Raw genomic sequence first — 111,901 nt, 5'->3', positions numbered from 1 at the left:
ACTTCGGCGGCCTGCGGCTCGTAGCTGTCGTCGTTGGCCGCCACCAACAGTTGCGGGTTGGCGACATCATCGTTGGCGGCCTGGCTCAGGCTTTGAACCAGCTCCTGATAGAGGCCGTTGTCGAGGAAGTTGGTCAGGGAAATATGGTGAGCGTGCGGCGCGTGGCGACGGGCCCGCTCGGTCAGATCCTTGTGGGTGATGACCCAGTCCACCTGATCGTCGAGCTGATCGATGGCGCGGTTGGTGACGCTGATATCGAGCCCGGCGGCCTGTACCCGCTTGCGCAGCATGCCGGCGCCCATGGCGCTGGAACCCATGCCCGCATCGCAGGCGACCACAATATTGCGCACCGCCATCAGTTCACCGCCCGGCTTTTTGGCCGCTGCGGTTTCAGGCTTGCCGCCCTTCATGGCTTTCATCTTGCGGGTGGCTTCACCGAGGGCATCGGCCTCGTCGGCTTCCGGCTGCTGGGCACGCACGAATACGGCGGCGACCAGGAAGGAGACCAGAGTGGCGCTGATGATGGAGAGCGCGACCCCGATCAGGGAGGCTTTCGGCGTCATCAACAACACTGCGAAGATGGAACCCGGTGAGGCAGGGGAGACCAGACCTGCATTGAACAGGGTCAGGGTAAAGACCCCGGTCATGCCGCCGGCGATCACCGCCAGAATGAGGCGCGGGTTCATCAGCACATACGGGAAGTAGATCTCGTGGATGCCGCCGAAGAAGTGAATGATGGAGGCACCTGCAGCGGACTGCTTGGCGGCGCCGCGGCCGAAAACCATGTAGGCCAGCAGCACGCCCATGCCCGGGCCCGGGTTCGCTTCAATCAGGAAGAAGATAGAGCTGCCGTGCTCGGTCGCCTGCTGGATCCCCAGCGGCGAGAAGATGCCGTGGTTGATGGCGTTGTTGAGGAACAGGATCTTGGCCGGTTCGACGAAGATGGAGGTGAGCGGCAGCATGTGGTTTTCCACCAGGAAGCCGACGCCACCGGCCAGCAGGCCGGAGAGCACCTTGACGAAGGGGCCAATCACGAAGAAGGCGAGGATGGCCAGCAGCATGCCGATAAGGCCGGCGGAGAAGTTGTTGACCAGCATCTCGAAGCCGCTCTTGACGCGACCGTCCATCGCCTTGTCGAAGCGCTTGATGGCCCAGCCACCGAGCGGGCCGACCATCATGGCGCCCATGAACATGGGGATATCGGTGCCCACGATGACACCCATGGTGGTGATGGCACCAACCACGCCGCCGCGCTCACCGCCCATCAGCTTGCCGCCGGTGTAGCCGATCAGCAGCGGCAGCAGGTAGGTGATCATGGGGCCGACCAGCTTGGCCAAGGTTTCATTGGGTAGCCAGCCGGTGGGGATGAAGAGGGCGGTGATAAAGCCCCAGGCGATAAAGGCGCCTATGTTGGGCATGACCATATTGGACAGGAAGCGTCCAAAATTCTGTATCTTGACTTTGGTATCCGGTGATAACATGTCGGGACCCCGTTTTAAGCCTGTTTGATTAAAAGTGGTAGTCGGGATGGCCGGTTTTGCCGAACCTCCATCCCGGTCGTCTAAGCAACTTCAATCTACCAGCTTGATATCAAATTAGGCTGAAAACGGGGTGTCTTGTGATCCAGCTCTCAGATACCCAGCGATACCCCCTCCATAACCAGTGACCCTGATCACATTCGAGAGCTGTAATTCGGCTACATTTCGATCTTTTCTGTTTTGCATGGTCATTTTTTGTGATTTAAATCACTAAAGTTACTTTGTGGCTCTCTTGTGGAATGGTGATTAGCGTCACAAATTATATTTTTGTATTCGAATGGGACAAGTTACTCAGTCACTCATCAGCGGGTGGTGACGATGGATCTATCGAAACACTCCATTGCTTATCAATGAATCAATAAATTTGTAACCCGCTTTCAGTTTTTACGGTTGGTGATGAGCTCTCTTTTGCTGCTGGCTGGTGGGAATGGGCGCCAACATGCAGGATGTGATTGCGCGGCAGATGTTCGGGACGCTTGTTTGCCGCGCAGGCCAGACTGCAGATAAAAACAAACCGCCAGCAGGCGGTTTGTCGGTTTTTACGAGCTATCCCATGTCGGTGGCTGCGGTTTAGTAGAAACCGGCATCCTCGGGGGAGGGGCGGGTCTTGAAGCGGCGATGGAGCCACATGTACTGCTCCGGCGCCTTGCGCACGGCGGCTTCAATCTCACGGTTGGCGCGGGCGGCATCGACCATGTCATCTCCGCTCGGGTAGTCGGCGAGCGGCGCCCCGATATGCAGGGTGTAACCCTCGCTGGTACGGATGTTGTAGCAGGGCAGGGTTACGGTGTTTTTAACCCGAGCCAGGGTGGCGGTGCCGGTGATGGTGGCCGCCTGCTCTACCGCGAAGTAGGGCACGAACACGCTGGCGTGGCTGCCGTAGTCGTGATCCGGTGCATACCAGAGGGCGTCGCCGTTGCGCAGCGCCTTGATCATCCCCTTCACATCCATCCGGTCCACCAGATATTTGTTGGAGGCGCAGCGACCGTGGTACTGGGCATACTCCAGCACCGGGTTGGTGTTGGGGCGATAGACGCCGACCCCGGGGCGCACCAGCCCGAAACAGCGGGCGTTGAGTTCCAGCGTTAGGAAGTGGCAGGAGAGCAGCAGCATGCCCTGACCTTTTTCCATGGCAGCGATGACATGCTCTTCCCCTTCCACCTTCATCAGGTTGCGCATCCGCCAGTCTGGCCAGAACCAGGCGATCCCCACCTCGAACACGGCGCAGCCCACGCTCTCGAAGTTTGCCTTAAGCAGTTTCTCCCGCTCATCCCGGGTCAGCTCGGGCATCGCCAGCTCCAGATTGCGACGGGCGATCTTGACCCGGGACTTCAATATCCTGGCGGCGAGACGACCGAGCTGACGGCCCAGCCACATCTGGCTGCGCCACGGCAGCAGGGTCAGCAGCCAGAGCAGGCCGAGGCCGAACCAGCTGGCCCAGTAACGGGGATGAAACATGCGGGGCTCGAGGCGGGGAGCGTTGTCGTGGGCCATGGCTAATCTCTTGTTCGCAAACACAATCGGGGGATTCTAGCCGAAAAGAGGGGGCGGGGGCGAATGGCAGTGTGCTGGTCAGAGGGGCTAATTGTGGTTCACTGGTGTTACGGGAATCCTAACTATCGGTTTCCTTTAAATGGAAACCGCAGGTTTGCTTTTTCTCCCTCAAATAAAAGAGTGTGATAAAATCGGCGACTGATTTTTCAGGTTTTGAGAGTCGATACAGATGAAGATCACCCTGCCCGAGTTTGAAAAAGCCCGCGTTCTGGTCGTTGGCGATGTCATGTTGGACCGTTACTGGCATGGCCCTACCGGCCGGATCTCCCCCGAGGCGCCGGTGCCCGTGGTCAAGGTTGAACACATTGAGGAGCGTCCCGGTGGCGCGGCCAACGTGGCCCTCAACTCCGCTGCGCTGGGCGCCCACGCCGTGCTGCTTGGCCTGACCGGTCAGGATGAAGCTGCCGATGCGCTGGCTGGCCAGATGGCTGGCGTCAAGGTGGCCTGTGACTTCGTTCGTCTGGCCGACTTCCCGACCATCACCAAGCTGCGGGTGCTGTCCCGCAACCAGCAACTGCTGCGTCTGGACTTTGAAGAGCCCTTCCACTCCGTCGATGCCACCCTGCTTATGACCAAGGTCGAGCAGGCGCTGCCGAATAGCGACGTGATGATCCTCTCCGACTACGGCAAGGGTGCTCTCAACGACGTGCCCGGCATGATCAAGCGTGCCCGTGCCGCCGGTATTCCGGTGTTGGTCGACCCCAAGGGGACCGACTTCGAGAAGTACCGCGGTGCCACCCTGCTGACCCCCAACATGTCCGAATTCGAGGCCGTGGTAGGCAAGGTGAAGAGTGAAGAGGAGCTGGTCGCCAAGGGACTGGATCTGGTCAAGCGCTTCGAGCTGGATGCCCTGCTGGTCACCCGTTCCGAGAACGGCATGACCCTGATCCGCGAAGGTCAGCCGGAGTTGCATCTGCCGGCTCAGGCCCACGAGGTTTACGATGTGACCGGTGCCGGTGATACCGTGATCTCCACCCTGGCCACTTCGCTGGCGGCAGGCAAGAGCCTGGACGAAGCCTGTGCGCTGGCCAATACCGCTGCCGGTATCGTGGTCGGCAAGCTGGGTACCTCTACCGTGAGTCCGGTCGAGCTGGCCAATGCTCTCTATACCGAGCAGGAGACCGGCTTTGGCGTTATGTCCGAAGCTCAGCTGAAAGTGGCGGTTCGTGCCGCCCGTCTGCGCGGCGAGAAAGTGGTGATGACCAACGGCTGTTTCGACATCCTGCACGCCGGCCATGTCTCCTATCTGGCCAACGCGGGCAAGCTGGGGGATCGCCTGATCGTGGCGGTCAACACCGACGAGTCGGTTCGCCGTCTGAAAGGGCCGGGTCGTCCGGTCAACCCGACCGAGCGCCGCATGGCGGTGCTGGCTGCGCTTGGCGCGGTGGATTGGGTTGTGCCGTTTGGTGAAGATACCCCACAGCGCCTGATTGCCGAGATCCTGCCAGACCTCTTGGTCAAGGGCGGTGACTACAAGCCGGAAGAGATTGCAGGTTACGCCGAGGTGACTGCCAATGGCGGCGAGGTGCGCGTTCTCAACTTCGAGGATGGCTGCTCCACCACCGACATCATCAAGACGATCCGCGAGCGCGGCTAACGATAGTGTTTGCCCCACTGGATGGTGGGGCCGACAGACGGCGCGATAAACAGAGAGAGCCGCCGACAAGAATCCGGATAACAAAAAGGCGACCTTGCGGTCGCCTTTTTCATGTCCGATAACGGCTATCAGGCTTTGGCCTTGGCCTTGGCTTTTGCGGTGGCAGGCATCAAGCCCTGGTTTACTTCCACCAGATCCTGCGCTTCCAGCACACCGGCAGCCTGCTTCAGGCTCAGGATATTGAGGATGTAGTTGTAACGGGCTTCGGAGAGCTTCTGCTTGGCCTCGTAAAGCTTGCGAGTGGAGTCCAGCACGTCGACGATGGTACGGGTACCCACTTCGTAACCGGCTTCGGTCGCCTTCAGGGCGCTGTCGGCGGAGACCACAGACTGGCTGTAGGCACGTACCGAGCCGATGCTGGCATTCACGTTGTTATAGGAGGAGCGCACCGTGCTCTGCACCGAGCGGAAGTTCTTCTCAAGCAGCTCGCTGGCCGCAACATAGTTGTATTGAGCCTGCTTAACCTTGGAGCTGGTGGCGCCACCGCTGTAGAGGGGCAGCTTGAAGGTCAGACCGATATTGGCCTGGTTGTCATTGCCACCGTTCTGAATGCTATCCAGCTTGTAATCGGTATTGCTGGTTTGCAGGCCGGCGCCCAGATCCAAGGTCGGCTCGTGGCCGGTCTTGGCGAGATCGATCTGCTCCTTGGCGATATCCTTGGCGATGCGGGCATTGTGCAGTTGCAGGTTCTTGTCCAGCGCCAGCTCCAGCCATTTGTCGGAACCGAAGGCGGTCTTCTGCGGGCTGAAGCGATCGGTGTTGAGGATGTCCAGGTTGCGGTGATCAACACCGGTCAGCTCGCGCAGGGCTTCGTAGCTGTTATCCAGAGTATTCTCGGCATTGATCTCGTCAGCCAGCGCCTGGTCGCGAGAGGCTTCCGCTTCATGCACATCGGTGATGGCGGTCAAACCCACTTCGAAACGCTGCTGTGTCTGCTCCAGTTGGCGCTCTACTGCAACCTTGTTGGCACGCACAAACTCCAGGGTATCCATCGCCTTGAGCACATCAAAGTAGGCTTTGGCAGTGCGCACCATCAGGTTCTGGATTTCGAGGTTGTAGGCGACATCAGACTGGGTGGCCTGCTTCTCGCCGATATCCAGATTGACCCAGTTGCTGCGACGATAAAGGGATTGTGACAGCGTCAGCTCACCCTTGGCGTTGTTATTGGTCTGGGTATCGTTCTTGTTTTGCAAATAATTGAGCCCGGCGCCCAGATCAATCTGGGGTAGCAGGGGGGCGCGGAATTCGTTGATCTTTTCGAAGGCCTGGTCGCGAACGGCTTTGGACTGCAGCAACTGCGGGTCTTTCAGCTGGGCTTGTTGATAGATATCGAGCAGGTTTTCGGCGTGGGCACCGGCACTGACGCCCAGCAACACCATGACGGACAAGAGTGTTCTTTTCATAGATCGTTTTAACCTTATGTAGTAACCCAAACTGGTTGCTGGAGAGGGCAAATATTGTCGCCGACCAAGCTTGATTGCAGCTTAATCACTCTACTATAAGCAAAATTTAATGCGAAGTGTCTCGGGTCCGGTGACGGGAACGTCAAGAACCGGCTGCAGTTTTCTCCCCGAGTGCCTAGCCAAATGGTCTGTGGCTGCTAAAATCCACCCCTCATTACCATGTTACACCGAGTGAATGAATGTTCATTCATGTTCCTCGGATTTTATGGTCAAACTGGTTCAAGTCAAGCTGACGGGAGTCCCTGATGTCGCAGCAACCCTTGCCGCAAGATCGGCACTATGCCGCTGATGATGTGAAAATCATTGAAAAATCAGCTGGATATAACGGCTTTTTCAAGGTGAACGTCTATCGCCTGCAGCACAGGTTATTTGCTGGTGGTTGGAATCAGCCCATCGTACGCGAGCTGTTTGAACGGGGCCATGCTGCTGCGCTGCTCCCCTATGATCCGGTGCGCGACCAGATAGTGCTGGTGGAGCAGTTTCGCATCGGCGCCATGGAGACCAGCCCGACCCCATGGTTGCTGGAGCTGGTGGCCGGCATTATCGACGAAGGTGAGACTGCCGAGGCGGTGGTGCGTCGCGAAGCGGTGGAAGAAGCAGGGATCGAGGTAGCCCGCTGCGAACATGCCATCAGCTATCTGGTGAGCCCGGGCGGCAGTACCGAGCGGATCGAGGTCTATGTGGGCGAGGTGGATGCCAGCAAGGCGAGCGGTTTGCACGGTCTGGCGGATGAAGGCGAGGATATCCGGGTCCACGTGGTGAGCCGCGAGCAGGCCTACGCCTGGCTGAAAGAGGGGCGCATCGACAACGCCGCCTCGGTCATCGCCCTGCAGTGGCTGGCCCTCAACCACGGCGAGTTGCGCGCCCGCTGGTTGGCGGAGCGCTGAGTTGGCTCAGACCCAGCAACAGAGCAGGCGCTATGTGCCTGATCTGATGTCCTTGCAGCGTACCTGCGAGGTCAATTACATGGCGCTGATGAAACTGCTGCCGCCAGATGGGGAAGTCGGATCTGAACGCCGCTATCGTGTTGGCAACGATCTGCAGTTCCAGCTCACCATTTGTGGCGAGAGTCGCTTCACTTCTCAGGTTCTTTTGAGTCAGCACAATCCCGAGTTGCCCGAATATCTGCAGGCTCAAATCGAGATTCGTTTGTATCATGATGTGCGGATGGCGGAAGTGTGTGCGGCGCAACAGATTTCCCGTTTGCAACCACGTTATGATTACCCCAACAAAAAGATGCACCAGCGGGATGAAAAGGAGCAGGTAAATCTGTTTCTGGCCGAATGGCTGAAATTTTGTCTCAGGCATGGCACCAGCCCCATCAATATCTCCAGTTGAACAAATATAAAGAAGCGTGATTTTGGAAACAGAGCTCCCCCAGGCGCAGGACGGCAGTGTGCGCCTGTTGCAAATTACCGATACCCATCTCTTTGCCAGTGAAGAGGGACGGCTGTTGGCCGTGCGTACAGCAGAGAGTCTGGCTGCCGTGCTGGAACAGGTGCAGGCCAACGACCATCCCTACGAGGTGATCCTGGCGACCGGCGATCTGTCGCAGGATCACAGCCCGGAATCCTATCTGCGTTTTGCCTCCATGATGGCGCCTCTTGGCCGCCCCATCTACTGGTTGCCAGGCAATCACGATGACAGTCCGCTGATGACCGAATACCTCCATGCCGCCGGGATCAGTGAGTCCAAGCAGTTGGTGGGAAACCACTGGCAGGTGATCCTGCTCGACACCCAGGTGCGTGGCAAACCCCACGGCATGATCGGTGATCACCAGCTGGAAGCGCTCGACCGTGCTCTGCGCCAGTATCCGGATCGCCACGCCCTCATCGCCCTGCACCATCAGGCGGTGCCGGTGGGTTGTGCCTGGCTGGATCAGCACAATCTCAAGAATGCCGATGACCTGTTTGCCGTGCTGGCTCGCCACCCGCAGCAGAAGACCATTCTGTTTGGCCACGTCCATCAGGAGTTTGACGAGGTGCACCGCGGCGTGCGGCTGATCGCCAGCCCATCGACCTGCATCCAGTTCAAACCGCTCTGTGACGGTTTCGCGCTGGACGAGTCCGGCCCGGGCTGGCGCTACCTCACCCTCTACCCTGATGGCCGTATCGCCAGCCAGGTGTGGCGTCTGCCGGTGGGGCAGTTTGTGCCCGACCCCAATGCCACCGGTTATTGAGGAGTCGCCATGAAGCCCGTTCTCCTCTACCTGCACGGTTTCAACTCCTCACCCGGTTCCGCCAAGGCGCAGCAGATGGCGGCCTGGGTGGCCACCAACCGACCCGATATAGAGGTGGTGATCCCGGCCCAGCCCAATACGCCAGCGGCAGCCTGGGCGGCCATCGAACAGACCATTGCCAATTTGCAGAGCCGCTATGGTAGTGAATTCAAGCTCGGCACCGTGGGTAGCTCCCTCGGTGGCTTTATGGCGACCCGGGTCAGCGAGCAGTACGGCTGCCGCGCGGCCCTAATCAATCCCGCGGTGCGCCCGCATGAGCTGCTCTGTGACTACCTTGGCCCCCAGACCAATCCCTATACGGGTGAGCAGTACCAGCTGCTGCCTGAACATATGGATGAGCTGCGAGCGCTGGCGGTACCGGTGACGGCGCCGGAGCGACTCTGGATCCTGCAGCAGCAGGGAGATGAGGTGCTCGACTATCGCAAGGCGCTGGATGAATACCGTTTTGCCCGCCTCTCGCTGGAGTGCGGCGGCAACCACGCCTTTGTCGCGTTTGAGCGTTACCCCGCCCAGATTATCCGTTTCCTCGGGCTTTAATCATGCAACCGCCGTTGTCCGCCTTTCTGGAACAGGTACTGGCCACGGCGCAAGCGGGCCTCACCTACTCCAAAGACCCCTTCGATATCTGCCGTTTCGAGGCGCTGCGAGCGGCCACCGTGGCCCTTATTGCCAGCCAGAGCGAGCTGGCGCCGGAAGCCATTAGCGACTGGATTGCCCTCGATCACGGTTATCCCACCCCCAAGCTCGATGTGCGGGCCTTCATTCAGAACGATGCGGGTCATATCCTGCTGGTGCAGGAGCGCAGCGACGACTGCTGGACTCTGCCCGGTGGCTGGTGCGATATCGGTGACTCGCCGGCGGATGCCGTGGTGCGTGAAGCCGTTGAGGAAACCGGCCTTGCGTGTCGGGCGGTGCAACTGCTGGCCCTGTTCGACAAGCTAAAACACCCTCATCCACCCCAGTTGCCCCACGCCCACAAGGCTTTCTTCCTGTGCGAGGTGACCGGCGGCCAGCTGCTGGGCGAAACCGATGAAACCAAAGGGGCGGGGTACTTCCCCATCGACGACTTGCCCCCGCTCTCCCGCCATCGGGTGGTGGCCTCCCAGCTGCGCACCCTCCATGAGCACTTGCAGCAGGGGCGGCGCGATACCCTGTTTGATTGACATCTGAGGAAGTGAACCCGTTCGAGCTTGGGGAGGTGCCGACGCGCGATGGAGTGCACCATCCAGCGGATCGACAGGCCTGAACGAAAGGGGCTCATATGTTCCTGTTGCGCCCTGCGGGGCAGTGTTAATCTTTAGCGGCCTGTTTACTTTGCCTCGCCCGGGGCAGGGAATGGCCGAACTCTTCTGAACTTCACTGCCAACAGGGAGCACGTTTGTGACAACTCCTTCTGCGCTGCCGGATCTGGTACTGGGCGCCTCTCTCTACTTTCCGCCCTTGTTCAAGGCGGTGTTGCTCGGCCTGCTCTGCTGGCTGCCGGTGCACCATCTGCTGCGTGACTGGCTCTATGGCGGGGATGTCTGGCACCCCTTGCTGATGGATCTCTCCCTCTTTATCCTCGCCGTCAGCGGCGCTCTATGGATGCTGTTACATGGCTAAATCACCTCTCGCGACCCTCAAATACTTCTCCACCCTGCTGGTCTGCGCGCTGGCGCTGGCGGCGGGCTGGTGGCTGTGGAACTACTACATGCAGGGGCCCTGGACCCGGGATGGCAAGGTGCGCGCCGAGCTGGTCAGCATTACCCCCGAGGTGTCGGGCAAGATCATCAAGATAGCGGTGAAGGACAACCAGCTGGTGAAGGCGGGGGAGGAGATCTTTACGCTCGACCCCGAGCCCTACCGGATCGCTCTCGATAATGCCCGGGCAGCGCTGGCCAAGGCGAAATCGGATCTCGACAAGGCCGAGCATGAGGCGAATCGCCGCAGCGGCCTGTCGCGCAGCGTCATCTCCGCCGAGACGATGGACGAAGCGCGCCTCAATGCCCAGGCGATGCAGGCGGCCTATCAGGTGGCACAGGCCAATCTGGAGAAGGCGGAGTGGTCGCTGGCCAAGACCCGGGTGCATGCCGCGAGCGATGGCTACATCACCAACCTGCAGACCCGGGTCGGCAACTATGCCAGCGCCGGCGTGCCGCTGGTGGCGCTGGTGGATACTCACTCCTTCTATGTGCAGGGTTACTTTGAAGAGACCAAGCTCGGCCACATAGCACCGGGCAAACCGGCTGAAGTGGTGCTCTACAGCGGTGAACAGCGGTTGCGCGGCGAGGTGGAGAGCATAGGGCGCGCCATCCACGATCAGAGCGTCGATGGCGGCAACGGCCTGCTGATCGACGTCAAACCCAACGTGCCCTGGGTGCGGCTGGCCCAGCGGGTGCCGGTGCGGATCAGGCTGCTGGATGTGCCGGCGGACGTGACGCTGATCGCCGGCACCACCTGCACCATCACCATTGGCGAGTAGGGTGAGCGAGTCATTCTGGCTGCGTACCCCCTGGGGGAAGGCGACAGGGGGGCAGTGGCGCTATGCCCTGCGCAATGCGCTGGCCATGTGCCTGTCGCTCTGGCTGGCCTTCGTGCTGCAGCTCGACTCCCCCTACTGGGCGATGAGCTCGGCCGCGGTGGTGAGTTTTCCCACTGTGGGCGGGGTGATCAGCAAGAGTCTGGGGCGGGTGGTTGGCAGCCTGATGGGGGCGATGGCGGCGGTGATGATCACCGGTCTTGGCATCAGCGATCCCTGGCTGTTCAGCTTTCTCATCGCCCTCTGGCTGGGCTTGTGCACCTACATCTCCAACCACTATCAGAACAACGTCTCCTACGCCTTCGCCCTCGGCGGTTACACTGCCGCCATCATCGCCTTCTCCTGCGTCAATGTGGCGGATCCCCACCATATCTTCGATATTGCCCAGGCGCGGGTGAGCGAGGTGATCATCGGCATCCTCTGCGGCGGTCTGATGATGATGATCCTGCCCAGCACCTCCGACAGCGAAACCCTGCTGGAATCCCTGCGCAAGAGCCAAGCCCGCCTGCTGGAGCATGCCCAGCTGCTCTGGCTGGGGGAGATGACGCACGAGGTACGCAGCTCCCACGAGGGGTTGATCGGCCAGATCCTCACCATGAACGTACTACGCATTCAGGCGGTCTGGAGCCATCACCGGCTGCGGCGCCAGAACCGGCTGCTCAACTTCCTGCTCCATCGCCAGCTGCGCCTGATCAGCCTTATCTCCAGCCAGCGCCGCATGCTGCACAACTGGCCGGAACAACCGGAAGGCATTCAGGCGCTGCTCGCCACCCTGCTGGCCGAGCTTGGCAAGCCGGAGTGCGACAAGTATCGGGTCGCGAGGTTGCTGGCTCCCCTGATGCCGACCAGCGAGCATGATTACCGGCTGCGCACCTTTTTGCTGCGGCTGCGCCATTTCTGCTGGAGCTATCTGGAGTGCCAGCGCTGGCTCGACCGGTTGACCCGCTACGACGATCAGGAGTGGCCGGCGCCGCCCCGTCACACCTCCCTCACCAGCCATACCGACACGCTGGAGGCCGCCTACAACGGCGGGCGCACCTTCCTCTGCGTGCTGCTCGGCTGCACTTTCTGGATCAACAGTCAGTGGGATGCGGGCAGCTCGGCGCTCACCATGCTCTCCATCTGCTGCGTGCTCTACTCGGCGACCCCGGCGCCGGCTCAGGGGGCCAACACCATGCTCAGGGCGATCCTGCTGCTCAGCCTCATCTGCTTTACGGTCAAGTTTGGCCTGATGATCCGCATCGACGATTTCTGGATCTTCTGCCTCTTGCTCTTTCCGGCGCTGCTCACCATGCAGCTCTGCAAACAACAGCAGGTGCGGCAGGCGGGCCTCTGGGGCCAGATGATCGTGCTGCTCGGCTCGTTTCTCGCCATCACCAATCCGCCCAGCTACGACTATCAGCAGTTCATCAACAGCAGCCTTGCCCAGATGCTGGGGGTGATGAGCGCCGCGCTGGCGTTTCAGCTGCTGCGACCCAGCTCGGATCGGCGCAAGAGCCGCCGCCTCATCCGCTCCCTGCGCCGCCACTTCATGGAGCAACTGGAGCCCGCCCCGCGCCAGAGCGAGAGCCAGTTCGAGTCGCTCATCTACCACTGCATCAGCCAGCTCGGCCAGAGTCAGGATCAGACCGCCCGCCTCTGGGTATTGCGCTGGGGCGTGGTGCTGCTCAACTGCAGCCATATCGTCTGGCAGCTGCGCCAGTGGCGCGGTGACGAGCACCCCCTCTATCTGGTGCGCGCCAACTGTATCCGCAGCCTGAAGGGGATCCTCACCGAGCAGGGGGTGCAGCACGCCTCCTTGGATCGCACGCTGGCCGAGCTGCAGCGGATCAGTCAGGGGCTGGCCAACCATGGCGATGGCACGGCGCGAGAGCTGGCAGGCATGGTGTGGCGGCTGCAAAGCTCGCTCTCCCAGCTGCAACAGGCGCTGCCGGGCCCTGCCGAGGGGAGCTGAGACAGCCTTGGGAGGGGCACAATCCCCTCCGGATCACCCTTTCCCGCAGCCAAGTTTGTCCAATACCCTCCCAACGAGTAAGATTCTCCCCAAACGTCAATTCGCAAGGCCCTCCATGTCTACTCAATACAATGCGGATGCCATTGAGGTCCTCAATGGCCTTGAACCGGTGCGTCGCCGCCCCGGCATGTATACCGACACCACCCGGCCCAACCACCTCGGCCAGGAGGTCATCGACAACAGCGTCGATGAAGCGCTGGCAGGTCACGCCCGCAATCTGGAGGTGATCCTGCATGAAGACCAGTCCCTCGAAGTGATCGACGACGGCCGCGGTATGCCGGTCGATATCCACCCGGAAGAGGGTGTCAGCGGGGTGGAGCTGATCCTCTGCAAGCTGCACGCGGGCGGCAAATTCTCCAACAAGAACTACCAGTTCTCCGGCGGTCTGCACGGGGTGGGTATTTCGGTAGTAAACGCCCTCTCCGATCGGGTCGAGGTGACGGTACGTCGCGATGGTCAGGTCTATGACATCGCCTTCGAGCGCGGTGAGAAGGTGCAGGAGCTGACCATCACCGGCACCTGCGGTCGTCGCAACACCGGCACCCGGGTGCGCTTTTGGCCGCAGGCGAGCTACTTCGATTCGCCCAAGTTCTCGGTCACCAAGCTGGAGCACCTGCTCAAAGCCAAGGCCGTGCTCTGCCCTGGCCTCACCATCAAGTTCCTCGACAAGAACACCGGCATCAAGCTGGAGTGGTGCTACGAAGATGGCCTCAAGGATTACCTGATCGATGCGGTCAAGCAGTACACCTGCCTGCCGGAGCAGCCCTTTATCGGCTCGTTCAGCTCCGAACAGTCGGCGGTGGACTGGGCCCTCTGCTGGTTGCCGGAAGGGGGCGAATGCCTCGCCGAATCCTATGTGAACCTCATTCCCACTGCGCAGGGCGGTACTCACGTCAACGGTCTGCGTCAGGGGCTGCTCGACGCCATGCGCGAGTTCTGCGAGTTCCGCAACCTGCTGCCGCGCGGGGTCAAGCTGACTCCGGAAGATATCTGGGATCGCTGCGCCTACATCCTCTCCATCAAGATGCAGGATCCGCAGTTCGCCGGTCAGACCAAGGAGCGCCTCTCCTCCCGCCAGAGCTCGGCGTTCGTCTCCGGCGTGGTGAAGGATGCCTTCAGCCTCTACCTGAACAGCAACACCGAGCTGGCGGAGCAGATCGCCGAGCTCTGCATCTCCAGCGCCCAGCGCCGGATGCGTGCCGCCAAGACGGTGGTGCGCAAGAAGATAACGCAAGGCCCGGCACTGCCCGGCAAGCTGACCGATTGCGGCTGCGCCGACCCCATGCAGGGCGAGCTGTTCCTGGTGGAGGGTGACTCCGCGGGCGGCAGTGCCAAGCAGGCGCGGGATCGCGAGTTTCAGGCCATCATGCCGCTGCGCGGCAAGATCCTGAACACCTGGGAGGTGGAGGCCGGTCAGGTGCTCGCCTCGCAAGAAGTTCACGATATTTCCGTGGCCATCGGTCTTGACCCCGACTCCAATGACCTCAGTGGCCTGCGCTATGGCAAGGTGTGCATCCTCGCGGATGCGGACTCGGACGGTCTGCACATCGCCACCCTGCTCTGCGCCCTCTTCGTGAAGCACTTCCGTGCGCTGGTGGAGAAGGGCCACGTCTATGTCGCCATGCCGCCCCTCTACCGGATCGATATCGGTAAAGAGGTCTACTACGCCCTCGACGAGGACGAGAAGAACGGCGTGCTGCAGCGGGTCGAGGCCGAGAAGAAGAAAGGCAAGGTGATGGTGACCCGATTCAAGGGCTTGGGCGAAATGAACCCGAAACAGCTGCGGGAAACCACCATGGATCCCAACACCCGCCGTCTGGTGCAGCTCACCATGGATCCGGCAGGGGAGAGTGAAGGGGATGCGGCTGACGAGACCCTGCAGCTGATGGACATGCTGCTGGCCAAGAAGCGGGCGAGCGATCGCCGCGAATGGCTCGAAGAGAAGGGCAACCTCGCCATCATCTAAGCCGGTCAAGTGCGTGACCTGAATGGCAGGAAGAGCCGTTAACTCTCGCGAGTGCGGCCCATATACAAGGAGACAGGATGATAGCCAATACTCCCGAGCCCCCTTACTACGCAGTGATTTTTACCTCTCTGCGAACTGACAAGGATGCAGGTTACGGCGCGATGGCCGAACGGATGGTCGAGTTGGCTCAGCGACAGAGCGGCTTTCTTGGTATGGAGTCAGCGCGTGACGGAGTGGGTATCACGGTCTCCTACTGGCGCGATCTCGAGTCCATTCGCAATTGGAAGGCGGAGCTGGAGCACAAAGAGGCCCAGCGGCTCGGACGTGAGAAGTGGTATAGCGCCTTCAAGACACGCATTGCACGGGTAGAGCGCGATTACGGCCTGTAAGGTGCTCGCCCCTCGATTTTTTGCGGCCAAGGCCGCGACCCAAATAATGAAGAGAACTATCACATGAGTGATGCTATCGAGCTCAGTCTGGACGGGGTAGAGCGCCAGCCAATGCGCACCTTTACCGAACAGGCTTACTTGAACTACTCCATGTACGTCATCATGGATCGGGCCTTGCCGCATATCGGCGACGGCCTCAAACCGGTGCAACGGCGCATCATCTACGCCATGAGCGAGCTGGGGCTGTCGGCGCTCTCCAAGCACAAGAAGTCCGCCCGTACCGTGGGTGACGTGCTGGGTAAGTACCACCCCCATGGTGACAGCGCCTGTTATGAAGCCATGGTGCTGATGGCCCAGCCCTTCTCCTACCGCTACCCGCTGGTGGACGGTCAGGGCAACTGGGGTGCGCCGGATGATCCCAAATCCTTCGCCGCCATGCGTTATACCGAAGCGCGCCTGTCGCGCTTCTCCGAGCTGCTGCTCTCCGAGCTGGGGCAGGGCACGGTGGAGTGGACGCCCAACTTCGACGGCACCATGAAGGAGCCGGTGGTGCTGCCTGCCCGTCTGCCGCACATCCTGCTCAACGGGGTGACCGGTATCGCGGTGGGCATGGCAACCGACATCCCGCCCCACAACGCGCGGGAAGTGGCCTACGCCTGTGCCGAGCTGCTCGACAACCCCAATGCAGGGCTCGATGTGTTGATGCAGCACATTCAGGGGCCGGACTACCCGACCAACGCCGAGATCATCACTCCGCGCGACGATATCCGCAAAATCTACGAGACCGGCAAGGGTTCCATCAAGCAGCGTGCGGTCTGGAGCGAGGAGGATGGTGACATCGTCATCACCGCGCTGCCCCATCAGGCCTCCGGCGCCAAGATCATGGAGCAGATTGCCGCCCAGATGGTGGCGAAAAAGCTGCCGATGGTCACCGACCTGCGCGATGAATCTGACCACGAGAACCCGACCCGTCTGGTGATCGTGCCGCGCTCCAACCGGGTGGATGTGGAGGGGCTGATGGCCCACCTGTTCGCCACCACGGATCTGGAGAAGAACTACCGGGTCAACCTCAACATCCTCGGCCTCGACAACCGGCCGCAGGTGAAGTGCCTCAGGACCATCCTCAGCGAGTGGATCCAGTTCCGCCGCGAGACGGTGCGTCGCCGCCTGCAGTTCCGCCTCGACAAGGTGCTGGCTCGCCTGCACATCCTTGAAGGCTTGCTGATCGCCTACCTCAACATCGACGAGGTGATCGAGATCATCCGTACCGAGGATGAGCCGGGCAAGGTGATGGTGGAGCGCTTCAACATTACCGAGACCCAGGCCGAAGCGATCCTCGAGCTGAAACTGCGCCATCTGGCCAAGCTCGAAGAGTTCAAGCTGCGCGCCGAACAGAACGAACTGGCCGAAGAGCGCGACAAGCTGGAGCTTATTCTGGGCTCCGAGCGCCGCCTCAACACCCTGCTCAAGAAAGAGCTGCTGGCCGATGCCGAGAAGTACGGCGACGATCGCCGCACCCCGCTGGTGGAGCGTGCCACCGCCGTGGCGCTGACCGAGAAAGAGCTGGTGCCGAGCGAACCGGTCACCGTCATCCTCTCCGACAAGGGGTGGGTGCGCGCCGCCAAGGGCCACGACGTGGATGTCGAGGGGCTCTCCTACAAGGCGGGGGACAACTACCTCACCCACGCCTTTGGCCGCAGCAACCAGCAGGCGGTGTTCCTGTCGAGCTTTGGCCGCACCTACTCGCTGGAGGCGCACACCCTGCCCTCCGCCCGCAGTCAGGGCGAGCCGCTCACCGGCCGCTTTGCGCTGGGTGCCGGTGAAGAGGTACGTCATCTGGTGATGGGCAACGAAGGCGAGCCGTATCTGATCGCGAGCGACGCCGGTTACGGCTTTGTCTGCACCTATGACGATCTCATCGGCAAGAACAAGAACGGCAAGGCGCTGCTCACCGTGCCGGAAGGGGGTCTGGTGATGGCACCCCAGAAGATTGGCTCGCCAGAGACCGATCTCTGCATGGCCATCTCCAACGAGGGGCGCATGCTGCTGTTCCCGATGAACACCTTGCCGGTGCTCGGCAAGGGCAAGGGCAACAAGCTCATCAGCATTCCGTCGGCGCGCGTGAAGGCGCGGGAGGAGTTTGTGGTGATGGCCGCCGTCATCCCGCAGGGCCAGTCGGTCACCCTGTTTGCCGGCAAGCGCAAGCTCACCCTGAAACCTTCGGATCTCGACTACTACCGTGGCGAGCGCGGCCGCCGCGGCGCCAAGCTGCCCCGCGGTTTGCAGCGGGTCGATCGTATCGAGATTGAACCCGCCGCCGGTGCCGAACCGGTAGCCGGGGAAAATCAGGAAGGGTAATTAATATAGAAGGGCGCGAAAGCGCCCTTCTATTATTAAAAGTCACGTATTAAGATTATAAATTTATGGGGTAGATATGAGCCAGGTCTTTAGAGTGGTAAATACCTATTATGAAGATTTTGAATCTTATGATTGTGTTTTTACATTTAAAACCATTAGATTTTGGTTGTGTCTTATATCGTTAGCTTTTTTTATCTTGGCTATGTTATGGCGATTTGAAGCTTTTGCTATCCCACATGCTAATGTTAGTTTGTCGAATAGAACTATTTTTATTTTCTTGCTTGAGTTTTGTTTTTTGATGTCATGTTTTAGTTTGAATTTGCTAAGGGATGAAATAGTTGTATCTAGAATGCAGAAAAAGTTAAAAACCAATGAGAAAAAACTTAGCAAGTTAAAATTAATTTGGCTGCAGAAGACAGTTGGGGTCGGAATGGATGGTTATTTATCCTTAGCTAAGGAACTAGATCAGTTATTGGACTTACGTAAAAAGCATAATAATAATTTTTCACCATCGTTACAAACTATCGTTCACCTCATTTACACGTCAGATGCAAAAAATCGTATATTGGCATTGTTTATTTCAGTGTCTGCGGCTACTGTGGCTTTAAGCATTTCCGCTGGCTCTAATATTAATGATGTTTTTTCTTTTATACAGGAAACTGGTTGGCATCAGTTTTTTATATTAGATGCAACAATTGCTTTTGGTATATTTGCCTCTATTGTAGGAATACGCTTGATGGCTTGGATGGTATACGTAGCACTATACAAAATCTCCGATAAGGTAAAAGGCGTGAATGATATTGACCACTTTAGGGTCAGCCTGTTCATAAACCAATTATTACTTGCACATACTTTCAAAAAAGCAAAAATAATAGTGAGCTTAGAGGGAAATAACTGATATGCATTGTAAATGAAGTTAATTATTTTTGTATGTAATGTTAATGTGTGCTCGTTGTTTAGCGAAGCCTAATCAGACGATCGCGAAAACCAGTTATAGCCACCTTGTAGGAATTCCTGCTGCTCTCTATACCCATCGCCACCGAGATTGCGGTACGGACGATTACGCTTCGCTAATCGACCCTACTTCTATCTGTTTTCTTTAACGTTCTGCTGCTTGTCGATGGTTTGCTCCCCTCATCCCCGACCCTTCTCCCCTTATCTATGGCAAAGAGTGGGAGAAGGGAGTGCCGGAATCACCGCTGGGTGATGGCATGACCACTAGTGCCAAAGGTTGGTATTGATTTGTTCCCTCTCCTTTTGGGAGAGGGCTAGGGTGAGGGGGGCGTAGATCTGACTAGCGCAGCGTAATCAGATGTTCACGAATGCTAAAAACTGGAAAGCACCTTTTGATATTGTGAAAAATCAGTCTGACCTGTTGAGGTTTTATCGATTTTAGCTACTGATAACTCATAATATTTTGTCGTATGAACTCAAGAAATACACGTGTTTTAGCAGGAAGATATTGGCGGTTCGCATAAACAGCAAACAACTGCAATGGGGCGGCGGGTAACTCAAGTTCAATTTCAACTAACCTGCCATCATCAATAAACTCTTGGCAAGATACCTTGGCAAGAATGGCAAACCCTACACCAGCTATGGCTGCTTTTAACGCCAGTTCGCCACTATTGACCCGGTAGTGTTCATTCACCTGGATGGTGGAAAATTCACTGTTCGTGCGAGTAAATTGCCAAGGCATCCCTTTCAGAGCGCTCACCGTTGTTATGCAGGGGAGAGTTTTGAGTTGTGATGTGTGGTTGGGAAGCCCCCACTTCTGGATCAATGACGGGGAGCCAACAACAGTACAGGGAATGGTGGTCAAATGGCTGGCTATGTAATCGCAATCATCCATCTTGCCTCTGTGAATGATGATTGCCATGTCCAAATCCTCTCTTAATGATTCAAGTCCGGAGAGATTGGTAATGCAGCTTATCGTTATTTCAGGATGCTGGCAGGCAAAGTCGGCAATGGCAGTACCGAGCAGTTTTGGCCCAGCCTCATTGGGGATGCAGATGCGTAATGGCCCTTTCAGCTGAATCTGCTGTGATGTCAATTCAGCCTCGGTTTGCTCCAGTGATTCCAGCAATGGTTTTACTCGGGTATAGAGCAGTTGCCCTGATTGTGTGAGCTTCATATGGCGGGTTGAGCGTTCAATCAGTTGAAGGTTCAAGGCTTCTTCCAATTGAGAAATACTGCGGCTCACATTTGAGGTGGGGATTTGAAGGGTTTTAGATGCCCCGACAAAACTGCTGTTTTCAACCACTGCGATGAAAATTTTCAGCGCATTCAATTCCATGCCGGTACGCATTGATTATCCCTAATCTGATAACAATTTATGCCATTTTAACGAATAAAATTAAAATGTGATAGTGGGTATACTTTTTATCTCTAAAGATTGAGAGTAAACACTATGATGCTAGATAAAAATAATGTGGGTAAAAAAACTCACAACAATAGTTCGGTTATGGATTTTAACGTTGTTTTGTTGGCCGCATTGATTCAATTTGTCAGTGCGCTTGATTTCATGATGATTATGCCGCTTGGGCCTGATTTATCTCGCGCACTAAATATAAGCCCAACCTATATAGGATATTTAGGAGGTGGGTATGCACTTGCCGCCGCACTATCATCGTTGTTATGTGCCAGATATCTCGACCGATTTGATAGAAAGCATGTCGCACTGATCACATTGTTGGGGATCTCGCTATCCACTTGGGCCTGTGCATTGGCATGGAATATGGAAAGTTTATTCTTTACCCGCTTGCTGGCCGGTGTGTTTGCTGGCCCTGCAACATCCATTGCTCTGGCGATCGTTGTGGATGCCACACCAATAGATCAACGTGGTCGAGCGATGGCCATCGTGATGGGGGCATTTTCGTTGTCAGCGATTGCCGGTGTGCCGTTGGGATTGGAGCTGGCAATGTTGAAAGGATGGAGTGCACCTTTCTATGTTTTAGGTGGCTTGGGATTGTGTGTCTGCGTGGCGGTATATACAAGGCTGCCTGAAATGACAGCCCACTTGGGATTGAACCAGAAGGCTTTTTCATCCATTGAAATGTTGAAGCGACCGGTGGTGTTGAATGCATTTATGGCAATTGGGTTGGCAATTTTCAGCACCTTCCTTATTGTTCCCAACATAGCTGCTTATTTTCAATTTAACCTTGATGTCCCTCGTGGTGATATGAGTCATTACTATGTCATGGGCGGCATTTTTAGCCTGTTTTCAATGCAGCTTGGCGGATTGTTTATTGACCGTTTTGGTGCAATGAAAGTGACGATTTTGATGGGGGCATTGACGATAGCGGTTGTTTGGGATGGTTTTTTGCATGAGCCTTGGTTGCCGACCATAGTGATTTTCACGTTATTCATGGTGGTTACATCGACCCGAACGATCACCGTTGCTGCTGTTAATAGTCAAGTAGCAGCGCCTTGGGAAAGGGCGGGATTCATGTCATTACAAAATGTTTTTCAACATATATTTAGTGGCTCGGCTGCCATCATCTCTTCGATGATTTTAACAAATGTCGATGGTTACCTTGGCAACATAACTCTATTGGCTTGGCTAACCATAGTGTTGACGATTATTCAGCCACTTTTTCTATATCGATTGCTCAAGCTGCTGCGTTTGGGAACCCCAAAATCGGATGTTTGAGAAACGAGACCTGTGGGGACATAGGCTTGATTGACGAAGCCTAAACGGGGGCTCGCCAGCCAGACGCGGGTCATCCATCCCACCAAAAGAGAAGGGCCCCGCCATCCATGATGGCAGGGCCCTTTGCATTATCAGCCGCGTTGCTGATTCAACTGTTCGCGCTGGTAGGGGCCACTGAAATGGCTGGCCCGAATCCAATTAGACAGGAATGGCTGTCGCCGCCGGTGGCGGGGTGATCTTGGAGGCGATCAGCTGGCGCAGGCGGAGCACCAGCAGTAGCAACACCACGCCGCCCGCCAGCGAGCCCCAGCCGAGCATATTGAACACCGAGCTGTAGCCCGGGTTGGTGGCCACCGGAGAGCTGCCGATATTTTGCGGCATGGCGCCGGAGACATAGCCCGCCAGCACCGAGGCGACGCCGGTCACCATCATCCAGCAGCCCATCATCAAGCCTTGCAGGCTGGCGGGGGCCAGCTTGCCGATCATGGCGTAACCGATGGGGGAGATCAGCAGCTCGCCAAAGCTCTGCAGCACATAGCTGATGGCGATCCACTTGAAGGCGACCAGCCCGTCGGCCCCCGCCAGATGGATGCCGATCGGCAGCACCAGCATGCCGAGCCCCATGCAAAACAGGGAGGCGGCAAACTGGGAGGGGATGTCGATATTCCACCCCTGTTCGCGCAGCCGCTTGAACAGCAGCGCCATCAGCGGGCCACCGATGACGATGACAATGGTGTTGATGTTCTGGATCCACTGGGGGGCGACCCGCAGCCCGAACACGTTGAGGTTGATGTTGTGCTCGGAGAAGAGCATCAGCCCCATGGGCGCCAGCTGGTAGAGCGACCAGAAGATGAGGGAGCCGAGGGCGAGGATCAGGTAGGCCACCATGCGGCTACGCTCGGCGGCGTCCGGGTGGCGGGCGGTCATCACGCAGAGCAGTACCAGCACCACGGCCCCCAGGATCAGCACGAAGCTGCCGCTGAAGCTGGCGTGGGTCAGCAGCAGGCGCAACGCCGGCACCAGCATGGCCAGAATGGCGATCCCGGCCAGCATTCGGCGGTAGAAGCCGCTCCCTTTGACATGGCGCAGCGGGGTGCTGATATCCGCCAGAATCGGCCAGCAGGCGAAGGTGGCGATGATGGCAATGATGTTGCCCAGCGTCGCAAACAGGAACAGGGTGCGGTAATCCTCGGTGAGCTGGAAGTAGCCCGCTACCGTGAAGCCGATAAAGAAGCCCAGATTCATCCCGGCGTAGTTCCACAGGAAGGCGCTCTCGCGGCGGTGATCATCCGGGGCGAAGCGCTGGGTCAGCATCATGTTGAGGCAGGTGACGTTGAGGCCGCTGCCGGTGAGGAACATGGCGAGCCCCCAGTAGAGGCCGGTGATCCCCATCTCGGCGATGAAGTAGCAGCCGATCACCTGCAGCACCATCCCCATCACGAACAGGTTGCGGTTGCTGAGGTAGCGCCCGCCGAGATAACCGCCAAACAGGTGCAGGCCATAGTTGAAGGCCCCGAAGACCCCCATCATGGCGTTGGCCTGGGATTCGCTAAAGCCGAGCCGCTTGGTGGCGTAGAGCACCAGCGTGGAGTAGAGCACGGCAAACCCCAGGGTCGAGAAGGTCTGGATAAAGAACAGCGCCCCGGAGCCGGGGGGAATGGTGGGGTGTTGATTCGAAGCGCTCACGGTCTGTCTCCTGTGAGAGAAGAAAGTCATAACTCGTCCTGAGAGCGTACCGGTCTGCTGCCGGCTAGCCTTGTGCGCTTCCATGCTGGTCTGAAGGCCGGTCTGTCATTTAGCGGCCAAGCGGTGCAAATAGCCATACCTGAAATTTAATCCGGCGCGATTAATTGCTTTTTATTGATCTATTCCGCCTTTTTATGCGCGATTGAGCCGTGGTTGTAGCTCGATTTACCACGTGATTGCGACACGGTTGATGTGATCCAGTCGGCTATTTGGTGCCGATTATGGCGCTGTAGCGGGATCTGCGTCCCGCTTTGTTGTCCCGAAACGCAGCTGTCGCCAAGTTGTTGTATTGCAGGTTGTTTATTCATTCTTGGGTATTGAGTGAATAAATATCGGTAGGAGAAGGGGTAGCCACAGGGTGACTTGCGCGTGTTCTCTCTTTGTTTGGGAGAGGGTGAGGGGAGGATAGAACAACGCCCGGCGGGCCGGGCGTTGTGGTGCGACTGATGGGCGGCGAAAGCGGCTTTAGAAGTCGTGGTAGAGCGGCCAGCCGAGCAGCGGGTGCTTGAGCCCGGCGCGCATCTCGATTTTGTCGAGCTTCTCCGGCGAGGCGTTCTCTTTTTGCAGCAGCTGGTACTGGCGCACAAAGCCGAGGGTGTGCAGCAGATTGGGCACAAAGCCCGGGCTCAGCTCCTGACGCAGGGCGGTAGCCATGTCGGCGGGCAGCGCGCTCAGCATCAGGGTGAGTTGGGCGGCGAGGTAGTCGGTGTCATACCAGCCCTCGTCGAGCTCAATCTCCCGCGCCAGTTTGCGCTTGAGATCCTGCTTCACCTTGAGCGGGGCGGCGCCACTGCCCTTGCCGCAGAGGATGCGGTAGAGCAGCGCTTCGGCCAGCTTGTCCTCCATGGTGGGGTGGTCGCTCTCGCAGGCGAAGAAGTGCTGGTCGATGAGTTCCATCAGGCGGCTCTTGTTGTGCTCGGTCAGCGCCTTCTCGTACTCCTGCCACCCTTGCCACTCCTCCACATCGGGCGGGCTCGAGATCTTGTCCAGCAGGCGGGCATCCACATCACCGTAGAGGCTGTTGCCAGCCTGCTTGGGGCTGACGGTGATGAGCATTGACCAGCCCTTCTGGAACGGTTTGATGGGGCCTTCCGGCGCCTGCAGCAGCGCCAGTGCCTTGGCCGGATCCCGCGCCGAGAGCTCCTGCAGGCCGAGGCTCACCACACCGATGACGTCGTGGGCGGCCTGCTCCAGCAGGTGCATCTTGTACTTGTTGTAGTACTTGTCGGCGAATTTGAGGCTCATCAGCACCGCCTTGCCCTTGATGGCGGCCAGCTGTTGCTCGCTCAAACGTTCATTGTCGCGGCCAAAGCGCAGCACCTGGGTCAGAAAGGGGCCCTGGTTGGCATCGCGAATGACTAACTGCATGAATGGGCTCCTTAATCCAGAAAGCTGAACATGTCGTCGACGTCGCCGTACTCGTCTTCCTCGACCTTGTTCTTCTCTTTGGCCTGCATCACCAGCTCGGCGGCAAACTTGTTGATGATGCCGTCCCAAGTGGAGTGCTCGTTGCGCAGCAGCGCCTTGATGGCTTTCTCCACCTCGGGGGCCAGCTCGCGAATGAGCATCAAGAGGCTGCGCGGGTCATCCAGCGCGTAGTCGTGGACATCCTCGCTCTGCTGGCGCTCGCTGTAGCGCAGGGACTCTTCGAGATCTTCCTCTTCGGCGTGCAGCACGTCGCGATAGCCTTCGTCCTCTTCATAGCGATCGCCGCGATAGAACTCGATAAAGGGGATGGCGAGGTAGAAGAGACCGGCCGGATCTTCGGCCACGCACTCGAGGATCTCGCGCTGCTTGGCTTCGCTATCCTGGGTACGGATCAGGTAGTTGAGGAAGTCGAAGGTGTGCTGTTGCAGCTCGTCGGCGTTGTTCTTGATCGCCTCTTCCCAGTAGAGCGGCTGCTGGCAGACGATGTCGCGGATCCGCTCCGGGGTCATCAGCTCGGAGATGATGGAGGGGAAGGAGATATCGTGCTGGCCGTTAATCTGGGTCAGGGTAACGATATCAATGTTTTCAATCACTTCTGCCAGCTGGTCGTCAGACATGGTCTTGGCGATCAGCTCGAACTTCTCGCTGGCCTGCTTCGGCTCGATAACGGCCAGCTCTTTGATCTCGATGGCGGTAATTTCTATCAGACTGTTGCTCATGCCTTGCCCCAATTAGAAACGGACTTCGTCGTACATATCCTGATCGCCGTCGTCATCACCATAGCGGTCACTGCCGCCGTGGTAGTCGGCGTCGGCATCTTCCCCGTCTTCATCTTCTTCGTCGCGCAGCTCATAGTCATCATCACCGCGGTGGCTGCCGCGTGGCAGCGGGTTGTCGAGCAGGAACAGCACGGCGCAGGCTTCCATCAGCTGATCTTCGCTCTGGGCCCGCACCGCCTTGACCAGCGGCAGGGCGGCGTTGTTGAAGCCGACGCTCACCTTGAACTCGTCCCAGCTCGGCTGCTCGCCGCTGGCGAGCCACTTGTTCCACTGCGACTTGGCCTTGGCCGGGAACTGCACCCGGCCATAGAGGGCCAGCGGCAGATACTCGGGCATAAACTCCAGCATGCTCATATCGGCCAGCAGCAGGCTCTTCATCTGGTCGGTGAACTGTTCCAGCCCCTTGGGGTCGTCCTGATCCCGGTAGGATTCGATGTTTTCGCTGGCATCGCTTTGCAGCGACTTGAGCCGCGCCTGGTCCCATCTCTTTTGCATAGTTGCTCTTTCTGCCTGCTGTTTCAGGGGTAGAACTGATCCCACATCTCCTGCATGGCGGAGGCGGGGTCGGTCACGATGACGTTGTTGAAATCCTTGATAAAGGCAGCCCGCTGTTTCGGATCGGACAGCACTTCATAGGCCTGCTTTACCTGGTGCAGCTTGATGGCTGCCTGCTCTTTCTCTTCTTCACTGGCCCCGTGCAGCTTGTCGGGGTGGTACTGGTTTGACAGCCGACGATAGGCTTTCTTGATGTCGTTTTCGCTGGCGTTGGACTTGACGCCCAGCACCCGAAAGTAGTTGTTCATGGCAGATCCTGCATCACTGGCATCATAGGATTCACGCTGCGAGTGCCTGATGGTGGGGATTGGCAAACCAGGCACGGCAAAAACCCGTCATTTTAACGGAAACAGCCCGCCAACGCGATGAGTTGGGCGATCAATTAACGGGCGAAATGAAGAGGGGTCAGTTGAGCGTCTATTGTTGCCAGTCGGTCTGGCCAGTGCAAGGGCGGCAGGGCAAAAGCGATGAAAAAACGGGCAGGAAAGGCATGGGCGGCAGGCCGGGGCGAGGCTGCCGCCGCAGGGGTTACTCCTCCCAGAAGGAGGCGGAGGTGTGGTAGATCATCTTCTTGCTCATCCCGCCATCGACCACCAGATTGGCACCGTTGATAAAGTCGTTCTGGGGATCCGCCAGAAAGAGGCAAGCGCGGGTGATGTCGTCGGGGCGCCCGACCCGGCCGCTCGGGTGCTGGCGGTGATCCGCCTCGGTCAGGGTGTGGTAATCCTCCGCCTGGATCCAGCCCGGACTGATGGCATTGACCGTGACGGGGTAGTCGGCCAGTGAGTTGGCGAGGGACTGGGTGAGGGCGACCAGCGCCCCCTTGGAGGCGCCATAGGCATCCCAACCCGGCTCGTTCTGCTGCCAGCGGGTGGAGGCAATATTGATGATACGGCCATAGGGCAACCCGCGGTTGGCCTGCACAAAGGCGCGGGCGCAGAGCATGGCGCCGCGCACATTGACCGTCATCACCTGATCGAACTGGGCTGCGCTCAGATCCTCGAAGCGGGTGTGGAACTTGCTGATGGCGCCGTTGTTGATCAGCAGATGGATGCCGCCATGCTGCGCGCTAACCTCGGCAAAGAGCCGCACGATGGCCTGCTCATCGCGCAAGTCGAGGGGATGAAAGTGGATCTCGGGATGGTCGAAAGCGTGAGGGGCCAGATCGGTGGCGATCACCCGATAACCCGCCTCGGCCAGCCCGATGCAGAGCTGGCGGCCAATCCCGCCAGCGGCGCCGGTGACCAGTGCAATTTGGGGTTGGTTGGTCTGCTCGTTCATTGTGCTGCTCCATTGCGCGCCCGCAGCACCTTGATGAGAGCCGAGACCTCCTGCTGACCAAATCCTTGCGCCACCCCTTCCTCAAACAGATCGGCGGCAAAGCGCGGGAAGCTGCTGTCGATCCCGGCATCGGTGGCGTGACCGGCGAGGCGGCTGATGGCGGCGCTCCAGGTTTTCAGGCTGGCGTAGGGGTGATCGAAATCGCCGCTCGCCAGCGTCTTGCCAAGGTGGGCCACATCGCCCCCCAAAATCGGCGACAGCTCGCTGAACTGGGCGCACACCTTGGCTACCGGCAACCCTTCCGCCTCGCAGATCAGCGCGCCGTGCAGAGCACCGAGCAGGCCACCGGCAAAGTAGGCGGCGACGGCACAATCTTGCGCCGCGGCGGCGCCAACCGCCTCGGCCACATGGTTGAGGGTTGGGGCGAGCAGGCGCAGCACCGGCTCGGCCTCGCTAAAGGCAGCGCTGGCACCGGAGCAGATGATGCTGGCATCAGTGGTGCCGATCTGATCCGGGAAGCAGAGGATGGCGCCATCGAGATAGCGGGCGCCGCGGGCGTGGCACCAGCTCTCCAGCGCTCTGGCCCCGGTGGAGAGCTGCACCAGCAGCTTGCCCGCCACCGCATCGCTCGCCTCGTCCAGCAACTGCTGGCTGACGGCGTAGTTATCGACGCAGACAAGGGTGATATCACTTGCGGCGATGGCTGCGTCAACCGAGGGGGCGAGTGTTGCACCCAGCGCTTGCAGCGGGGCTGCCTTGGCGGCGCTGCGATTCCAGACGGTGACCGGATGGCCCGCCTTGAGCAAGGTGGTGGCGAGGGCGGAGCCCATGGCCCCGAGGCCGATGACAGATAGATGGCGCATGATGGCTCCTGACAGTGTTGATAGACGCTGATATAGAAAATTGGGATGCCTTGTGGCAGGTAAGTCACTATATTTGCCCCGTGTTGCCGTGAAAAATGGCTTTTATGACTGTCTGGTATAGGTGAATTCTATGGATGTGCGAACCTTGCGTGCGTTTGTGGCTGTCTTCGAGGAGCGCAACATCACGGCGGCCGCCACCCGCCTTTTCATTACCCAGCCCACCCTCTCCACCACCATCAAGACGCTGGAGGATGAGCTGGGGGTGACCCTGTTTGTGCGGCAGGCGCGCGGGGTGGAGGGGACCGAAGCGGCGCACCGGCTCTATCCCCGCGCCAAGCGGCTGATCGCCGATACCGACTCTCTCGCCCGCGAGTTTCGTGAAACCTCCCCCTGTCTCGAGCTGACGGTGGGGATTGAGGCAGACCTTGGCGATGGCGTGGTGGGGGCGCTGGTGCAAGGGGCGCTCGCCCACGAGGAGATCCTGCTGACTCTGGAGGAGGGGGGCTGTGGCGATGTGCGGCTAGGGTGTGAATCCCTGCGTTGCGGTGACGAGCTCTTTATCCCCCTGCTGGAGGAGGAGTTTGTGCTGGTGCTGCCGCCGGATCACCCGCTGACGGGCAAGGGATCGCTCACCCCGGATGCGCTGGCGGACGAGCCTTGGGTCACCTGCCCGCGCCATGACTCTCACCTGCGGCTGATCGCCATTCTCGGCAATCAGGCGCCCCTCTATCCACGGCGGGCGGGGTCACTGCGACTGGCGGCGACTATGGTGGCCGCCGGGGCGGGGATCGCCTGGTTGCCTCGTTCCCTCTGTCCGCACGGCTGTACGGTCGCCGAGCTGGCGGCCTCTTCCTTCAAGCGGCGGGTGGGGCTCTGCTACGCCCCCGATGCGTTGCGCTCGGCGGCGGTGACCGCCCTGCTGGCTCAGGTGCGCGGGATGCAGCTCCCCGCCTGATGTCAGGATAAAAATGTCGGCATAAAAAAGGGCCATCCGGTGGGATGGCCCTGTTGAAGGCAATGTTGTTGCGTGGCTAGAGCGACGCCCACCAGAGCCGCAGCTGCAGGCCCCACTTCGAGCTCCAGCCGGTGGTGCTGCTCACAAGCGTCCCATCCTTGATGACGAGAAAAGTCGGGGTGACCCCCACCTGCCACTGGGCGGCCAGCGCTCCCGACTCGTCGTTGTGGGTCGGGAAGGTGAGCCCCTTCTTGCTCATCCCCTTGGCTAACTGTTCCGAATTACCGGAGCGCAGCGCCACCGTCAGCACGTTTTCACCCTCCTGCCACAGCTGCTGTACCGCCGGGGTGGTGAAACGGCAGACACCGCACCAGCTGGCCCAGTAGTAGACCAGCAGCGGCTTGCCCTGACTCAGGGTGGCGAGATCCGTGCTGCTGCCATTCTGCAGGGTGACGGGGGCGCTCATCGCTCCCTCTGGCAGGGTCGGGCTGCGCCACAGATCGAGCAGGGTCGAGATGACCAGTGCCAGCAACAGCAGCCAGATCGCCTCCTTGCTCCAGCGGCGCCAGCGGGGTTGAGGATTGGTGGCCATCCCTTACCCCTGCTTGGCCAGTTCGGCCTGCACCAGTTGCTCCAGCTCCTCATAGGGGATGGCGCCCGGTACCAGCTGGTTGCCGATAAGCGTCGCCGGTGTGCCCTGTACCCCCAGAATGGTGCCGATGCGCAGGCTGTTGCGCAGCTCCTCGGTCGCCTTGGCGGCCGGTTTGAGCGCGGTGTTGCCGGTGGCGGCCAGCGCCTTGTTGATGTCCGCCTCGGTCAGCATCCCCTGCTTGCTCATCAGCTTGTCGTGCAGGGTGAGGAAGCGAGCGGGATCCTGTTGCCACAGGGTCAGGCTGTATTGGGCCGCCTTGGCGGAGGTCTGCCCCTTGAACGGCAGCAGCTTGATCACCAGTCCCAGATCGTCCGGATAGGCCTTGAGCAGCTTGGTCAGCTGGGGATCGAACTGCTTGCAGTAGGGGCAGTTGTAGTCGGTGAACAGCACCAGCGTCAGCTTGGGGTTCTTGGCGCCGAGGCGCGGGCTGGTGGCGCTGTTGAACAGCACATCCTTGTTGCCCTTGATGAAGTTGCCAAGCTGCGCCTCCTGGGCTGCCGCGTTCTGTTTCTCCCAGGATTCGGCGGCCTCGTCGAGGATCTTGGGGTTGGCGATCAGGGTCTCGCGGATCAGCTCCTTGATGCGCGCTTCTTGCTCCGGGGTGAAGGGGGCGGCGTGCAGGGCCGGAGCCAGCAGGGCTGCGGAAAGGGAGGCCAGCAGGGTCAGGGCGCTCAGAGTCGGTTTCATGGTTACTCCTTAAAATCGGGTGGTGCCAGCCTGAAGCAGGCCAGCCTTGTGCAATGTGGTCAGCAGATCGTCCTTGTCGAGCAGGGGTGACAGCGTGACCCCCTGCGGCAACTCCGTGCCGTAAATCTGGTTGAAGGGAACCGCAGCCGCGCCCCGCTTACGCAGGAAGGCGGCGATGGTGTCGCTTGGTTTGCTCCAGTCGCCGCGCAGGGCCACCACATCGGGGGCCGAGAGGGCCTGTTGCACCTCATCGCGCAGCAACACGTTGTATTTGTTGGCCTTGCAGGTGACGCACCAGTCGGCGGTGACATCGATAAAGACCCGCTTGTTCTGGGCCAGCGCATCTGTGATGGCGCGTTCAGAGAGCGGCTGCCAGACCACCTTGTCAACACTGGCCGAGCCCTGCGCGCTAAAGGCGCCGCTCAGCAGCAGGGGGCTGCCAATCAGGGCGGTGAGGGCGATCGCCAGCGTGAAGCCGCGGATGCCGTAACGCCAGATGATGCCAGCCAGCAGTGCCAGCAGCATGGCAGCCATCAGCCAGCCGGTGGCATAGCTGCCGAGATGGTTGTCGAGCAGGCTGGTGAGCCAGAGGCTGGAGCCCAGCATCATCAGGCCGAGCAGGATGCGCAGATGGTTCATCCAGCGCCCCGGTTTCGGCAACCAGAGGGCGAGCCGTGGTAGGGCTGCCACCAGCAGCCAGGGCAGGCTCATGCCAATCCCCAATGCCGTGAAGATCAGCCAGAGCTGGCCGATCGGCGCCGCCAGCGCAAAGGCCACTGCAGTGCCGAGAAAGGGTGCCGAGCAGGGGGTCGCCAGCAGAGTGGCGAAGCTCCCTTGCAGGAAGTGACCGCCGAGGCCGTTGCCGCCGCTGGTGGCGAGGCGGGTGCAGAGGGCGCTGGGCAGGCGGATCTCGAACAGCCCCAACAGGTTGGCGCAAAACAGCAGGGTGACCAGCACCATCAAGCCGATAAAACCGGCGCTCTGGAACTGGATGCCCCAGCCGACGGCCCCTTGCGTGGCGCGCAGCAGGCTGCTCATGGCCGCCAGCACCCAGAAGGAGGCGATGATCCCGGCGCTGGCGGCGAGGAACTGCTTGCGCACCGCTCCCTGTTCACGCTTCTGATGTTGCAACACAGTTCCCAGCTTGAGCGCCAGCACCGGCAGCACGCAGGGCATCAGGTTGAGGATCAGGCCGCCGAGCAGCGCTGCTCCCAGCAACCAGAACAGCGAATGACTCTGGCCGGGCATTGCGAGTGGCGCGCCGATCGTCCCCTTGCCCTGCCACGCCTGCTCGCCACTGGTGAGCAGCAGGCCGAGGGATTGGCCGCGCAGATCCGGCGCATCCCCCTGCCAACCATCGCTCACCGGCACCCGGGCGATCAGGGTGTTGCCCTCGACCTCAAGCGCCGGTTTGCCAAATTCGGCACCCTCCAGAGCGTCGATAAAGAGCGCTGGTGATTGCCAACCTTCTGCCCGCTCGGCGCGCAGTTGCAGCTGGTTGTGCTGATAACCGAGCTCGACCCGGGTTGCGGCAGGCAATTGCTGGGGCAGGGTACTCATCGCCTTCGCCCAGGCAAAATCGAAGTCGGCCGGGGCCTGCCCATCCACCGAGAGGGTGAAGGGAAAGTCGGTCAGGATGCAGACATTGCTGCAGGTGGAGAGGCGTAGAGTCCCCTTGAGCGGTTGCCCGGCGGGATAGTTGAGGCTCAGAGGGAAGGTCACCTCACCCTGATAACCCTGGGTGTTGAGCCCGGCTACCTCGAAGTGGCGTGGCACCGGCCAGCGCCACTGAAAGGCACCGACCGGCTCGTCCCACAGGATCTGGGGGGCAATGCCCCCTTCGCCCGGGCTGTGCCAGTAGGTTTTCCAGCCTGACTCCAGCTCGACATCGAGCAGGATGCGGGTCTGATCTGCCGTGCTGTGGTCGGCCTGCAGCCGTACCCGGGCGTGATCATTCTGTGGGCTGGTGAGCCAGCCCGTGTCGCTGGCCAATCCCATGGATTGCCACAGCAGACCGCCCAGTAGCAGGGCCGCCTTGAAGAGATTCGACATCTTTTTGGTCTCGCAAAAATTGAGTGACAGCTAACGAAAGAACGCTGTCGAACTCATTCCCGCCAGACGCACAGGGTGAGGTGCAGACGCCGCTCGGGCGGCGAGATGACTCTGGGAGGGGGCAGTGGCGGTGTGTAGAGCCAAAGGGGGGCCAGCAGGGCGAGCAGCACCGCCACGGCAAAGAAGAGCTGTTCGACGCAGAGCAGGGTGGCGGCGCTTAGCCACTTGCCGTTGAGCTGGCAGCTGGTGGGCTGCGGGCTGACTGGCTTGCCGTCGTTCTGCTCATCATCGATGCTCTGAACGGGCAGTGCCTGACAGCTGAGGGCGTGATCGAGCAGGGCAAGCCGGGCCAGCGGCTGGGCTGCACAATTGAGCAGCAGCAGGCAGACCAGTAGCAGGAGATGCTTCGCTATCCGTTGTTGCAACATCATGTTCGCCATGTCCATCAAGATGGGGCCATCCTAGCGACCTATATCTGGAGGGGCAAGTTACCTTGCCCGTTATGACTGATCGCCGGGGTGACAGAGCGGGTGAGTCTGGTCGGTTCTGTTTGGCGAACGCTTGTTCGCTAAAAGGGGGATCAGTATACTGCGCCGAGTTAAAACTCGAGGTGTTCGATGCTCAAAATTGCCCGTGTGCTGCTGCTTGGTCTGCTGCTCATTTTCTGGTTCCTGTTCGGCTTGCTGCTCTGTCTGGTTCGTCCGCGCCACCCCAACAACGTCTATGTCTTTGCCCGTATGTATCACGCGGTCTGCCCGCTGATCGGGTTGCGAGTCAAGGTGACGGTGGCCGACGAGGTGAAATCGGTCGGCCCGGCGGTCTACGTCTGCAACCACCAGAGCAACTTCGACATCTTCACCGTGACCGGTGCGGTGCAGCCCGGTGTGGTGGCGGTAGGCAAGAAGAGCCTGCTGTGGCTCCCCTTCTTCGGCCTTATCTTCTGGCTCTCCGGCAACGTGTTGATCGACCGTTCCAACCGCTCCCGTGCCATCGGCACCATTGGTCAGGTGGTGGATCGCATCAAGAACCGTGGCACCTCCATCTGGATGTTTCCGGAAGGGACCCGCTCCCAGGGGCGTGGCCTGCTGCCGTTCAAGGCGGGCGCTTTCCACACTGCGGTACAGGCTGAAGTGCCGGTAGTGCCCATCGTCTGTTCCAGCTACTTTGGCCAGATCGACCTCAATCGCTGGGACAACGGCGAAGTGCTGGTGGAGGTGATGGCGCCAGTCTGCAGCAAGGAGCACGGTGCCGCCGGCATTCGCGAGCTCTCCGAAGTGTGCCGTGCCCGGATGGAGGCCAAGCTGGCTGAACTGGACAGCAAGCTGGGCCACAGCCACGCAGTCTGACTAGATATCGCAGATGAATCGACAAGGGAGCCTCAGGCTCCCTTTTTTGTTGGTGAAAATCACCACATGGTTGGCTATTTTCACCAACAAACCTTTCTTTAATTTCTTTGTGAAACTCTCATCTATATGTAAAACAACAATAATTTTTCTTGGCACGGCTCTTGTAATGCAATGGGAAGAGATAGCCATCCCATGAACAAGGAGCCAGACCATGAGCGTATTCAGCCGCCTGACCGACGTGATAAATGCCAACCTGCACAGCCTGCTCGACAAGAGTGAAGAGCCGGAGAAGATGCTGCGGTTGATGATCGAAGAGATGGAGCAGGTGCAGGTCGAGATGCGTACCCAGGCCGCCCGCGTGATTGCCGAACAGAAGCAGCTGGAGCGTCATCAGCAAGCGTTGCAGGCGCAGATCCTGGAGTGGTCGGCCAAGGCCGAGCTCGCCATCCAGAAAGGCCGTGAGGATCTGGCCCGCGCTGCCCTCACCGAGAAGCTGGCGGAGGCCAGGAAATGTGAACAGCTGGAGCAGGACAAGGCCCGGGTGGCCGAGGTGCTGGCCCAGCTTACCGCCGACAGTGAGCGACTGGCAGCCAAGCTGACCGAGGCGCGGGAGAAGCAGAAACTGCTGACCCTGCGCGAGCAGACGGCCCACAGCCGCATTCGTGCCCGCGCTCAGGTGGACAGCCAGCGCATGCACGAGCTGATGGCACGGTTCGAAGGCTTTCAGGGGCGGGTCGATCAGCTGGAAGCCCAGCTGGAGGCGGCCACTTTGGGGCAGAATCCCTCGCTGGAGGCCCAGTTCCGCGAGCTGGAGCTCAATGACGAGATAGAGCGCGAGCTGGCCCGTCTCAAGGGTCAGAAGGTGGAGGTATAACCATGACTCCCTGGCCCAAGGATCTGGTGCATCGCAAGCTGACCGGCGTTTGCGCCGGCATTGCCAAACGGCTGGGGATCTCCAGAGTGACGGTGCGAGTGGTAGCCCTGCTTGCCCTGATCCTGGTGCCACCGCTGGCACTGGCTGCCTATCTGCTGGCGGTGCTGGTGATGCCGCCTCGTTATGAATTGAGACGCTGGCTGGATTGACCGCAAGGCAGCCCGGCGGCACTGAGTGCCCGTAAGGAGCAAGTTATGCTGGAATTTTTCATATTGCTGGGAGTGTTGCTGGTGATGGCACTGACCGGTTTTACCCTGGTGGCCATGTTGCTGGTAAGCGGTGTGTTTGTGTTGCTGGGTCTGTTGAGCGGCATGCTTGCCCTGATCATCAAACTGGCTCCCTGGTTGCTACTGGTGTTGGTGGTCTGTTGGCTTATCAGCCACCGTCGTCAGCGCAACAATACCTATCTGTAGTGGCACAACACGTCGTGTGATGCTCCCTGATTTCCCCTTTTCGGCCACTCATCGAGTGGTCTTTTTTTCTGGCAATATTCAGGGGGAGTCGATTAACCACTGCGGGCTCCAGCTCTGCCAAATCGCGGGGTGCAGGATCAGCTGCTCCTTGAAGGATTTTGGCTGCTGCTTGAGGCGATATTCGATGCGCAGGGCCACCCCCTTCTCGCCGACTTCCTGCTGCCAAGCCAGCGTCAAGGGCCCCTTGCCGCGCAGGGCGCGAGCCCCTTTGCCATTCTGGTGCTGACGCAGACGGCGTAGCGGATCCGTGCTGATCCCGGTATAGAGCAGGCCGGTGGCGGTACGCACCATATAGACAGACCAGCGGGAAGAGGGGGATGGTTGTGGTGTCGGTGTGGTGGTTGCGGGTTTTCTCATTCAAATTCTCTGTGCCAAACTCAGAGGCAGCTCAAGGAGGTGCGATGAGGGTTTGGTTCTGGTTGTGGTTGCTGTTGTCGGTGCCGGCTCAGGGGGAGACGATTCGTCTCTACGATTACCATCAGCATCCGCCTTTCAATACCGGTGGAGATACTGGGCTGAGCCACGAGTTGGTCAAGTATCTCAATGAAAAGCTGGGGGGTGAACCCAGAATAGAGCTCTGGTTGGTTAATCGCGCCCGGCTGGCGCTGGAGATGGCGGATCCCGACTTCGATGGTCTGGTGGTCTGGGTCAATCCTGCCTGGGTGGGAGATCCCCATCGCGAGCGCTATTTGTGGACCTTTCCGGTGATGCGCGACACCAACGAGCTGATCTCGAACAGCGACAAGCCGATCACCTATCGCGGACCCGACTCCCTCAAGGGGTTGGTGTTTGGCGGGGTGGAGGGCTACCGCTATCAGGGGATCGACGATGCGGCAGCAAGGGGAGAGCTGGAGCGTCACGATGCCAAGAAGGTGAAGACCAATCTTGAGCTGCTGGTGCGCGGCCGTATCGATGTGACCCTGGTGCCAGGCTCCGCGCTGGGCTTTTTCATCGACTCAAACCACTATCAGGGCAAGCTGTTTATCTCCCCCTTCCCCCAATCCAGCTATACCCGCCATATTCTGTTGCCCAAGTCTCGTCCCGAGCTGCATGCCATCCTCAACGACATCGCCGAGCAGATGGACAAGGATCCCCGCTGGCACAAGGTGTTGGAATCTTATCGCGGTACGCCCTGAGGGCGACGCTTGAGCCGGTGCAATGGCAACAGGCTAACCAGCAAACCAGCCCAGACGAAGGCGAATCCGACTGCCTTTATGGGATCCGGCGCCTCACCAAACCAGTAGATGGCGAGCAGGAAGGCGAGGCTGGGCTCGATATATTGCAGCAGCCCCACAGTGCTCATCCGGGTTCTCGCCACCGCATAGCAGAAGAGCCCCACCGGCAGCAGAGTAGCGGGCGCACTGCCCATCAGCAGCAGCTTGTCGGCCAGATCCCCGTTCACGAATGCCCCTTCCCCGTGCCACGCCAGTGTGCCGATGATGATCAGCGCGACGGGCAGTTGCACCATGGCTTCCAGATAGAGGCTGGTGCCGGTGTCGTAGTGGATCTTCTTCTTGATAAGGCCATAGCAGGCGAAGTTGGCCCCCATGATGAGGGAGAACCAGGGGAGTTGGCCGTAGCAGAAGAGCATGTAGGCGAGCCCCGCCAGCGCCAGGGCGACCGCCAGATGCTTTTGCGGGGTGAGTCGCTCTTTGAGGAAGATGACGGCGAATACGATATTGAACAGCGGGGTCATAAAGAAGGCGAGGCTGGTGGTCAGCACTTGCCCGGTAGTGAGGCACCAGGTGAACATGCACCAGCTGATGGACATAACGGGGCCGGCCAGCAGGATTAGGCCGAGCTGGCGCGGCTCGCTGCGCAGTTGTGCCCAGGGCACCTTGTGGCCAAGCAGCAGAAACAGGCCGCCAAGCAGGATAACCGACCAGAGCACACGGTGGGAGATGAGCTCCCACATGTTGACCTCGGGCATGAATTGATAATAGAGCGGCAGCATCCCCCACAGGATGAAGGAGAGGGTCGCGGTGCCGGTACCTAGCCAGTTTTTCATTATTATCCGTTTATTAAATTAAACGCTCATGGCGATAGTAGGGGGCGCGCCCTGTTTCCACAAGAGGGAAAACAGGGAAATGCTGGTACTATCAACGTCATGCAGCGAATCGATAAGTTGTTTGAGCAAATCAGGGCTTGCCGTCTGTGCGAGGCTCACCTGCCGCTGGGGCCTCGTCCGGTGATCCGCGGGGCCGAGAGTGCCCGCCTGCTGATCATCGGTCAGGCGCCCGGCACCCGGGTGCATGCCAGCGGTATCCCGTGGGATGACCCCTCCGGTGACAGGCTGCGCCAGTGGCTCGGGGTCGATAAGGCCACCTTTTACGACCAATCCCGCATCGCCATCATGCCGATGGGGCTCTGTTATCCCGGCAGGGGAAAATCCGGCGATCTGCCGCCGCGCCCCGAATGTGCGCCCACCTGGCACGGCAAGGTATTGATGCTGTTGCCCAATATCGAACTGACCCTGCTGATCGGCCAATATTCACAAGCCTACTATCTGCGGGGGGCAGCCAAAGGGTCACTCACCGACACGGTGCGCAGCTGGGCCGACTATGGCCCCGGCTGGCTGCCGTTGCCGCATCCCTCCCCGCGCAATACCCTCTGGCTCAGGAGGAATCCCTGGTTCGAGGAGGAGATCGTCCCCCATCTGCAGCAAAGGGTCGCCCCGCTTCTGGGGAGACCCTGAGTATTAGAGCGCTGGCTCGGCCAGCGGTTTTGGCTTGCTGCGCGCCATGGCGATAAGTGGCAGGACGATGCAGATACAGCCCAGCAGCAGCGGCAGGCCCGGCTGCTCGTCAAACAACCATACCCCGATGGCCACTGCCATCAGCAGACCGGTGTACTCCGCCGAGGCGATCTTGCTAGCCTCCGCCTTGCGATAGGCCACCACGCACAATCCCGCATAGACCATGATCAGCGCCGAAGATCCGAAGGCGGGCCACCACATCTGCCACTGCCAGTCGCCCCCTTCCCACAGTGCCAGCGCCAGAATGAAGGGCATGCTCAGCACGTTGGTGAAAAACAGGGTCTGGGCGATGGGCTGCTTGAGCGGGATCCGCTTGATCAGCAGGTTGTTGAGCGCCATCGACAGCGCCACCCCAAGCGCCGCCAGAGCGGCCCAGTTCACCTCGGTCGGGCGCAGCACGATCAAAACCCCGATAAATCCGATGACTGCGGTCAGCACCTTCTGGCGCGAGATCGCTTCCCCCGCCATCCACACCGCCAGCGGCACCATCATCAGGGGGGCTGCATAGAAGAGGGCATTGGCGGTAGCGAGCGGCAAGCGGGTGAGGGCCACCACCATCAGGCAGACGCCGACCGCCCAGATATGGGCCCGCAGCAGGTGCCACTTGATGGCCACCGGCGGGTTGCGGCGCCATGACCAGAGCAGCCAGGGCATCAGCAGAATGGCGGCCGAGAGCTGGCGGAAAAAGACAAACTGGAAGATGGGCTGATCCGGCTCCAGCACCTTGACCAGCGCATCGGAAAAAACCGCCACCATATTGCCCAGCACCAGATATAGGATGCCGATCCCTACTGCATTCATACCACCTCCCACTTCAGATGAGGGGAGGGTAGCGTGCCGGTTGATATCCAGTAAAATGATAAAAAATGACCATTCATGAGATATTTAGATAATGAAGCTTCCTCCCCTGCGTGCGGTGCAATATTTCGAGGTGGTGGCCCGGCTGCTCAGCTTCTCCCGCGCCGCTCTGGAACTGAACGTCAGCCAGAGTGCGGTCAGCCACCAGATTCGTCTGCTGGAGGATTTTCTGGGTGAGCGCTTGCTGCTGCGTCAGGGGCGGTTGCTCTCGCTGACAACCCAGGGGGAGAGCTACTTCGAAGGGATTGCTGCCGGGCTTAGCCAGATTGCCCAGAGCAGCGAACAGCTGCGCGGTGGCGGCGAGATGCGGTTGCGCCTCGCGGTCTACAGCTCGTTTGCGGTGAAATGGCTGATCCCCCGCTTGGCCGGATTGCGCCAGCTCTACCCCGAGCTGGACTTGAGTCTGGAGATGGTGGCGGAGGATCCCGAACTCTCCGATAGGGTGGCGGACTGCTTTATCACCGTCTCACCCCACGGGCGTGGTTACTGTCACGATCTTATCTATCAGGAGCGGCTCTTTCCGGTCTGCAGTCGCCGTCTGTTGCAGCAGGTCAGCGGGGAGTGGCCTGATGCCATCTGGCAGCTGCCGCTGCTTTCGGTGCAGTCCATCTACAAGGCGAGGGGGGAGGATTGGCTGCGCTGGGCCAAGGCGGGTGGGCTGGTGATTCCGGACGAGGCGCGGATGCACCATTTCAGCCATGTGCTGCTGGCGATGGAGGCGGCGGCCTGGGATCAGGGGGTGGCATTTGTGAATGACTATATGCTGCGACCCGATGATCCCCAGCTGGTGGCCTTGCCGGTACACCAGCTGGAGACGGGGGATGCCTTCTACTTTACCTGCAAGCGCTCGCGGGCCCATGAGCCCGCCATCAGCCGGTTGCGCCAGTGGCTGATGATGGAGACACGCCAGAGCATGCCGCTCTAGCCTGCACCGTTACGCTCTCTTGAACTGGCTCAGTACAAACAGGCTGGTGGCGCAGACGACGACCGAAGGCCCAGCCGGGGTGTCCTGGTACCAGGAGAGGGTCAGCCCGCCGAGCACGGCGAGACAGCCGATCAGCGCGGCAAAGCCAGCCATCTGCTCCGGTGTCTGGCTGAAACGGCGGGCGGTGGCGGCGGGGATGATCAGCAGGGAGGTGATGATCAGCGCGCCAACAAACTTCATCGCCACGGCGATCACCAGCCCAATCAGCAGCATCAGTACGCAGCGCAACATATCGACCCGGATCCCTTCTACCCGCGCCAGCTCTTCCGAGATGGTCATGGAGAGCAGTGGATCCCACAAGCGCCACAGGGTGAGCAGTACCAGCGCGCCACCGCCGTAGATCCAGAGCAGATCCATCGGTTGTACCGAGAGCAGGTCGCCAAACAGGTAGGCCATCAGATCCACCCGCACATTATCCATAAAACTCAAGGTAACCAGACCGAGCGACAGGGCGCTGTGGGCCAGAATGCCGAGCAGGGTATCGGTCGCGACCTGCTGGTTGCGACTCATGATCACCAGCAGCATCGCCATGGCGAGGCAGCAGACCACTACCGCCAGGGTGAGATCGACCTGCAGCAGAATGCCCAGTGCTATGCCGAACAGGCAGGCGTGCGAAAGGGTGTCGCCAAAATAGGCCATCTTGCGCCATACCACGAAGCTGCCGAGGGGACCGGCCAGCAGGGCGATGCCGAGACCGGCCGCGAGTGCGTATAACAGAAAGCTGTCCACTTGAATGTCCTGTTGCTTGCGCTATTTGCTGTGAGCGTTGTTGCGAGAAGGCAGGCGGATGATGGGGGCCTGCGGTTCATGATGATGGTGTTCGCCATCGCAGTGGTGATGGTGGGTATAGACCGCCAGCACCTCCTGCTCCGGTCGCCCGAACAGACGGGCAAATTCGGGGTGGCGGGCCACGCTTTCCGGCTCGCCATGACAGCAGACGTGGCGATTGAGGCAGATCACCTCGTGGGTGCTGGCCATCACCAGATGTAGGTCGTGGGAGACCATCAGCACGGCGCAATTGAATTCGGCGGCGAGCTGGCCGATCAGGGCGTAGAGCTCGATCTGGCCGGTGATATCGACCCCTTGCACCGGCTCATCCAGCACCAGCAGCTCGGGCTTGACCAGCAGGGCGCGAGCCAGCAGCACCCGCTGCATCTCGCCTCCGGAGAGCTTCTGCATCCGGTTCTCAAGTAATCCTTCTGCGCCCACCCGGGTCAGCGCCTCCTCGATGGAGAGGCGGCTGTTTTTGCCCAGTTGCAAGAAGCGGCGCACCGTCAGCGGCAAGGTGGGATCCAGGTAGAGGCGCTGGGGCACATAGCCGACTCTCAGATCGCGGCTGCGGGTGATCTTGCCCGAATCCGGCGTGAGCAGACCCAGCACCAGCTTGCTCAGGGTGCTCTTGCCTGCCCCGTTGGGGCCGACTAACGTGGTGATTTTGCCTTTATTGAGGGTAAAGGAGACCTTGTCGAGCACAGAGCGTCCATCAAACGAGAGAGAGACCTCTTTCAGCTCTACCAGTTGGCTCATGACAACTCCGGGGTTTACAGCCAGTGAGAGTTATAATATAACAAAAAGCAGCTGTTATATTATCACATACTCACCCCCTGACGAGATTCACCAATGAGAATTATTGCGCTTTTCACTGCCCTGCTGGCGGTGAGTTTGCCTGTTCGTGCCATTGAGGTACTGACCACCATCAAGCCCCTTGGCTTCATCGCTGCGGCGATCACTGACGGGGTGAGCGAGCCCAAGGTATTGCTGCCGACCGGTGCCTCTCCCCACGATTTCTCCCTGCGTCCGTCCGATATTCGCAGCATCAACAGTGCTGGGCTGGTGGTGTGGGTTGGCCCCGAGCTGGAAGGGTTTATGGCCAAGCCGCTGGCCAATCATTCCCATGCTTTGGCCCTGACTCAGGTTGAGGGAATGCCGCTGTTCAACTACGCGACTCAGGATAGTCATGACTCCCATGACCATGATGATCACGATCATGCCGCCCACGAGCACGGCAACCATGATCATGATGAAGGGCATGAGGGACATCATCACGAAGGGGTCGATCCCCATATCTGGCTTGGCCCGACGCAGGCCAAGGTGATTGCCAAGGCGATCGCAAGTGAATTGGGCAAGCTGGATCCGGCCAATCAGGCTCGCTATGACGCCAACCTCGCGGCATTTGATGCCAAGGTGGATGCCAAGGACAAGGTGATTGCCGGCCAGATGAAGGCAGTGAATGAGAAGGGGTACTTTGTCTTCCACGAGGCGTATGGCTACTGGGAGCGCCATTACGGCATGAGTTCAAAAGGTCACTTTACCGTGAGCCCTGAGCGTCGCCCGGGCGCCAAGACCCTGGTGGATATCCGCAAGGCACTGGAAGAGAAGCAGGCGAGCTGCATTTATGCCGAGCCGCAATTTTCACCGGCAGTGATCGAATCGGTGGCACGCAATACTGGCGCCAAGGTGCTGTTGCTTGATGAGGTGGGTGAACAGGTGCCGCTTGGCCCGGATGGTTATCCCCAATTCATGCAACAACTGGCGGACGCATTTGCCCAATGTCGCTGATTAGCGGCTGAGTCTCTCATCCGGACGGACTATACTGACCTCCAGCATCTGACATGGAGTGTCCGGTATGAAATGGTTGTTGATCCCGGCCTGCACACTGGCGCTATGTTGCGCCAGTGTGCAGGCTTCGCGCCTTTCCGAATATATTGCCAGTCCGGACCTGCGGGCCAAGCTGCAGGAAGTGTATGGTGGCAGGGCCATCCAGCGGGCCGAGGCATTTTCTCGCTTGCTCACCCCCAGATCGGGTACAACCGACCAGCAGAAGATCGAGCTGGTGAACAACTACTTCAACAATCTCACCTACAGCGAGGATCCCAAGCTGTGGGGGGATGAGGATTACTGGGCCAATCCGCTGGAGTTCATCGGTGCCCGGGGTGGGGATTGCGAGGATTACAGCATCTCCAAGTACTACACCCTGATGGAGCTGGGGGTGGATGAGAAGAAGCTGCGGCTGGCCTACGTCAAGGCGGTGCGTTACAACCAATTCCACATGGTGACGCTCTACTTCCCGACGCCCAAGGCTGATCCACTGGTGCTCGACAACATCAACAGCCGGATCCTGCCGGGCAGCAAGCGTACCGATCTCATTCCCGTTTACAGTTTCGATGCCAAAAGCATCTGGATCATGAAGTCACGGCGGGAAGGGACGCTGGCGGGGAGTGCCGATCGGTTGGCGCAGTGGACATCGATGAAGACCCGTTTCTCCAGCGAGCAACTGCGCTCTCCCCGTCGTCAGTTATAGCTTGCCTGCCGCTTTCAGCTCCTCGAAATATTTCGCCGCGCCCGGATGCTGCTCAATACTCAGCACCGGACCGGTTTTATTGCGTGCCCGGTGAAACATATTGGCGTAGCCATAAGTCTGCTCATTGAACTTGGTCTGCTGGGTCAGCATGGCCTTGGTCAGACGATAGACAGACTCTTCCGGCATGCTGGCATTGGTGACCAGGGTGGCGGCAATGGCAAATGTGGGGGTCGCCTTCAGATTGCCGGGGTAGATGCGGGCGGGCACCTGACTGCGTTGGTAATATTTGACCCCTCTGAGTAGCTGATCCCGGGTGGCCCCATCGACGGGGAGGAAACTGACCGCGCAACGTTTGGCGGTGTCGAGCACAATCCGGTTGGGATGCCCCATCACCAATGCAAATGCGTCGATCTGCTTGCTGCAGAGCGCATCCGGCAGGTTGGCCATGCTCTTCAGATCGAGCTCCTGCTCTTTCGCTCCCAAGATGTTGAACAGAGCCAGCGCCGTCTGGCGGGTTCCCGAGTTCTTCAACCCCATGTCGATGGGGGCGAGCTTAAGCTGTTCCAGTGACGTGATATCGCCATCGGCACGAATCACTATGGTGAAGGGTTCGGCATGGGTGGCAAACAGGGCGCGCAGCTCAGGTTGCGGCTGGGTGGTAAAAGGGCCCAAGCCTTTGCTTGCCTGATACAGCCAGTCTGACTGCACCATGGCGTAGGAGGTCTCGCCACTCTTCAGCAGCTTCAGGTTTTCTATTGAACCCGATGAGCTCTGCAGTGTGCACGCAAGTTGCTCATCGACCTCATGGGCCAGACGGCAAAACTCTTTGGTTATCTGGTGATAAATCCCCTGCTCACCCCCGGTGGCGATAGTGACGGTTTCAGCCATCAAGCAGGGTTGCCACAGCAGAGGCAACAGCATAGCGAGCTTCCTCATGATTGCGCCTCCTTGGCATAACCATCGATACCCCAGGTCCGTAGTTTGTCGATGTCGCGACACTCTCCCGATTCTGCCAGCAGGGTATAACCGGCGGCATGCATGGTTTGGGAGAGCAGATTCCAGTAGAGCGGCTCATCGGTCAGCTGACAGCTGATAAAAATGGGATTGAGCGGGTCAAGTTGATTGAAGGTATCCGCATTGAGGGGAATGGCGCTGAAGGCGAGCTCACACCCCTGTTCCTGCAACGCAGCCAATATGGCTTGGCCGTGGGCGGGAAAGGTGACCACATCCCAGCGCCAATCCAGTGTTTTGCCGCGGCCCTGGCTTAGCAGGGGGAAGATCTCGGACCATTGCGGGTGATTGAGCAGGGAGAGGGGCAGCAAGATCCCCTCTATGTGAGAGTGCTGCCACTGTTGCAGGGCGCTCTGGATGGTTGCGAGAGCGCTGTCGGCACCGAGGGGCTGACTGGGCAAGAAACGCTGATAGAGCGCGATCTCCCCTTGTGTGGAGACAAATTTTTGCAGTTGCCCGCCTTCCGGCAGTGGGCTCACTCCTTGCAGCGGCTGTGGGGGCGTCAGTGGCAGCTGTTTTCCCAGCTGGGTGATTTTGAGTCGTTGTTGCAGCAGATCCCGTTTGCGTTCGGAAACCAATTGGTTGATGGAAAGTGCCACTTCTTTGAGGTCTTGCAACCAGGGAGTGGGCAGGGTGCTGTTGAACTGGTGTTTGCGGATACGGATCAGCTGCAGGTTGATCTGCTCCAGGGGCTGCAGCAGGCGTTTGCACACCAGGGAGATGATCAGGGTAAATACGACGAGGCCCGCCAACAGCGCCAGACCGGTGCGACTGATGGCATTCCACAGGTGCTGATAGGCGTAGCCGCTATGCCCCTCAAGGGTCAGAGTGCCCAGCATGCGCCAGCCATCTGTCAACTCTTGCTCAATTTTGACGGGTGGCATGCCGATAACAGAAGGGAGCCAGCCAGGGACATTTTGCTGGGTAGAGTGGAATACCTTCTGAAACAGCAATTGGCCATCCGGATCAACCAGAATAACCGAGCTGACGAAGCCGCCGTCAAACATGGCATTGACAATGGTTTCGGCCAGCACCTGATCATCATTGAGCAGGGTGCCTTGAAGTACCAGTCCAAGGGCTGTGATGGCGGTCTCCAGATTGGCCGACATCTGATCAAGGATTGACTGGCGGACCGTGGAGACTTCAAGAACGAACAACATAACTGCACCAATCAGGAACAGTACAAGGATTATCCAGCGCAACAGTTTTGATAACGTCATATCCACTCCATGGAAAAATTATCGCAACATTTGAGTTTTTAATGCCGAATCGAGTCCGACCCAGCTCTTAAAAATAGGAAAAAATAGTTAAAAAAGGCGATCATTTCTGCCCATCAGGGCGTGTTATGCATAAAATGTGAGGTTCATGCAGATTGTGATGAACTATTTGTAATTTGTTTTGTCCAAAAAACAGTTTTATACGGTTTTGTCACAACTGACATCGCAATACTCTCTCTTGGATCTAAATACAGGATAGCGGATGAAACGTCTCCGTCCCTTGGTAGCACAGGCTGCCAATTGGGAACCACCGGTTCCCCGCAAACATTTTTACGCCATGCTGATGCTGACGGCCATGACCCTGTCAGCAGTGGCATTGCTGCCAGCGCCGGGGGATATCCTGGAGCGGCCTCTTCGCCTTGAGTTGCCCATTGATACCGCCGGTACAGCAACCAACGAAAACAACACCGATTTTAACGAAATCCCCGACCACGAACTGGTTGATCAGAGTGCGGCAGAGGACGATATCCCTGTTGATACCGCACCGCAGTGGCAGGATTACCGAGTGCGTAATGGTGAGAACCTGACCGCCATTTTTAACAATCTGGGACTCTCTACCACTACTCTCTACAAAGTACTTGATGCGGACAGCAAGAACTATCTGGCCAGATTGAAACCGGGCCAGACCATAGAGCTACTGATCGATCAGGACAACATTCTGCAACAACTCAAGATCCGCTTGAACATCAAGCAGACGCTGGTGATGTCGCGCAGTGACGATGCTTATACTGCCTCCATGATCAACGAGAAGGTCGAGTGGCAGCCGCAGCGTTACAATGGCGTGATCAACGGCAGTTTCTATGTCAGTGCCCGCAATGCAGGCATTCCTGCCACTCATATCCAGAAGATTGCCAACCTGTTCCAGTGGCGGATGAACTTTGCTCAGGATCTGAAAAAGGGCGATAAATTCAAGGTGTTGGTACGCCAGGAGACGGTCGAGGGCAAGAGCACCGGTAACAGCCAGTTGCTGGGTGTGGAAATGATCAGTCAGGGCAAGACGGTGTCGGCCTGGCTCTCCGATGATGGCAACTATTACGATGGTCAGGGCAACAGCCTGGAGCGCGGTTTCCGCCGTTATCCGACCCACAGTCGTTACCGGATCAGCTCAAACTTCAACCCCGCGCGCAAGCATCCTGTGACTGGTGCTATCCGTCCCCACGAGGGGACCGACTTTGCCGTTCCGGTGGGTACCCCGGTACTGGCCACGGGTGACGGTGTGGTCCAGAAGGCGACCAGCCACCCGCTGGCGGGTACCTATATCGTCATCAAGCACGGTCGAACCCTCTCTACCCGTTATCTGCACCTGAGCAAGTTGCTGGTCAAAACCGGTCAGCGGGTGAAGATGGGCGACAAGATCGGCCTTTCCGGCAACACCGGTCGCTCGACTGGTGCTCACTTGCATTACGAGCTGCGGATCAACAACCGTCCGGTTAATGCCATGACCGCCAAGCTGCCGATGGCTGAACCGCTCAGTGGCAAGGAGCGTCGCCAGTTCCTGGCCAAGGTGAAGAGCTACCGCAAGGAGCTGGCCGCCGGTTAATCGCTGTAGCAACTAGCTGAAATTAAAAGGCCCCGCCAGACTGGCGGGGCCTTTTTTGCATGCGTAGTGCTGGTCAGTAACCCTTGTCGAAGTCAATCTTGCCATCCAGTGGCTGGCCATCGATAAAGCGAATGTAGTTGCGTACAAATATCTGGGCCACATCCTCTGGAAAGCTGTAGGCGCTGTTGTGGGGGGTGACGATGAGGTTGGGTTGTCCCCACAGTGGACTGTCGGCGGGCAGCGGCTCCTGCTCGAATACATCCAGCACCGCCATTGCCAGCTTGCCGGTACGCAGCGCGGTGAGCAGGTCACCCGAGTGCACGGCGCTGCCGCGACCGACGTTGAACAGGATGGCGCCCGGTTTGCAGTGTTCGAAGCGAGTGGCATTGAACAGATGACGGGTATCGCGGGTGGCAGGCAGCACGCTGACGATCACATCGGCCTGCGCCAGCATCTTGTTGAGCGCAGGCAGCTGATAAACCTGGTCAAACCCGGCACGCTCCCGACCACTGCGGCTGATGCCCAGCACCTTCATACCAAAATGTTTGCCGGTGTGGGCGATATGCTGGCCAATGCTGCCCGTACCCAGGAGCAGCATGGTTTTCCCCTTGAGCCCCTGATAGGGGTGACTCTGCCAGAGTCGTTGTCTTTGTTGTTCCCGATAGAGAGGAAGTTGGCGTGTCAGACTAAGCAGATGACCAAAGACATACTCGCTCATCAGCGGGCCGAAGATGCCGCGCACGTTGGTGAGCTGATAGTTGCGACGACTGTCCGGATCGAGCAGCACGTCGACCCCGGCATAGGTGGACTGGAACCAGCTCAGCTTGTTGGCTTTGGGCAGCAGTGGCTTGGCGCGGGCTGGCTCGGCCAGCAGAATATGGGCCTCGCCGATAAATTGTTCGGCATCGCTCGGGTTGTCGGCCCGCAGAATGCGCAGATGAGGGAGGTTGGCCGCTTTTAGCAGACGTTCGTAGTGAGCATTATCCTGGCTGAGCAAAAGAAGGGTACGTTGGCTCATACTCTTGTTCCTTATCAGAATTTGCGGCGCGACAAGATGCCGCTCTCGTCCCATCTTACCCGAGTTGCCAGCGCAACATAGCCGACCAGGGCGCTTTTTCGTTTTCGCCACGCCCCTCGTGGGCTACAATCTGCCCCACATTTTGCAAAGGATCCGACTCCAGTGTTTGGTGACAAGTTTTATAAGCGACTGGCCGAGCTACAGCCTTGGCAACAGACCGTCTACACCCTGGCGCTGGCAGAGCGCATGTACCCCAACTATGCCCTGTTCTGTCAGGCCTCCGGCTTTGGCAATGCTGGTGCTTTCCGGCATGCGCTGGATCAGATGTGGGTCTACCTCACCGTCAAGGGATCCAGGGTCAATCTGGGTGCCATTCTCGAAGAGTTCGAGTCTCACATTCCGGATCCCCGCAAGTTTGAATCCTACGGTGCCTATCCTGCGCTGGATGCCTGTGTTGCGCTGGGCTGCGCCTACAACTCGGTGATCTGCCGGGTCGGCGAAGAGGCCAACGATGCCAGCCATGCGTCAGTCGGTACCGTGGCCGGTTTTATCGAGCTGCTGGAAGAGCGGGATCTGACCGAAGAGGAGCTCTACGAGCACGAGTACATGGAAGCTGAGCTGGAGTTCCAGGTTGAACTGCTCAAGCGGGTTGCCCATGAGCGCGACAGCGATCGTATCCTGGCCATCAGAGCATTCGCCTCTCAGGATGGCGTCTCCAATATCGGGATCAGCCTGGAAGAGTAATCCTCTACGACCCCTGATAGAACAAAGCTCCCTTTCGGGAGCTTTTTTTATGCCTGAAATTGTTCAGCAGCTTATGCCTGCTCTTCGGTGAGGGGTCTGACGCTCAGCACCGGGGCTGCGTCGATTTCGTCTGCATTCATCATGGAGGAGATGCGTTGCAGGGAGGAGAGCAGCAGGGTCTGTTCCCACGCTTCCAGCGCCTGAAAACGCTGGATGAAGCGCTCTTGTAGCGGGGTGGGGGCCTGGGCCAGCAGGGCGCGGCCTGCGTCAGTCAGTGTCGCGTGAACCTTGCGCTTGTCGGTATTGCTGCGAACGCGCTGCACCAGTTGGCGGCTCTCCAATCGGTCCATGATGGTGGTGGCGGTGGCCTGACTCATGTTGGTGTGATCGGCCAGCTGGCGCATGGAGATCTGTCCCAGCTCGTCGATCCCTTTGAGCAGCAAGAGTTGCGGGGAGGTGAGCCCGGCTTCTTTAATCAAGCGCCTGGAGTGCATGTCGATGGCACGAATAATCTGGCGCAGGGCGACCAGCACTTCATCATGTTTTTCCATGGGGTGTGCGTCATTGGAGGGCTATGGAGAGGAGCAAAATTTTCCGCCTAATTCGTCACAAGGTCAATATGGTTTTTGATGTAATAATTTCTGCTCTAACTAATTTTGTGTTAGGTTGACGGGCATTTCACGGAATTCACCCTGACATTTGAGGAGCGAAATGATGAATGACGAGCTGGATATCAAGTCTCTGGTGGCCGAGTTACGTGTGGTCAGAGTGCGCTATGAACTGCCGGATACCTCGGCTTTTGTGCGCTATCAGCCTGCCTATGATGAAGACCCCAACAACCTTAAAGTACACCACTATGATGGTGAGTTACCCCTCTCTTGCAGCGAGACAGGTACTTTCAACCTAAAGGAGTTGGTAAATGAATTGCGCTACGCCTATGTGCTGGTGCACCTCTTTCCTGACGAAAGTGCCATGAACTTCTATCTGACCGGCCTCGATACCGGCCTGGCCCAGCTGGAGTTTATCGGTGGCTCTTACGACTTCAACCGCCTTTGGATCACCAGCGGTATCTCCAATCTGGGCGTCCCCATGGCCATCTTCCTTGGCAAGCGTCACGCCGTGAACGGCCAGCCCTCGGTTTCGCTGGTGGATCACCGCGAACAGGCAGCCGGCAAACTGGTCTATCGCGCCATCGGCGGTGCCGGTGATCATGTAGGCGAAGACTTTTTCAACAACGACTAAGGAGGCTGGATGCGAGCAAGCAAAGGGCTATTGAAAGGCCTCAACCCCACCATGGCCATGACGGCCCTCACCGTGATCACCCTGTTTTTGCTGTTTGGCGTATTTGTTCCCGATACCGCGGCCGCCTGGTTTGTCGGTGCCAAGGATCAGATCATTGCCGGGTTCAAGTGGTACTACATTCTGGTAGTCGCCCTGTTCCTGTTCTTCGCTGTCTACCTGATGTTCAGCCGTTTTGGCAGCATCCGGCTGGGTGACGACGACCAGGTACCGGAGTTCGGCTACTTCGCCTGGTTCTCCATGCTTTTTAGCGCGGGCATGGGTATCGGTCTGGTGTTCTGGAGCATTGCCGAGCCGATGAACCATCTGCAGGGCAATCCATTCATTACCGAAGGGATGACCCCGGAAGCGGCCCAGATCGCTATGCGCCTCACCTTCTTCCATTGGGGTCTGCACCCTTGGGCAATCTATGTGATCGTTGGCCTGTCGCTGGCCTTCTTCAGTTATCGCCGCAAGTTGCCGCTGGCGATCCGCTCTGTGCTTTATCCCATCCTTGGCGAGCGGATCTACGGCTTCTGGGGCCATGCGGCCGATGTGCTGGCTGTGTTCGGTACCGTGTTCGGGGTGGCGACCTCCCTCGGTCTGGGGGTCTCCCAGATGAATACCGGTCTCAACCAGATGTTCGGCATGGACGTATCGCAATCCAACCAGCTTTGGCTGATTGGTGGCATTAGCCTGATCGCCACTCTGTCCGCAGTCTCCGGGGTCGGGCGCGGGGTGAAGATCCTCTCCGAGCTCAATATCTGGCTGAGCGTATTCGTGCTTGCGCTCTTTCTGGTGTTGGGGCCGACCACCTATATCCTCAACGCCTATGTGCAGAACATTGGTGATTACCTGCAGAACATCGTCAAACTGAGCTTCTGGACCAACACCGAGGCCAACGGCACTTCGGCCTGGCAGTCGAGCTGGACGGCGTTTTACTGGGGCTGGTGGATTGCCTGGGCGCCATTTGTCGGCATGTTTATCGCCCGCATCTCCAAGGGGCGTACTATCCGCGAGTTTGTGCTCGGCGTGCTGCTGGTGCCCTCGCTGCTCGGCATGTTCTGGCTCACCGTGTTTGGCGGTACGGCGATGAATCTGGAGCTGTTTGGTGGTGGCGGTGTGGTGGCTGCGGTCAATCAGGATGTGACGCTGGCGCTTTACAAGACGGTCGAACTGCTGCACTGGGATACCTTCGGCTGGATCGCCAAGGCTGTGCTGACCCTGCTCATCTGCACCTACTTCATCACCTCCAGTGACTCGGGCACGCTGGTCATCACCACTCTGCTCTCCATCGGTGATCAGGAGCCGCCGGTGTTGCACCGCGCCGTATGGGGTCTGGGGCAGGGGCTGGTTGCCGCTATCCTGCTGGTTTCCGGCGGCCTGGCAGCCTTGCAGGCGGCCAGCATCATAGCGGCGCTACCGTTCTCGGTGATTATGCTGGCGATGTGCTATTCGCTGATGCTGGGGCTCAAGCAGGAGAGCCAGCGCCAGTTTGAGTATCGCCAGAATCTCAAGCGCCACGATGGCTCATCCCATATGAGCCTGATGGAGCGAATTGGTCCCGCATAACGGCACCAGCAGGGGTTAGCGCCCCCTCACATATCAATCTGGATGCAAAACGGCCGCCCTGGCGATGTTCTCCTTGCGGAGCTCATCATCAGGGCGGCCGTCTGTTATGGGGCCGAGGTTACTCTTCGATAAAGGTCCACTCATCCTTGATGCGGCCGATGGCATCGGTCCGCTTTTTGGCGAGCTGCTCCTTGATCTCTTCTCCCTTGTAACCGGCCGCCACTATCTCTTTCACCGGCACCGCCTGGGCGGCAGCCAGCGCTTCGGCCACATAGTCCGGCTCGGCGTAGACCCGCTCCTCGAAACCTGTGCGGCCGTGGAAGTCGGCGCGGCAGGCATCCAGCAGCTGGGCAAAGCGCTCGGGGCGACGCCAGGCATCAGCCTTGTCGAACACCTTGAGCAGGGTGGCGGGCTTGAGCTCAAAGGCGATATGGATGTGGGTGTGCAGATCGCTCACCAGCAGCGCCAGATCCCGGCACTCATTGGGTACCCGGAACCGCTCGCACAGGGCGCGAATAAGCGGCAGCCCCTTCTGGCCATGACCGTGATGGCTTGGCCAGAACTCCTTGGGGGTCACTCCCTTGCCAAGGTCGTGGCAGAGGGCGGCAAAGCGGACGGTCAATTCCGGGGAGATCCGGCACGCCTGCTCCAGCACCATCAGGGTGTGGATGCCGGTGTCGATCTCCGGGTGCCACTTGGCCGGGGCGGGGACGCCAAACAGCGCATCAATCTCTGGGAACAGCGCCTTCAGGGCGCCGCACTGGCGCAGCACCTCGATAAAGATCTGCGGGGTCGGCCCCAGCAGCACTTTTTCCAGCTCCTTCCAGACTCGCTCCGGCGTGAGGTGGGCCAGCTCGCCAGCGGCCGTCATCTCGCTCATCAGGGCGAGAGTTTCCGGCGCGATGGTAAAGCCCTGAGCGTGGAAGCGGGCGGCGAAGCGGGCGACCCGCAGGATGCGCAACGGATCTTCGGCAAAGGCGGGGGAGACGTGGCGCAGCAGCCGTTTTTCCAAATCCTTGATGCCACCGTAGGGATCATGGAGCTGGCCCTGATCATCCTCGGCGATGGCGTTGATGGTGAGATCCCGGCGCAGCAGATCCTGCTCGAGCGTCACATCGGGGGCGGCGTGGCAGACAAAGCCGGTGTAACCCTGACCCTGTTTTCGCTCGGTACGGGCGAGGGCATACTCCTGCTGGGTTTTGGGGTGAAGAAACACGGGAAAGTCGCGACCGACCTGGGTAAAACCCAGCGCCAGCATCTGTTCCACGGTGGCGCCGACCACCAGATGATCCCTGTCGCCCTGCGGCAATCCCAGCAGGCGATCCCGCACTGCGCCCCCAACCAGATAAGTCTGCAAACCGTCTCTCCCGTCATAAATCGTGGGGCCGAGTATATCGTCTTTGTTACCGCTTTGCTGCCTGACCACCACCTGCCCGCAGCGCCAGTCAGCGCGGCTTTGACTTGGGCGTGACGAGGCCTTACGCTGCCGCACCAGACAGCTGGCACTATGCTGCGGGATGACTTTATGCCCGCGCAGGCCAGATGAGCCGAAGGAGCCGCAGAGTTCCCCTTATATCAACGACATGAGAACAACGTGAATCAATCAACCTTCGCAAGCCGGGTTCTGGAGTGGTATGAGCTTCATGGCCGCAAAACCCTGCCCTGGCAGCAGGAGAAGACTCCTTACCGGGTCTGGGTCTCGGAGATCATGCTGCAGCAGACCCAGGTCGCCACAGTCATCCCCTATTACCAGCGTTTTATGGCGCGCTTCCCCGATGTGATGGCACTGGCCGATGCCCCTGTCGACGAGGTGCTGCACCACTGGACCGGGCTTGGCTACTACGCCCGGGCCCGCAACCTGCACAAGGCGGCCCAGCAGATCCGCGATCATCACCATGGTCTCTTTCCCGAGCGCTTTGACGAGGTGGTGGCGCTGCCGGGCATTGGTCGCTCAACCGCCGGGGCCGTGTTGTCGCTCTCTCTTGGTCAGCCTCACGCCATCCTTGATGGCAACGTGAAGCGGGTGCTCACCCGCTGGCTGGCGCTGCCGGGCTGGCCCGGCCAGAAACAGGTGGAGAACGAGCTGTGGGAGATTGCCATCCGGCTCACTCCCAAGCTGGGTGTGGCGCAATACAATCAGGCAATGATGGATATCGGAGCGACGATCTGCACCCGCAGCAAGCCTGCCTGTGATCGCTGTCCGGTGCGGACCGATTGCCAGGGGCTGTCGCAAGGCAAGCCCACCGCCTACCCCAATAGTAAGCCGAAAAAGAGCATTCCGGCACGGGATGGCATCATGTTGCTGATCCGCCATGGCGATGAGTTGCTGCTGGAGAAGCGGCCGCCACAGGGGATCTGGGGCGGGCTCTACTGCTTCCCGCAGGCGGCTTTGCTGGCGGAGGTGGAGGGTCTGCTGGCGTCCCTTGGCCTGAGTCATCACGGTTATCGGGAACTAGCCGGTTTTCGCCATACATTCAGTCACTTCCACCTCGATATTCGGCCGCTGCTGATTGACATTGATGAGGCGCAGCCGCTGCGGCTCATGGAAGCAGATAACCGACTCTGGTATAACTTACGCCATCCTGCCGAGGTGGGGCTGGCGGCCGCCACGGCCCGTCTGCTCGCCTATCCAGAGTTACAACCATAGAGGTCAACATGAGCCGTACTGTATTTTGCCAACGCCTGAAAAAAGAGGGCCCGGGTCTGGACTTCCAACTTTATCCCGGTGAGCTCGGCAAGCGAATTTTTGACAACATCAGCAAGGAAGCCTGGGCCGAGTGGCAGAAGAAGCAGGTGATGCTGATCAACGAGAAAAAGCTCAACATGATGAATCTTGAGCATCGCCAACTGCTGGAAAAAGAGATGGTCAGCTATCTGTTTGATGCAGGTGAAGTGCAGATCGAAGGTTACACCCCTCCCAGCCAGTAAACGATTGAACTGTAGTACCTGTGAGCGGGGATTGGGCCAAAGGTGGCTAGCCTCCCCTTGTTTACTCGCGGCATATGAATGATGGGCGGCAGTGCCGCCCGGTTTGAGGATCCTATGGGCCGAATTTTCTGGCTGCTGTGCACCCTGCTGTTTCTCTCTGCCTGCTCATCCTCCCCCAAGCCCAGCGGGAGTGAGGATGACGATCTCGTCAACGGCAAGGACATCCGCGGTTTTGAACACATGATCAGTGCGCTTTCCCATAATGTGAACGAGATATGGGGACGAGAGGCGCTGTTTGCGGGCAAGTTTGACTACGTCAAATACACGGATCAGTACAAGAGCCGGGCCCATATTGACTTCTCCAGCGGCCATATCATGGTCGAGACTGTCTCCGGCATCGACCCGCGCGCTCACCTGCGTCGCGCCATTATCGAGACCCTGCTTACTCCGGACGATCCAGCCGAAGTGGACCTTTACTCCGATCGGGAAATCATGCCCGGTGGCGAGCCTTTCCTCTACGGTCAGGTGCTGGACAATCAGCGCCAGCCTATTCGTTCATCCTGGCGTGCCGAGCGCTACGCCGACTATCTACTCAACACTGCGATGAAGAAGCGTACACTGGGGATTCGCACCATCTTCTTCGTCGATATTCCCATGGTGGCCAACCACGAAGACAGACGGGGCTACAAGTATGCCAGCCTGATCCGTGAAGCTTCCCGCAAATACGGGGTCTCTGAAAGCCTGATCTATGCGGTGATCAAGACCGAGAGCAGCTTCAACCCCTATGCGGTGAGCCATGCCAATGCTTATGGACTGATGCAGGTGATCCCGGCTACCGCGGGTCGTGATGTCTATGTGCGGGTCAAGGGTAAGAGTGGTCAGCCTACCCGGGAAGACCTGTTTAATCCGGCTTACAACATCGATGTCGGTACCGCCTATCTGCACCTGTTGCAGACCGTCTATCTGGCAGATATCCAGGATCCCCAGTCCCGCCGCTATGCGGTGATCTCCGCCTATAACGGCGGTGCTGGCGGGGTGCTCAACACCTTCTCCAGCGATCGCAAGGCGGCCCCCGGCATGATCAACCAGCTCTCCCCCGAGGCGGTCTATCAGGTACTGACCGAACAGCATCCCAAGGCAGAGGCACGGCGCTATCTCTACAAGGTCAATCAGGCCGAGAAGGGATTCAAACGCAGTTTTGCCAGCCGCTCCGGTTAACTGGTTGCAGTCGTCGACAGAAAAAAGAAAAGGGCGCTTTCAACAGCGCCCTTTTTACGTCTGGCCAGTTCATCGTAGAAGTGGCCTTATTTGGCAATAAAGCCGCCTTTGGCCTTGGGCGCTGCGCCCACCTTTTCCAGGGTTTCTACTTCCACTTCAGTCTTGTTCCAGCTGTGGTCCACTTCACCACGAATGCGGATCAGGTCGTCCGGACCCACTTCGGTGCCGCGCCACACATCCTGATCCACTTCGACCTCAACCTCGCCACTGGCATCGCGGAATAGATAGTTCTCGCCGCCCAGATGCTTGACCAGTTTCCCTTCCAGGGTGGCCCAGCTGTCATCGGCCAGATCTTTCAGTTGAGCAACGGAGACCTTGTTCTGCTCCTGCGGGCCTGTGTAGGCCGCCATGGCAAAAGAGGAGACAGACATCAGGGTTAACAGTCCGATTACGCTTGCGCTTGCCTTGTTCATTTCATACTCCTGTCGTTGGTATGAGGGCATTGTGCTGTGCAGGGCGTGAAACAAGCGTGAAAGATAAACCCATTGTGATTGGCTGTTTTGTGAGCGCAAGCGATTTCATCGATGGCGGAACATGTGTGATTTCATATGGAACTGTAATCTGTCGCCTTCACCAGAAGTCAGTGGCAGCAGACTCTTCCCATGCCTGTCGCCATTCGAGGAGAAGCCCGCAGGTCTCACCTGCTTAATCGAAGAGCATAACAATATGAAAAAATGGCTTGTTTGTTTATTGGGGTTAATGGCATTGACTGCGCAAGCGGCAGAGGGACGCCAACCTTTTTCCCGGGTCGTGATGTTTGGTGACAGCCTCTCCGATACCGGCAAGATGTACAAGAAGATGCGGGGGTATCTCCCCTCCAGCCCACCTTACTTCAACGGGCGCTTCAGCAACGGCCCGGTGTGGCTGGAGCAGTTGGGTGACGAGCGTTTCCCCGGTCTGGTCGTGGCCAACGAGGCGGAAGGCGGTGCAACGGCGGTGGCCTATAACCATCTGGGTGCCCTGAATGGCTGGCTCGGTTTCTGGTCCTGGGATCCCAAATATCAGGTGATCAACAACCTCGATTACGAGATCGACCAGTTCCTGAAAAAGGACAAGTTCCGCCCCGATGATCTGGTGGTGATCTGGGTCGGTGCCAACGATTATCTGGCCTATGGCTGGAACACCGAGCGGGATGCGGATCGGGTGATCGATACCATCCGGCTGGCATCCAACCGGTTGGTGCTCAACGGCGCGCAGCAGATCCTGCTGTTCAACATTCCTGATCTGGGGCAGACCCCGTCAGCCCGCAGCATGAAGGTGGTGGAGAAGGTGCGCCATGTGGCCAGCTACCACAACCAGAAGTTGCAGAACCTCACTCGCGAGCTGGCTCCCCTCGGCATAGTGAAGCTGTTCGAAGTGGACAAGCAGTTTGACGAGATGATGCGCGATCCTCAGCAGTTCGGGCTGAGTGACACAGAACACGCCTGCTACGGTGGTGGCTATACATGGAAGCCGTTCTCCGGCAGCGCCGCCGAGGTGGCTGCGACCCCGGCTTTGAGTGTCTCCGAAAGAGTGGCTATTGCCGGTAACCCGATCCTGGCGCAGGCGGTGGTGAGCGGGCAGGCAAAAGGACGAGCAGCGACTCTCAACTGCGATGAGCATATGTTCTGGGATCAGGTGCATCCGACTAAGACGGTGCACAAGGTACTGAGCCAGCGTGTTGCTGACTTTATCGATCAGCACTACGAGTTTGTTCGTCACTGATATCGCTTCGGGCCAGCATGTTGCTGGCCTTTTTCTCATATCTGCCCTCATCTGTGCGTCTTTTTGCGTCACATTCAGTTCAAATAACAAACGTTTGTTGCTGTTTTTGTAACGTGGTTGCGTTAGAGTGTTTTTTGTTAATTGATATCAGTGACTTGAAAATAGGCTAACGTTGATATGCTGCGATCGCTTTTGGGTGGTTGCACCTATAAGACGAGGTGATATCAATCAACCTCCTCCTACATAAAGTTGCAGAGGCTCAAACATGAAAAAATCATTGATTACCTTGCTGGTTACCGGCTTGCTGGCGGCCAATGCCCAGGCTGCCGGTCAAGACAACACCTGGTATGGCGGTGCCAAACTGGGTTGGTCCAACTTCTACGGCATTGATGAAAGCAATGCCCTGACCCTTGGCAATGAGACCAACGATGCCTTGGGTGCAGGCGTGTTTGGCGGTTATCAGATCAACAAGAATCTTGGACTGGAGCTGGGTTACGACTACCTGGGCAAATATAAATACGACGCAGTGAAGAGCGGTGCAGCTTTTAGCGATGAGGTGACTGCACAGCTGGCTCAACTGACCCTGAAACTGGGTTTCCCAGTTACCGATAATCTGGATCTGTATGGTCGTGTCGGTGGCGGTTATGGCTGGGCTGATACCAAGAGCGATGTCTACAAAGATGACAGCCGCTTTGTCATGGTCGGAGCACTGGGTGCCGAGTATGCATTCAACCTCGACTGGGCTGCTCGCCTGGAGTACCAGTACACCACCCCGTATGGCAGCCGCGATGATACCGGTCTGAGAATGGATAACGGCCTGCTCTCGCTGGCTGCGGTTTATCGCTTTGGTCAGGTTGCCCCTGTGGCGCCCGCCCCAGCTCCGGAACCTGCTCCTGCACCTGTGATGGTTGAGAAGCAGTTCACCCTGAGCTCCGATGTGCTGTTTGACTTCAACAAGGCGACTCTCAAGCCAGAGGCCAGTCAGGCACTTGATAGCCTCTATAGTCAGATTGAACAAGCACGACCCAAAGATGGCGTGGCAACCGTAATTGGTCACACCGACCGTATCGGTTCCGATGCCTACAACCAGAAACTCTCCGAGCAGCGTGCCCAGACCGTTGCCAACTATCTGGTTGGTAAAGGGATTCCGGCCGCCAAGATCAATGTGGAAGGGCGTGGTAAATCTTCACCGGTTACCGGCGACAGCTGCGTCAGCAAGTCCAAGCGTGAGCTGATCGTCTGCCTGGCTCCGGATCGCCGTGTTGATGTGAAAGTCGAAGGTGTCAGCGAGGTGCAGGAGTAATCCTTCACACTGAGCTGCTCTTCACTGGGGCTGGAATGAACAGCCCCTGTCGGTGCAAGAGAGACCAAAAAGCCAGTCAGTTGAGCTGACTGGCTTTTTACATTGGCATTGCGGTCGGGCAGGGGACAAATCAGGAAGGGAGCGGCATCACCCGGTTGCGCCCCAGCTCCTTGGCCTTGTAGAGCAGCTTGTCGGTACGTTCGACCAGACAGTCTGCGCTCTCCTGACCGTTGAACTCACCCACGCCAAACGAAGCTGTGATGTGGTCGATGCGGCGGCCCGATTTGCGATCCAGAATCGACATCCGCTCGATGGCGCGGCGCATGCTTTCCGCCATCTGTCTGGCCAGCGCCAGCGAGCGATGGGGGACCAGCATGGCGAACTCCTCCCCACCCAGCCGATAGGCAGTGACCCCCTCCTTGCAGGCATCGCGCAGCCGTTTGCTAAAGGCACGCAGCACCTGATCGCCGAGCAGGTGACCGTACTCGTCGTTGAAATTTTTGAACCGATCGATATCGGCGAGGATCAGTGAAAAGGGGTGCTGACTGCGGATCAACCCCTCCAGCTCCAGATCGAAGGCTCGGCGGTTGAGCAGGTTGGTGAGAGCATCCTCGTTGGCCAGTTTGCGGGTTTCGTTGAGCGCGGCACGCAGCTCCTTGATCTCCTTCTCGGCATTGCTGAGCTGGCTGCGAAAGTGCATGGTGGACATGCGTACATCCCGCGATTCGCGCACCAAGTCTCGTAAGATGCCCATGGTATCTTCCAGGCTCAGCCCCTCATCGTCGATCTTGCTTAACTTGTCGAAGCTCTTGTCGAGCATCTCCTGAAACATACCGGTATCGGAGATGGCATCTTGCATCGAGTGACCCAGTTCATTGGCCATGGCGGCAAGGTTGAGCTTCATCGCCTCCATCTGCTGTTCGTCCTGCGCAGCCAGATATTGGTGATAGAGGCGCTCGCAGGTAGTGAGGGAGCAGGTTCCCTGCAGTTTGATGGCTTGATCGATCGCCTGGTTGAGTTCGGGCATGCTGGCCGAGACATAGTTGTACCAGAGGTGGTAGTTGTCCGGCGTAGTTGGGATTTGGTACTTGATCATCAGGGGAACTGCCTGCTTGAGATAGGCGGCAGATTGGGCAAATGTATCCTTACTCATGAGTTCTATGTCTCATCATGCCAGCGAACTGCACATAGTATGACAGAGAGATTGGCCAAAAGGCAGCCGATGGATGCCATTCGCCCCCCCCTCCGATATAATGGCACCGTTACCACCAATCCTAAGGCCTGCTTATGTCTCAAAAAGATCCTTTCCTCGAACGCGAGGCCGAAAAATACGAAAACCCCATTGCAAGTCGCGAGATGATCCTCGACCTCATCAAGGGCCATGAAAAGCCGATGTCACGGGAAGAGCTGGCAAAGGTCCTCAAGCTGACGGAAGAAGAGCCTCTGGAGGCCCTGCGCCGCCGCCTGCGCGCCATGGAGCGCGATGGTCAGCTGGTCTTTACCCGCAACCAGTGCTACGCCCTGCCGGATCGCCTGAATCTGGTGAAAGGCTATGTACTTGGTCACAAGGATGGCTTCGGTTTCCTGCGTCCGGAAGGTGGTGGTCCGGATCTGTTTCTGAATAACCGAGAGATGCAACGCCTGATGCACGGCGACTATGCGCTGGTGCAACCGACCGAGATCGACCGCAAGGGGCGTCAGGAAGCACGTCTGGTGCGTCTGCTCAAGTCACGCGAAGCGGATATCGTCGGTCGTTACTTCGTCGAAAACGGTGTCGGGTTTGTGGTACCCGACGACAGCCGCATCGGCCAAGACATCATCATCCCGGAAGGGGAGAACAAGGGCGCTCGCCAGAGCCAGGTCGTAGTCGTGCGCATCAATCAGCGCGCCACCGCCCGTTTCAATGCGGTCGGTACCGTCTTGGAAGTGCTGGGCGAAAACATGGCGCCCGGCATGGAGATCGAGATAGCCCTGCGTACCCACGGCATTCCGCACACTTGGCCGGAAGAGGTGATCAAGGAGGTTGCCGGTCTGGGCGAGCAGGTGCCGGAGAAGGCCAAAGAGGGTCGTATAGACCTGCGTGCCCTGCCGCTGGTCACCATCGACGGGGAAGATGCCCGTGACTTCGATGACGCCGTCTTCTGTGAAGCCAAGCGCGGTGGCGGCTGGCGTCTGTGGGTCGCCATTGCCGACGTTTCAGCCTACGTGAAGCCGGGCACGGCGCTGGATGCCGAAGCGTATCAGCGCGGCAACTCCGTCTACTTCCCCGAGTTCGTGGTGCCCATGCTGCCGGAGGTGCTCTCCAACGGCCTCTGCTCGCTCAATCCGCAAGTTGACCGTCTCTGCATGGTGTGCGAGATGACCATCTCCGCCGCTGGCCGCATGTCCGGCTACAAGTTCTACGAAGCGGTGATGAACTCCCATGCCCGACTGACCTACACCAAGGTGGCGGCGATCCTCGACGGGGATCCCAAGCTGCGTCAGCAGTACGAGCCGCTGGTGGGCCATATCGAGGAGCTCAACAACCTCTACAAGGCGCTCAAGCATGCCCGCCATCAGCGCGGTGCTGTGGAGTTCGAGAGTGAAGAGACCCGCTTCATCTTCAACGCCCAGCGCAAGATCGACCGTATCGTGCCGCTGGTGCGCAACGACGCCCACAAGATCATCGAAGAGTGCATGATCCAGGCGAACGTGGCCGCGGCCCGCTACATCGAGAAGAACGAGGCCGCCGCCCTGTTCCGCGTGCACGACCGTCCGGGTGAAGAGCGTCTGACCGGTTTCCGTGACTTCCTGGCCGAACTGGGTCTGGAGCTCAAGGGCGGTCTCGAGCCCGAGCCGAAAGATTTCGCCGAGCTGGCTGCCAAGTTTGAAGGGCGCCCGGATGCGGAGCTGCTCTCCACCATGCTGCTGCGCTCCATGCGTCAGGCCATCTATCAGGCCGACAACATCGGTCACTTCGGCCTGGCCCTGAAGTCCTACGCCCACTTCACCTCGCCGATCCGTCGTTACCCAGACCTGATCCTGCACCGTGCGATCAAGTATCAGACCGCCAAGGAGCAGCAGGCCAACCTGCGCCACAAGTGGACCCCGAGCGGTGGTTACCACTACCAGCTGGAAGAAGTGGATCCAATGGGCGAGCACTGCTCCATGACCGAGCGCCGTGCCGACGATGCCACTCGCGATGTGGCCGACTGGCTCAAGTGCGAGTACATGCTGGATCATGTGGGTGACGAGTTTGACGGCGTTATCGCCAGCGTCACCGGCTTTGGCTTCTTTGTCCGCCTGGCGGAGATCCACATCGACGGTCTGGTGCACGTCAGCACCCTCACCAACGACTACTACCAGTTCGACCCGCTGCACCAGCAGCTGATCGGCGAGAACTTCCGCCGCCGTTACCGTCTGGGCGACAAGGTGCGGGTCAAGGTGATGGGCGTCAATCTGGATGATCGCAAGATCGACTTCGTGATGGTCGAAGAGCCGCTCAAGGCCACCGGCAAGAACGCCAAAGAGATGGCGCGCAAGCAGGCCGAGATCAAGAAAGAGAAGGCCAAGAGTGCCGAGCGCCACGAAAAGCGCAAGGAGAAAGGGGGCAAGGACCACGGTAAACCCGCCAAGGGTGGCCGTGCCAAACCCAGCAACAGACGACCGGGCAAAAAAGCTCACGACAAGGCCAAGAGCACTAAATGAGTACTGAACTGATCTACGGCATTCACGCTGTATCCGCGCTGCTGGAGCGCACCCCGGAGCGTTTCATCGAGGTATGGGCGCTGAAAGGGCGGGATGACGACCGGCTGCAACCCCTGCTGGCCGAGCTGGAGTCCCTCGGCCTCAAGGTGCAGAGCGTGAACCGCAAGACCCTTGATGACAAAGCGGAAGGCAACAATCACCAGGGTATTATGGCCCGGGTGAAAGAGGCGCCCAAGCTCGCCGAGCACGATCTGGCCAGCCTGCTGGACGAGTTGGCGGCACAACAGAGCCAGCCCTTCCTGCTGGTGCTGGATGGCGTGACCGATCCGCACAACCTCGGCGCCTGCCTGCGCAGCGCCGATGCTGCCGGGGCTCATGCTGTCATCGTGCCGCGGGACAAGGCCACGGGTCTCACCCCGATCGTGCGCAAGGTTGCCTGTGGCGCGGCCGAAGTGGTGCCGCTCATTCAGGTCACCAACCTGGCCCGCACCCTGCGCGAATTGCAGGAGCGCGGCGTCTGGATCGTCGGCACCGCTGGCGAGGCCGATCACGACCTCTATCAGGCCAAACTGACCGGCCCGATGGCGCTGGTGATGGGTGCCGAAGGTAAAGGTATGCGTCGCCTGACCCGCGAACATTGCGACGAGCTGGTGAGCATCCCGATGGCAGGGGCGGTATCCAGCCTCAACGTCTCGGTGGCGACCGGCGTCTGCCTGTTTGAAGCCGTGCGTCAGCGTCGCTGTTAATCATGCTGACTGACAGACCCCCCTTCGATTGGGCGCAGGTCGCAGATAGAGAGGAGGCCGCGCGCCTCCTCTCTTTTGCCCGCCCGCTGACCCTCAGCCCGAAAAGCTGCCTCTGGCATGCCGGCGACAGCCCGGATCTGCTGGTCAGGGTGGAGCAGGGGCTGCTGCGGGCCAAGCTGGTGCTGGAGGATGGCCGCGAGTACATCAAGGAGTTCTACTGGGAGGGGGACGAGTTTCTCGACTTCCACCACCTGCTTAGTGGCGAGCCAGCCCGCTACAGCGTGGAGGCGCTGGAACCCTGCCATCTGCAGCTGTTCAGTCTGGCCGACTTGCGCCAGCTGCCCGGCTGGCCGCGCTGGTACCAGCACCTGTTGGAGGTGCAGCTGCGCATCAAGGAGGAGAAGGAGCAGTTGCTGCTGACCGGCAGCCCGCAGGCGCGCTATCAGCACTTTCTCGACAGTTTTCCCACGCTTGATGCCAGAGTGCCCGACCACCAGATCGCCGCCTATCTTGGCATTACTCCCATCAGCCTGAGCCGCATTCGCAAACGGCTGAAAGAACTTAACAAAGGTTAATGCAGGGGGCGGGCGCCACGATTATGCTGGCAGGCCGAACTGATAAGGAGTTGCCGATGAACTGGATCCTGAAACCCTGGTCTGAACTGACCACTGACGAGTTGTATGAGTTGCTGGCGCTGCGGGCCGAGGTGTTCGTGGTGGAGCAGACCTGCCCCTTTCAGGATCTGGACGGGCTGGATCGCCGCGAAGGGGTCTGGCACCTGCTAGGGTATCAGGGCGACCAGCTTGCTGCTTACGCGCGGATTATGGCGCCCGGCATCGGCGATGAGAGCGGCGCCGCCATCGGCCGGGTGGTGACCTCACCCAAGGCGCGCGGCGGTGGTCTTGGTCATAAGCTGATCAGCGAGGCGGTCAAGGCGTGTGAGGCGCGCTGGCCGACTCACAGCATCTGGTTGGGGGCGCAGGCCCATCTGCAAGGCTTCTACGGCCAGCACGGTTTTGTGGCGGAAGGGGAAGGCTATCTCGAAGATGATATCCCCCATATGGGAATGCGCAGAGTGGCGGCATAACCACTCGTCAGAGTGATTCAGAATGCAGAAGGGCCATCCCGCGGGATGGCCCTTCTCTTGATCGCCAGGCGATCACTTCTTCTTTTTCTTCTTGGCGGACTTCTTCTTGTCGACCGGCTTTTTCTTCTTCACCGGTACCCGCGCTTCCTTGTGTTTCGGGCGCAGCTCGTCGATCACCCGGCGCTTGAGGCGCTCTTCGGTGTAGCGTTCGATCTTGGCGACCATCGCCATGTCGTGGGCTTCTACCAGGCTGATGGCACAGCCACGGTTGCCGGCGCGGCCGGTACGACCGATACGGTGGACGTAAACATCGGCGCCGTAGGGCATGTCGTAGTTGATGACATGGCTGACGTTCGGCAGGTCGATGCCGCGGGCGGCGACGTCGGTGGCGATCAGGAAGGGTACTTCCCCTTCGTGGAACTTGCGGATCGACTCGATACGCTTGCTCTGCTCCATCTCGCCACGGATCCAGGCGCAGGAGATACCTGCCGCCTGCAGCTGGCCGGAGAGCTCCGCCAGACGCTCGCGAGTCTTGACGAAGATAATGGCCTTCTGGGTTTCCGGATCTTTCAGGATGTGGGTCAGCAGCGCCAGCTTGTGGGCGGCGTCATCGGCCAGATGGATCCACTGGGTAATGGGGCGACGTTCGCTGCGGGGAGGTTCGGCATGCAGCTCCACCGGATCCTTGAGGATCTCGTTGGCGAACTTCTCAAGGCCGGCCCCTTCCAGGGTCGCGGAGAAGAGCATGGTGTGCTTGCGGTAGCGCGCCTCTTCCACGATGCGGTTCACATCCTTGATAAAGCCCATGTCCAGCATGCGGTCCGCTTCATCCAGCACCAGCACTTCGATGTCGTGGCTCTCGAACTCCTCTTTCTCGATGTATTCGAGCAGACGGCCCGGGGTGGCCACCACGATGTCGGTGGTTTTGGTCAGGGCAGGCAACTGCTCTTCATGGCTGACGCCGCCGATGATAGTCTCGATGCTGAGGTTGGTGTGTGCCGCCAGCGCCTTGGCGTGGGCGGTCACCTGCAGCGCCAGCTCGCGGGTCGGGGTCAGGATCAGCATGCGGCAGGGGCCCGGCTTGCGGCGCGGGAAGTCCAGCAGGTGCTGGAGTGCCGGCAGCAGGAAAGAGGCGGTCTTGCCGGTACCGGTCGGAGCGGATGCCAGAATATCGCGGCCGTCCAGGGCTGGCTCCAGCACCATCTGCTGGATGGTGGTGGGGCGGGTGAATCCCATCTCGGCCAAGGCCCGGTTGAGGGCTGGGTGCAGGTCGAAATCATCAAAGGACTGGCTCATGGCAATACTCGGTCATTAAGGAAACGGCAGATTATAGGCGATTATCTCGTCGGCTCCTATTGGTGAGTGTGTCTTAGCCGCTATAATCGCCCACCATTTTTGCAGATGACGGGGGCCAGATGGGACGTAGTCGCGGATTTACCTTCAAACAGTTCCATATCAATCACGATCGCTGCGCCATGAAGGTGGGCACCGATGGCATTTTGCTCGGTGCCTGGGCGCCGGTCGAACAGGCGCGTCGAGTGCTCGATATCGGCACCGGCAGCGGCCTGATCGCTCTTATGCTGGCCCAGCGCAGCAGATCTGACTGCCGTCTTGATGCGGTCGAACTGGATATTAATGCGGCCAGTCAGGCGCGGGAGAATGCGGCTGCCTCTCCCTGGGGCGATCGGGTGACCATCATAGAGAGTGCCATTCAGGATTATCAGGCAGCCCCTTACGATCTTGTCGTCTCCAACCCTCCCTATTTCGTGGCTGGCCAGTCATTTAGCGATCCGGCGCGGGCGTTGGCCCGCCATACCGGCGCCCTCGACAGCCACGCATTACTGGCGGCCTGCAATCGTTTGCTGAGCCCGAACGGGCAGGTAGCGCTGGTGCTGCCGACGGCGATGGCCGATGAAATTTTATGCATTTCGGCGAATTATGATCTGCATGGCATTTGTTATACAGCTGTTATCACCAGAGAGGGTAAAGAGGCAAATCGTGTTTTATTGCTACTTGGCAGAGGATTAAACAGGTGTGAGAGGGATGAAATTGTTATCCATTCTGCTGATGGGGCCTATTCCGACAGATATATCCAACTGACCAACCCCTTCTATTTGAAGATGTAAATTTCGTCTTGAACTATTTTTTCACGCCATTATGCTGGTTCCAGATCGAGCGCCCGCTCCAGACCAGCTAAAACCACTGGTTGCGATGAAAAAACATGCGGGGCTCTTTTTTTATACCCCCTGAACACACCCGGTCAGCGACCGATAAAAACTATAACAAGCAATAATTTACAAGACAGACGAGGTTGAACTTGACGAAATCACTCACATTGTCCGATGTACTCGGATTAGGGTTTATGACCTTCGCCTTCTATCTGGGCGCCGGTAACATCATTTTCCCGCCGTTGGCCGGTTACATGGCTGGTGAGCACCTCTCCCTGGCGATGTTTGGCTTCCTGGTCACTGCCGTGGGCCTGCCTTTGGTGACCATTCTGGCCGTGGCGAAAGCCGGTAACGGTTGGGCTGGCATGACCAAGCTGCTGCCTGCAGGTGTCGCGACTGCGCTGGCTGTTGCCATCTATATCATCATAGGCCCGGCCTTTGCCGCGCCTCGTACCGGTCTGGTTGCCTACGAGATGGGCCTCAAGCCGTTCATCGGTGATATGGGGCAAGCGGGTCTGGCTGCCTATACCGTGATCTTCTTTGGTGTGGCCATTCTGGTCTCCATGAACCAGGGCAAGCTGATGGACGCCATCGGCAAATACCTGACTCCGGTACTGATGCTGCTGCTGCTGACTCTGGCGATCGGGGTATTTGTTGCGCCGCAAGGCTCCATGCCTGATGCGTCCGGTGACTATCAGAATAGCCCCTTCGTCAAAGGGATCCTGGAAGGCTACAACACCATGGACACCCTGGCGTCCCTGATGTTTGGCGCCCTGATCGTCGATCTGCTGCGCCAGAAAGGCATCAACGATTACAAGAGCCAGTTCAAGTATCTGGCCATTGCCGGCCTTATCTCTGCCGTTGGTCTGAGCGTGGTGTACGTCTCCCTGTTCCAGCTGGGTAACACTGCAGCCGGTGTGGCGACCGATGTCAGCAACGGTGGCGCCATCGTCAACGCCTACGTACTGAGTCTGTTTGGTCAACCGGGTCAGTTCATTCTGGCGGCCATCATCACTCTGGCTTGCTTCACCACTGCCGTCGGTCTGATCTCCGCCTGTTCCGATTTCTTCCACAATCTGACCGGCATGGCTTACAAGAAACTGGTGGTGTTGCTGGGCGTTATCTGTGCCGTGGTGGCCAACGTGGGTCTGAGCCAGTTGATCAGCCTCTCCATTCCGGTGCTGGTTGCCATCTATCCCGTTGCCGTGGCGCTGGTACTGGTCACCTTCCTGAAGGGTTATTTCGGCCGTCCCCGTCTGGTGTTCCGTGGGGTGTTGATGGTTGCCTTCCTGTTTGGTTGCCTGGATGGTCTGGGTGCTGCCGGCATGAAGATGGATGCGTTTGCCTTCCTGCCGCTGTTCGACAAGGGCCTCGCCTGGCTGATGCCGACCCTGCTGGCCTGCGTAGTTGGCATGATGGTGCGTCCGACCGAGATGGCTGCCGAAGCTGCCTGATCACGCCCGATGTGATATTGCCAAGAGCAAGAGCCTGCCCCGTGCAGGCTCTTTTGTTTTCTGTGAGCTTCGTTTCTCGCCTCGCTTTACACTGCCGTAGTTGTCACCGTTCGCAGATAGCATCTGAGCAGCCGTATTTGGCCGCTATAACCTGTTCCCCCCTTCTTACCTCCCATACGCCACGTGTGACACCTGTTTATGGAACGCCGAGTTGTTCGGCGATTAATTCCGCAGCAGTAAATTGTTTCAAGATATTAATTGGTGATTGAGATCGAACTCTTCTTCTTTATGCTAAAGATGGTGCGCCTCATCCGGTCCGAGGGCCGTGTGGGGGCGAGAGGTATTGTTACCGGTTATCTGCCAGGCAGTGGGTGCAATCAATAACAAGCTGATAAGGCAGATGAGGTTGAGTTTGACGAAATCATTGAAGTTGTCCGACGTATTCGGATTGGGGTTTATGACGTTTGCCTTCTATCTGGGGGCTGGCAATATCATTTTTCCGCCGCTGGCCGGTTTTATGGCTGGTGAGCATCTGCTGGCCGCCATGTGCGGCTTTTTGCTGACGGCAGTGGGCTTGCCGCTGATCACCCTGATTGCGGTGGCCAAGGGGAGTTCGGGGGGCGGCGCGAGTGGCTGGACCGGAATGACCCGCTATCTGCCCGCCGGGGTGGCGACGGCGCTGGCCATCGTCATCTATATCATCATGGGGCCCGCCTTTGCCATTCCCCGCACCGGTCTGGTCGCCTACGAGATGGGGCTCAAGCCCTGGCTCGGCGATGTCGGTCATGAGGGGCTGCTGATCTACACCCTGAGTTTCTTTGCGCTGGTGATCCTGGTGGCGCTCGATCGGGGCAAACTGCCCGATGCGGTCGGCAAGTATCTGACTCCAGCCCTGATGGCGATGCTGCTTATTCTGGCGGTCGGGGTCTTTATGACGCCGCAGGGCACCATGCCTGATGCCAGCGGTGAGTACATAGATGCAGCCCTGACCAAGGGGATGCTGGAGGGGTACAACACCATGGATACCTTGGCCTCCCTGATGTTTGGCGCCCTGATCATCGGGTTGCTGCGCCAGAAGGGGATTGAGGATTATCGCAGCCAGTTCAAATATCTGACCATTGCGGGCTTGATCTCGGCGGTCGGGTTGTCGGCGGTGTATGTCTCACTCTTTCAGCTGGGCAACAGCGCCGGTGGGGTTGCGAGCGATATCAGCAATGGCGGCGCTATCGTCAATGCCTACGTCCTGAGCCTGTTTGGCCAACCGGGTCAGTTTATTCTGGCTGCCATCATCACCCTGGCCTGTTTTACCAGTGCGGTCGGCCTGCTCTGTGCCGGTGCTGACTACTTCCATGGCCTGACAGGTTGGGCCTATCGCAACTGGGTGATGCTGCTGGGGGCGCTCTGTGCACTGGTGGCCAATGTGGGGTTGAGCGAATTGATCGGCCTCTCCATCCCGGTGCTGGTGGCCATTTATCCGGTCGCCATCGCGCTGGTGCTGCTCACCTTCCTCAAGGGGTGGTTTGCCCATCCACGGCGGGTGTTTCGCGGCGTGCTGGCGGTCGCCTTTCTGTTTGGCTGTCTGGATGGGCTGCGAGCTGCCGGTATGAAGATGGATGCGTTTGCTTTCCTGCCGCTGTTCGACAATGGCCTTGCCTGGCTGATGCCGACCCTGCTGGCTTGCGTGGTAGGGATGGTGGTTCGCCCGCCCGAGAAGCTGGCTGCCGAGGCGGCTTGATTCAGAAACAACGAGATAGCAAAGAGGCCAGCATCTGCTGGCCTCTTCTGTTTCTGCCGAATCCGTTACCGGATCAGATTTGCGGGCCTGACGGCTTGGGTTTACCCTCCAGACCATACCAGTGGGTTTCCACCCGTCCGGCATGCCACTCGAAGGTGCCCCAAGGCTGCTTGGTCTCCCAGCGCGGGAAGTTGATGAGTACCCGGTTATCCTCGTATTTGTAGAGGGAGGTGCTGATCTGAATGTCCGACAGGATCAACAGCAGGGCCCAGCAGATGAAAATCCATTTCAATGCTTTCCACATAGGGTTACTCGAAGCAGATTTCGATGGTGGCGCGACCGAAATCCGATTCGAACGGCATCATGATCTTGGTGCCATCGGCACGGTGGGTGATGGTGTGGTTGGGGCCTGAGACGATGATGGGGGTCGCCATGTCAAACTCGTAGCCCTTCTCACCTAGCATCCGCTTGGCACCGCCGGTCACCATGTTGGTGATTTCACCGACCATGTCGGTCACCTCTTCGTTGATGGAGGCGGGCGCTTCCCCCAGCATACGGCGCATGATCTCCAGCGCCAGCCCCTTCTCGAAGCTGATGGAGAGGGAACCACGGGTCTGCGGGCCGACCATGCCGATCAGGCCGGAGACGTCGCCGCGCGCCAACTCATCCATCTTACGCTTCGGTTTGCCCGGTTTGAGTTCCAGCTGTGCCATGGTCGAGAGCACATTGAGCAGGGATAGCAGGAACGGATTTACAAAATCAGCCTTCATGATGACTTCCTACAGTGGGCGTACAACGGGCACATTGGCCATGTGCCTCTATCGTCTTATTGGTAATAGTAAAACCATGCAAGTGGGCCTGCTCGGAAAACGCGCTATCGATCGCCGTATCGTGAAGCTCGACCACATCCCCGCACTCGTCGCAGATCAGCAACTGCATCGGGTGAGCGTGATCGAAGTGGCAGCAGAAGATAAACGCGTTGAGAGATTCCACCTTGTGAGCAAAGCCCTGTTCGAGCAAAAAATCGAGTGCCCGATAGACGGTTGGCGGCTTGGCATTGGCTTCGGTTTGTTGCAACTGGGCCAACAAATCATAGGCGCTGATGGCGTTGCCGTGTGCCGCCAGCAGGCGAAATACCTGACGCCGGGTCGGGGTGAAGCGGATCCCTCGCTGTATACAGAGTCGCTCGGCTCGTTGTAAAAGTTGGTCTTGATTCATGATCGCGCAGATACCCTTTCTATTAGCCGGATACTATCACAGGGCCTCGCATGGCGCGGCGACAAAATTCATTTTCTGGGGCTGCTTCACGTTGTGATAAAATCCGCCCCTTTCTTTAGCCAACCCGGATGATTTTTATGCAGGCGCAGCGTTTTTCCATCGCCCCCATGCTGGACTGGACTGATCGGCATTGCCGTTACTTTCACCGACTGATGAGCCGCCAGACCTTGCTCTATACCGAAATGGTGACCACCGGCGCCATCATCCACGGCAAGGGGGATTATCTGGGTTACAGCGAGCAGGAGCACCCCATTTCCCTGCAGCTGGGTGGCAGCAATCCGGCCGATCTGGCGCGCTGTGCCAAGTTGGCCGAGGAGCGCGGCTATGACGAGGTGAACATCAACGTCGGCTGCCCCTCCGATCGGGTGCAAAACGGCCGCTTTGGTGCCTGCCTGATGGGTGAACCGGCGCTGGTGGCGGACTGCGTCAAGGCGATGCGCGATGTGGTCGATATTCCGGTGACGGTGAAGACCCGTATCGGCATCGACGATCAGGACTCCTACGAATTTCTGCAGGCCTTTATCGAGCAGGTGCGCGATGCCGGTTGTGACACCTTCATCGTCCATGCCCGCAAGGCATGGCTGAGTGGCCTGAGTCCCAAGGAGAACCGCGAGATCCCGCCCCTCGATTACCCTCGCGTCTATCGGGTCAAGCAGGATTACCCGGATCTCACCATCGCCCTCAACGGCGGTGTCACCTCCATGGAGCAGACTCTGGAGCACCTGCAACACGTGGACGGTGTCATGATGGGGCGTGAAGCCTATCAGAACCCCTACATTCTGGCGCAGGTGGATAATCTGGTGTTCGGCCAGAATAACGCCGTGCCGAGCCGCCATGAAGTGGTGCGGATGATGCTGCCCTATATCGAGCAGGAGCTGGCCAAGGGCAACTATCTCTCTCACATGACTCGCCACATGCTGGGATTGTTCCAGAATATGCAGGGGGCCCGCGCCTGGCGCCGTCACCTGAGTGAGAACGCCTGCAAGCCGGGGGCGGGTATTCGGGTGGTGCTGGATGCCATGGCCAAGGTGCCGGAGTTTGCCGCCAGCGAGCAGGGCGAATAACTCTCCTGTCAGGCAAAGCGAAAAAAGCGCGTCAGTTGACGCGCTTTTTTGATCGCTGTCGCTTCAATATCTGAACTGGTTGATCAGCCGCGAGAGATCCTGCAGCCGCTCTACCAGCAGGGTGATGCCATCTAGCGCCTGCCTGCTGTTGTCGGCGGTGTGGCTGGCAAGTTGGTGGATCTGGTGCACCCCTTCATCGAGGGTCGCCGTCACATCGGCCTGCTGACTCACCGCCTGGGCGATCTCGTCACTGGTGCGGGTCACCTGCCCCAACATTTGGTTTATCTGGGTGAGCACGTCGGCGGTGGTGCCCGCGTGCTGTTGGCAGCGTACCGAGGTCTGCGCCCCTTGTGTCATCCCGTCCGACAGCTGTCGTGTAGTCTGTTGCAGCGCCTGGATCATCTCGTGGATCTCGCTGGTCGAGGCACGGGTCTTCTGGGCCAGCGCCCTCACTTCATCCGCCACCACGGCAAAACCGCGCCCCTGTTCACCCGCCCGGGCGGCCTCGATGGCCGCATTGAGGGCGAGCAGGTTGGTCTGGTCGGCGATTTGACTGATCACCTCCAGAATACCGCTGATCTTCTGGCTGTCGCTGGTGAGCTGGGCCAGCACGGCGTGGTTGGCATCCAGCTCCTGATGGAGTTGGTTGACGGCAGATCGGGTGGTCGCCAATGCTTGCAGCCCCTCGTCGGAGACCTGCTGTACCTCTATGACCAGATTGCTTGCCTCATGGGCACTGTGGGCCACATCCCGAATTGAGTGGCTCAGCTCGGTGATGGCGGTCGCCAGCTGCTCGCTGTGGGCGCGCTGCTGCTGCAGATGAGTATCAATGGTCTGGATATTGCCCCGGTCATCTTCGGCTGCCTGCAGGATCTGCTGGTTGGTGTCGGCGCTGCGCCCGACCACGGCCTTGAGTTCGGCCTGCTTCATCCGCAGGGCCAGTTCGACGGCCGCCAGAGTGTCGCGCCGTCGGGTGTAGAGCACCTGACAGAGGCGGGTTCCCTTGTCTTGATCGGCAAGGGTGAGCAGATGAGCCAGCCGTTGCTGCAATCGCCAGCCGTGGATTGCCTGTGCCAACAGCAACAAGGCGGTGGGCAGCAGCCATAACATGTTGCCGGTGGCAAAGGTAGCAAGGGTGGTGAGCAAGGCAGAAGCGGAGAGCCAGAGGGTCAGCTGACCCGGTTCAAAGTGAAAGCGGCTCAGCCAGGGAAGCGCCTTGCCGCTGCGCAGCAGGCCATAGAGCTGCTCGGCCCAGGCCACATCGCTGGCGGCGGGTTTGGTGCGCACCGACTGGAACTCGACGATCTCCTTCTGCGCATTGAGGATCGGGGTGACGTAAGCGTTTACCCAATAGAACTGACCGCTTTTGGCGCGGTTCTTGACCAGCCCCATCCAGCTTTTGCCCTGTCGCAGCCGTTGCCACATGTCGGCGAAGGCCGCCTTGGGCATGTCGGGGTGTCGCACCAGATTGTGGGGTACCCCTTCCATTTCGGCAGCATCATACCCGGCCACATCACAGAAGTGCTGGTTGGCGTAGGTAATATGACTGGCGGGATCCGTGGTCGAGATGAGTGCAATGTTGTCGGGGAAGTGTATCTCCCCCTCCTGATGGAGTCTGGTCATGTGTCGTTCCTGAAAAGCCAACTAACTGATAAATATATTTTTTATTGTCGTTCTCAGTTAATCATTCTAAGGCTCTTCAGTGCCCCGAACTTGGCTTGGGTCAATTAATCAACACAATGAATTGATGGAGTGAGGGTCAGCTGGCCGGTGTGAAATCGTGAACTTCACCCTTTCTTGGGGCGAGGCGAGGATCATCATCTTTGTACTCATGCACAAGCTGCATGGTTTTGCAGAAGCTGGCCTGCTTGTCGTACTCCTGACGAGCCAACTCGATGGCCCGTTCGGCCCGGCGCCGTTCCATCTTGTCAGACTTGCGATCGCTGAACTGTTGCTGCTGATGCAGCATCCAGCCGACAAACTCTTGCTGGCATTGGGATTCGCTGTTGGCCTGGGCAGGCAGGGTCCACAACAACGAGAGCAGTATCAAATAACGCATGTCTGACTGGATATTGAAGATTAATTGAACAGAAGGGGCGGCATTTTAGGCTGGAAATCGGGATGTGAACAGTATCAATAGCGAGGCCCCGCAGGGTCTCGCATCGTTGTGGCCGGTGTCAGTGTTTGACGAGGTAGAGTTGGCGGCTGTAGGCCACATCTTCCGGGTTGTTGATGGGGTAGCCCTTGAGCCATGGCTTGATGAGCCGGGCATTGGTGTACTGGTAGATGGGGGCAATGGGGGCTTGATCCAGCAGGATCGCTTCCGCCTCGCCAAACAGCTTGCTGCGGCTGGCGGCATCCTGAGTGCTGGCCGCCTCTGCCAGCAGCTGGTCATAACGGGCATTGGCAAAGCCTGCCATATTGCCGCTGTGACGGGAGCCCCACAGGCCAAGGAACGCAGAAGGGTCGTTGTAGTCGGCGACCCAGGAGGAGCGGATCACCTCGAACTGACCGCTCTGGCGACTGTCGAGATAGGTTTTCCACTCCTGATTGGTGAGCTCGACCTCGGCGCCCAGCTTCTGCTTCCACATGCTGGCAATCGCCAGTGCCATCTTCTTGTGAATTTCCGCGGTGTTGTAGAGCAGGGTCAGCTTGAGCGGCTTGTCCGGGCCGTAACCGGCCTCCTTGAGCAGGGCCTTGGCATTGCTGTCCAGCTCCGGCTGGCTGCTGGTGGAGAGCAGGTTGGCAGCCGGGGTAAAGCTGGCGGTCACATCCGGAGTGAAGTGATAAGCCGGTTTCTCGCCGGTGCCGAGCACCTTGTCGGCGATCAGGGCGCGGTCAATGGTGTAGGAGAGTGCCTTGCGCACCCGCACATCGTTCAGTGGCGCCTGACGGGTATTGAAGGCGTAGTAGTAGGTGCCGAGCTGATCCGGGGTGTAGACCTCATTCGGGATCTGCTGCTTCAGCTTGTCGTACTGCTCCTTGGGGAAGGATTCGGTGATATGCAGATCGCCCGCCAGATAGCGGTTGGTGGCCGCGCTCTCCTGATTGATCGGCATGAAGATCACCTTGGTCAATACGGTATGGGCCCGATCCCAGTAATATGGGTTGGGGGTCAGCTCCAGCTTCTCGTTGACCACCCGGTTGTTCAGCACAAAGGCACCGTTGCCCACCAGTTTGCCGGGTTGGGTCCACTGGTTGCCGTACTGCTCGATGCTGGCCTGATAGAGCGGCGACAGGCTGGGGTGGCTCAGCAGGTTCAGGAAGTAGGGCACCGGTTGGGAGAGGGTCACCTTCAGGGTGTGGTCATCAAGGGCCTTGACCCCCAGTTCGCTGGCAGGCAATTTTCCAGCGACTATTTCGTCCACCTTGTCGAAACGGGCCAGCTGGGCGAACCAGGCGAAGGTGGCCGCCTCTTTCGGGTCGACCAGCTTGCGCCAGCCGTAGACGAAGTCACCGGCCTTGACCGGATCGCCGTTGGACCAGCGCGCATCCGGGCGCAGATGGAAGGTAAAGAACTGGTTGCCCTTGTTCTCCCAGCTGGCCGCCACCCCGGCAACCGGTTTGCCATCCGGCCCCTGGGTCAGCAGCCCCTCGAACAGATCCCGCAGTACCTGCAATTCCGGCAGGCCGACCAGCTTGAGTGGGCTCAGGCTTGCAGGTTCATCCTTGAGGTGGCGAACGACAATCTGCTCGGCGGCGAGTTGTGTTCCGGCGGGAATATCGGCAGCCTGGACAGCAGCACAGCCCAGCAGGGCCAGCAAGGGGGTCCATCCTTTCATGGGTCGGATCCTTCAAATAGTGTGAAGCGGGGAGAAAACTCGGCGAGAAAATATCGCCGACAGATGGGAAATCATGATATCCCGTTTGCTGGTCTGACCGCCAGCATTCGACTCTCACTCCCAATCGGGGTAGAAGAGCGTTCCCGGCGTCTGTGCAGTTCAATGTGGTGAGGAGTGTCAAACGATGAAAGCATGGTTAGTGCTGGCCTGTGTGTTGAGCCAGGGTGCCTGGGCGTTGGCCCCGTGCCAGAGCGACACGGCGGTGGGCAACTGGTGCGAGATCGGCATCGATGCCTTGCACCCGACTCAGGGGGGCGTCGGCCAGATCCAGGTCGATGAGACCCAGGCCACATTGGCTGGCATGAGCGCAAAGCAGCTCGACAAGTTGATGAAAAAGAAAGAGATCCCCGTGGTGATTGCGCCGGATGGCAGTTACTGGCTGGTGGACAGGCACCATCTCACCAAGGCGTTGTGGCAGCAGGGCGTCAAGGATGCCCGGGTCAAGGTGATTGGCCGCCTGCAGGACAAGGCTAACTTCTGGAGCCAGATGCAGAACAACCACTGGGCCTGGCTCAAGGATGAGAAGGGGCAGCCGCTGACCCCGGAGCAGTTGCCGACCAGCATCGACAAGCTGCCTGATTACCCCTATCGCACCCTCGCCGGACTGCTGCAGAACGCGGGTTACTTTCGCAAGGATAAACAGGTCTATTTCGTCGAGTTTGCCTGGGCCAGCTGGCTCGGCAAGCAGATGCAGTGGATGCCGGTGGACAGCGCCAATCTGGCGGCCCGCCTGCAACAGGCCAAACGGCTCGCCTGCGGCAGCGATGCCAAGGATCTACCCGGTTATCCCGGCAAGCAGTGCAGCCTCAACCAGTCCAAAAGCGCGCAATGAGTGGATGTGCGATGACGGCATCCAGAGCATGCCGGAGATAAAAGAGGGCGACCCCAGGGTCGCCCTTCTGCTGTCAGCTACTGGTTAGCGGTGGTCACTCATGGCGCTCCGCCCAGCGGGCAGCCGCCTGCTCAAGCAGGGCGACTTCGCCTTGCTGGATCAGCGGTAGCAGATCGTTGACCTGTTGATCCGGCCAATCCCACCAGGCGAGGGCCTGTAGCCGGGCAATCTCCTCCTCGCCAAAGCGCATTCGCACCACCCTGGCCGGGGTGCCCGCCACCATGGCATAGGGCGGCACATCCTGATTGACCAGCGAGCGGGCGGCGATGATGGCACCGTCGCCGATGGTGACGCCGGGCATGATCATCGCCTCCATGCCGATCCAGACATCGTTACCGATGCGGGTATCGCCTGCGGGGCGGTAGCTGCGCTGGAGCGCCGCCAGATCGGCGAACGGATAGGTGCTGATGAAGGCCGTGTTGTGGGTGTGGTTGCCACCCATGATGATCTTTACCCCGGCGGCAATCTGCACATAGTCGCCGATATGGAGACGGTCGATATGCCAGAGCGGCTCCCAGCCGGTTTCCGGGCTGCGGCTGAAGGGATCGCCATGGAGGTAGCGCACTGCCACCTCTTCGAAGGGGCCATCCCAGGTGCCCGAGTAGTAGCTGTGCTGCCCCTTTAGGCAGATATTGGGGTTGGTCACCGTCAGGTGCAGGTATTCGACCTGCGACCAGTGTTGGCAGGGGTTCATGTTGGTACTCCTTTGCTGAATGGATCGGTGGGTTGCGTTCGCGTGAGCGCAGCTAATAGATCCAGACCAGCATGCGGGGCACGCAGAGCAGGGAGCAACCCAGCATCAGCGGGAGGCGTGGTCGCATTCTGGTGTGCTCCAAAGAAGAGGGAAGGGCGCGATCATAAGGTCGGGCGCCGGGTTTGCCAAGGTTGCGCAGAGATCCTGCACTAACCCTCTGGTTGATATTTATTCTCAATTAGCCATGATAACACTCCCACCATAACGGATTCGGGAGAGCGAAATGACACCGCAAAGTTGGCAACGATACATGCTGGAGGCGGAGCGTGCCTGGCAGGCCGGTTCGCTGGGGGCGGCGATCTGCTTTTATCAGCAGGCGCTGGGGGATGTTTACGAGATGACCCAGGTCGAGTTGACCGAACTGGCCACCATGCGAGTCGCCACCTGTCACCGGCTGGCCGACTTCTGGCGGGCGATGGATGAGCCGACTTACGAGCTGCGCTACCTGAAACTCGCCTCCGAGCTGGTCACTGCGCTGGTGCCACAATGCCCCAACCGGGAGTGCGAGGCGCTGATCAGCGAGTTGGGTTGCTGTCGAGGAGCCCTGCTCGCGTTTCTCAAGCGTCACCCCAATCCGGAAATTGCCCGGCTGATCCAGTTGCAGGACAAGGTGCAGGGCTGCGAGCTGATCGGCCGTTTTCGCCTCAACTGAACGGATGTGGGCGCGGCTCAGCCCCGCCGTTTGAGTTTCTGGGCGATCCGCTGCTGCGCCTCTTCCCCTTGCAGTGCCTGGGCGAAGGCGCGCGCCTCCAGATCGATGACAAAGTGCACCGCCTGTTTGAGCTCCTGTTTCAGCAGCGCCTTGCTCTTTTGCAGCGCTCTGGGCGGCTTGGCCGCCAGCTTCAGCCCCTGCTCGCGGGCAAAGGAGAGCAATCCATCGGCCGCCACCACCTTGTTGGCGAGCCCGAGTTGCAGCGCCTCCTCGGCATCCATCGCCTCGGCCAGCAGCAACAGCTCTGCCGCCTTGAGGTGTCCCACCAGACGTGGCAGCAGCAGGCTGGAGGCAAACTCCGGCACCAGTCCCAGCTCGACAAAGGGGAGCTGCAAGCGGGCGTTATCCCCTAGATAGACCAGATCGCAGTGCAGCAGGATGGTGGTGCCAATCCCCACCGCCGGACCGCCAACAGCGGCGATCACGGGTTTGGGGAAGTCGGCCAGGGTGTGGAGGAACTGCAGGATGGGGTCGTCGGGCTCCAGCGCGCTTTTGCCCATGAAATCGGCCAGATCATTGCCCGCGGTAAAGCAATCCTGCTGCCCCTGCAACAGCAGGACATGCACCTCCTCATCGGCTGCCGCCTCTCGCAGCGCTGCCACCAGTTGCTTATAGAGCTCGGTATTGAGAGCGTTGCGCTTGTCGGGGCGGTTGAGGGTCAGGGTGAGCAAGCCATCCTGCTGCTCGGCAATGAGAATGGGGGGCATGTCTAAATCCTTGTTATTGAAAGGTGCAAAAAAGGTTGCTGTTGGGGTAACCTTGGCGCCGTTTAACAACATCATAAAAGGATTTCAACCATGTTTAAACGTGCGTTTTATTCTCTGCTGGTTCTGGGGATAGCTGCGCCTGCACTGGCCAAGGTCGAGGCCGTCGACGGTTATGTGCGCCTGTTGCCGCCGGGCTCCCCCAACACTGCCGCCTTTATGGTGCTCAAGAATGACGCCGACCAGCCGGTCAAGCTGGTGGCGGCGGCCTCTGCGGCGGCGGGGCGTGCCGAGCTGCACACCCACCTGCACGAAAATGGTGTGATGAAGATGCGTCAGGTCGAGAATATCGAGATCCCGGCCAAGGGCGAGGCGGTGCTGAAACCGGGCAGCCTGCACATCATGTTGTTCGAGGTGGGCACGCTCTCCGAGCAGACCCCTTTCCCGCTCACCCTCACCATGGACGATGGTCAGAAGCTGGAGCTGTCACTGCCGGTGAAGCCGATTGAGCCGATGGCAGAGATGAAGCATATGAAGCACTGACATTTGTCGTCGTTTGTTCAGGATTGACGCTGGGTATTTTGGCTGCACCGAGTAAAATAGTGCTCTTTTCCATGTATGCAAGAGGAAGTGACGTAATGAAAAAGACGCTGATTGCCGGTTTTGTGCTGGCTCTGTGCAGCCAGAGTGCCATGGCCGCTGACGACTGGCGTTTTGCCGCCGGTGCCGACGTATGGGCCGCCAAGGGCAGTGGTCAGGCTTATGGCACCAGTGCTGATGGCAGCTATGACGACAGCTACAACTGGAACGGCTATCTGCAACTGGAACACGGTATCATCTTCCTGCCGAACGCCAAGTTTGAAGTCTCCGATTTCAGCACCTCCGGCGGCAACTTCAAAAACGATCTGACCGCCTACGATCTGAGCCTCTACTACCGTCTGTTCAACAACGATCTGTTCAAGATCGATCTGGGTATGACCGGTCGTCACTACGATGGCGAGCAGGTCTACTTCGGTCGCAAGGGTTATGACGAAGATACCCTGATGGCCTATGCCGGCAGCGAAGTGAAGATCCCGGGCACCGGCATCGCCTTCTTCGGCGATCTGCGCACTCACGATGCGGACAACTATGACTACCGTCTGGGTGGTTCCTACAAGTTCTCCTCCATGCCGATCAAGCTGCGTGCCGGCTGGCGTGAAGCCAAGGTCGACTTCGCCAATATCAACCAGTCTGTCGATGGCTGGTTCATGGGTGGCGAATTCACTTTCTAATCTGACGTTGTCTGACAACGGGGGTGATATTCTTCGCCAACATCTATCAGAGCATTCTGTCGATGGATGGTTCATGGGCGATGAATTCACTTTCTAATCTGACCGTCGACTGACGACGAGGAGCGATAATGGGCCACATCATAGTGACAGGTGCCGGTTCTGGTCTCGGCCGGGCGCTGACCATCGGACTGGTTGAGCGGGGTCATCAGGTCTCCATGATGGGGCGCCGTTATCAGCGACTGCAGGAGCAGGAACAACTGCTCGGCAGCGCGGTGATCGGCATCGCAGCCGATCTGGCGCACCATGAAGAGGTCGATGTCGCCTTCGCCGCGGCGGTGGAGTGGGGCGGCCTGCCCGACATGGTGATCCACTGCGCCGGGGTGGGCGAGTTTGGCCCGGTCGGTGTTTACACCGCCGAGCAGATCCGCCGGGTGGTGGAGAGCAACCTCATCTCCACCATTCTGGTGGCCCAGCAGACGGTGCGGCTTATCGGTGAGAAAGGCGGAGTACTGGCCAATGTGCTCTCCTCCGCCGCTCAGGTAGGCAAAGCCAACGAGAGCCTCTACTGCGCCTCCAAATGGGGGATGCGCGGCTTTCTGGAGTCGTTGCGCGCCGAGCTGAAAGGCTCACCGCTGCGGCTGGTCAACCTCTACCCGAGCGGGATCCGCAGCGAATTCTGGGATAACTCGGATCATGTTGACCCGAGTGGTTTCATGACTCCTGAAGATGCGGCGGCCTATATGCTCGACGCACTGGAAGCCAGAAGCAGCTGCCACGTGACCGATCTCTTTATTGGTCGTAATCCCTGAGGCGGATCTCCGTCATCCGGTTGTTGTCGTCAGAGCACACAGAAACAAAAAGCGCGCCAAATGGCGCGCTTTTTATTCAGGTAAGGGAGCAGAATTAACGGCCCAGCTTGGCCTTGAGCATGGCGATGATGTCGTTGATGGCCACTTCCTGCTTCTCGCCGGTACGGCGGCACTTGTACTCCACCACGCCGTTGTCCAGACCGCGATCGCCGATAACGATGGCGTGCGGGATGCCCAGCAGCTCCATGTCGGCGAACATCACGCCCGGGCGCTCTTTACGGTCGTCGAACAGCACGTCCACACCGGCCGCTTTCAGCTCGGCGTAGAACTGCTGTGCCTGCTCGGCCACGCGCTCGGATTTGTGCATGTTCATTGGCACGATGGCCACTTCGAACGGGGCGATGGCGTCCGGCCAGATGATGCCGTACTGGTCGTTGTTCTGCTCGATGGCCGCAGCCACCAGACGGGAAACCCCGATACCGTAGCAACCCATCTCCATGGTGACGGACTTGCCAGCTTCGTTCAGCACGCTCGCCTTCATCGCTTCGGAGTACTTGGTGCCCAGCTGGAAGATGTGGCCCACTTCGATACCGCGCTTGAGCAGCAGCTTGCCCTGGCCGCACGGGCTCGGGTCGCCTTCTACTACGTTGCGCAGGTCGGCAACTTCGTAAGAAGCGATGTCGCGATCCCAGTTGGCGCCGGTCAGGTGGAAGCCGGTCTCGTTGGCGCCGCAGACGAAGTCCGCCAGATGGGCAGCGCTGCGATCGACGATGATGCGACCGGCAAAGCCGACTGGGCCGATGGAACCTGCATCGCAACCGGCGGCAGCTTTGATCTGCTCGTCGTTGGCGAAGGTCAGCGGGTTGGCCACGCCAGCCAGTTTCTCGGCCTTGATTTCGTTCAGCTCGTGGTCGCCACGCAGTACCAGCGCGATGACGGCCTGCTTGCCGTGCTCATCTTCCTCTGCCAGTACCAGCAGGGTCTTGGCAATGGCGGTCGGTGCCACGTTCAGGAAAGCGGCTACTTCGTCGATGGTGTGGACGTTCGGGGTGGCAACCTTGGTCAGTGCTGCGGTGGCAGCAGCGCGCTCACCAGCCGGCGCCAGTGCTTCGGCCATCTCGATGTTGGCGGCGTAATCGGAGCTGTCGGAGAAGGCGATCAAGTCTTCACCGCTCTCTGCCAGCACCTGGAATTCGTGGGAACCGGTACCACCGATGGAGCCGGTATCCGCCTGCACTGGACGGAAGTTCAGACCCATGCGGGTGAACGCCTTGCAGTAGGCAGCGTGCATCTTCTCGTAGGTATCTACCAGAGATTCCTTGTCGATGTGGAAGGAGTAGGCATCCTTCATCAGGAATTCGCGGCCACGCATCACGCCGAAACGGGGGCGCACTTCGTCGCGGAATTTGGTCTGGATCTGGTAGAGGTTGAGCGGCAGCTGTTTGTAGCTGTTCACTTCGTAACGCACCAGCGCAGTGATCACCTCTTCGTGGGTCGGGCCCAGTACGAAGGGGCGGTTGTGGCGGTCGGTCAGACGGCACAGCTCGGGACCGTAGTCATCCCAGCGGCCGGACTCCTGCCACAGCTCGGCGGGTTGTACCACCGGCATGGAGACTTCGACGGCACCAGCATTGTTCATCTCTTCGCGAACAATGTTCTCGATTTTCTTCAGTACCCGCAGACCGGTTGGCAACCAGGCATACATGCCGGAGGCCAGTTTACGGATCATCCCGGCGCGCAGCATCAGCTGGTGGCTGACAACTTCAGCGTCGGAGGGGGTTTCCTTGAGAGTGGAAAGCAGATATTGGCTGGTACGCATCGCGGTAGACCTTAGCTAGAACGGGCGCGGGGCCCAGGATAATTTCAAGGGCGGAATTTTAACAGGCTGGGCGTTATGGCCCAAGGGCTAAATTTGCCGCAACCCGAAAGGTGGCCACGCCCGGCAGATGGTCAGGGCAATGACCATTGCAACAAGCAGGCTTTTTATGCCTGCAATTTGGCCGGATCTCCGCTAAACTCTGCCACCTTTTCTCGATGGGCATGGCTTTGCCGCGTTCATCACCCCCCATTTTTAGTACTTTTGGAGCCGCTCATGCCGTTAGTGGGACATCAACACCAGATCGAGATCCTGGAACTGACCGACAAAGGAGATGGCAAAGGACGCCTGTTCGATCGCCCCCTGTTTGTCGAAGGTCTGCTGCCCGGTGAGCAGGCGCTGGTGGAGCTGACCGAGGTCAAGCCGAACTATCTGCACGGCAAGGTTGCCGAGCTGCTCCAGCCCTCCGCCGATCGGGTTGCCGATTTCTGCCCCAACACCGAGTGCGGTGGCTGTCAGGTGCGCCCGCTGGCCTATCCGGCCCAGCTCAAGCTCAAGCAGGCACTGGTGCAGAGCGCACTGGAACAGGTCGGGCTGGGTGACACCCCGGTCAAGGATATCCTTGGCATGGAGAGCCCGTTCGCCTATCGCAACAAGGCGCAATATGCGGTGCGTGGCTGTGACGCCGGTGCCGAGATCGGTTTTTATCGCAAGCATTCCCACGATCTCATCACCGCCGATGACTGTGCGGTGCAGGATCCGCTGCATGTGGAGCTGAACGCCCGGGTGCGCAACTGGATGCGCGCGCATGACATCGCCGCCTATGACGAAGTGAACCACAGAGGCTGTATGCGCAACCTGATGACCCGCAAGGGCTTCAAGAGCGGCGAGCTGATGGTGGTGCTGGTGACCCTGGGCGAGGAGCTGCCGTTCGAAGCCGAGCTGCTGGCAGCCCTGAGCGATCTGCCGGTCACTACCCTGGTGCAGAACATCAACGATGAGCGCACCAACCGCATTCTGGGCGCCACCAACCGGGTGCTGCTCGGCGAAGGGGTGATCCGCGACAAGATCCACGAACTCGAGTTCGAGATCTCGCCGCTATCCTTCTTCCAGAACAACCCGACCCAGACCGATGTGCTCTACTCCAGCGCCCTCGAGTATGCCGAGCTGACCGGTAACGAGACGGTGTTCGACATCTATTGCGGTATCGGCACCATCTCCCTGTTCCTGGCTGGCAAGGCCGCCAAGGTCGTCGGGATCGAGTCGGTGGAGAGCGCCATCAGCGATGCCCGCCGCAACGCTGCCCTCAACGGCATCGAGCACACCGAATTCCACGTCGGCAAGGCCGAGCAGCTGATGCCCGAGCTGCACGCTCAGGGCGTGACCGCTGACGTGGTGGTAATGGATCCGCCCCGCAAAGGCTGTGACAAGGCCGTATTGCAGACCCTGGTCGCTATGGCGCCCCGTCGTCTGGTCTATGTCTCCTGCAACCCGCAGACCCTGGCCCGCGATCTTGCCTGGCTGGTCAAGCAGGGCTTCGTGCTGGACGAGGTGCAGCCGGTCGATATGTTCCCGCACTCCATGCATGTGGAAGCGGTTGCCCGCCTGAGCCTGCCTGCCAAGGCATAAGTCGCCCCCGACTCTTGCCCATAAAAAACGACGCCAGCTGGCGTCGTTTTTTTATCTCTGCAATCGGCGGATGGGCGATTAGCTGGCGCTCTGGCGCACCTCGGCGGCGATCTGGTCGAGCAGCTGTTGCCAGCCCTGACCCAGTTCGTTCACCAGTGCGTTGTAGCCATCGGCTGGCAGCCCCCGCTCCTGACGGAAGGGGGCATCGCGCAACACGGTGCCATCTTCCGCCAGCAGGCGCCAGCGGCCGCTCAGTACGGCGCTGCCGTCATGACGGCCCTGAAAGCGCTCCACCAGAATGGTCAGCACCGGCCCCTTGCGGGCGCCATCCTGCCGCACCACCCAGCCCGGCAGGCGGCTGGAGAGGCCATTGAGGGTGAGCTGGTTGAGCTGATCGTCCAGCGCACCGGCCCAGCGATGGTACTCGGTGAAGTGCAGCTCTTGCCCTTCCAGCTGATAGACCAGACTGATCCGGTCGAGCTGGCTGGCCAGCGCCACCGGGCGCAGCACCAGCTGGTGCTGCGGTTGGGCCGGGGCCGTCACGGGTTGCTGACTGTCGGCATCGAGCGAGTAGTAGTGCAGGCTTGGCTGGCTGCTGCAACCCGCCAGCAGGCCCAGCAGAGCCAGCGTCAGGATCTCTTTTTTCATTGTTTGCCTCGCTTGGGCTCAGGGTCTGATGGATGCGCGCGATCGAAGATCAGCGAGCTGGGCTGCTCGTTGAGGGAGTGCACCAGCGGCTGCAGTTCGCGCATCAACTGATTGAGAGTCTGCACCGACTGACGCAGATCCTGATTGGTCTGCGACTGGGCGTCATAGGCCTGCAGGGTCTCCTGCAACTGTTTGAGGCTCTCGTTCAGCGAGGCTGGCAATTGCTGGGTCGCCTCCTTGCCGGTCAGCTTGTCCAGATTGGCACTGAGGGCGCTGATGTTTTTCAGGGTGCCATCCAGGGTGGAGAGGGAGCTGTTGACCTTGGTCAGGGTAGTCGCCATGTCCATGTCGACAAACTTGTCGAGGATGAGGTTCACCTTGCGCTCGATCTGATCCAGCCCACCCTGCACGGTGGGAAAGACCTGATAACCGGCCAGCTTGACCTGATCAAAGCGGGGAGCTGTTGGGTAGAAGTTGAGATCGATGATCTTGCCACCGGTCAGCAGACTCGAGGTCTTGAGGCTGGCACGCAATCCCTCCTTGAACTGCTTGCTGAATAGGGCGCGCCACTGATCCTTCTCCGCCTTGGCATAGCGGTGGGAGAGACGCTGCACTTCGATGCGGGCCAGCACCGGGATCTGTCGGTTCTGGAAGATGCGAACCCCTTTCTCCTCGACCATGTAGGGGGCCGAGATGACGGTGCCGACCCGTATACCGCGGTACTGCACCGCCGCGCCCGGGTGAAGGCCCGCCACGTTGTCGTCGAACAGGAAGACGTAGTCGATGAACTGATCCAGGCTACCGGCCAGTACGCTAGCCTCATCCTGGAACAGGGTAAACTCGTCGTGCTGCTTGACCGGCTCACCCGGAGACCAGCCGGCAGGCAGGCCCATGGTGATACCGCCGTCGACCAGGCTTTCCAGCGAGTCCATCTTCACTTTCATCCCCTCGCTGCTCATGGAGACCTCGAAGCCCGGGGTCAGCCAGAAGCGGGAGTTGCTGCTCACCAGAATGTCGTAAGGGGCGTTGATGAAGATCTGATACTGCATCTCGCTCTTCTCGGGCAGGAACTTCGCCTCTTCCACCTGACCTATAGTAAAGCCCTGATAGTTGATGGGAGAGCCTTCCCCGAGAGCTCGGGCGTCGCGGCTGGTGAGGGAGAGCCGTAGCCCTTTGGCATCCAGCGAGGCGAGGGGCGGTTTGTCCAGCATGACGTATTCGTCCCGCGCCCGACCTTTCTTGCCCGGGGCAAGCTCGATATAAGCGCCTGAGAGCAACGTGCTGAGGCCGGAGACCCCTTCACGGCCCACTCTGGGCTTGACTACCCAGAACTGGCTGTCATCGCGCAGCATGCCGGAGGCCGCATTAGTCAGCCGTCCTTTCAGCACTGCATGGCTGTAGTCATCGCTCAGCTCGACGGCCTCGATGCGGCCGACATCCACCTCGCGTGAACGGATCACCGTCTTGCCTGCGACTATGCCCTCGGCGGTGGCGACCGTGAGGGTGAAGCTGGGGCCTTGCGAATACCAGTGCTGGAACAGCATCCAGAGACCGATGAAGAGCGCCAGCAGCGGCACCATCCAGATTGCGGCGGCGGAGCTCAGAAAGTCAGAGCCCGGTTTCCACCTTGTTTTACGCTCACTCACGTTCGCGTTCTCCTTGTTGTAAATCCCAGATCAGGCGCGAGTCGAAGCTCATGGCGGCAACCATGGTGATCAGCACGACACCAGCAAATGCGACGGCCGCAGGGCCGGGGTAGATGGTCATCAGGTTGTCGAGCCGGATCAGGCCCGCAAGGATGGCCACCACGAAGACATCGATCATCGACCAGCGTCCGACAAATTCGGTCATGCGATAGAGTTTGAGTTTACCGAGCGGCGACTCGGCATGGCCGCGTTGTACCATGTAGCAGAGCCAGAACAGCGCCACGATTTTTACCAGCGGCACTACCACGCTGGCGAAAAAGATCACTGCTGCGATGGGATAGGATCCCATGGCCCAGAGCAGCACTACGCCGCCGAGGATGGTGGAGGGGCTGTCATCACCGAGAAACACCGTATCCATGATGGGATAGACGTTGGCCGGAATGTAGAGAATGGCGGAGGTGAACAGCAGCGCCCAGGTACGGTTCAGGCCGCCCGGCTTGCGGGCGTGCAGGTGACTACCGCAGCGGGAACAGCTGTGGGTGCCAGCCTCGCTCAGGGCGCCGCAAATATGGCAGCCCACCAGACCGGATTCCAGCGCCCCGGCTTCGGGGTCTATCTCCCGTGGCTCGGTGGGACCGAACAGCCGCTGCCAGAGCCACATCTGATCAAGCGAGGAGATCATCTTGATGAGCAGCACCGTGTAGCCGACGAAGGCCCAGAACGACAAGCCCATATGGATGTCGGCCATCCCCATCAGTTTGACCAGCGAGATAAGTACCCCCACCAGAAAGACATCCACCATCAGCCAGGGTTTGATCCGGCAGAGCAGGCGGCCGAGAGAGCGCAGGGCATTGTTGTGCAAATCCTTGTCGATACGCCACAGCACCAGCATGATGGAGCCCATGTAGACCAGCGGTAGGCCGATCAGGGTGATACTGAGTACGGCGCCGAGAAACAGGTAGCCCTCGTCTACTAGGGTCGAGATGCACTGGATAAAGGTCATCTCCTGGCCTATCCCCTTTGCCGAGAAGGACATGAAGGTAAAGGAGTTGGAGAGTACGAACATGATGAGCGCCGCAAACCCGTAGGAGATGGGACGCAACTCCTGCTGCGGCAGATGACGGCTCAGGGTGTGACCACAGCGAGGACAACTGCTTGCCTGTCCCACCTCGAGCGGCGTGGCCGGGATCAGCAGATCACACTCTTCGCAGGCGGTGGCATCATGAACATAGCTGGCGTGGTGTTGGTGTGAAGCCGAATGCAAGATAAAACCCCAGATTTGGCTCGCAAGAGAACCGGAAGCGGCGATTATCGCAGTTGTCCCGGTCTGCGACCAGTCCTGCGGTGGCGTGATTATTGGCGGGAGTGAGAATGACTTTGACAAGGCTGTGCCCATTTAGCACAATCAAACGCCACTTTTTTCCGCGGGACAATAATTTATGACAACTGAATCCCCAAGCTACTCCACGATTGAGCAAGCCTTCTCCCTCGGGAATGGGCAAGATTCTGCCCTCAACTGGTTGCGCAAGAACCGCAGTCAGGTCGCCATTTTTCTGGTGAGCGGCATCAAGCTGGAAGGCACTATCAGCGGTTTTGATCAGTACAGTGTGCTGTTGACCGATGCACACGGCAACCAGCAACTGGTCTACAAAGCCAAGATCTCTACCATCGCCATGCACACCGGCCGTCCGCAAGTGAACATCCAGCGTGCCCGCAAGCCACGTGTCTCTATGGCGCCGCGCCCCCATGGTGCGCCGGGCCGCTATGATGACAATCAGGGCGGTGGCAACAACGAGTAATCGTTCTTTCCGACCCTCTGCGCCGACGCGTCCAGCGTCAGCGACTGACGGAGCTGGCTCTCATTCTCAACCCTGTCCCGTATGAGATCCAGCTCCGGTTATCGCCCCTTGTTGGGCGATATTCTTCTGCACTACATCGCTATGCCGATCGGTTTACCTGCTTTGACCATGCAGGTCTGCATACCCGCTGCTTCTCCGGCCTGTACCCCGATACCGGTATCTTCAAACACCAGACAGCCTGATGGCTCGACCCCCAGCTTGCTGGCGACCAGCAGGAAGGTGTCCGGATTGGGCTTGTGTAGCTCCACATCGTCGGCCGTGACCACCACCTTAAAGTAGCGATCCAGCCCGGTATTGCGCAGCACCGCTTCGGCGTTGATGCGAGGAGAACCTGTACCGATCCCCATCGGAATGACACCTTGATAGCGTTCGACCAGTGTCTGCATGGCGGGAAACACGGTCGCCTTGTGCAGGTTGGCCACATAGTGGGCAGTCTTGCAGCGGTTCACTTCGAGCGGGTCGAGGGGGATCTGCTGCTCCTGTGTCACCAGCAGGGCGATCTTGCGGCTCGGCATACCGCCCAGTTCATAGAACCAGTCGGCATCGAAGCGAAAACCAAATTCACGGGCGGTGTGTTCCCAGGCGGCGAGATGCAGCGGCATGGAGTCGACCAGGGTGCCATCCAGGTCAAAGATCAGGCCTTGGAATCCGGAAAGTGTCATGGTGCGGGTCAGTCTCTGAAAAAAGGGAGCCCATTCTAGCCAGAGCCTCCCCGGCCTGCCATCACCTAGCTGGTGAGAAACGCTTGCCCCCACATTTGCGCCTGAAAATAGACGGGGGTGAGCCTGGTCGGGTCGAGCTGGTATTTCGGTGCCAGCTGCTCCAGCAGAGCCCAGTTGCCCTGTTCATAGGTCCTGACCAGCTGGAACAGGTGGAACAGCGGCCCTTCGTGCCGCTCGATGGCTCGCTTTACGTTGTTGGGCAGGTGGGCCTTCAGCGACTCTGATAGCAGGGAACCATCGAGTACCAGCCCTACCAGAAAAGCCCAGCTTGCTTCGCGTTTGTCGAGGGCGGTGAGGGCGATAAGTTCGCAGAAGCGGCCGCGAGCGATGGCCATTCGGGTAGAGGCCTCCGGCATATGCTGGCTCACCCGGGCCAGGCCGTTGATCAGCACAAACTTGCGGATCTCCTGCTCTCCCAGATAGGAGAGGGCGCGGGAAACCGAGGTGATGGGGGCTGCATGATCGAAGCCGGGCGCGTTGACATAGGTGAGTAGCTGGCCCGGGAGCAAGGCATCCTGCTCCAGCAGGCGAGCCACCTGGGCAAAGGAGAACTCCTCGTGGCAGATAAGTTGAAGGATCTGCTGCACAAGTGCCATGTCGGGCTGGGTGGCACGTTGATTGACCAGCTCGGGGCGGGCGAGAAAACCACCGGCAAAGAAGTCGACTCCGGCCTCTCGCAGCGGGAGAAAATCTTCCCAGGTTTCGATATCGAGGGCCATCCGCTTGTGTTCGGTGGGCTGGCAGATCCCCTCTTCCCCCATCCAGAATACCAGCAGACGGCTGGCACCGAGCCAGCGTGGCTCACGACTGACCCCATGTACAGCAAGCCGGCGTCGACTGTCTCGCCATTGTTCCAACACCGGAAAGGAGGCGGGCAGCCGTTCGCTGGAAGCCTCTACCAGCGGGATCGCATCCTGATCAAACAGCAGGGGGCGCTGTTCATCGAGCTGCTCGTGGGTGAAAGGCACCAGATATTGGCGCCCTTGTGCCAGCAGGCGGCAATGTTGCGCCAGTGAAGGCCATTCGGCCGGTGAGCTGAGCTGATAGTCGATGCCGTAGGCCACCAGAGCCAGGCGACGATTGAAGATGGGGTAGCGACGCAACAGCATGGGATCACCGATAGGCCAGAGTGCGTGCCCGTCCTTGAGACTTGGCGTGGTAGAGCGCCTGATCGGCCTGTTCGGTCAGACTCTGCCACGCCTCGTCCAGGGAGGGGACCAGATAGCTAAAGCCTATGCTAACCGTAATGAAATCAGCAACCCGCGAGGCGGGATGGGGCAGTTTTAATTGCGCCAGTCCGGCATGGATCCTCTCGGCCAGTTGCTCGGCTTCACCGGGTTGTGGGGCGCAAAGCAGGATGACGAACTCTTCTCCGCCATAACGAGCCACCAGATTGGTAGAGCGTCGCTCGGCCTCCCGCAGTACGCGGGCTACCTGCTGCAGGCACTCATCCCCCTTGGTATGACCGAAGTGATCGTTATAGGCCTTGAAGTCGTCGACATCGATCATCAATACCGCCAGCGGATTCTGGGTGCGCCGTGCCCACTCCCACTCCCGTTGCATGGTGATGTCCCACTGGCGCCGGTTGGCGATACCAGTCAGAGGATCTTCCAGCGAGAGCAGGGAGAGGCGGTGATTGGCCTCTTCCAGCGCCCTATTGGTTTCGGCCAGTTGTATCGTGCGTTCGGCGACCCGGGCTTCCAGCTGGCGGTTGAGCTGCTCCAGCTGCTCCTGAGTGCGCTGGCGGATCAACAACTGTGACAGGATGGCGGCGTACTGTTTGAAGATCTCGCTCTGATAGGCTTTGAGCGGGCGGTGCCACAGCAGGTTGTCGGCGGCGATCCAGCCGATGGGGATGGCGCCATCCCAGAGCGATACCATGGCGTTCCAGCCCTGTCCCACCTGCTGTTTCTCGTAGTAGAGAGGGGTATCTTCCAGCACCAGCACGTAATCCTTGCGCTTGAGCGCCTCCTGCACCGTGGGGTGATCCGGGATAGGACTGACAAAGTCGTGTTCGTCTACCAGCTCTCCCTCTTCACTGGTGCCCCAGGTGCCGCGCATGGTTTTGCCATCGGGTTCGATCAGGAAGATGGCGACCCGATCGAACTGCAGCTCCTTGCGGGCCAGCAGCACGGCGTCCCGCAGCAGATCGTTCTCGCTGCGACAGCGGGAGAGGGTGACGCTGACCATGTGCAGCGCCTGCAACATGGTGAGGAAGGAGCCCTGCAGTGCCTGACTCTGTACCAGATCGGTCTGGGTATGGAGCCGCTGGTCCCGCTCCTGATTGACCTGGCTGGAGAGCAGGTGATTGCTGAGCTCGGCAGTCAGATAGTGAATAAGGAGCTGGATGCCCTGGCGCTGGTGGGAGGAGAGGCGGTCTATGCGGCGGCGGGTCTCCAGATAGATGACCCCTTCCAGTTTCATGTGACGTTTGAGAGGGAAACAGGCGCGTAGCTGTGGCTGGGCGGGCTCCACATTTTCGCCAGGATCTGGCGGTGGCTGGAGCTGCTCGATCACCAGTTGTCCCTTGTCCATTGCCTTGTCGATCAGGTGGTGGGGTAGTGTTAGCTGTTCTAGCTGGGCTAGATCCAGTTCGATCACGCCCTGATCCAGCTGAAAACTGTAGAGCTGTGCTTCAGGAGCTCTCAGCCAGAGGTAAAGGCGTTCTGCATCGGTCTTTTCACGGATGGTGGCGAGGCTCACTTCGCATAACTGAGCGAAGTTGGTGAAGTGTTCCGGGTCCCATTCCTGCATACCAGTATCCCTTGGATTGTACCCAAGCGAGTATAAACATATTTCTCTTTGATTAATATGTCAGAAAGGAGATGTGTCGCACATATTGGTTGCATTCCAGGTTATGTGTGGAAACATTCACTGCTTTTATTGCCAATTATGGCGAAAACTGTGCGTAGTTGCGCCACCTGTAGCAGCGTGCATGGCAGATGTGGAGCAAAAAAGAGCCCGCACGATGGCGGGCTCTCGGGCAGATTCGATGACTCTGCGTGGCTTACTCAGCCTGGGAGGCTGGCTGCGCTGGCGTTTCACTGCTATCGGCTGACGTGCTCTCTGCCAACGGGGCTTCCGGTGCCGGACCCGGCACCAGCTCCACCGCCGGCTTGGCAATGAGGGAGCGGGTCTCTTCCACCGCTTCGGTCAGCTTGACCTCAATGATCTGACCGAGCTCGTAGACCACCTCGGTCTTGTCCAGATAGACGCGACCGTTGTCCCAGTTGCACTCCAGCCGATCCTTGTTGTCGAGGATATGACGGGCAGGCATGAAGACCACGGCGCCGTTCTCCTGCAGACGCAGCTTGAGGCCAGCACGCATCACGTCGATGATCTCGGCGTTGAACACCTTGTCGGTGCCAGCATCGGCCTTGAGGTAGCGGACATAGAGCCAGTCGCCGATGTCGCGCTCCACCATGCGGTGCAGACGGCGGCAGGCGGTCAGATGCTCGGTGAGCTCGGTGCTCGGGCGCTCGCCCGGGGTCTTGCCGGCGATGACCGCTTTGAGCAGACGATGGTTGACCATGTCGCCGTATTTACGGATCGGGGAGGTCCAGGTGGCGTAGGCATCCAGACCCAGGCCGTAGTGGGCGCCCGGCTCGGAGGACATCAGCGCATAGCTCTGGAAACGGCGGATCTTGCCATCCAGCCAGCGGGTGTCGAGGTTATCGATCCAGCGGCGCAGGGCACAGAAGCCGGAGAGGCTGGCGATCTCGTCGCGCTCGAACGGGGCTTCGGCGCTTTTCAGCAGGTCGATGGCGCCGTCGAGGGACTCTTCGTCAAAGCCGGTGTGAACGTTGAAGATGCCGTAACCGACGCTCTTGCCCAGCACGCGACCGGCGCAGATGTTGGCGGCGATCATCGACTCTTCCACCATGCGGTTGGCGATGCGGCGTGGCTCGACGTGGATAGCCAGCACTTCGCCATTCTCGCCCAGCTCGAAGTCGTAGTCGGGTCTGTCCGGGAACACTAGGGCATGCTCGGTGCGCCACTTGATGCGCGCTTCGGTCATTGCCTTCATCAGCGGCAGCTGGGCCAGCACGCCGGCGTCGATGGCCAGCTCTTTGCCATGCTCAGCCCAGTCGGAGACGTCGTCATAGTTGAGACGGGCGTGGGAGCAGATGCGGGCGGCGAAGAACTCGGTCTCCTCCAGCAGCAGACCATCTTCGGCGATAAGCAGACGGGCGCACAGGGTGTTGCGCTCCTCACCCTCCTTCAGGGAGCAGAGCTCGTCGGAGAGGGTACGCGGGATCATCGGTACGTTGCGGCCCGGCATGTAGACGGTGAAGGCGCGCTGGGCGGCCTCCTTGTCCAGCTCGCTCCCTTCGGCCACATAGGCGGTCGGGTCGGCGATGGCGACCAGCAGCTCCCAGCCGTTATCCAGCTTGGTGATGGCCAGCGCATCGTCCATGTCCTTGGTTTTTGCACCGTCGATGGTGAAGAAAGGCACCTTGGTCAGGTCACGACGGGGCAGCTCCTCATCTTCGATGACCTTCCACTCTGGCAGATCAGCCGGTTCGACCTGGGCCAGGTTGTGGCGCGCCAGCACCACCCACCAGGGCACGTTGTGATCTTCCTGTGCGGCGATCTTCTGGATGATCTCGGCAGAGAAGTTGCCGTCTACCAGCGCATGGCGCTTGAGGGTGGCGACCACCCAGTCCCCTTCCTTGAACTCTTTTTCGTCCAGACCCTTCTTGACGCGGGCCTTGATGGCATCCTTGATCAGCGGGTGGTCGGCGACCACGTTGAGGCGGTCGCGGAACATCTTGACCCGGGCCACGAAGCGGGTGACGGACTGCTCCAGCAGGGCATCCGGCTCGGCCACTTCCTTCTCTTTTTCGGTGCGGATCAGGGCGCTCACCCGGTCACCGTGCATCACCTTCTTCATGTAGGGAGGCGGCACGAAATAGCTGGTCTTCTCATCGACCTCCAGAAAGCCGAAGCCCCGATCGGAGGCGCGGATAACACCCTCTTTCTTGGGGATGTTTTCGCGGATTTGTTGCTTGAGCTGGGCCAGCAGCGGATTGTCTTGGAACATAAGTGAGGAACCTGAAGTGAAAACCTGGGTGAAGACCTGATGAAGGATCGCCCAGCACTATACGTTTTTAGCCCTGCAAAGCCAAGGTGAATGGCCTGCTCAGCGTGGTTTCAACTGCGATCTGGCATGGTCAATGAGACGTTGGGATAGCTGCTTGTGTACCCCCTTTTCCAGTACCCAGCGGTGCCAGTAGAGGCGTTCTGTCAGAACATGGTTGGGACTGAGGTTGAGCAGTGACCCGCCAGCGAGCTGGCCTCTGATCTGTAACTCGGGGATGAGACAATAGGCCAGGCCCTGTTCGGCCATGGCGACAAAGGCCTCGGACGAGTGAACCGTGTGGCAGGGATAACCGCCGGGCTCTAGCCCGAAGTGTTTCGCCATGAAGCTGACATGCATGTCGTCGCGTTGATCGAAGGCCACTGCCGGAGCCTTGGCCAGCGCCTCCCGGGTCAGACCGTGGGGAAAGTGGCGCGCCACGAACGCGGGGCTGGCGGTAAGCAGATAGTTCATTTCGCCCAGATCATCGACGCAGCAACCGGCCAGTGGCTGGGGATGCAAGCTGACCGCACCAAAGGCCTGACCCTCGCGTACCTTGTCGAGGGTGCGGCATTCGTCATCCACCAGCAGGTTGAGTTCGATGGGATGCTGCTCCAGCAAGGGGGCGATGGCGGGCAAAAACCAGGTTGCCAGGCTGTCGGCATTGACGGCGATACTGATCCGGATGGGGGCTTGTGGTGTGGCGGGAGCCAGCTCACCAGCCAGTTCCAGCTCGAGCTGGTGGACCTGACGATAGTGTGCCAGCAGCTTCTGGCCGAGCTGGGTCGCCTGCAACGGCTGGCTGCGGATGAGCAGCGGCTCGGCAAACTGTTGCTCCAGTAGTTTGATCCGCTGGGAGATGGCGGACTGGGTCATGTGCAGTGATTTGGCGGCCCGCTCGAAGTTCTGCTCCTGCAATACCGCATCCAGTGCCCGCAGCAGTTTGTAGTCCAGCTCTTTCATCTTCCCTCCCTTGCGTTGCTTCTGGGCTGACTCTACGTCACTCGGCAGGGGACAACAATGGGTGGTGACAGGGCCGTTACGCTGTGATTTCTGACAGTAGTGATCAGGTTGTTGAGGGAGGATACTGCCCGCTGACCCATGGGTTAGCCTGCGGGCTCATAGCGATCTGTTTATCCCGGGTCTGTTTTCCCGGGATTTTTTATGGCTGCGTTGCCAGCGCCGGTGATGGTTGCTGCAGTAGAGAGTGGCTGGTTTGATAGTGGCCCAGCAGAGGTTTGCCAACGGCGTGGGCGAAGCGTTCATCCAGATGGAAGCGGATCCCCACCCCGCGCACGGCCCCCAGATCCACCGCCTGGCGATGGCCGAGGCGCTCGATGGGCAGGCCGAGGCGGCGGAAGATGCGCTCTACCGGCAGGCTGACGACAGCGACCAGCTCACGGATCCCGTGAGCATGGGCGAAGGCATAGACTTCGCGAAAGATGACGCAGGTGAGCTCGCTGACGCCATTGACCATCCGCGGAGCACGGCTGGCATCGATGGCAAGACGGGTCAGTTCCCAGACATCGGGGGTACGCGGTGCACTTTCACCGGCAAGGGCGGTGGGGAAGATGGTGGGCAGCATATAGGCATCGGCACAGTTGAGCAGGCGAATACAGCCGCATAGCCCTTGCTTATCCTCGATCAGCACCCAATGGGTGTCTGGCGTATCAAAACTGTCACGCTCAAGTCCCCGATGGGACTCTACATCCCAGCCGAGCCGGTCGGAAAAGACGCGATTTCGAAAGCGATAGAGTTCATCCTCTACCTCATTTCGTGGATGCTCTCTCAATTTTCCTTTGAAAACCAACATTATGGGCCCTCTGTCTTGCTATTCGCCGTTATAATCACATGTCTGGCCAAGGGGGCTTTCATATGAAAAGAGACCAACTGCTTGAGTATCTCGAACATTTCACTTCGGTGACGGATGGCAACCGTCTGGCCGAGCTGATCGGTCACTTCACGCTCGGGATGGGCTACGACTACTACCGCTTCGCGCTGATCCTGCCGATGTCGATGCAAAGACCCAAGGTGGTGCTGTTCAATCACTGCCCTGACTCCTGGGTGCAGGCCTATACCGAAAACAACATGCTGGCATGTGATCCGGTGATCCAGCTGGCGCGCAAGCAGACCTTGCCCATCTACTGGAATCGCCTCGATGAGCGAGCAAGCTTTCTGCAAGAGGGAAGCATGGATGTGATGGGGCTGGCAGCCGAGTTCGGGCTGCGCAACGGCATCTCCTTCCCCTTGCACGGTGCCGCCGGGGAGAACGGTATTCTCTCCTTCATTACCTCGGAACGCGCCTCGAGCGATCTGCTGTTGGAGTCGTCGCCCATCCTCTCATGGATGTCCAACTACATCTTCGATGCCGCGATCCGGGTGGTGCGTTTCAGCATGATGGACAGTGTGGGCAAAGAGCCCCTGACCGAGCGCGAAACAGAGTGCCTGTTCTGGGCCAGTGAAGGAAAGACCTCCAGCGAGATTGCCTGCATTCTCGGCATCACGGAGCGCACAGTGAATTACCATCTCAATCAGGTCACCCGCAAAACCGGCTCCATGAACCGCTACCAGGCCATTGCCAAAGGGGTGGGAACCGGCTTGCTGCTGCCCAATCTGGAGCAGGTGGTGGTCACCAATTTCCCCAGAGTGCTTCAGTAGTCCGAGTCTCAGATACCACAGATTCTCCTGCTGCTGTCTGAGGGTCACAATTGTCAGATCCGGTAATTGACACGGGATTTAATAGAAGCGCTTCATCATTAGCAAAATGAATGAACCAGTAAATCAATGAATTTCTAAGAAGGAGCCGGACTCGCTATAGTGCCGTTCATTCATCATTTCGAACGGAATTTTCGATGCTGCTGACCACGACCCTGCAAGGTTTCACCATAGGTCTTGCCATGATCATCCCTATCGGCGCCCAGAATGCCTTTGTGCTGAGCAGGGGTATCCATCGCAACCATCATTTGCTGAGCGCCACACTCTGCAGCTTTTGCGACCTCATTCTGATCGCCATAGGGGTATTTGGCGGAGCCAATCTGCTGGCCGCCAGCCCGATCGGCATGATATTGCTCACCTGGGGGGGCGTACTGTTTCTCGGCTGGTTTGGTGTGCGCTCCCTGCGCAGCGCGTGGTATGGGCAGGAGGGAGGACTGGCCGACGCTTCGCAACGGATGAAAGCCAGAAGTGTACTGGCCATGACGCTAGGGGTCACCTTGCTCAATCCCCATGTCTATCTCGATACCCTGATGCTGCTCGGCTCGCTGGGCAGTCAGGTGAGCGAGCACCTGCGTCCGGCCTTTGCGGCCGGTGCCATGCTCGCCTCGCTGGTGTGGTTCTACTCACTTGCGCTGGGAGCTGCAGCATTGGCGCCCTGGCTGGCGAGAGGGGGGGTACAGCGGGGGATCGATCTGCTGGTCGGCATCATCATGCTGAGTCTGGCGGGCAAGCTGGCGTTTGGAGGCTAGTCCGCCAGACTGTATCCATGGTGATGTCGGTGACGCTCATTGGCGGATAGCGAGGGTAGGCTCCGTGCGATTGAGTGTCAAACACCAGTCCGTTCTACGGACTGGTGTTTTTACAGCTTCTCGATACAGAGGCTATACCCGGAACTGGGAGAGCAGGCGCTGTTGCTGCAGGCTGGCCTGATGGAGAGAGGAGGCCAGCAACAGGCACTCCTGCGCCTCCTGTTCGCCGGTTCTGGCCTGCAGGCTGATCCCCGAGACCTTGTCGGAGGAGTGGCTGAGGGTGTGTGACAGTTGCCCGGTGGCCACGGCCACCTGCTGCACCATATCGGCCAGCTGGTCGATGGCCCCTTCCACCTTGAACAGGATCTGCTTGGTGTTCTCGGAGTCTTGCATGCCAGACTCCACCGTCTTGAGGTTGCGCTGCATCATCAGATAGGCGCTCTCGGTCTGCTGCTGGATGCTGCTGATCACCTGGCTAATTTCGGCGCTTGAGGCCGCGGTGCGGTTGGCCAGGGTGCGCACCTCGTCAGCGACCACCGCAAAGCCACGTCCCATCTCCCCCGCGCGGGCTGCTTCGATAGCCGCATTGAGGGCCAGCAGGTTGGTCTGCTCCGAGATGCCGCTGATGGTGGAGATGATCTGGCCAATCTGGCCTGCCTGCTCCTTGAGGGCGTTGATGGCGACGGCGCACTCGCCCACCTCCTGCACCACCCGCTGCATGCCCGCGCTGGCGGAGGCGACATACTGGCTGCTCTCGGTGGTCAGCTGGCGCACCTCATTGGCATTGTGGGCCGCCATGCTGCAGTTGTCCGATATGGTGGTCGCTACCTGTACCATCTGTTCGCTGTCGTGGTGCAGGGCCAGCGCATGTTCGGCAGTCTGGCGGCTGCTCTGGCTGATCGCCTCCACCCGGTTGACCGAGGTGTGGACGTGCTCGCTGAAGTGCCGATTATTGTCCATGGTGGAGCTGATCATCTTCTGCAATTTCTCGATGAAGCGATCCACGCTGTTGGCAAGCGAGCCTATCTCGTCATCCCGTTGCAGGTTGATGCGGGCGTTGAGATCTCCCTCGCCGGCGGCGATATCCTGCATCCGTTTATCCACCTGCAGCAGCGGGGTGACCAGCTTGCGGGTCAGCCAGAAGCCGCAGAGGGTGACCATGAGCAGGCTCAGCAACAGGCCGCCCAGCAGCAGGGAGCGAGTCTGGCTGATGATGCCGTTGAGTTGGACGACCTGATCCTCGACGGTGGCATCACCGCTCGCCTCGATGGCAACCAGTTGTTGTTTCAGCTGGTCGGCACTGGCCTCATAGAGAGCCTGCTGGGCCTGATAGTTGCCGAGCGCCTCGATCCACTGCCCCATCAATTGCTGATGTCGGGTCAGCAGGGCGCGATACTCTGCGGACAGTGTCTTGCCAGCAAATTCCCCGGAGCCCTCGATATCGAACAGTCCGGTGCCGAGCATGCTGTCGATCGCTCCGTGGTAGAAATCGGTCGCCTCTTTCAGCTCGGCCTTGATCGCCGCCGTGACCCCCTGTCTGCGCATCTTCTCCAGCGCATAGAGCTGGCGCAAAAAGCCGATGTTGGACTCCATCCCCCCGTCGGCCGCTTCCCAGCGGGTAGAGAGGCCACTGTTCCAGCTGATGGTCTGGTCGGGGGATTGGGTCAGCGTCTCTACCGCCCCATCGCCGATCTCCTCCAGCTGCGTCGAGAGACGGGCCATCAGGTCGGCGTTATGATGCAGGGCCTGATCCGCCTCTGTGTAGGCGTGATAGAGCGTCAACAGCTTCTCTTGTTGCTGTTGATAGGCCTGCTTCTGTTGCTCCATGGACGAAAGGGCTGCGCCATCAATGAGCTGCCCCTGACTGACCCGAGCCAGTGCCTCATCGGTTGCCGCTTTGGCGGCATCAAGCTCGGCACGATTGAGCGGGGTGCCGTTTTGCATCTTCTGAATCTGTAACTGTTGATTGCCCAGTTCGATGGAGCCCTCCATGGCCCCGTCAGCGGTCTGCCAGGCGCTTCCCAACACATAGGCGAGCAGATCGGCAAGCCGCTGGCTGCCATACCAGCCCACGGCTCCCATCCCCAGCGTGCAGCCGAGCAAGATGGCAAGACCCAGATTGGCGGTGGTAACAATTTTCATATGATGGCCTTCCTTGGTATCTGCATTGCATCAATTTCGGTTCCGAACGAGTTTAGTGTAGTGTTCATGCCCGTTCGGAGTCCGGCCCGGTGCAGAAACATCCCGTACACTCCGGCTGAACCAGATCAAGCATGGTAGCCAATTGGCGAAAAAGCTTTCTGGCTACTCTGAGGTTGCCGCCATGTGCTGGATACTTATCCAGTTATTCTTTATGCTATGAGCCAATTTACGAATAGCTGTATTGGTGAGGAGAGAGCCGTGATTGGTCGCTTGAGAGGCATTGTCATTGAGAAGCAGCCCCCCGAGGTCCTGCTGGAAGTGGGTGGGGTTGGCTATGAGGTGCAGATGCCGATGAGCTGCTTCTATGATTTGCCGGAGATCGGCAGGGAAGCGACCATCCATACTCACTTTGTGGTGCGGGAAGATGCCCAACTGCTCTATGGTTTCAACCACAAACAGGAGCGGGCGCTGTTTCGCGAGCTGATCAAGACCAATGGGGTTGGCCCCAAACTGGCACTGGCTATTCTCTCCGGTATGACCGCGACCCAGTTTGTGCTGAGTGTCGAACGTGAAGAGATAAGCTCCCTGGTCAAACTGCCGGGGGTCGGCAAAAAGACCGCCGAGCGGCTGGTAGTCGAGATGAAGGATCGTCTAAAGGGCTGGGTCAGCCATGATCTCTTCTCCCCCGCCATGGTCACATTGCCAGCCAGTGAGCCTGAATTGCGGGCGCCGGGTGTGACCGAAGAGGCAGCCAGTGCGCTGGTTGCCCTTGGTTACAAGCCGCAACAGGCGAGCCAGATTGTCAGCAAGATCGCCAAAGAGGGTATGTCGGTGGAAGATATCATCCGTGAATCTCTTCGTAGCCTTGTGTGAGGTAGTTGATGATTGAAGCAGACCGCCTCATCTCGGCCAGTGCCGCCCGTGAGGATGACATTATTGATCGGGCCATCCGCCCCAAGAAGCTGGCTGACTACACCGGTCAGGATACCGTCTGCGAACAGATGGAGATCTTTATCGAAGCGGCGCGTCAGCGGGGTGAAGCGCTTGATCACCTGCTGATCTTCGGCCCGCCCGGTCTGGGCAAGACCACCCTCGCCAACATCGTCGCCAACGAGATGGGGGTCAATATCAAGACCACTTCCGGCCCGGTGCTGGAGAAAGCGGGTGATCTGGCTGCATTGCTCACCAACCTTGAACCGAACGATGTATTGTTCATCGACGAGATCCACCGTCTCAGCCCGGTGGTGGAGGAGGTGCTCTATCCGGCAATGGAGGATTACCAGCTCGACATCATGATCGGAGAGGGGCCAGCGGCTCGCTCCATCAAGCTGGATTTGCCCCCCTTCACCCTGATCGGCGCAACCACCCGGGCTGGTTCACTCACCAGCCCGCTGCGAGATCGTTTTGGTATCGTCCAGCGTCTTGAGTTCTACAACGTCAAGGACTTGACCGATATCGTCTCCCGCAGCGCCCGTTGTCTGGGACTCGATATGACAGAGGATGGAGCCATCGAGGTCGCTCGTCGCTCCCGTGGTACTCCGCGGATTGCTAACCGCTTGTTAAGACGGGTGCGCGATTTTGCCCAGGTGAAATCCGATGGCCGCATCGATGGTCCCATCGCGGCTCGCGCCATGGATATGCTGGATGTCGATAACGAGGGGTTTGATTTTATGGACCGCAAGTTATTGTTGGCTGTGATAGACAAGTTTATGGGGGGGCCGGTGGGTCTCGATAATCTGGCCGCCGCGATCGGGGAAGAGAAAGATACTATCGAAGATGTGCTGGAGCCTTATCTGATCCAGCAAGGGTATCTGCAACGTACACCCAGAGGACGGATTGCGACCACACGAGCCTACGCTCATTTCGGTCTTCAGCGACCAGATGAGAAGTAAAAACAGTCGTTTGAACATGAAACCGCCGTCAAAGGCGGTTTTTTGTTATGCGGGCCAAAAAAAGCCCACGGCGGATGCGGTGGGCAAAGACAATTCAGGATGGATGTTCACAGACAGTGAGTGCGTCTGGACACAGACCGGAAAATAAACAGGTGAGCCGTCGCGAGCTCTCAGAGTCGGTTCAGTTGATAGAGCTGCACAAAGGAAAGCTTGTAGTAACGGATGGTTTTAGCAACAAACTTTTTCATCTTCGATTCCAATAGACAGGTTCAAATTGATGGTCGAATACGTACCGTGAACCCGGATTAACCGGCCTGTATCCAAGGGGATGCCCTCACTGCGAGGCGCATTGTAGGAGTTCGAATCGACCTGGACAAACAAGAAAAATTGCAACCTTCAAATTAGTTTATCTAATGCCTCGCTTGATGAAATTGGTTCGCATGAGTATGCATTATTTGCAGTTTTAAATTGGATTTTTGAATCAGATTGACTGACCCGGATAACATGGAAAAAGGCGCGTTATCGACACTTTTCAAATTAAACGAGGTAGCCGGATGTTAAATTCTTAAATTGATTTAAATCAATATTTTACGCTTTATCATCTTTTGTGATCTGGCTCTCTTCAATAATCGTGAAATAGATTAAACATGGCTTTGAAAGCCATGTATTTCGGGTCCTTTTACATTGATTTCAATCAAATAAAGGTGATATAAAAACCCGGTCATAATGGGCGAGAATAAATTGAAGCTGATTGTTTTGTAATTGTTAAACATTAGCTTTATTTGTTTTCCTGTATTGCCTTGTTGTTAATATTGGTGGTTACTGAAAGTGTTTTGTTGTGATGCGTCTCAATGGGGCCCATTCGATAACCCCCAACGGAAGCTTTGTCCTTAAAACTTAAAATAGCCGTGCCAATAATCGGTGAGGAAACATCATGATTGCTGAGCATGTGGTAGACCTATCGCGGTTCCAGTTCGCTGCGACGGCCCTTTATCACTTTTTGTTTGTACCCCTGACGCTGGGAATGGCTTTTCTCCTGGCGATCATGGAATCCGTCTATGTGATGACCAACAACACCATCTACCGGGATATGACCAAATTCTGGGGTAAGTTGTTTGGTATCAACTTTGCCCTGGGGGTTACCACAGGCTTGGCCATGGAGTTCCAGTTCGGGACGAACTGGGCGTATTACTCCCATTATGTCGGCGATATCTTCGGGGCTCCGTTGGCCATTGAAGGGCTGATGGCCTTCTTCCTGGAGTCCACCTTCGTCGGTATGTTCTTCTTTGGTTGGGATCGTCTGAGCAAGCATCAGCATCTGGCTGCCACCTGGTTGATGGCACTGGGTACCAACCTCTCCGCCCTCTGGATCCTGGTTGCCAACGGCTGGATGCAAAACCCGGTCGGTGCCGAGTTCAACTTTGAATCCATGCGGATGGAGATGATGAGCTTCGCTGACGTGGTGCTCAACCCGGTTGCCCAGGTCAAGTTCGTCCACACTGTGGCGGCTGGCTATACCTGTGGCGCCATGTTTGTGCTGGGTATCTCCTCCTACTACCTGCTGAAGAATCGTGATGTGGCGTTTGCCCGTCGCTCCTTCGCCATTGCCGCCGCGTTCGGTATGGCTTCCATCGTGTCCGTGCTGATCCTCGGTGACGAATCCGGTTACGAGACCGGTGAAGTGCAGAAGGTTAAACTGGCCGCTATCGAAGCCGAATGGGAAACTGAACCTGCTCCGGCCGCCTTTACCCTGTTCGGTATTCCGAATCAGGAAGAGATGCGCACCGACTACGCCATCAAGATCCCTTATGCGCTTGGTATTATCGCGACCCGTTCTCTGGACGGTCAGGTCACCGGTCTGAAGGATCTGAAGAGCGAGCACGAACTGCGCGTTCGTAACGGTATGACCGCTTACGATCTGCTGACCAAGCTGCAATCCGGTGACAAGTCTGACGAGACCCGTGCTCGCTTCGACGAAGTGAAGCAGGATCTGGGCTACGGTCTGCTGCTCAAGCGCTACACCAGCAACGTGACCGATGCGACCGAAGAGCAGATCAAGGCCGCTGTGGATGACTCCATCCCGCAGGTACTGCCGCTGTTCTTCGCCTTCCGCATCATGGTTGCCGTCGGCATGCTGATGCTGGTACTGATTGGTATGGCCTTCTATGACAGTGCCCGTCACCAGATCGGCAAGCGCAAGTGGCTGCTCAAGGCTCTGCTGTGGGGTATCCCGTTGCCGTGGATCGCGATCGAAGCTGGCTGGTTTGTTGCTGAATATGGTCGCCAACCGTGGACCATTGCAGAGGTGTTGCCGACTTCCCTCTCTGCATCCAATTTGCCTGCAGCCGAGATCTGGTTCTCTCTGATCGGTATCTGCCTGTTCTATACCGTACTTCTGGTTATCGAGATGTACCTGATGTTCAAGTATGCCCGTCTTGGCCCCAGCAGCCTGAAGACTGGCAAGTATCACTTTGAACAGATCAAGGCATAAGGAGAGCGACCATGTTTGATTACGAAACTCTGCGTGTCATCTGGTGGGCTCTGGTCGGCGTACTGCTGATCGGTTTTGCCATCACTGACGGCTTCGACATGGGGGTAGGCGCACTGCTCCCGTTCGTCGGCAAGAAAGATGTCGAGCGCCGCGTGATGCTCAACACCATGGGGCCGCACTGGGAAGGTAACCAGGTTTGGCTGGTCACTGCCGGTGGTGCCTTGTTCGCCGCCTGGCCGATGGTGTATGCCGCGACCTTCTCCGGCTTCTACATCGCGATGATCCTGACGCTGATGGCGCTGTTCCTGCGTCCGGTCGGTTTCAAGTACCGCTCGCTGCGTGCTGATGCCAAATGGCGCAGCAACTGGGACTGGGCCTTGTTCGCCGGTAGCGCCGTACCGCCCATCGTCTTTGGTGTGGCCTTTGGCAACCTGTTGCAAGGCGTTCCATTCGAGTTTAACCAGTTCATGATGTTGACCTATCACGGCAACTTCTTTGGCCTGCTGAACCCGTTCGGCATTCTGGCTGGTCTTGTGAGCCTGTTCATGCTGCTCACCCAGGGTGCAACCTGGTTGATGATGAAGACCGATGGTGAAGTGCTGGCGCGTTCCCGCACTGCCGCCATGATCTGCTCACTGGTGACCCTGGTGCTGTTTGCTGCCGCGGGTTGGTGGGTAAGCGGTATGGAAGGGTATGTCATCGTCAAGGCTGCCGCGACTGACGCAGTATCCAACCCGATGAACAAGGAAGTTGTCCTGCAGGCTGGCGCCTGGATGAACAACTACACCCTCTATCCGTGGATGGTGGCTGCCCCTGTACTGGGTCTTGCCATGAGCCTGCTGACTGCGCTGTTTGCCCGTATGAACATCGGCTGGCTGGCGTTTACCAGCTCCTCGCTGGCGATTGCCGGGGTCATCCTCACTGCCGGTTTCTCCATGTTCCCGTTTGTGATGCCCTCAAGCCTTGAGCCGTCACTGAGCCTGACCATGTGGGATGCTACCGCCTCCTTCAACACCTTGCAGGTGATGACCGTGGCTGCAGCAGTCTTCGTACCGATTGTGCTGGGTTACACCATCTGGACTTACATCAAGATGTTTGGCCGGGTAACCAACAAGCACATCGAAGATAACCAACAATCTCTCTATTAAGAGGTGCGCTGACAATGTGGTATTTCACCTGGATCCTGGGGCTGTTGCTGGCCTGTGCATTTGGCATCATCAATGCGCTGTGGCTGGAACACACCGAGAACATGGATCGTCAGATCGATGAAAACAAGTGATCGACTCGCCAGGCTCGCCGCTCCACTGGAGCGGCAGCCGTGGCAGGGGTTGATGTTACTCGCGGCGGCCTTGTTGGCCGTCGCTATTTTACAGGCCCCCAATCTGATCGCGGCCAACACCAGCGAGCATGGTCTCTGGCTTGCTCCCTGGCTGATGTGGGCCGTCTGTTGTGGCGTACTTAACGGGCTTGGCTTTCATCTGAAAAGCCTGCCCGGACGTGTGCTGTTCAATCCCTGGCTCGCCTGGCCCAGTTTGTTGTATGGCCTCTGGCTGACACATTCATATTTCCTTTCATAAAAAACGGGGGGAGGCAGGATTTCCCTGCCTCCCCCTGCTTCTTTCCTATTCAGCCCTGCGCTATGATAGCCCCCCATCTGACTGTCGAATGGATCACAGATTGTTATGGGGGAAGTCTTTGAGTTTCCGGTGCGTGTCTACTACGAAGACACCGACGCCGGGGGCATCGTCTACAACGCCAATTATCTCAAGTTTATGGAACGTGCTCGCACCGAGTTTCTTCGTGCCAAAGGGGTCGAACAGGACGTCTGGCTGCAGGAGGGATATGCCTTCGTGGTGAGCCGAACTGAGATCGATTTCCGCTCGGCGGCCCGTTTTAATGAACTATTGAATGTATTAACGCAAGTGATTGAAGTGAAACGCGCATCCCTGCGTTTTTCGCAGCAGATCCTGGCGGCTGATGGACGACTCGTCACCCAGGCTTTGGTACAGATAGCCTGTGTGAGTCGTCCGCAAATGAAACCTGTAGCTATACCTGAAAAAATCAAGGGAGTGCTGTTAAGTGCACGCTGAAATTTCGTTTATTGGCCTGTTTTGGCAAGCCAGCCTGTTGGTAAAACTGGTCATGATCACCCTGATGAGCATGTCTATTGTCTCCTGGGCGCTGATTATCCAGCGTTCCAAGGCGATCAAGGCGGCCAATCTCGCATCGGAACAGTTTGAAGATCGCTTCTGGTCAGGGGTCGATCTCAATCGCCTCTATCAGGAGTCCTCTTCCCGCCGCGATGACATCGAAGGCATGGAAGATATCTTCTACTCCGGCTTCAAGGAGTATGCTCGCTTGCTCAAGGCCGGTGCCCGTGGTCAGGATGCGGTGATGGATGGTACCTACCGCGCCATGCGCGTCTCCCTCTCCCGCGCGGTAGATGATCTGGAATCCAACCTGCCGGTGCTGGCGACCATCGGCTCCATCAGCCCCTATATCGGTCTGTTCGGTACCGTATGGGGGATCATGAACGCCTTTATCGCCCTAGGTCAGGTGCAGCAGGCCACCCTGCAGATGGTGGCACCGGGTATCGCGGAAGCGCTGATTGCGACCGCCATGGGTCTGTTTGCCGCTATCCCGGCGGTAATCTTCTACAACCGCTTCTCCAACAAGGTCGAGCGGCTGGAGAACGCCTACGCCAACTTCATGGACGAGTTCACCACCATTCTGAACCGTCAAATTGCTCAGCAGCAGGGTGATCAGTAATGCAAACCTATCAGCGGATCCGGCGCAAGAAGGTGGCCGAGATCAACGTGGTTCCCTATATCGACGTCATGCTGGTGCTGCTTATCATCTTTATGGCGGTCACGCCGGTGATCACGCAAGGGGTCAAGGTGGATCTGCCGCAGGCTGAGTCCGAGCAGTTGCCGGAAGATGCCAAGCCGCCCTTCATCGTAAGCGTCAATACCGAAGGCGAGTATGTCATCAAGGCTGGCGAAGCCGATGACGAGCCGGTGCCAAGTGGCACGCCAGAGGCGATGCAGCAATACATCACCGAAAAAGCCATGGGCTATCTGGCGATCAACCAGAATGCCCCCGTGGTGGTCGCGGGTGACAAGGCCGTGCGCTACGAAGAGGTGATCCTGTTGATGGTGGCCCTCAAGAATGCGGGTGTGCCTCAGGTTGGCCTGATGACAGATCCGGTGAACTAACGGAGATGGATGTGAAGCGTGGTATTTCCGGTTATCTCATCGCGTCGTTTCTGCTGCACCTGATCATCGGCATCATCCTGTTTGTCGGGCTCGATTTCAGCAAACCGAAACGACCCGAATCGAAGGGGCAGATCGTCAATGCCGTCATGCTTGATGAGAACTTCCTCAACGAGCAGGCCAAGCAGATCCAGCAGCAGAAAGCTCAGCCCAAGCCGCAGAAGGTAGAGAAAGAGAAGGATAAGGAAGATACGGATCTTGCCAAACGCGAACTAGCCCAGCAGCAGGAACGGCTGCGTATTGCCGAGGCCAAGCGGAAAGAAGCAGAAGAGGCGACCCGCAAGGCCGAGGCTGAGAAGCAGAAAAAAGTTGCCGAGCAGAAGCGGGCGGAAGAGAAGGCGCAGAAAGCCGAGGAGGCCCGCAAGCTGGAAGAGCAGAAGGCCAAGAAGGCGGAAGCCGAGCGCAAGGCTGCTGAAGAGGCCAAGGCACTGGCGCTGAAGAAAAAGAAAGAGCTCGAGAAAAAACAGGCGGAAGAGAAGGCTAAAGCCGAGGAGGCCAAAGCCAAGAAAGCGGAAGCTGACAAGAAGGCCAAGGCTGAGGCAGAGAAGAAAGCCAAGGCAGAGGCTGAGAAAAAAGCCAAAGCCGAGGCTGAGAAGAAGGCCAAGGAAGAGGCAGCCAAAAAGGCAAAAGCTGACGCAGAGAAGAAAGCCAAGGCTGAAGCCGAGAAGCAGGCCAAGATCGCGGCAGAACGCAAACGCAAAGCGGCCGAGGAGGCCAGACTGCAAAAAGAGATGGAAGCCATGATGCAGCAGCAGCTGGCGGCTGAAGCCAATGCCCGCAGCCAGGCTGCCTCTGCAGCGGCACAAGGTGAGGTCGACAAGTATGCGGCGCTCATCAAGGCCACTGTTGAGCGGTATATGATTTTGGATCCCACCATGCGGGGCAAAACATGTACTATCGGCGTACGTCTTGCGAGCAGTGGCTTTGTTATATCGGTAGATAACGGCCAGGGTGACCCGGCGGTCTGTCGTTCGGGTAAGGCGGCTGTTCTGAAAGCCAATCAACTGCCAGTGCCCAAGGATCCTGCGGCATTCGAGATGTTGAAGGAATTTAACCTGAAGTTAGAACCGAGTATCTAAGCGTGATAAAACGAGGTTGCTTGCCTCCGGTTGGCAACCTCTCGCCGAGAAAGGAATTTAACCTCTCATCTATATTGGAACCGAGTATTTAAGCCATGATCAGAAAAGTATTTTTTGCTTTGGTTGGCTGTTTGTTGCTGGGCCAGAGTGCCCAGGCGGCCCTGGACATCGTCATCACCGGCGGTATTGATAGCGCACGCCCCATCGCCGTTGCTCCCTTCAAGTGGGAAGGTAACGGGCAGTTGCCGCAGGACATCGCGGAAGTGGTCTCCAACGACCTGATGCGCAGCGGCAAGTTCAAGCCGCTGGCCCGTGGCCAGATGCCGCAAACCCCGAGCAGCAGCAGCGAGATCAACTTCGCTCCCTGGGCCTCCCAAGGGGTTGAAGCCGTGGTGGTGGGTTCCATTTCGGCAGTCGGTGACGGCACCTACAAGGTCAACTTCGAGCTGGTCGATGTGCTGAAAGGCCAGCTGGCCAAGGCGCAAGGTGGCGAGAGCAACGGTTACATTTTGGATAGCCGCATGGCGACCATCCCGGGTGCCCAGATGCGCCAGTTTGCCCACCGTATCTCAGATATCGTCTATGAGCGTCTGACTGGCGAGCGCGGTGCCTTCCTGACCCGTCTGGCTTACGTCTCCGTACAGCAGGGTACCCAGTTCCCGTACCAGCTGCGTATTTCTGACTACGACGGTTACAACGAGAAGACCCTGCTGCGCTCCCGCGAACCGTTGATGTCTCCGGCCTGGTCGCCGGATGGCAGCAAGCTGGCTTACGTGAGCTTCGAGAACCAGAAGTCCGAAATCTATGTGCAGGATATCTACACTCAGCAACGCAGCCTGATCACCAGTTTCCGCGGTATCAACGGGGCGCCGGAGTGGTCTCCGGATGGTCGTCGTCTGGCTATCGTTCTCTCCAAAGATGGTTCACCGAACCTCTATGTGGTTGATGTCGCTAGCAAGCAGCTGACCCGCGTCACAACCAGCCGTGTTATCGACACCGAACCCTCCTGGATGCCGGATGGGCAAAATTTGTTGTTCACCTCTGAACGTGGTGGCAAACCCCAGATTTATAGCGTAAATTTGGCGACTGGTATGACTCGCCGGATGACTTGGGAAGGTGAATCCAACCAGGGTGCATCCATCACTCCTGATGGCAAAATCATGGTGATGGTGACCCGTGTTCAGGGACAGTATCGTATTGCCCGTCAGGACATGGAAAACAATGCCCTGTTGGTCCTTACCCAGAGCGCTCTGGATGAGTCGCCAAGTGTGGCTCCCAATGGCAGCATGATCATTTATGCCACCATCTATCAGGGTCGTAAGAGTCTCGCGTTGGTGTCGACTGATGGTCGCTTCAAGGCTGTGCTTCCGACCAGTAGCGGTGAAATTCGTGCACCAGCTTGGTCGCCCTTCTTGAATTGATAAAAATCCAATTGTTTTTTGTTTTGTTATAAAGGTTTAAGGAAATAGCATGCAACTCAATAAACTGCTCAAGGGTTTGGCCATCGCACTGCCACTGTTCACCCTGGCCGCTTGTAGTTCTTCTTCTGATTCCGACGCTGCTGGCGCTGAATCAGGTATGACCGACGGCATGGGCGGTGTACAAACCGGCGGCGCCAACGGCATGTTGTCCCCGGAAGAGCAGATGCGTCAGAAGTTTGAAGCACTGCAGCGTGACAACGTGATCTACTTCCCGTTCGACGGTTACGATATCCAGGGTCAGTACGCTGATCTGCTGGATGCCCACGCCAGCTACCTGCGCGAGCGCCCGAGCGTTAAAGTCCTGATCGAAGGTCACGCCGATGAGCGCGGTACTCCGGAGTACAACATCGCCCTGGGCGAGCGTCGTGCCAAGGCTGTTGCCAAGTATCTGCAAACCCTGGGTGTGCAGGCCGAGCAGCTCTCCATCGTCAGCTATGGCGAAGAGAAGCCGCTGGACATGTCCCACACCGAGGATGCCTTTGCCAAAAACCGCCGCGCGGTTCTGGTTTACTAAGGTTTAAACCGAACGAAGTTCGTTTATATGCAAGCGGCCATTTCGATGGCCGTTTTATTTGCACTAAACGCCAAGGTTTGATCCGAATGAAATCTGCATATGCGAGCGACGATGGCGCTGGCCGTTTTATCTGTACTAAACGCTAAGGTTTGATCCGAATGAAATCTGTGTACAAGCAAGCTGTCGTTGCGCTGGCAGTATTGGTTGCTCTGAATGCGCAAGCTGCGGCTCCTGTCAGCGATCTGGGCGGTGACTCGGGTGGTGGCGTTGTCCTTAGTGGCAACAACGGCGCCATCGTGCCCACCGGTAGCCTGGAAGATCGGGTTGCCCTGCTGGAGCGCACCCTCAATGCCCGTCTGCGACTGCAAGCTGAATTGCAGCAGCAGGTCGACTCCCTGCAAGGGGAGGTCTCTGAGCTGCGTGGTCAGCTGGAGCAGCAGACCTACCAGATGGAACAGTCGCAAGAGCGCCAGCGTCAGCTCTATCAGGAGCTCGACAAGGTCGCCAGCAGCCAGCAGGCTGCTCCGGCTGCCGCGGCCCCTGCAGCTGCCTCTACACCTGCCGCCGCAGCCAATTACTCAACCAATCAGGATGAGAATCAGGCCTACGATGCAGCGGTCAACATGGTGCTCAAAGAGAAGAACTACGACAAAGCCATTCCGGCTTTCCAGGGCTTCATCAAGCAGTACCCCAATTCGGGCTATGTTCCCAATGCACACTACTGGCTCGGCCAGTTGCTGTTCAACAAGGGTGACAGAGCCGGCGCCTCGGCCCAGTTCTCGACCGTGGCCAACAAATACAGCAAATCCCCCAAGCGCGCCGACGCTCTGCTGAAGCTGGGTATGCTGGCGCAGCTGGATGGCAAGAAGGCGGAAGCCAAATCCTTCTATGAGCAGGTGATCAAGGGCTATCCCAACACCTCGCCGGCCCAGTTGGCCAAACAGAGTCTGGCCAAGCTGTAACATTGCTGTATGTCACTGTTTTCGTAACGCTACTGTAAAAACAGCTCGTATTTGTACGCACAGTGAGCAAACGGATTTAAATTACGAATTTTCTGTTGCACCGGAAATTTAAATCCGTAATATAGGCCGCCGTCAGAGCCGAAGCAGTAATGCAGTCGGAACTGGTCGTGGTGAGGGTCGTTAGCTCAGTCGGTAGAGCAGTTGACTTTTAATCAATTGGTCGCTGGTTCGAATCCAGCACGACCCACCATTTTCTCCACTCGGTGGAGACAGAATTCCCAGGTCGTTTAGCTCAGCTGGGAGAGCACCTCCCTTACAAGGAGGGGGTCACTGGTTCGATCCCAGTAACGACC

At 58.7% G+C, this 111,901-nt stretch carries 110 protein-coding genes and 2 tRNA genes (1 of these 112 cut by a window edge); 65 read left to right on the top strand and 47 right to left on the bottom strand.

Annotated features, from left to right (window positions below; translation table 11 throughout):
* Both G5171_RS13515 and lpxL read right to left on the bottom strand, forming a co-directional pair.
* Positions 1-1,481: the 5' portion of a PTS mannitol transporter subunit IICBA gene (locus G5171_RS13515; protein ID WP_268011672.1), read on the bottom strand. It extends 442 nt beyond the left edge of the window; only the first 1,481 of its 1,923 coding nucleotides appear in the window; it begins with the start codon at positions 1,479-1,481; its stop codon lies off the left edge, out of view.
* 627 nt (positions 1,482-2,108) lie between these two features.
* Positions 2,109-3,032 (bottom strand): LpxL/LpxP family Kdo(2)-lipid IV(A) lauroyl/palmitoleoyl acyltransferase, encoded by a 924-nt coding sequence (gene lpxL, locus G5171_RS13510; protein WP_421244412.1) that lies wholly within the window; start codon positions 3,030-3,032, stop codon positions 2,109-2,111.
* A gap of 229 nt (positions 3,033-3,261) precedes the next feature.
* Between lpxL and hldE the strand changes: the two genes are divergently transcribed.
* A complete protein-coding gene (hldE, locus tag G5171_RS13505) occupies positions 3,262-4,689 on the top strand; it encodes a bifunctional D-glycero-beta-D-manno-heptose-7-phosphate kinase/D-glycero-beta-D-manno-heptose 1-phosphate adenylyltransferase HldE (protein WP_335828531.1) in 1,428 nt (475 codons plus the stop codon).
* A gap of 128 nt (positions 4,690-4,817) precedes the next feature.
* On the opposite strand, the gene tolC is transcribed toward hldE, so the two are convergent.
* Complete coding sequence (gene tolC, locus G5171_RS13500; RefSeq protein WP_216979537.1) at positions 4,818-6,152, bottom strand: outer membrane channel protein TolC; 1,335 nt, start codon at positions 6,150-6,152, stop codon at positions 4,818-4,820.
* A gap of 305 nt (positions 6,153-6,457) precedes the next feature.
* On the opposite strand from tolC, the gene nudF reads away from it, so the two are divergent.
* From nudF to G5171_RS13440, 12 genes are all read left to right on the top strand, one after another.
* Positions 6,458-7,099 carry an ADP-ribose diphosphatase gene (gene nudF, locus G5171_RS13495; protein WP_005343102.1) on the top strand — a complete coding sequence of 214 codons (642 nt, stop codon included), beginning with the start codon at positions 6,458-6,460 and terminating at the stop codon, positions 7,097-7,099.
* A 46-nt stretch (positions 7,100-7,145) separates the two neighbouring features.
* Complete coding sequence (locus G5171_RS13490) at positions 7,146-7,550, top strand: DUF1249 domain-containing protein (protein WP_050552205.1); 405 nt, start codon at positions 7,146-7,148, stop codon at positions 7,548-7,550.
* Between the two features lie 22 nt (positions 7,551-7,572).
* Positions 7,573-8,391 (top strand): 3',5'-cyclic-AMP phosphodiesterase, encoded by an 819-nt coding sequence (cpdA, locus tag G5171_RS13485; RefSeq protein ID WP_041234061.1) that lies wholly within the window; start codon positions 7,573-7,575, stop codon positions 8,389-8,391.
* 9 nt (positions 8,392-8,400) lie between these two features.
* Positions 8,401-8,988: a YqiA/YcfP family alpha/beta fold hydrolase gene (locus G5171_RS13480; RefSeq protein WP_421244411.1), complete on the top strand. Its 588-nt coding sequence runs from the start codon at positions 8,401-8,403 to the stop codon at positions 8,986-8,988.
* A 2-nt stretch (positions 8,989-8,990) separates the two neighbouring features.
* Positions 8,991-9,614 (top strand): NUDIX hydrolase, encoded by a 624-nt coding sequence (locus G5171_RS13475; RefSeq protein ID WP_421260313.1) that lies wholly within the window; start codon positions 8,991-8,993, stop codon positions 9,612-9,614.
* Positions 9,615-9,810: 196 nt separating this feature from the next.
* The gene (locus G5171_RS13470) at positions 9,811-10,053 is read left to right on the top strand and encodes a DUF1656 domain-containing protein (protein WP_033113020.1); all 243 of its coding nucleotides are present in this window, start codon (positions 9,811-9,813) and stop codon (positions 10,051-10,053) included.
* Positions 10,046-10,912 (top strand): HlyD family secretion protein, encoded by an 867-nt coding sequence (locus tag G5171_RS13465; RefSeq protein WP_215802040.1) that lies wholly within the window; start codon positions 10,046-10,048, stop codon positions 10,910-10,912. Before G5171_RS13470 ends, G5171_RS13465 begins: the two co-directional genes overlap by 8 nt.
* Position 10,913: 1 nt before the next feature.
* Positions 10,914-12,923, top strand: a complete 2,010-nt coding sequence (locus tag G5171_RS13460) for an FUSC family protein (RefSeq protein ID WP_421260312.1) — start codon at positions 10,914-10,916, stop codon at positions 12,921-12,923.
* Between the two features lie 115 nt (positions 12,924-13,038).
* Positions 13,039-14,949 (top strand): DNA topoisomerase IV subunit B, encoded by a 1,911-nt coding sequence (gene parE / locus G5171_RS13455; RefSeq protein WP_041209256.1) that lies wholly within the window; start codon positions 13,039-13,041, stop codon positions 14,947-14,949.
* Between the two features lie 77 nt (positions 14,950-15,026).
* Positions 15,027-15,338, top strand: coding sequence for an antibiotic biosynthesis monooxygenase family protein (locus G5171_RS13450; protein WP_421260311.1), 312 nt, complete (start codon positions 15,027-15,029; stop codon positions 15,336-15,338).
* Positions 15,339-15,401: 63 nt separating this feature from the next.
* A complete protein-coding gene (gene parC / locus G5171_RS13445; protein WP_421260310.1) occupies positions 15,402-17,696 on the top strand; it encodes a DNA topoisomerase IV subunit A in 2,295 nt (764 codons plus the stop codon).
* A 76-nt stretch (positions 17,697-17,772) separates the two neighbouring features.
* Entirely contained in the window at positions 17,773-18,594 is an 822-nt protein-coding gene (locus tag G5171_RS13440) for a hypothetical protein (protein ID WP_421244409.1), read from the top strand.
* 498 nt (positions 18,595-19,092) lie between these two features.
* Here the strand turns inward: G5171_RS13440 and G5171_RS13435 are convergent, their stop codons facing one another.
* On the bottom strand, positions 19,093-20,001 hold the full coding sequence (locus tag G5171_RS13435) for a LysR family transcriptional regulator (RefSeq protein WP_421260309.1): 909 nt from the start codon (positions 19,999-20,001) through the stop codon (positions 19,093-19,095).
* A 102-nt stretch (positions 20,002-20,103) separates the two neighbouring features.
* Between G5171_RS13435 and G5171_RS13430 the strand changes: the two genes are divergently transcribed.
* Positions 20,104-21,345, top strand: a complete 1,242-nt coding sequence (locus G5171_RS13430) for an MFS transporter (RefSeq protein ID WP_421260308.1) — start codon at positions 20,104-20,106, stop codon at positions 21,343-21,345.
* A gap of 198 nt (positions 21,346-21,543) precedes the next feature.
* On the opposite strand, the gene G5171_RS13425 is transcribed toward G5171_RS13430, so the two are convergent.
* The 7 genes from G5171_RS13425 to G5171_RS13395 all read right to left on the bottom strand — a co-directional run bounded on the left by G5171_RS13425 (position 21,544) and on the right by G5171_RS13395 (position 27,997).
* Positions 21,544-23,031 (bottom strand): peptide MFS transporter, encoded by a 1,488-nt coding sequence (locus tag G5171_RS13425; protein ID WP_421260307.1) that lies wholly within the window; start codon positions 23,029-23,031, stop codon positions 21,544-21,546.
* Between the two features lie 525 nt (positions 23,032-23,556).
* Positions 23,557-24,459: a cold adaptation protein AtcC gene (gene atcC, locus G5171_RS13420; RefSeq protein ID WP_421260306.1), complete on the bottom strand. Its 903-nt coding sequence runs from the start codon at positions 24,457-24,459 to the stop codon at positions 23,557-23,559.
* Positions 24,460-24,470: 11 nt separating this feature from the next.
* On the bottom strand, positions 24,471-25,238 hold the full coding sequence (gene atcB / locus G5171_RS13415) for a cold adaptation protein AtcB (RefSeq protein ID WP_005335887.1): 768 nt from the start codon (positions 25,236-25,238) through the stop codon (positions 24,471-24,473).
* Between the two features lie 12 nt (positions 25,239-25,250).
* Positions 25,251-25,793, bottom strand: coding sequence for a cold adaptation protein AtcA (atcA, locus tag G5171_RS13410; protein WP_042032639.1), 543 nt, complete (start codon positions 25,791-25,793; stop codon positions 25,251-25,253).
* A gap of 23 nt (positions 25,794-25,816) precedes the next feature.
* Complete coding sequence (locus G5171_RS13405; protein ID WP_005343121.1) at positions 25,817-26,101, bottom strand: DnaJ domain-containing protein; 285 nt, start codon at positions 26,099-26,101, stop codon at positions 25,817-25,819.
* Between the two features lie 280 nt (positions 26,102-26,381).
* The gene (locus G5171_RS13400) at positions 26,382-27,134 is read right to left on the bottom strand and encodes an SDR family NAD(P)-dependent oxidoreductase (RefSeq protein WP_266135331.1); all 753 of its coding nucleotides are present in this window, start codon (positions 27,132-27,134) and stop codon (positions 26,382-26,384) included.
* A complete protein-coding gene (locus tag G5171_RS13395; RefSeq protein WP_421260305.1) occupies positions 27,131-27,997 on the bottom strand; it encodes an NAD(P)-dependent oxidoreductase in 867 nt (288 codons plus the stop codon). The genes G5171_RS13400 and G5171_RS13395 overlap by 4 nt, the downstream gene beginning before the upstream one ends.
* 130 nt (positions 27,998-28,127) lie before the next feature.
* On the opposite strand from G5171_RS13395, the gene G5171_RS13390 reads away from it, so the two are divergent.
* A complete protein-coding gene (locus G5171_RS13390; RefSeq protein ID WP_266135333.1) occupies positions 28,128-28,952 on the top strand; it encodes a LysR family transcriptional regulator in 825 nt (274 codons plus the stop codon).
* Between the two features lie 76 nt (positions 28,953-29,028).
* On the opposite strand, the gene G5171_RS13385 is transcribed toward G5171_RS13390, so the two are convergent.
* From G5171_RS13385 to G5171_RS13370, 4 genes are read right to left on the bottom strand one after another with little or no spacing between them, the layout of a single operon-like run.
* The gene (locus G5171_RS13385; protein WP_421250982.1) at positions 29,029-29,544 is read right to left on the bottom strand and encodes a protein disulfide oxidoreductase; all 516 of its coding nucleotides are present in this window, start codon (positions 29,542-29,544) and stop codon (positions 29,029-29,031) included.
* Between the two features lie 3 nt (positions 29,545-29,547).
* Entirely contained in the window at positions 29,548-30,291 is a 744-nt protein-coding gene (locus G5171_RS13380; protein ID WP_064341631.1) for a DsbA family protein, read from the bottom strand.
* Positions 30,292-30,300: 9 nt separating this feature from the next.
* Positions 30,301-32,343, bottom strand: coding sequence for a protein-disulfide reductase DsbD family protein (locus G5171_RS13375; RefSeq protein ID WP_421260304.1), 2,043 nt, complete (start codon positions 32,341-32,343; stop codon positions 30,301-30,303).
* A gap of 53 nt (positions 32,344-32,396) precedes the next feature.
* Complete coding sequence (locus G5171_RS13370) at positions 32,397-32,774, bottom strand: hypothetical protein (protein WP_421244403.1); 378 nt, start codon at positions 32,772-32,774, stop codon at positions 32,397-32,399.
* 186 nt (positions 32,775-32,960) lie between these two features.
* Here G5171_RS13370 and G5171_RS13365 point away from each other — a divergent pair, with 186 nt between their 5' ends.
* The 4 genes from G5171_RS13365 (at position 32,961) to pspG (ending at position 35,036) form a co-directional block, all read left to right on the top strand.
* A complete protein-coding gene (locus tag G5171_RS13365; protein WP_005343125.1) occupies positions 32,961-33,689 on the top strand; it encodes a 1-acylglycerol-3-phosphate O-acyltransferase in 729 nt (242 codons plus the stop codon).
* A gap of 211 nt (positions 33,690-33,900) precedes the next feature.
* Positions 33,901-34,563: a phage shock protein PspA gene (gene pspA, locus G5171_RS13360; protein ID WP_421244402.1), complete on the top strand. Its 663-nt coding sequence runs from the start codon at positions 33,901-33,903 to the stop codon at positions 34,561-34,563.
* A gap of 2 nt (positions 34,564-34,565) precedes the next feature.
* Positions 34,566-34,772, top strand: coding sequence for a PspC domain-containing protein (locus G5171_RS13355; protein WP_421244401.1), 207 nt, complete (start codon positions 34,566-34,568; stop codon positions 34,770-34,772).
* Between the two features lie 45 nt (positions 34,773-34,817).
* Complete coding sequence (pspG, locus tag G5171_RS13350; protein ID WP_005343128.1) at positions 34,818-35,036, top strand: envelope stress response protein PspG; 219 nt, start codon at positions 34,818-34,820, stop codon at positions 35,034-35,036.
* Positions 35,037-35,114: 78 nt separating this feature from the next.
* Here pspG and G5171_RS13345 read toward each other — a convergent pair whose 3' ends face one another.
* A complete protein-coding gene (locus tag G5171_RS13345; RefSeq protein WP_421212945.1) occupies positions 35,115-35,453 on the bottom strand; it encodes a GIY-YIG nuclease family protein in 339 nt (112 codons plus the stop codon).
* Between the two features lie 44 nt (positions 35,454-35,497).
* Here G5171_RS13345 and G5171_RS13340 point away from each other — a divergent pair, with 44 nt between their 5' ends.
* Positions 35,498-36,232: a substrate-binding periplasmic protein gene (locus tag G5171_RS13340; RefSeq protein ID WP_005343130.1), complete on the top strand. Its 735-nt coding sequence runs from the start codon at positions 35,498-35,500 to the stop codon at positions 36,230-36,232.
* On the opposite strand, the gene rarD is transcribed toward G5171_RS13340, so the two are convergent.
* Positions 36,214-37,104: an EamA family transporter RarD gene (gene rarD / locus G5171_RS13335; RefSeq protein WP_421212944.1), complete on the bottom strand. Its 891-nt coding sequence runs from the start codon at positions 37,102-37,104 to the stop codon at positions 36,214-36,216. The two genes, G5171_RS13340 and rarD, sit on opposite strands and share 19 nt — an antisense overlap.
* A gap of 99 nt (positions 37,105-37,203) precedes the next feature.
* On the opposite strand from rarD, the gene G5171_RS13330 reads away from it, so the two are divergent.
* Positions 37,204-37,791 carry a uracil-DNA glycosylase family protein gene (locus tag G5171_RS13330; RefSeq protein ID WP_421206168.1) on the top strand — a complete coding sequence of 196 codons (588 nt, stop codon included), beginning with the start codon at positions 37,204-37,206 and terminating at the stop codon, positions 37,789-37,791.
* Positions 37,792-37,794: 3 nt separating this feature from the next.
* Here the strand turns inward: G5171_RS13330 and G5171_RS13325 are convergent, their stop codons facing one another.
* Positions 37,795-38,652, bottom strand: coding sequence for a DMT family transporter (locus G5171_RS13325; protein ID WP_005335858.1), 858 nt, complete (start codon positions 38,650-38,652; stop codon positions 37,795-37,797).
* 91 nt (positions 38,653-38,743) lie between these two features.
* Here G5171_RS13325 and G5171_RS13320 point away from each other — a divergent pair, with 91 nt between their 5' ends.
* On the top strand, positions 38,744-39,634 hold the full coding sequence (locus tag G5171_RS13320) for a LysR substrate-binding domain-containing protein (RefSeq protein ID WP_421244399.1): 891 nt from the start codon (positions 38,744-38,746) through the stop codon (positions 39,632-39,634).
* A gap of 9 nt (positions 39,635-39,643) precedes the next feature.
* Here G5171_RS13320 and znuB read toward each other — a convergent pair whose 3' ends face one another.
* Both znuB and znuC read right to left on the bottom strand, forming a co-directional pair.
* Positions 39,644-40,423 (bottom strand): zinc ABC transporter permease subunit ZnuB, encoded by a 780-nt coding sequence (gene znuB, locus G5171_RS13315; RefSeq protein ID WP_236358704.1) that lies wholly within the window; start codon positions 40,421-40,423, stop codon positions 39,644-39,646.
* Between the two features lie 21 nt (positions 40,424-40,444).
* Entirely contained in the window at positions 40,445-41,221 is a 777-nt protein-coding gene (gene znuC / locus G5171_RS13310; protein WP_040067025.1) for a zinc ABC transporter ATP-binding protein ZnuC, read from the bottom strand.
* A 93-nt stretch (positions 41,222-41,314) separates the two neighbouring features.
* On the opposite strand from znuC, the gene znuA reads away from it, so the two are divergent.
* Both znuA and G5171_RS13300 read left to right on the top strand, forming a co-directional pair.
* Positions 41,315-42,253 carry a zinc ABC transporter substrate-binding protein ZnuA gene (znuA, locus tag G5171_RS13305; protein WP_421250984.1) on the top strand — a complete coding sequence of 313 codons (939 nt, stop codon included), beginning with the start codon at positions 41,315-41,317 and terminating at the stop codon, positions 42,251-42,253.
* Between the two features lie 67 nt (positions 42,254-42,320).
* Positions 42,321-42,995: a transglutaminase-like cysteine peptidase gene (locus tag G5171_RS13300; protein ID WP_421260303.1), complete on the top strand. Its 675-nt coding sequence runs from the start codon at positions 42,321-42,323 to the stop codon at positions 42,993-42,995.
* On the opposite strand, the gene G5171_RS13295 is transcribed toward G5171_RS13300, so the two are convergent.
* Together G5171_RS13295 and G5171_RS13290 are read right to left on the bottom strand one after the other, a co-directional pair.
* Entirely contained in the window at positions 42,990-43,931 is a 942-nt protein-coding gene (locus tag G5171_RS13295) for a TAXI family TRAP transporter solute-binding subunit (protein WP_421260302.1), read from the bottom strand. The two genes, G5171_RS13300 and G5171_RS13295, sit on opposite strands and share 6 nt — an antisense overlap.
* Positions 43,928-45,226 carry a LapD/MoxY N-terminal periplasmic domain-containing protein gene (locus tag G5171_RS13290; protein WP_421212937.1) on the bottom strand — a complete coding sequence of 433 codons (1,299 nt, stop codon included), beginning with the start codon at positions 45,224-45,226 and terminating at the stop codon, positions 43,928-43,930. The genes G5171_RS13295 and G5171_RS13290 overlap by 4 nt, the downstream gene beginning before the upstream one ends.
* A gap of 259 nt (positions 45,227-45,485) precedes the next feature.
* Between G5171_RS13290 and mepM the strand changes: the two genes are divergently transcribed.
* Positions 45,486-46,823 (top strand): murein DD-endopeptidase MepM, encoded by a 1,338-nt coding sequence (mepM, locus tag G5171_RS13285; RefSeq protein ID WP_005343143.1) that lies wholly within the window; start codon positions 45,486-45,488, stop codon positions 46,821-46,823.
* 73 nt (positions 46,824-46,896) lie between these two features.
* On the opposite strand, the gene G5171_RS13280 is transcribed toward mepM, so the two are convergent.
* Entirely contained in the window at positions 46,897-47,841 is a 945-nt protein-coding gene (locus tag G5171_RS13280) for a D-2-hydroxyacid dehydrogenase (protein ID WP_288727236.1), read from the bottom strand.
* A gap of 162 nt (positions 47,842-48,003) precedes the next feature.
* Here G5171_RS13280 and G5171_RS13275 point away from each other — a divergent pair, with 162 nt between their 5' ends.
* Positions 48,004-48,585, top strand: coding sequence for a YjaG family protein (locus G5171_RS13275; protein WP_021231718.1), 582 nt, complete (start codon positions 48,004-48,006; stop codon positions 48,583-48,585).
* 71 nt (positions 48,586-48,656) lie between these two features.
* On the opposite strand, the gene G5171_RS13270 is transcribed toward G5171_RS13275, so the two are convergent.
* Positions 48,657-49,136: a MarR family winged helix-turn-helix transcriptional regulator gene (locus G5171_RS13270; protein ID WP_013723454.1), complete on the bottom strand. Its 480-nt coding sequence runs from the start codon at positions 49,134-49,136 to the stop codon at positions 48,657-48,659.
* A 163-nt stretch (positions 49,137-49,299) separates the two neighbouring features.
* On the opposite strand from G5171_RS13270, the gene G5171_RS13265 reads away from it, so the two are divergent.
* Both G5171_RS13265 and G5171_RS13260 read left to right on the top strand, forming a co-directional pair.
* Positions 49,300-49,827 carry a hypothetical protein gene (locus G5171_RS13265; protein ID WP_005335836.1) on the top strand — a complete coding sequence of 176 codons (528 nt, stop codon included), beginning with the start codon at positions 49,300-49,302 and terminating at the stop codon, positions 49,825-49,827.
* A gap of 9 nt (positions 49,828-49,836) precedes the next feature.
* The gene (locus G5171_RS13260; RefSeq protein ID WP_005363036.1) at positions 49,837-51,435 is read left to right on the top strand and encodes a BCCT family transporter; all 1,599 of its coding nucleotides are present in this window, start codon (positions 49,837-49,839) and stop codon (positions 51,433-51,435) included.
* 118 nt (positions 51,436-51,553) lie between these two features.
* Here the strand turns inward: G5171_RS13260 and G5171_RS13255 are convergent, their stop codons facing one another.
* The gene (locus G5171_RS13255) at positions 51,554-52,792 is read right to left on the bottom strand and encodes a multifunctional CCA addition/repair protein (protein ID WP_421250986.1); all 1,239 of its coding nucleotides are present in this window, start codon (positions 52,790-52,792) and stop codon (positions 51,554-51,556) included.
* 237 nt (positions 52,793-53,029) lie between these two features.
* On the opposite strand from G5171_RS13255, the gene mutY reads away from it, so the two are divergent.
* From mutY to mltC, 3 genes are all read left to right on the top strand, one after another.
* Positions 53,030-54,082: an A/G-specific adenine glycosylase gene (mutY, locus tag G5171_RS13250; protein WP_421250987.1), complete on the top strand. Its 1,053-nt coding sequence runs from the start codon at positions 53,030-53,032 to the stop codon at positions 54,080-54,082.
* A gap of 8 nt (positions 54,083-54,090) precedes the next feature.
* A complete protein-coding gene (locus G5171_RS13245; protein WP_005343152.1) occupies positions 54,091-54,363 on the top strand; it encodes an oxidative damage protection protein in 273 nt (90 codons plus the stop codon).
* A 114-nt stretch (positions 54,364-54,477) separates the two neighbouring features.
* On the top strand, positions 54,478-55,581 hold the full coding sequence (gene mltC, locus G5171_RS13240) for a membrane-bound lytic murein transglycosylase MltC (RefSeq protein ID WP_216979516.1): 1,104 nt from the start codon (positions 54,478-54,480) through the stop codon (positions 55,579-55,581).
* A gap of 86 nt (positions 55,582-55,667) precedes the next feature.
* Here the strand turns inward: mltC and G5171_RS13235 are convergent, their stop codons facing one another.
* Entirely contained in the window at positions 55,668-56,054 is a 387-nt protein-coding gene (locus G5171_RS13235) for a YgiW/YdeI family stress tolerance OB fold protein (RefSeq protein ID WP_216979515.1), read from the bottom strand.
* Between the two features lie 253 nt (positions 56,055-56,307).
* Here G5171_RS13235 and G5171_RS13230 point away from each other — a divergent pair, with 253 nt between their 5' ends.
* Positions 56,308-57,345 carry an SGNH/GDSL hydrolase family protein gene (locus tag G5171_RS13230; protein ID WP_069526899.1) on the top strand — a complete coding sequence of 346 codons (1,038 nt, stop codon included), beginning with the start codon at positions 56,308-56,310 and terminating at the stop codon, positions 57,343-57,345.
* A gap of 265 nt (positions 57,346-57,610) precedes the next feature.
* Positions 57,611-58,648, top strand: coding sequence for a porin OmpA (gene ompA, locus G5171_RS13225; RefSeq protein WP_216979514.1), 1,038 nt, complete (start codon positions 57,611-57,613; stop codon positions 58,646-58,648).
* 130 nt (positions 58,649-58,778) lie between these two features.
* On the opposite strand, the gene G5171_RS13220 is transcribed toward ompA, so the two are convergent.
* Positions 58,779-59,801, bottom strand: coding sequence for a GGDEF domain-containing protein (locus tag G5171_RS13220; RefSeq protein ID WP_047434508.1), 1,023 nt, complete (start codon positions 59,799-59,801; stop codon positions 58,779-58,781).
* A 134-nt stretch (positions 59,802-59,935) separates the two neighbouring features.
* Here G5171_RS13220 and rnr point away from each other — a divergent pair, with 134 nt between their 5' ends.
* Genes rnr through G5171_RS13200 form a run of 4 tightly spaced genes read left to right on the top strand, consistent with a single transcriptional unit; the run spans position 59,936 to position 64,168 of the window.
* Complete coding sequence (gene rnr, locus G5171_RS13215) at positions 59,936-62,335, top strand: ribonuclease R (protein ID WP_421244389.1); 2,400 nt, start codon at positions 59,936-59,938, stop codon at positions 62,333-62,335.
* Entirely contained in the window at positions 62,332-63,081 is a 750-nt protein-coding gene (rlmB, locus tag G5171_RS13210; protein WP_005343163.1) for a 23S rRNA (guanosine(2251)-2'-O)-methyltransferase RlmB, read from the top strand. The genes rnr and rlmB overlap by 4 nt, the downstream gene beginning before the upstream one ends.
* Before the next feature lie 2 nt (positions 63,082-63,083).
* Positions 63,084-63,656 (top strand): Crp/Fnr family transcriptional regulator, encoded by a 573-nt coding sequence (locus tag G5171_RS13205; protein ID WP_421244388.1) that lies wholly within the window; start codon positions 63,084-63,086, stop codon positions 63,654-63,656.
* Between the two features lie 56 nt (positions 63,657-63,712).
* A complete protein-coding gene (locus G5171_RS13200; protein WP_216979511.1) occupies positions 63,713-64,168 on the top strand; it encodes a GNAT family N-acetyltransferase in 456 nt (151 codons plus the stop codon).
* Between the two features lie 72 nt (positions 64,169-64,240).
* Here G5171_RS13200 and srmB read toward each other — a convergent pair whose 3' ends face one another.
* Positions 64,241-65,464, bottom strand: a complete 1,224-nt coding sequence (gene srmB / locus G5171_RS13195) for an ATP-dependent RNA helicase SrmB (RefSeq protein ID WP_005335816.1) — start codon at positions 65,462-65,464, stop codon at positions 64,241-64,243.
* A gap of 119 nt (positions 65,465-65,583) precedes the next feature.
* Between srmB and G5171_RS13190 the strand changes: the two genes are divergently transcribed.
* The 3 genes from G5171_RS13190 to brnQ (G5171_RS13180) all read left to right on the top strand — a co-directional run bounded on the left by G5171_RS13190 (position 65,584) and on the right by brnQ (G5171_RS13180) (position 69,525).
* Positions 65,584-66,294, top strand: coding sequence for a tRNA1(Val) (adenine(37)-N6)-methyltransferase (locus tag G5171_RS13190; RefSeq protein ID WP_421260301.1), 711 nt, complete (start codon positions 65,584-65,586; stop codon positions 66,292-66,294).
* A gap of 191 nt (positions 66,295-66,485) precedes the next feature.
* Positions 66,486-67,790 carry a branched-chain amino acid transport system II carrier protein gene (brnQ, locus tag G5171_RS13185; RefSeq protein WP_157161477.1) on the top strand — a complete coding sequence of 435 codons (1,305 nt, stop codon included), beginning with the start codon at positions 66,486-66,488 and terminating at the stop codon, positions 67,788-67,790.
* Positions 67,791-68,247: 457 nt separating this feature from the next.
* On the top strand, positions 68,248-69,525 hold the full coding sequence (gene brnQ, locus G5171_RS13180) for a branched-chain amino acid transport system II carrier protein (protein ID WP_421260326.1): 1,278 nt from the start codon (positions 68,248-68,250) through the stop codon (positions 69,523-69,525).
* A 73-nt stretch (positions 69,526-69,598) separates the two neighbouring features.
* Here brnQ (G5171_RS13180) and G5171_RS13175 read toward each other — a convergent pair whose 3' ends face one another.
* The 3 genes from G5171_RS13175 to zur are packed head-to-tail and all read right to left on the bottom strand — an operon-like array spanning position 69,599 to position 70,743.
* A complete protein-coding gene (locus G5171_RS13175; protein WP_157161479.1) occupies positions 69,599-69,829 on the bottom strand; it encodes a hypothetical protein in 231 nt (76 codons plus the stop codon).
* Between the two features lie 4 nt (positions 69,830-69,833).
* Positions 69,834-70,295: a chemotaxis protein CheX gene (locus G5171_RS13170; protein ID WP_005343179.1), complete on the bottom strand. Its 462-nt coding sequence runs from the start codon at positions 70,293-70,295 to the stop codon at positions 69,834-69,836.
* Positions 70,285-70,743, bottom strand: coding sequence for a zinc uptake transcriptional repressor Zur (gene zur / locus G5171_RS13165; protein ID WP_005335805.1), 459 nt, complete (start codon positions 70,741-70,743; stop codon positions 70,285-70,287). The genes G5171_RS13170 and zur overlap by 11 nt, the downstream gene beginning before the upstream one ends.
* 137 nt (positions 70,744-70,880) lie before the next feature.
* Here zur and dusA point away from each other — a divergent pair, with 137 nt between their 5' ends.
* Positions 70,881-71,867, top strand: coding sequence for a tRNA dihydrouridine(20/20a) synthase DusA (gene dusA / locus G5171_RS13160; protein ID WP_421260300.1), 987 nt, complete (start codon positions 70,881-70,883; stop codon positions 71,865-71,867).
* A gap of 63 nt (positions 71,868-71,930) precedes the next feature.
* Here the strand turns inward: dusA and G5171_RS13155 are convergent, their stop codons facing one another.
* From G5171_RS13155 to G5171_RS13145, 3 genes are all read right to left on the bottom strand, one after another.
* Positions 71,931-73,490, bottom strand: a complete 1,560-nt coding sequence (locus tag G5171_RS13155) for a methyl-accepting chemotaxis protein (protein WP_421260299.1) — start codon at positions 73,488-73,490, stop codon at positions 71,931-71,933.
* A 136-nt stretch (positions 73,491-73,626) separates the two neighbouring features.
* Positions 73,627-73,926: a hypothetical protein gene (locus tag G5171_RS13150; RefSeq protein WP_013723462.1), complete on the bottom strand. Its 300-nt coding sequence runs from the start codon at positions 73,924-73,926 to the stop codon at positions 73,627-73,629.
* A gap of 118 nt (positions 73,927-74,044) precedes the next feature.
* A complete protein-coding gene (locus G5171_RS13145; RefSeq protein WP_421260298.1) occupies positions 74,045-75,649 on the bottom strand; it encodes a peptide ABC transporter substrate-binding protein in 1,605 nt (534 codons plus the stop codon).
* 184 nt (positions 75,650-75,833) lie between these two features.
* Between G5171_RS13145 and G5171_RS13140 the strand changes: the two genes are divergently transcribed.
* Positions 75,834-76,541, top strand: a complete 708-nt coding sequence (locus G5171_RS13140) for a ParB-like protein (RefSeq protein ID WP_139461962.1) — start codon at positions 75,834-75,836, stop codon at positions 76,539-76,541.
* A gap of 94 nt (positions 76,542-76,635) precedes the next feature.
* Here the strand turns inward: G5171_RS13140 and G5171_RS13135 are convergent, their stop codons facing one another.
* Positions 76,636-77,295: a CatB-related O-acetyltransferase gene (locus G5171_RS13135; protein WP_421250992.1), complete on the bottom strand. Its 660-nt coding sequence runs from the start codon at positions 77,293-77,295 to the stop codon at positions 76,636-76,638.
* A gap of 283 nt (positions 77,296-77,578) precedes the next feature.
* Here G5171_RS13135 and G5171_RS13130 point away from each other — a divergent pair, with 283 nt between their 5' ends.
* Entirely contained in the window at positions 77,579-78,007 is a 429-nt protein-coding gene (locus G5171_RS13130; protein ID WP_005335785.1) for a DUF2753 family protein, read from the top strand.
* A 17-nt stretch (positions 78,008-78,024) separates the two neighbouring features.
* Here G5171_RS13130 and G5171_RS13125 read toward each other — a convergent pair whose 3' ends face one another.
* The gene (locus G5171_RS13125) at positions 78,025-78,774 is read right to left on the bottom strand and encodes an enoyl-CoA hydratase-related protein (RefSeq protein ID WP_421260297.1); all 750 of its coding nucleotides are present in this window, start codon (positions 78,772-78,774) and stop codon (positions 78,025-78,027) included.
* A gap of 90 nt (positions 78,775-78,864) precedes the next feature.
* Between G5171_RS13125 and G5171_RS13120 the strand changes: the two genes are divergently transcribed.
* The 3 genes from G5171_RS13120 to G5171_RS13110 all read left to right on the top strand — a co-directional run bounded on the left by G5171_RS13120 (position 78,865) and on the right by G5171_RS13110 (position 80,851).
* Positions 78,865-79,314 carry a copper chaperone PCu(A)C gene (locus tag G5171_RS13120; protein ID WP_421250994.1) on the top strand — a complete coding sequence of 150 codons (450 nt, stop codon included), beginning with the start codon at positions 78,865-78,867 and terminating at the stop codon, positions 79,312-79,314.
* A 95-nt stretch (positions 79,315-79,409) separates the two neighbouring features.
* On the top strand, positions 79,410-80,042 hold the full coding sequence (locus tag G5171_RS13115; protein WP_421250995.1) for a TIGR04219 family outer membrane beta-barrel protein: 633 nt from the start codon (positions 79,410-79,412) through the stop codon (positions 80,040-80,042).
* Positions 80,043-80,170: 128 nt separating this feature from the next.
* The gene (locus G5171_RS13110) at positions 80,171-80,851 is read left to right on the top strand and encodes an SDR family oxidoreductase (protein ID WP_005363016.1); all 681 of its coding nucleotides are present in this window, start codon (positions 80,171-80,173) and stop codon (positions 80,849-80,851) included.
* A gap of 94 nt (positions 80,852-80,945) precedes the next feature.
* Here G5171_RS13110 and G5171_RS13105 read toward each other — a convergent pair whose 3' ends face one another.
* Entirely contained in the window at positions 80,946-82,670 is a 1,725-nt protein-coding gene (locus tag G5171_RS13105; RefSeq protein WP_421250996.1) for a proline--tRNA ligase, read from the bottom strand.
* Between the two features lie 273 nt (positions 82,671-82,943).
* Between G5171_RS13105 and rlmD the strand changes: the two genes are divergently transcribed.
* On the top strand, positions 82,944-84,296 hold the full coding sequence (gene rlmD / locus G5171_RS13100) for a 23S rRNA (uracil(1939)-C(5))-methyltransferase RlmD (RefSeq protein WP_421250997.1): 1,353 nt from the start codon (positions 82,944-82,946) through the stop codon (positions 84,294-84,296).
* A gap of 78 nt (positions 84,297-84,374) precedes the next feature.
* Here rlmD and G5171_RS13095 read toward each other — a convergent pair whose 3' ends face one another.
* From G5171_RS13095 to G5171_RS13085, 3 genes are read right to left on the bottom strand one after another with little or no spacing between them, the layout of a single operon-like run.
* Positions 84,375-84,944, bottom strand: a complete 570-nt coding sequence (locus G5171_RS13095; RefSeq protein ID WP_421244384.1) for a PqiC family protein — start codon at positions 84,942-84,944, stop codon at positions 84,375-84,377.
* Positions 84,941-86,590 carry an intermembrane transport protein PqiB gene (pqiB, locus tag G5171_RS13090; RefSeq protein WP_005343196.1) on the bottom strand — a complete coding sequence of 550 codons (1,650 nt, stop codon included), beginning with the start codon at positions 86,588-86,590 and terminating at the stop codon, positions 84,941-84,943. The genes G5171_RS13095 and pqiB overlap by 4 nt, the downstream gene beginning before the upstream one ends.
* Positions 86,583-87,854, bottom strand: a complete 1,272-nt coding sequence (locus tag G5171_RS13085) for a PqiA/YebS family transporter subunit (RefSeq protein WP_288727194.1) — start codon at positions 87,852-87,854, stop codon at positions 86,583-86,585. Before G5171_RS13085 ends, pqiB begins: the two co-directional genes overlap by 8 nt.
* Positions 87,855-88,029: 175 nt before the next feature.
* Between G5171_RS13085 and hfq the strand changes: the two genes are divergently transcribed.
* Positions 88,030-88,389: an RNA chaperone Hfq gene (gene hfq / locus G5171_RS13080; protein ID WP_005335772.1), complete on the top strand. Its 360-nt coding sequence runs from the start codon at positions 88,030-88,032 to the stop codon at positions 88,387-88,389.
* A gap of 131 nt (positions 88,390-88,520) precedes the next feature.
* Here the strand turns inward: hfq and G5171_RS13075 are convergent, their stop codons facing one another.
* From G5171_RS13075 to G5171_RS13050, 6 genes are all read right to left on the bottom strand, one after another.
* A complete protein-coding gene (locus G5171_RS13075; RefSeq protein ID WP_421244383.1) occupies positions 88,521-89,111 on the bottom strand; it encodes an HAD family hydrolase in 591 nt (196 codons plus the stop codon).
* Between the two features lie 65 nt (positions 89,112-89,176).
* A complete protein-coding gene (locus G5171_RS13070; RefSeq protein ID WP_421244382.1) occupies positions 89,177-90,280 on the bottom strand; it encodes an EAL and HDOD domain-containing protein in 1,104 nt (367 codons plus the stop codon).
* Positions 90,281-90,284: 4 nt separating this feature from the next.
* Positions 90,285-91,925 carry a sensor domain-containing diguanylate cyclase gene (locus G5171_RS13065; RefSeq protein ID WP_216979496.1) on the bottom strand — a complete coding sequence of 547 codons (1,641 nt, stop codon included), beginning with the start codon at positions 91,923-91,925 and terminating at the stop codon, positions 90,285-90,287.
* A gap of 253 nt (positions 91,926-92,178) precedes the next feature.
* On the bottom strand, positions 92,179-94,215 hold the full coding sequence (locus G5171_RS13060) for an exoribonuclease II (protein WP_421260296.1): 2,037 nt from the start codon (positions 94,213-94,215) through the stop codon (positions 92,179-92,181).
* Positions 94,216-94,314: 99 nt separating this feature from the next.
* The gene (locus G5171_RS13055) at positions 94,315-95,214 is read right to left on the bottom strand and encodes a LysR family transcriptional regulator ArgP (RefSeq protein ID WP_337073795.1); all 900 of its coding nucleotides are present in this window, start codon (positions 95,212-95,214) and stop codon (positions 94,315-94,317) included.
* Between the two features lie 199 nt (positions 95,215-95,413).
* Positions 95,414-96,064 (bottom strand): acyl-homoserine-lactone synthase, encoded by a 651-nt coding sequence (locus tag G5171_RS13050; RefSeq protein WP_236347198.1) that lies wholly within the window; start codon positions 96,062-96,064, stop codon positions 95,414-95,416.
* Positions 96,065-96,126: 62 nt separating this feature from the next.
* Between G5171_RS13050 and G5171_RS13045 the strand changes: the two genes are divergently transcribed.
* Together G5171_RS13045 and lysE are read left to right on the top strand one after the other, a co-directional pair.
* The gene (locus G5171_RS13045; RefSeq protein WP_005343205.1) at positions 96,127-96,909 is read left to right on the top strand and encodes a LuxR family transcriptional regulator; all 783 of its coding nucleotides are present in this window, start codon (positions 96,127-96,129) and stop codon (positions 96,907-96,909) included.
* Between the two features lie 194 nt (positions 96,910-97,103).
* On the top strand, positions 97,104-97,715 hold the full coding sequence (lysE, locus tag G5171_RS13040) for an L-lysine exporter (protein ID WP_005343206.1): 612 nt from the start codon (positions 97,104-97,106) through the stop codon (positions 97,713-97,715).
* 132 nt (positions 97,716-97,847) lie between these two features.
* Here lysE and G5171_RS13035 read toward each other — a convergent pair whose 3' ends face one another.
* A complete protein-coding gene (locus G5171_RS13035) occupies positions 97,848-99,857 on the bottom strand; it encodes a methyl-accepting chemotaxis protein (protein WP_216979492.1) in 2,010 nt (669 codons plus the stop codon).
* 258 nt (positions 99,858-100,115) lie between these two features.
* On the opposite strand from G5171_RS13035, the gene ruvA reads away from it, so the two are divergent.
* The 15 genes from ruvA (at position 100,116) to G5171_RS12960 (ending at position 111,901) form a co-directional block, all read left to right on the top strand.
* Positions 100,116-100,730, top strand: coding sequence for a Holliday junction branch migration protein RuvA (gene ruvA, locus G5171_RS13030; RefSeq protein WP_216979491.1), 615 nt, complete (start codon positions 100,116-100,118; stop codon positions 100,728-100,730).
* A gap of 8 nt (positions 100,731-100,738) precedes the next feature.
* Positions 100,739-101,749: a Holliday junction branch migration DNA helicase RuvB gene (ruvB, locus tag G5171_RS13025; RefSeq protein WP_005335744.1), complete on the top strand. Its 1,011-nt coding sequence runs from the start codon at positions 100,739-100,741 to the stop codon at positions 101,747-101,749.
* A 934-nt stretch (positions 101,750-102,683) separates the two neighbouring features.
* Positions 102,684-104,240 (top strand): cytochrome ubiquinol oxidase subunit I, encoded by a 1,557-nt coding sequence (locus G5171_RS13020; protein WP_421244377.1) that lies wholly within the window; start codon positions 102,684-102,686, stop codon positions 104,238-104,240.
* Between the two features lie 11 nt (positions 104,241-104,251).
* Positions 104,252-105,388, top strand: coding sequence for a cytochrome d ubiquinol oxidase subunit II (gene cydB / locus G5171_RS13015; RefSeq protein ID WP_033113517.1), 1,137 nt, complete (start codon positions 104,252-104,254; stop codon positions 105,386-105,388).
* Between the two features lie 14 nt (positions 105,389-105,402).
* A complete protein-coding gene (gene cydX / locus G5171_RS13010) occupies positions 105,403-105,519 on the top strand; it encodes a cytochrome bd-I oxidase subunit CydX (RefSeq protein WP_005304933.1) in 117 nt (38 codons plus the stop codon).
* Positions 105,506-105,817, top strand: a complete 312-nt coding sequence (locus G5171_RS13005) for a cyd operon YbgE family protein (protein ID WP_041202810.1) — start codon at positions 105,506-105,508, stop codon at positions 105,815-105,817. The genes cydX and G5171_RS13005 overlap by 14 nt, the downstream gene beginning before the upstream one ends.
* 105 nt (positions 105,818-105,922) lie before the next feature.
* Positions 105,923-106,330 carry a tol-pal system-associated acyl-CoA thioesterase gene (gene ybgC, locus G5171_RS13000; RefSeq protein WP_337073798.1) on the top strand — a complete coding sequence of 136 codons (408 nt, stop codon included), beginning with the start codon at positions 105,923-105,925 and terminating at the stop codon, positions 106,328-106,330.
* Position 106,331: 1 nt separating this feature from the next.
* Positions 106,332-107,009: a protein TolQ gene (gene tolQ / locus G5171_RS12995; RefSeq protein WP_216954450.1), complete on the top strand. Its 678-nt coding sequence runs from the start codon at positions 106,332-106,334 to the stop codon at positions 107,007-107,009.
* A complete protein-coding gene (gene tolR / locus G5171_RS12990) occupies positions 107,009-107,455 on the top strand; it encodes a protein TolR (protein ID WP_005335733.1) in 447 nt (148 codons plus the stop codon). The genes tolQ and tolR overlap by 1 nt, the downstream gene beginning before the upstream one ends.
* Before the next feature lie 5 nt (positions 107,456-107,460).
* On the top strand, positions 107,461-108,591 hold the full coding sequence (gene tolA / locus G5171_RS12985; protein ID WP_216979490.1) for a cell envelope integrity protein TolA: 1,131 nt from the start codon (positions 107,461-107,463) through the stop codon (positions 108,589-108,591).
* A gap of 95 nt (positions 108,592-108,686) precedes the next feature.
* Complete coding sequence (gene tolB / locus G5171_RS12980; protein WP_005335728.1) at positions 108,687-110,012, top strand: Tol-Pal system beta propeller repeat protein TolB; 1,326 nt, start codon at positions 108,687-108,689, stop codon at positions 110,010-110,012.
* Between the two features lie 49 nt (positions 110,013-110,061).
* The gene (pal, locus tag G5171_RS12975; protein ID WP_005304908.1) at positions 110,062-110,586 is read left to right on the top strand and encodes a peptidoglycan-associated lipoprotein Pal; all 525 of its coding nucleotides are present in this window, start codon (positions 110,062-110,064) and stop codon (positions 110,584-110,586) included.
* Between the two features lie 158 nt (positions 110,587-110,744).
* Entirely contained in the window at positions 110,745-111,548 is an 804-nt protein-coding gene (gene ybgF, locus G5171_RS12970; RefSeq protein WP_421250999.1) for a tol-pal system protein YbgF, read from the top strand.
* Positions 111,549-111,722: 174 nt separating this feature from the next.
* Positions 111,723-111,798 (top strand) — tRNA-Lys (locus G5171_RS12965).
* A gap of 31 nt (positions 111,799-111,829) precedes the next feature.
* Positions 111,830-111,901: transfer RNA gene (locus tag G5171_RS12960), tRNA-Val, on the top strand.

Origin of the sequence: Aeromonas sp. 600774, assembly GCF_049175075.1 — a bacterium.
In the GTDB taxonomy this organism is placed as follows: domain Bacteria; phylum Pseudomonadota; class Gammaproteobacteria; order Enterobacterales; family Aeromonadaceae; genus Aeromonas; species Aeromonas veronii_A.
Note: the sequence above shows the minus strand (reverse complement) of the source record. Positions and strands in the feature narration are given on the sequence as shown.

What these genes read in the sequence shown, in the direction of transcription:
- G5171_RS13170 (WP_005343179.1), bottom strand. Translation starts at nt 70,295, where the DNA reads ATGAAGGCTGATTTTGTAAATCCGTTCCTGCTATCCCTGCTCAATGTG.
- G5171_RS13400 (WP_266135331.1), bottom strand. Translation starts at nt 27,134, where the DNA reads ATGAACGAGCAGACCAACCAACCCCAAATTGCACTGGTCACCGGCGCC.
- znuC (WP_040067025.1), bottom strand. Translation starts at nt 41,221, where the DNA reads ATGAGCCAACTGGTAGAGCTGAAAGAGGTCTCTCTCTCGTTTGATGGA.
- tolA (WP_216979490.1), top strand. Translation starts at nt 107,461, where the DNA reads ATGGATGTGAAGCGTGGTATTTCCGGTTATCTCATCGCGTCGTTTCTG.
- G5171_RS13200 (WP_216979511.1), top strand. Translation starts at nt 63,713, where the DNA reads ATGAACTGGATCCTGAAACCCTGGTCTGAACTGACCACTGACGAGTTG.
- G5171_RS13060 (WP_421260296.1), bottom strand. Translation starts at nt 94,215, where the DNA reads ATGTTCCAAGACAATCCGCTGCTGGCCCAGCTCAAGCAACAAATCCGC.
- G5171_RS13375 (WP_421260304.1), bottom strand. Translation starts at nt 32,343, where the DNA reads ATGTCGAATCTCTTCAAGGCGGCCCTGCTACTGGGCGGTCTGCTGTGG.
- G5171_RS13320 (WP_421244399.1), top strand. Translation starts at nt 38,744, where the DNA reads ATGAAGCTTCCTCCCCTGCGTGCGGTGCAATATTTCGAGGTGGTGGCC.
- parE (WP_041209256.1), top strand. Translation starts at nt 13,039, where the DNA reads ATGTCTACTCAATACAATGCGGATGCCATTGAGGTCCTCAATGGCCTT.
- G5171_RS13055 (WP_337073795.1), bottom strand. Translation starts at nt 95,214, where the DNA reads ATGAAAGAGCTGGACTACAAACTGCTGCGGGCACTGGATGCGGTATTG.
- G5171_RS13130 (WP_005335785.1), top strand. Translation starts at nt 77,579, where the DNA reads ATGACACCGCAAAGTTGGCAACGATACATGCTGGAGGCGGAGCGTGCC.
- G5171_RS13145 (WP_421260298.1), bottom strand. Translation starts at nt 75,649, where the DNA reads ATGAAAGGATGGACCCCCTTGCTGGCCCTGCTGGGCTGTGCTGCTGTC.
- G5171_RS13075 (WP_421244383.1), bottom strand. Translation starts at nt 89,111, where the DNA reads ATGACACTTTCCGGATTCCAAGGCCTGATCTTTGACCTGGATGGCACC.
- G5171_RS13005 (WP_041202810.1), top strand. Translation starts at nt 105,506, where the DNA reads ATGAAAACAAGTGATCGACTCGCCAGGCTCGCCGCTCCACTGGAGCGG.
- G5171_RS13390 (WP_266135333.1), top strand. Translation starts at nt 28,128, where the DNA reads ATGGATGTGCGAACCTTGCGTGCGTTTGTGGCTGTCTTCGAGGAGCGC.
- G5171_RS13120 (WP_421250994.1), top strand. Translation starts at nt 78,865, where the DNA reads ATGTTTAAACGTGCGTTTTATTCTCTGCTGGTTCTGGGGATAGCTGCG.
- G5171_RS13235 (WP_216979515.1), bottom strand. Translation starts at nt 56,054, where the DNA reads ATGAACAAGGCAAGCGCAAGCGTAATCGGACTGTTAACCCTGATGTCT.
- G5171_RS13325 (WP_005335858.1), bottom strand. Translation starts at nt 38,652, where the DNA reads ATGAATGCAGTAGGGATCGGCATCCTATATCTGGTGCTGGGCAATATG.
- G5171_RS13465 (WP_215802040.1), top strand. Translation starts at nt 10,046, where the DNA reads ATGGCTAAATCACCTCTCGCGACCCTCAAATACTTCTCCACCCTGCTG.
- G5171_RS13295 (WP_421260302.1), bottom strand. Translation starts at nt 43,931, where the DNA reads ATGAGGAAGCTCGCTATGCTGTTGCCTCTGCTGTGGCAACCCTGCTTG.
- tolR (WP_005335733.1), top strand. Translation starts at nt 107,009, where the DNA reads ATGCAAACCTATCAGCGGATCCGGCGCAAGAAGGTGGCCGAGATCAAC.
- pal (WP_005304908.1), top strand. Translation starts at nt 110,062, where the DNA reads ATGCAACTCAATAAACTGCTCAAGGGTTTGGCCATCGCACTGCCACTG.
- G5171_RS13405 (WP_005343121.1), bottom strand. Translation starts at nt 26,101, where the DNA reads ATGAACAACTACTTTCGGGTGCTGGGCGTCAAGTCCAACGCCAGCGAA.
- cydX (WP_005304933.1), top strand. Translation starts at nt 105,403, where the DNA reads ATGTGGTATTTCACCTGGATCCTGGGGCTGTTGCTGGCCTGTGCATTT.
- G5171_RS13035 (WP_216979492.1), bottom strand. Translation starts at nt 99,857, where the DNA reads ATGAAAATTGTTACCACCGCCAATCTGGGTCTTGCCATCTTGCTCGGC.
- G5171_RS13125 (WP_421260297.1), bottom strand. Translation starts at nt 78,774, where the DNA reads ATGCCCCCCATTCTCATTGCCGAGCAGCAGGATGGCTTGCTCACCCTG.
- atcA (WP_042032639.1), bottom strand. Translation starts at nt 25,793, where the DNA reads ATGCAAAAGAGATGGGACCAGGCGCGGCTCAAGTCGCTGCAAAGCGAT.
- G5171_RS13155 (WP_421260299.1), bottom strand. Translation starts at nt 73,490, where the DNA reads ATGACCAGACTCCATCAGGAGGGGGAGATACACTTCCCCGACAACATT.
- G5171_RS13280 (WP_288727236.1), bottom strand. Translation starts at nt 47,841, where the DNA reads ATGAGCCAACGTACCCTTCTTTTGCTCAGCCAGGATAATGCTCACTAC.
- G5171_RS13115 (WP_421250995.1), top strand. Translation starts at nt 79,410, where the DNA reads ATGAAAAAGACGCTGATTGCCGGTTTTGTGCTGGCTCTGTGCAGCCAG.
- cydB (WP_033113517.1), top strand. Translation starts at nt 104,252, where the DNA reads ATGTTTGATTACGAAACTCTGCGTGTCATCTGGTGGGCTCTGGTCGGC.
- G5171_RS13490 (WP_050552205.1), top strand. Translation starts at nt 7,146, where the DNA reads ATGTCCTTGCAGCGTACCTGCGAGGTCAATTACATGGCGCTGATGAAA.
- dusA (WP_421260300.1), top strand. Translation starts at nt 70,881, where the DNA reads ATGCAGGCGCAGCGTTTTTCCATCGCCCCCATGCTGGACTGGACTGAT.
- G5171_RS13190 (WP_421260301.1), top strand. Translation starts at nt 65,584, where the DNA reads ATGGGACGTAGTCGCGGATTTACCTTCAAACAGTTCCATATCAATCAC.
- G5171_RS13070 (WP_421244382.1), bottom strand. Translation starts at nt 90,280, where the DNA reads ATGCTGTTGCGTCGCTACCCCATCTTCAATCGTCGCCTGGCTCTGGTG.
- G5171_RS13355 (WP_421244401.1), top strand. Translation starts at nt 34,566, where the DNA reads ATGACTCCCTGGCCCAAGGATCTGGTGCATCGCAAGCTGACCGGCGTT.
- G5171_RS13480 (WP_421244411.1), top strand. Translation starts at nt 8,401, where the DNA reads ATGAAGCCCGTTCTCCTCTACCTGCACGGTTTCAACTCCTCACCCGGT.
- G5171_RS13045 (WP_005343205.1), top strand. Translation starts at nt 96,127, where the DNA reads ATGAAAAGAGACCAACTGCTTGAGTATCTCGAACATTTCACTTCGGTG.
- G5171_RS13110 (WP_005363016.1), top strand. Translation starts at nt 80,171, where the DNA reads ATGGGCCACATCATAGTGACAGGTGCCGGTTCTGGTCTCGGCCGGGCG.
- G5171_RS13290 (WP_421212937.1), bottom strand. Translation starts at nt 45,226, where the DNA reads ATGACGTTATCAAAACTGTTGCGCTGGATAATCCTTGTACTGTTCCTG.
- atcC (WP_421260306.1), bottom strand. Translation starts at nt 24,459, where the DNA reads ATGCAGTTAGTCATTCGCGATGCCAACCAGGGCCCCTTTCTGACCCAG.
- G5171_RS13340 (WP_005343130.1), top strand. Translation starts at nt 35,498, where the DNA reads ATGAGGGTTTGGTTCTGGTTGTGGTTGCTGTTGTCGGTGCCGGCTCAG.
- G5171_RS13050 (WP_236347198.1), bottom strand. Translation starts at nt 96,064, where the DNA reads ATGTTGGTTTTCAAAGGAAAATTGAGAGAGCATCCACGAAATGAGGTA.
- hfq (WP_005335772.1), top strand. Translation starts at nt 88,030, where the DNA reads ATGACAACTGAATCCCCAAGCTACTCCACGATTGAGCAAGCCTTCTCC.
- rnr (WP_421244389.1), top strand. Translation starts at nt 59,936, where the DNA reads ATGTCTCAAAAAGATCCTTTCCTCGAACGCGAGGCCGAAAAATACGAA.
- G5171_RS13245 (WP_005343152.1), top strand. Translation starts at nt 54,091, where the DNA reads ATGAGCCGTACTGTATTTTGCCAACGCCTGAAAAAAGAGGGCCCGGGT.
- G5171_RS13105 (WP_421250996.1), bottom strand. Translation starts at nt 82,670, where the DNA reads ATGCGTACCAGCCAATATCTGCTTTCCACTCTCAAGGAAACCCCCTCC.
- G5171_RS13475 (WP_421260313.1), top strand. Translation starts at nt 8,991, where the DNA reads ATGCAACCGCCGTTGTCCGCCTTTCTGGAACAGGTACTGGCCACGGCG.
- srmB (WP_005335816.1), bottom strand. Translation starts at nt 65,464, where the DNA reads ATGAGCCAGTCCTTTGATGATTTCGACCTGCACCCAGCCCTCAACCGG.
- znuA (WP_421250984.1), top strand. Translation starts at nt 41,315, where the DNA reads ATGAGAATTATTGCGCTTTTCACTGCCCTGCTGGCGGTGAGTTTGCCT.
- G5171_RS13020 (WP_421244377.1), top strand. Translation starts at nt 102,684, where the DNA reads ATGATTGCTGAGCATGTGGTAGACCTATCGCGGTTCCAGTTCGCTGCG.
- nudF (WP_005343102.1), top strand. Translation starts at nt 6,458, where the DNA reads ATGTCGCAGCAACCCTTGCCGCAAGATCGGCACTATGCCGCTGATGAT.
- G5171_RS13330 (WP_421206168.1), top strand. Translation starts at nt 37,204, where the DNA reads ATGCAGCGAATCGATAAGTTGTTTGAGCAAATCAGGGCTTGCCGTCTG.
- G5171_RS13440 (WP_421244409.1), top strand. Translation starts at nt 17,773, where the DNA reads ATGAGCCAGGTCTTTAGAGTGGTAAATACCTATTATGAAGATTTTGAA.
- G5171_RS13230 (WP_069526899.1), top strand. Translation starts at nt 56,308, where the DNA reads ATGAAAAAATGGCTTGTTTGTTTATTGGGGTTAATGGCATTGACTGCG.
- G5171_RS13270 (WP_013723454.1), bottom strand. Translation starts at nt 49,136, where the DNA reads ATGGAAAAACATGATGAAGTGCTGGTCGCCCTGCGCCAGATTATTCGT.
- zur (WP_005335805.1), bottom strand. Translation starts at nt 70,743, where the DNA reads ATGAATCAAGACCAACTTTTACAACGAGCCGAGCGACTCTGTATACAG.
- lpxL (WP_421244412.1), bottom strand. Translation starts at nt 3,032, where the DNA reads ATGGCCCACGACAACGCTCCCCGCCTCGAGCCCCGCATGTTTCATCCC.
- atcB (WP_005335887.1), bottom strand. Translation starts at nt 25,238, where the DNA reads ATGAGCAACAGTCTGATAGAAATTACCGCCATCGAGATCAAAGAGCTG.
- tolB (WP_005335728.1), top strand. Translation starts at nt 108,687, where the DNA reads ATGATCAGAAAAGTATTTTTTGCTTTGGTTGGCTGTTTGTTGCTGGGC.
- tolC (WP_216979537.1), bottom strand. Translation starts at nt 6,152, where the DNA reads ATGAAAAGAACACTCTTGTCCGTCATGGTGTTGCTGGGCGTCAGTGCC.
- ybgC (WP_337073798.1), top strand. Translation starts at nt 105,923, where the DNA reads ATGGGGGAAGTCTTTGAGTTTCCGGTGCGTGTCTACTACGAAGACACC.
- pspG (WP_005343128.1), top strand. Translation starts at nt 34,818, where the DNA reads ATGCTGGAATTTTTCATATTGCTGGGAGTGTTGCTGGTGATGGCACTG.
- G5171_RS13065 (WP_216979496.1), bottom strand. Translation starts at nt 91,925, where the DNA reads ATGCAGGAATGGGACCCGGAACACTTCACCAACTTCGCTCAGTTATGC.
- G5171_RS13380 (WP_064341631.1), bottom strand. Translation starts at nt 30,291, where the DNA reads ATGAAACCGACTCTGAGCGCCCTGACCCTGCTGGCCTCCCTTTCCGCA.
- G5171_RS13220 (WP_047434508.1), bottom strand. Translation starts at nt 59,801, where the DNA reads ATGAGTAAGGATACATTTGCCCAATCTGCCGCCTATCTCAAGCAGGCA.
- rarD (WP_421212944.1), bottom strand. Translation starts at nt 37,104, where the DNA reads ATGAAAAACTGGCTAGGTACCGGCACCGCGACCCTCTCCTTCATCCTG.
- G5171_RS13430 (WP_421260308.1), top strand. Translation starts at nt 20,104, where the DNA reads ATGATGCTAGATAAAAATAATGTGGGTAAAAAAACTCACAACAATAGT.
- pspA (WP_421244402.1), top strand. Translation starts at nt 33,901, where the DNA reads ATGAGCGTATTCAGCCGCCTGACCGACGTGATAAATGCCAACCTGCAC.
- G5171_RS13345 (WP_421212945.1), bottom strand. Translation starts at nt 35,453, where the DNA reads ATGAGAAAACCCGCAACCACCACACCGACACCACAACCATCCCCCTCT.
- G5171_RS13300 (WP_421260303.1), top strand. Translation starts at nt 42,321, where the DNA reads ATGAAATGGTTGTTGATCCCGGCCTGCACACTGGCGCTATGTTGCGCC.
- G5171_RS13385 (WP_421250982.1), bottom strand. Translation starts at nt 29,544, where the DNA reads ATGGCCACCAATCCTCAACCCCGCTGGCGCCGCTGGAGCAAGGAGGCG.
- ruvB (WP_005335744.1), top strand. Translation starts at nt 100,739, where the DNA reads ATGATTGAAGCAGACCGCCTCATCTCGGCCAGTGCCGCCCGTGAGGAT.
- G5171_RS13150 (WP_013723462.1), bottom strand. Translation starts at nt 73,926, where the DNA reads ATGCGTTATTTGATACTGCTCTCGTTGTTGTGGACCCTGCCTGCCCAG.
- brnQ (WP_421260326.1), top strand. Translation starts at nt 68,248, where the DNA reads ATGACGTTTGCCTTCTATCTGGGGGCTGGCAATATCATTTTTCCGCCG.
- rlmD (WP_421250997.1), top strand. Translation starts at nt 82,944, where the DNA reads ATGCCGTTAGTGGGACATCAACACCAGATCGAGATCCTGGAACTGACC.
- ompA (WP_216979514.1), top strand. Translation starts at nt 57,611, where the DNA reads ATGAAAAAATCATTGATTACCTTGCTGGTTACCGGCTTGCTGGCGGCC.
- G5171_RS13365 (WP_005343125.1), top strand. Translation starts at nt 32,961, where the DNA reads ATGCTCAAAATTGCCCGTGTGCTGCTGCTTGGTCTGCTGCTCATTTTC.
- ybgF (WP_421250999.1), top strand. Translation starts at nt 110,745, where the DNA reads ATGAAATCTGTGTACAAGCAAGCTGTCGTTGCGCTGGCAGTATTGGTT.
- rlmB (WP_005343163.1), top strand. Translation starts at nt 62,332, where the DNA reads ATGAGTACTGAACTGATCTACGGCATTCACGCTGTATCCGCGCTGCTG.
- G5171_RS13450 (WP_421260311.1), top strand. Translation starts at nt 15,027, where the DNA reads ATGATAGCCAATACTCCCGAGCCCCCTTACTACGCAGTGATTTTTACC.
- G5171_RS13205 (WP_421244388.1), top strand. Translation starts at nt 63,084, where the DNA reads ATGCTGACTGACAGACCCCCCTTCGATTGGGCGCAGGTCGCAGATAGA.
- parC (WP_421260310.1), top strand. Translation starts at nt 15,402, where the DNA reads ATGAGTGATGCTATCGAGCTCAGTCTGGACGGGGTAGAGCGCCAGCCA.
- G5171_RS13135 (WP_421250992.1), bottom strand. Translation starts at nt 77,295, where the DNA reads ATGAACCCCTGCCAACACTGGTCGCAGGTCGAATACCTGCACCTGACG.
- mltC (WP_216979516.1), top strand. Translation starts at nt 54,478, where the DNA reads ATGGGCCGAATTTTCTGGCTGCTGTGCACCCTGCTGTTTCTCTCTGCC.
- G5171_RS13395 (WP_421260305.1), bottom strand. Translation starts at nt 27,997, where the DNA reads ATGCGCCATCTATCTGTCATCGGCCTCGGGGCCATGGGCTCCGCCCTC.
- G5171_RS13095 (WP_421244384.1), bottom strand. Translation starts at nt 84,944, where the DNA reads ATGAAAAAAGAGATCCTGACGCTGGCTCTGCTGGGCCTGCTGGCGGGT.
- lysE (WP_005343206.1), top strand. Translation starts at nt 97,104, where the DNA reads ATGCTGCTGACCACGACCCTGCAAGGTTTCACCATAGGTCTTGCCATG.
- G5171_RS13370 (WP_421244403.1), bottom strand. Translation starts at nt 32,774, where the DNA reads ATGATGTTGCAACAACGGATAGCGAAGCATCTCCTGCTACTGGTCTGC.
- G5171_RS13265 (WP_005335836.1), top strand. Translation starts at nt 49,300, where the DNA reads ATGAATGACGAGCTGGATATCAAGTCTCTGGTGGCCGAGTTACGTGTG.
- mepM (WP_005343143.1), top strand. Translation starts at nt 45,486, where the DNA reads ATGAAACGTCTCCGTCCCTTGGTAGCACAGGCTGCCAATTGGGAACCA.
- G5171_RS13435 (WP_421260309.1), bottom strand. Translation starts at nt 20,001, where the DNA reads ATGCGTACCGGCATGGAATTGAATGCGCTGAAAATTTTCATCGCAGTG.
- G5171_RS13140 (WP_139461962.1), top strand. Translation starts at nt 75,834, where the DNA reads ATGAAAGCATGGTTAGTGCTGGCCTGTGTGTTGAGCCAGGGTGCCTGG.
- hldE (WP_335828531.1), top strand. Translation starts at nt 3,262, where the DNA reads ATGAAGATCACCCTGCCCGAGTTTGAAAAAGCCCGCGTTCTGGTCGTT.
- G5171_RS13260 (WP_005363036.1), top strand. Translation starts at nt 49,837, where the DNA reads ATGCGAGCAAGCAAAGGGCTATTGAAAGGCCTCAACCCCACCATGGCC.
- G5171_RS13175 (WP_157161479.1), bottom strand. Translation starts at nt 69,829, where the DNA reads ATGTGGAAAGCATTGAAATGGATTTTCATCTGCTGGGCCCTGCTGTTG.